90 protein-coding genes and 1 tRNA gene (1 of these 91 cut by a window edge) are annotated in these 104,302 nt (G+C 40.6%); 38 read left to right on the top strand and 53 right to left on the bottom strand.

Annotated features, from left to right (window positions below; translation table 11 throughout):
* Positions 1-413: 413 nt before the first annotated feature.
* The 3 genes from H9Y05_RS07155 to H9Y05_RS07145 all read right to left on the bottom strand — a co-directional run bounded on the left by H9Y05_RS07155 (position 414) and on the right by H9Y05_RS07145 (position 2,330).
* A complete protein-coding gene (locus H9Y05_RS07155; RefSeq protein ID WP_163493015.1) occupies positions 414-1,004 on the bottom strand; it encodes a sugar transferase in 591 nt (196 codons plus the stop codon).
* Positions 1,005-1,305: 301 nt separating this feature from the next.
* Positions 1,306-1,806: an ORF6N domain-containing protein gene (locus H9Y05_RS07150; protein ID WP_216713895.1), complete on the bottom strand. Its 501-nt coding sequence runs from the start codon at positions 1,804-1,806 to the stop codon at positions 1,306-1,308.
* An 11-nt stretch (positions 1,807-1,817) separates the two neighbouring features.
* A complete protein-coding gene (locus H9Y05_RS07145) occupies positions 1,818-2,330 on the bottom strand; it encodes an ORF6N domain-containing protein (RefSeq protein WP_216713894.1) in 513 nt (170 codons plus the stop codon).
* A 126-nt stretch (positions 2,331-2,456) separates the two neighbouring features.
* On the opposite strand from H9Y05_RS07145, the gene yihA reads away from it, so the two are divergent.
* From yihA to H9Y05_RS07130, 3 genes are all read left to right on the top strand, one after another.
* Entirely contained in the window at positions 2,457-3,062 is a 606-nt protein-coding gene (gene yihA / locus H9Y05_RS07140) for a ribosome biogenesis GTP-binding protein YihA/YsxC (RefSeq protein ID WP_163493018.1), read from the top strand.
* 56 nt (positions 3,063-3,118) lie between these two features.
* Positions 3,119-4,504 carry an MBL fold metallo-hydrolase gene (locus H9Y05_RS07135; RefSeq protein ID WP_163493019.1) on the top strand — a complete coding sequence of 462 codons (1,386 nt, stop codon included), beginning with the start codon at positions 3,119-3,121 and terminating at the stop codon, positions 4,502-4,504.
* An 85-nt stretch (positions 4,505-4,589) separates the two neighbouring features.
* Positions 4,590-5,477, top strand: coding sequence for a cation diffusion facilitator family transporter (locus tag H9Y05_RS07130; protein ID WP_163493020.1), 888 nt, complete (start codon positions 4,590-4,592; stop codon positions 5,475-5,477).
* 656 nt (positions 5,478-6,133) lie between these two features.
* Here H9Y05_RS07130 and H9Y05_RS07125 read toward each other — a convergent pair.
* Complete coding sequence (locus H9Y05_RS07125) at positions 6,134-7,120, bottom strand: aspartate-semialdehyde dehydrogenase (RefSeq protein ID WP_163490022.1); 987 nt, start codon at positions 7,118-7,120, stop codon at positions 6,134-6,136.
* A 75-nt stretch (positions 7,121-7,195) separates the two neighbouring features.
* Here H9Y05_RS07125 and H9Y05_RS07120 point away from each other — a divergent pair, with 75 nt between their 5' ends.
* Entirely contained in the window at positions 7,196-9,832 is a 2,637-nt protein-coding gene (locus H9Y05_RS07120; RefSeq protein ID WP_163490023.1) for a lamin tail domain-containing protein, read from the top strand.
* 181 nt (positions 9,833-10,013) lie between these two features.
* Positions 10,014-10,541, top strand: a complete 528-nt coding sequence (locus tag H9Y05_RS07115) for a VOC family protein (RefSeq protein WP_317170284.1) — start codon at positions 10,014-10,016, stop codon at positions 10,539-10,541.
* A 51-nt stretch (positions 10,542-10,592) separates the two neighbouring features.
* Here the strand turns inward: H9Y05_RS07115 and H9Y05_RS07110 are convergent, their stop codons facing one another.
* From H9Y05_RS07110 to H9Y05_RS07090, 5 genes are all read right to left on the bottom strand, one after another.
* Positions 10,593-11,303 (bottom strand): DsbA family oxidoreductase, encoded by a 711-nt coding sequence (locus H9Y05_RS07110; RefSeq protein ID WP_216713893.1) that lies wholly within the window; start codon positions 11,301-11,303, stop codon positions 10,593-10,595.
* 254 nt (positions 11,304-11,557) lie between these two features.
* The gene (gene mtnA / locus H9Y05_RS07105) at positions 11,558-12,640 is read right to left on the bottom strand and encodes an S-methyl-5-thioribose-1-phosphate isomerase (RefSeq protein WP_216713892.1); all 1,083 of its coding nucleotides are present in this window, start codon (positions 12,638-12,640) and stop codon (positions 11,558-11,560) included.
* A gap of 112 nt (positions 12,641-12,752) precedes the next feature.
* Positions 12,753-13,457 carry an alpha/beta fold hydrolase gene (locus H9Y05_RS07100; protein ID WP_163490028.1) on the bottom strand — a complete coding sequence of 235 codons (705 nt, stop codon included), beginning with the start codon at positions 13,455-13,457 and terminating at the stop codon, positions 12,753-12,755.
* 62 nt (positions 13,458-13,519) lie between these two features.
* Positions 13,520-15,955 (bottom strand): endopeptidase La, encoded by a 2,436-nt coding sequence (gene lon / locus H9Y05_RS07095; RefSeq protein ID WP_216713891.1) that lies wholly within the window; start codon positions 15,953-15,955, stop codon positions 13,520-13,522.
* 146 nt (positions 15,956-16,101) lie between these two features.
* Complete coding sequence (locus H9Y05_RS07090) at positions 16,102-16,413, bottom strand: winged helix-turn-helix transcriptional regulator (RefSeq protein ID WP_163490030.1); 312 nt, start codon at positions 16,411-16,413, stop codon at positions 16,102-16,104.
* 141 nt (positions 16,414-16,554) lie between these two features.
* On the opposite strand from H9Y05_RS07090, the gene H9Y05_RS07085 reads away from it, so the two are divergent.
* Positions 16,555-17,466 (top strand): DsbA family protein, encoded by a 912-nt coding sequence (locus H9Y05_RS07085; protein ID WP_216713902.1) that lies wholly within the window; start codon positions 16,555-16,557, stop codon positions 17,464-17,466.
* Between the two features lie 76 nt (positions 17,467-17,542).
* On the opposite strand, the gene H9Y05_RS07080 is transcribed toward H9Y05_RS07085, so the two are convergent.
* The gene (locus tag H9Y05_RS07080) at positions 17,543-18,139 is read right to left on the bottom strand and encodes a superoxide dismutase (RefSeq protein ID WP_216713890.1); all 597 of its coding nucleotides are present in this window, start codon (positions 18,137-18,139) and stop codon (positions 17,543-17,545) included.
* 152 nt (positions 18,140-18,291) lie between these two features.
* Here H9Y05_RS07080 and H9Y05_RS07075 point away from each other — a divergent pair, with 152 nt between their 5' ends.
* From H9Y05_RS07075 to tpx, 3 genes are all read left to right on the top strand, one after another.
* Positions 18,292-19,293: a PorP/SprF family type IX secretion system membrane protein gene (locus H9Y05_RS07075; RefSeq protein WP_163490033.1), complete on the top strand. Its 1,002-nt coding sequence runs from the start codon at positions 18,292-18,294 to the stop codon at positions 19,291-19,293.
* Positions 19,275-21,524, top strand: coding sequence for a DUF1573 domain-containing protein (locus tag H9Y05_RS07070; RefSeq protein WP_216713889.1), 2,250 nt, complete (start codon positions 19,275-19,277; stop codon positions 21,522-21,524). Before H9Y05_RS07075 ends, H9Y05_RS07070 begins: the two co-directional genes overlap by 19 nt.
* Before the next feature lie 88 nt (positions 21,525-21,612).
* On the top strand, positions 21,613-22,110 hold the full coding sequence (tpx, locus tag H9Y05_RS07065) for a thiol peroxidase (protein WP_163490035.1): 498 nt from the start codon (positions 21,613-21,615) through the stop codon (positions 22,108-22,110).
* A 62-nt stretch (positions 22,111-22,172) separates the two neighbouring features.
* Here tpx and H9Y05_RS07060 read toward each other — a convergent pair whose 3' ends face one another.
* From H9Y05_RS07060 to tgt, 4 genes are all read right to left on the bottom strand, one after another.
* The gene (locus H9Y05_RS07060; RefSeq protein ID WP_163490036.1) at positions 22,173-22,670 is read right to left on the bottom strand and encodes a hypothetical protein; all 498 of its coding nucleotides are present in this window, start codon (positions 22,668-22,670) and stop codon (positions 22,173-22,175) included.
* 77 nt (positions 22,671-22,747) lie between these two features.
* Positions 22,748-23,158 (bottom strand): hypothetical protein, encoded by a 411-nt coding sequence (locus tag H9Y05_RS07055; RefSeq protein WP_163490037.1) that lies wholly within the window; start codon positions 23,156-23,158, stop codon positions 22,748-22,750.
* Between the two features lie 146 nt (positions 23,159-23,304).
* Positions 23,305-24,381, bottom strand: a complete 1,077-nt coding sequence (locus H9Y05_RS07050; RefSeq protein ID WP_163490038.1) for an LptF/LptG family permease — start codon at positions 24,379-24,381, stop codon at positions 23,305-23,307.
* Between the two features lie 7 nt (positions 24,382-24,388).
* Positions 24,389-25,519: a tRNA guanosine(34) transglycosylase Tgt gene (gene tgt / locus H9Y05_RS07045; protein WP_163490039.1), complete on the bottom strand. Its 1,131-nt coding sequence runs from the start codon at positions 25,517-25,519 to the stop codon at positions 24,389-24,391.
* Between the two features lie 77 nt (positions 25,520-25,596).
* Here tgt and H9Y05_RS07040 point away from each other — a divergent pair, with 77 nt between their 5' ends.
* From H9Y05_RS07040 to rsmG, 3 genes are read left to right on the top strand one after another with little or no spacing between them, the layout of a single operon-like run.
* On the top strand, positions 25,597-26,733 hold the full coding sequence (locus H9Y05_RS07040; protein WP_216713888.1) for a glycosyltransferase: 1,137 nt from the start codon (positions 25,597-25,599) through the stop codon (positions 26,731-26,733).
* Positions 26,727-27,332 carry an RNA polymerase sigma factor gene (locus H9Y05_RS07035; RefSeq protein WP_163490041.1) on the top strand — a complete coding sequence of 202 codons (606 nt, stop codon included), beginning with the start codon at positions 26,727-26,729 and terminating at the stop codon, positions 27,330-27,332. Before H9Y05_RS07040 ends, H9Y05_RS07035 begins: the two co-directional genes overlap by 7 nt.
* Positions 27,333-27,348: 16 nt before the next feature.
* Complete coding sequence (rsmG, locus tag H9Y05_RS07030; protein WP_163490042.1) at positions 27,349-27,969, top strand: 16S rRNA (guanine(527)-N(7))-methyltransferase RsmG; 621 nt, start codon at positions 27,349-27,351, stop codon at positions 27,967-27,969.
* On the opposite strand, the gene truA is transcribed toward rsmG, so the two are convergent.
* The 9 genes from truA to H9Y05_RS06985 all read right to left on the bottom strand — a co-directional run bounded on the left by truA (position 27,966) and on the right by H9Y05_RS06985 (position 38,594).
* Positions 27,966-28,697 (bottom strand): tRNA pseudouridine(38-40) synthase TruA, encoded by a 732-nt coding sequence (gene truA / locus H9Y05_RS07025; protein WP_317170283.1) that lies wholly within the window; start codon positions 28,695-28,697, stop codon positions 27,966-27,968. The two genes, rsmG and truA, sit on opposite strands and share 4 nt — an antisense overlap.
* A gap of 2 nt (positions 28,698-28,699) precedes the next feature.
* Positions 28,700-30,073, bottom strand: coding sequence for a PD40 domain-containing protein (locus H9Y05_RS07020; protein WP_163490044.1), 1,374 nt, complete (start codon positions 30,071-30,073; stop codon positions 28,700-28,702).
* Between the two features lie 230 nt (positions 30,074-30,303).
* Positions 30,304-31,140 carry a mechanosensitive ion channel family protein gene (locus H9Y05_RS07015; RefSeq protein ID WP_163490045.1) on the bottom strand — a complete coding sequence of 279 codons (837 nt, stop codon included), beginning with the start codon at positions 31,138-31,140 and terminating at the stop codon, positions 30,304-30,306.
* 203 nt (positions 31,141-31,343) lie between these two features.
* Positions 31,344-32,180: an EI24 domain-containing protein gene (locus H9Y05_RS07010; protein ID WP_216713887.1), complete on the bottom strand. Its 837-nt coding sequence runs from the start codon at positions 32,178-32,180 to the stop codon at positions 31,344-31,346.
* A gap of 207 nt (positions 32,181-32,387) precedes the next feature.
* Positions 32,388-32,801 carry a bactofilin family protein gene (locus H9Y05_RS07005; protein ID WP_205729519.1) on the bottom strand — a complete coding sequence of 138 codons (414 nt, stop codon included), beginning with the start codon at positions 32,799-32,801 and terminating at the stop codon, positions 32,388-32,390.
* 5 nt (positions 32,802-32,806) lie between these two features.
* Positions 32,807-35,497, bottom strand: coding sequence for a type IX secretion system periplasmic lipoprotein PorW/SprE (porW, locus tag H9Y05_RS07000; protein ID WP_216713886.1), 2,691 nt, complete (start codon positions 35,495-35,497; stop codon positions 32,807-32,809).
* Between the two features lie 71 nt (positions 35,498-35,568).
* Entirely contained in the window at positions 35,569-36,279 is a 711-nt protein-coding gene (locus tag H9Y05_RS06995; RefSeq protein WP_163490048.1) for a YebC/PmpR family DNA-binding transcriptional regulator, read from the bottom strand.
* Between the two features lie 120 nt (positions 36,280-36,399).
* Entirely contained in the window at positions 36,400-37,641 is a 1,242-nt protein-coding gene (locus H9Y05_RS06990) for a M16 family metallopeptidase (protein WP_216713885.1), read from the bottom strand.
* Positions 37,641-38,594, bottom strand: coding sequence for an NAD(P)H-dependent flavin oxidoreductase (locus H9Y05_RS06985; RefSeq protein ID WP_163490050.1), 954 nt, complete (start codon positions 38,592-38,594; stop codon positions 37,641-37,643). Before H9Y05_RS06985 ends, H9Y05_RS06990 begins: the two co-directional genes overlap by 1 nt.
* 249 nt (positions 38,595-38,843) lie before the next feature.
* Here H9Y05_RS06985 and H9Y05_RS06980 point away from each other — a divergent pair, with 249 nt between their 5' ends.
* From H9Y05_RS06980 to uvrC, 4 genes are all read left to right on the top strand, one after another.
* Positions 38,844-39,644: a T9SS type A sorting domain-containing protein gene (locus H9Y05_RS06980; protein ID WP_216713884.1), complete on the top strand. Its 801-nt coding sequence runs from the start codon at positions 38,844-38,846 to the stop codon at positions 39,642-39,644.
* Between the two features lie 63 nt (positions 39,645-39,707).
* Positions 39,708-40,109 carry a methylmalonyl-CoA epimerase gene (gene mce, locus H9Y05_RS06975; protein WP_216713883.1) on the top strand — a complete coding sequence of 134 codons (402 nt, stop codon included), beginning with the start codon at positions 39,708-39,710 and terminating at the stop codon, positions 40,107-40,109.
* Between the two features lie 44 nt (positions 40,110-40,153).
* Positions 40,154-40,846: a (d)CMP kinase gene (cmk, locus tag H9Y05_RS06970; protein WP_216713882.1), complete on the top strand. Its 693-nt coding sequence runs from the start codon at positions 40,154-40,156 to the stop codon at positions 40,844-40,846.
* A gap of 84 nt (positions 40,847-40,930) precedes the next feature.
* Positions 40,931-42,727: an excinuclease ABC subunit UvrC gene (gene uvrC / locus H9Y05_RS06965; RefSeq protein WP_216713881.1), complete on the top strand. Its 1,797-nt coding sequence runs from the start codon at positions 40,931-40,933 to the stop codon at positions 42,725-42,727.
* A gap of 2 nt (positions 42,728-42,729) precedes the next feature.
* Here the strand turns inward: uvrC and H9Y05_RS06960 are convergent, their stop codons facing one another.
* Positions 42,730-43,563: a M23 family metallopeptidase gene (locus H9Y05_RS06960; RefSeq protein ID WP_216713880.1), complete on the bottom strand. Its 834-nt coding sequence runs from the start codon at positions 43,561-43,563 to the stop codon at positions 42,730-42,732.
* A 226-nt stretch (positions 43,564-43,789) separates the two neighbouring features.
* Here H9Y05_RS06960 and H9Y05_RS06955 point away from each other — a divergent pair, with 226 nt between their 5' ends.
* Positions 43,790-46,144 (top strand): choice-of-anchor L domain-containing protein, encoded by a 2,355-nt coding sequence (locus H9Y05_RS06955; RefSeq protein WP_216713879.1) that lies wholly within the window; start codon positions 43,790-43,792, stop codon positions 46,142-46,144.
* A 1-nt stretch (position 46,145) separates the two neighbouring features.
* Here H9Y05_RS06955 and H9Y05_RS06950 read toward each other — a convergent pair whose 3' ends face one another.
* Entirely contained in the window at positions 46,146-47,177 is a 1,032-nt protein-coding gene (locus H9Y05_RS06950) for an NAD(P)/FAD-dependent oxidoreductase (protein WP_216713878.1), read from the bottom strand.
* A gap of 3 nt (positions 47,178-47,180) precedes the next feature.
* Positions 47,181-47,930, bottom strand: coding sequence for a ComF family protein (locus H9Y05_RS06945; protein ID WP_163490058.1), 750 nt, complete (start codon positions 47,928-47,930; stop codon positions 47,181-47,183).
* A gap of 449 nt (positions 47,931-48,379) precedes the next feature.
* Here H9Y05_RS06945 and H9Y05_RS06940 point away from each other — a divergent pair, with 449 nt between their 5' ends.
* Both H9Y05_RS06940 and H9Y05_RS06935 read left to right on the top strand, forming a co-directional pair.
* Positions 48,380-49,354, top strand: a complete 975-nt coding sequence (locus H9Y05_RS06940) for a ribonucleoside-diphosphate reductase small subunit (protein WP_163490059.1) — start codon at positions 48,380-48,382, stop codon at positions 49,352-49,354.
* A 33-nt stretch (positions 49,355-49,387) separates the two neighbouring features.
* Positions 49,388-51,748 (top strand): ribonucleoside-diphosphate reductase subunit alpha, encoded by a 2,361-nt coding sequence (locus tag H9Y05_RS06935; protein ID WP_163490060.1) that lies wholly within the window; start codon positions 49,388-49,390, stop codon positions 51,746-51,748.
* A gap of 288 nt (positions 51,749-52,036) precedes the next feature.
* Here the strand turns inward: H9Y05_RS06935 and H9Y05_RS06930 are convergent, their stop codons facing one another.
* Entirely contained in the window at positions 52,037-53,938 is a 1,902-nt protein-coding gene (locus H9Y05_RS06930) for a YgiQ family radical SAM protein (protein ID WP_163490061.1), read from the bottom strand.
* Between the two features lie 92 nt (positions 53,939-54,030).
* On the bottom strand, positions 54,031-56,097 hold the full coding sequence (gene metG, locus H9Y05_RS06925; RefSeq protein ID WP_394366341.1) for a methionine--tRNA ligase: 2,067 nt from the start codon (positions 56,095-56,097) through the stop codon (positions 54,031-54,033).
* Positions 56,098-56,217: 120 nt separating this feature from the next.
* On the opposite strand from metG, the gene H9Y05_RS06920 reads away from it, so the two are divergent.
* On the top strand, positions 56,218-56,709 hold the full coding sequence (locus H9Y05_RS06920; protein WP_216713877.1) for a SixA phosphatase family protein: 492 nt from the start codon (positions 56,218-56,220) through the stop codon (positions 56,707-56,709).
* On the opposite strand, the gene H9Y05_RS06915 is transcribed toward H9Y05_RS06920, so the two are convergent.
* Positions 56,663-57,460 carry a rhomboid family intramembrane serine protease gene (locus tag H9Y05_RS06915; RefSeq protein WP_216713876.1) on the bottom strand — a complete coding sequence of 266 codons (798 nt, stop codon included), beginning with the start codon at positions 57,458-57,460 and terminating at the stop codon, positions 56,663-56,665. The two genes, H9Y05_RS06920 and H9Y05_RS06915, sit on opposite strands and share 47 nt — an antisense overlap.
* Before the next feature lie 133 nt (positions 57,461-57,593).
* Positions 57,594-58,673, bottom strand: coding sequence for a M42 family metallopeptidase (locus tag H9Y05_RS06910; RefSeq protein ID WP_163490065.1), 1,080 nt, complete (start codon positions 58,671-58,673; stop codon positions 57,594-57,596).
* 116 nt (positions 58,674-58,789) lie between these two features.
* On the opposite strand from H9Y05_RS06910, the gene H9Y05_RS06905 reads away from it, so the two are divergent.
* The 6 genes from H9Y05_RS06905 to H9Y05_RS06880 all read left to right on the top strand — a co-directional run bounded on the left by H9Y05_RS06905 (position 58,790) and on the right by H9Y05_RS06880 (position 62,822).
* Positions 58,790-59,797 (top strand): NAD-dependent epimerase/dehydratase family protein, encoded by a 1,008-nt coding sequence (locus H9Y05_RS06905; RefSeq protein ID WP_216713875.1) that lies wholly within the window; start codon positions 58,790-58,792, stop codon positions 59,795-59,797.
* A gap of 350 nt (positions 59,798-60,147) precedes the next feature.
* Complete coding sequence (locus H9Y05_RS06900) at positions 60,148-60,486, top strand: hypothetical protein (RefSeq protein ID WP_163490067.1); 339 nt, start codon at positions 60,148-60,150, stop codon at positions 60,484-60,486.
* A gap of 151 nt (positions 60,487-60,637) precedes the next feature.
* Entirely contained in the window at positions 60,638-61,138 is a 501-nt protein-coding gene (locus H9Y05_RS06895) for an RNA polymerase sigma factor (RefSeq protein WP_163490068.1), read from the top strand.
* On the top strand, positions 61,119-61,745 hold the full coding sequence (locus H9Y05_RS06890; RefSeq protein ID WP_216713874.1) for a hypothetical protein: 627 nt from the start codon (positions 61,119-61,121) through the stop codon (positions 61,743-61,745). The genes H9Y05_RS06895 and H9Y05_RS06890 overlap by 20 nt, the downstream gene beginning before the upstream one ends.
* A gap of 10 nt (positions 61,746-61,755) precedes the next feature.
* On the top strand, positions 61,756-62,250 hold the full coding sequence (locus H9Y05_RS06885) for a DUF4252 domain-containing protein (protein WP_216713873.1): 495 nt from the start codon (positions 61,756-61,758) through the stop codon (positions 62,248-62,250).
* An 11-nt stretch (positions 62,251-62,261) separates the two neighbouring features.
* Positions 62,262-62,822, top strand: a complete 561-nt coding sequence (locus H9Y05_RS06880) for a DUF4252 domain-containing protein (protein ID WP_216713872.1) — start codon at positions 62,262-62,264, stop codon at positions 62,820-62,822.
* A 118-nt stretch (positions 62,823-62,940) separates the two neighbouring features.
* Here the strand turns inward: H9Y05_RS06880 and H9Y05_RS06875 are convergent, their stop codons facing one another.
* On the bottom strand, positions 62,941-64,938 hold the full coding sequence (locus H9Y05_RS06875) for a urocanate hydratase (RefSeq protein ID WP_216713871.1): 1,998 nt from the start codon (positions 64,936-64,938) through the stop codon (positions 62,941-62,943).
* Positions 64,939-65,208: 270 nt separating this feature from the next.
* Between H9Y05_RS06875 and H9Y05_RS06870 the strand changes: the two genes are divergently transcribed.
* The gene (locus H9Y05_RS06870; RefSeq protein WP_163490073.1) at positions 65,209-65,646 is read left to right on the top strand and encodes a carboxymuconolactone decarboxylase family protein; all 438 of its coding nucleotides are present in this window, start codon (positions 65,209-65,211) and stop codon (positions 65,644-65,646) included.
* 619 nt (positions 65,647-66,265) lie between these two features.
* Here the strand turns inward: H9Y05_RS06870 and H9Y05_RS06865 are convergent.
* From H9Y05_RS06865 to H9Y05_RS06810, 12 genes are all read right to left on the bottom strand, one after another.
* Positions 66,266-66,469, bottom strand: coding sequence for a hypothetical protein (locus H9Y05_RS06865; RefSeq protein WP_216713870.1), 204 nt, complete (start codon positions 66,467-66,469; stop codon positions 66,266-66,268).
* Between the two features lie 142 nt (positions 66,470-66,611).
* The gene (locus tag H9Y05_RS06860; protein ID WP_216713869.1) at positions 66,612-68,258 is read right to left on the bottom strand and encodes a hypothetical protein; all 1,647 of its coding nucleotides are present in this window, start codon (positions 68,256-68,258) and stop codon (positions 66,612-66,614) included.
* Between the two features lie 26 nt (positions 68,259-68,284).
* Positions 68,285-69,556 (bottom strand): McrC family protein, encoded by a 1,272-nt coding sequence (locus H9Y05_RS06855; protein WP_216713868.1) that lies wholly within the window; start codon positions 69,554-69,556, stop codon positions 68,285-68,287.
* A gap of 5 nt (positions 69,557-69,561) precedes the next feature.
* Positions 69,562-71,280, bottom strand: coding sequence for an AAA family ATPase (locus H9Y05_RS06850; RefSeq protein WP_216713867.1), 1,719 nt, complete (start codon positions 71,278-71,280; stop codon positions 69,562-69,564).
* A gap of 3 nt (positions 71,281-71,283) precedes the next feature.
* Entirely contained in the window at positions 71,284-74,301 is a 3,018-nt protein-coding gene (locus H9Y05_RS06845) for a type III restriction-modification system endonuclease (protein WP_216713866.1), read from the bottom strand.
* Positions 74,302-74,523: 222 nt separating this feature from the next.
* Positions 74,524-75,981 carry an ATP-binding protein gene (locus H9Y05_RS06840; protein WP_216713865.1) on the bottom strand — a complete coding sequence of 486 codons (1,458 nt, stop codon included), beginning with the start codon at positions 75,979-75,981 and terminating at the stop codon, positions 74,524-74,526.
* A 111-nt stretch (positions 75,982-76,092) separates the two neighbouring features.
* Positions 76,093-78,099 carry a site-specific DNA-methyltransferase gene (locus H9Y05_RS06835; protein WP_216713864.1) on the bottom strand — a complete coding sequence of 669 codons (2,007 nt, stop codon included), beginning with the start codon at positions 78,097-78,099 and terminating at the stop codon, positions 76,093-76,095.
* Positions 78,099-78,866, bottom strand: coding sequence for a DUF4391 domain-containing protein (locus H9Y05_RS06830; protein WP_262890168.1), 768 nt, complete (start codon positions 78,864-78,866; stop codon positions 78,099-78,101). Before H9Y05_RS06830 ends, H9Y05_RS06835 begins: the two co-directional genes overlap by 1 nt.
* A complete protein-coding gene (locus H9Y05_RS06825) occupies positions 78,863-82,027 on the bottom strand; it encodes a helicase-related protein (RefSeq protein ID WP_235992148.1) in 3,165 nt (1,054 codons plus the stop codon). Before H9Y05_RS06825 ends, H9Y05_RS06830 begins: the two co-directional genes overlap by 4 nt.
* Positions 82,011-82,232 carry a helix-turn-helix domain-containing protein gene (locus tag H9Y05_RS06820; RefSeq protein WP_216713862.1) on the bottom strand — a complete coding sequence of 74 codons (222 nt, stop codon included), beginning with the start codon at positions 82,230-82,232 and terminating at the stop codon, positions 82,011-82,013. Before H9Y05_RS06820 ends, H9Y05_RS06825 begins: the two co-directional genes overlap by 17 nt.
* A 76-nt stretch (positions 82,233-82,308) precedes the next feature.
* Entirely contained in the window at positions 82,309-83,184 is an 876-nt protein-coding gene (locus H9Y05_RS06815) for a viperin family antiviral radical SAM protein (protein WP_216713861.1), read from the bottom strand.
* Positions 83,185-83,244: 60 nt separating this feature from the next.
* A complete protein-coding gene (locus H9Y05_RS06810) occupies positions 83,245-85,251 on the bottom strand; it encodes a hypothetical protein (protein WP_216713860.1) in 2,007 nt (668 codons plus the stop codon).
* A 547-nt stretch (positions 85,252-85,798) separates the two neighbouring features.
* On the opposite strand from H9Y05_RS06810, the gene H9Y05_RS06805 reads away from it, so the two are divergent.
* Entirely contained in the window at positions 85,799-86,299 is a 501-nt protein-coding gene (locus H9Y05_RS06805) for a hypothetical protein (RefSeq protein ID WP_216713859.1), read from the top strand.
* A gap of 293 nt (positions 86,300-86,592) precedes the next feature.
* Positions 86,593-87,195: a hypothetical protein gene (locus H9Y05_RS06800; RefSeq protein WP_216713858.1), complete on the top strand. Its 603-nt coding sequence runs from the start codon at positions 86,593-86,595 to the stop codon at positions 87,193-87,195.
* On the opposite strand, the gene H9Y05_RS06795 is transcribed toward H9Y05_RS06800, so the two are convergent.
* Both H9Y05_RS06795 and H9Y05_RS06790 read right to left on the bottom strand, forming a co-directional pair.
* Positions 87,192-89,072, bottom strand: coding sequence for a hypothetical protein (locus tag H9Y05_RS06795; protein ID WP_216713857.1), 1,881 nt, complete (start codon positions 89,070-89,072; stop codon positions 87,192-87,194). The genes H9Y05_RS06800 and H9Y05_RS06795 overlap by 4 nt on opposite strands.
* A gap of 32 nt (positions 89,073-89,104) precedes the next feature.
* Positions 89,105-89,422: a hypothetical protein gene (locus H9Y05_RS06790; RefSeq protein ID WP_216713856.1), complete on the bottom strand. Its 318-nt coding sequence runs from the start codon at positions 89,420-89,422 to the stop codon at positions 89,105-89,107.
* Positions 89,423-89,788: 366 nt separating this feature from the next.
* Here H9Y05_RS06790 and H9Y05_RS06785 point away from each other — a divergent pair, with 366 nt between their 5' ends.
* The 7 genes from H9Y05_RS06785 (at position 89,789) to H9Y05_RS06755 (ending at position 93,996) form a co-directional block, all read left to right on the top strand.
* On the top strand, positions 89,789-90,115 hold the full coding sequence (locus tag H9Y05_RS06785) for a hypothetical protein (protein ID WP_216713855.1): 327 nt from the start codon (positions 89,789-89,791) through the stop codon (positions 90,113-90,115).
* A 373-nt stretch (positions 90,116-90,488) separates the two neighbouring features.
* The gene (locus H9Y05_RS06780; RefSeq protein ID WP_216713854.1) at positions 90,489-91,160 is read left to right on the top strand and encodes a recombinase family protein; all 672 of its coding nucleotides are present in this window, start codon (positions 90,489-90,491) and stop codon (positions 91,158-91,160) included.
* A gap of 8 nt (positions 91,161-91,168) precedes the next feature.
* On the top strand, positions 91,169-91,504 hold the full coding sequence (locus H9Y05_RS06775) for a hypothetical protein (protein WP_216713853.1): 336 nt from the start codon (positions 91,169-91,171) through the stop codon (positions 91,502-91,504).
* Positions 91,501-92,787 (top strand): site-specific integrase, encoded by a 1,287-nt coding sequence (locus H9Y05_RS06770; RefSeq protein WP_216713852.1) that lies wholly within the window; start codon positions 91,501-91,503, stop codon positions 92,785-92,787. The genes H9Y05_RS06775 and H9Y05_RS06770 overlap by 4 nt, the downstream gene beginning before the upstream one ends.
* Before the next feature lie 403 nt (positions 92,788-93,190).
* A complete protein-coding gene (locus H9Y05_RS06765) occupies positions 93,191-93,373 on the top strand; it encodes a hypothetical protein (protein ID WP_216713851.1) in 183 nt (60 codons plus the stop codon).
* A 25-nt stretch (positions 93,374-93,398) separates the two neighbouring features.
* On the top strand, positions 93,399-93,692 hold the full coding sequence (locus H9Y05_RS06760; RefSeq protein ID WP_216713850.1) for a hypothetical protein: 294 nt from the start codon (positions 93,399-93,401) through the stop codon (positions 93,690-93,692).
* A 97-nt stretch (positions 93,693-93,789) separates the two neighbouring features.
* Complete coding sequence (locus tag H9Y05_RS06755) at positions 93,790-93,996, top strand: hypothetical protein (RefSeq protein WP_216713849.1); 207 nt, start codon at positions 93,790-93,792, stop codon at positions 93,994-93,996.
* 154 nt (positions 93,997-94,150) lie between these two features.
* Here the strand turns inward: H9Y05_RS06755 and H9Y05_RS06750 are convergent.
* The 8 genes from H9Y05_RS06750 to H9Y05_RS06715 form a co-directional block, all read right to left on the bottom strand.
* Positions 94,151-94,223 (bottom strand) — tRNA-Phe (locus H9Y05_RS06750).
* Positions 94,224-94,302: 79 nt separating this feature from the next.
* Entirely contained in the window at positions 94,303-95,784 is a 1,482-nt protein-coding gene (locus H9Y05_RS06745; RefSeq protein ID WP_216713848.1) for a M1 family aminopeptidase, read from the bottom strand.
* 96 nt (positions 95,785-95,880) lie between these two features.
* On the bottom strand, positions 95,881-97,128 hold the full coding sequence (aroA, locus tag H9Y05_RS06740) for a 3-phosphoshikimate 1-carboxyvinyltransferase (protein WP_216713847.1): 1,248 nt from the start codon (positions 97,126-97,128) through the stop codon (positions 95,881-95,883).
* Between the two features lie 16 nt (positions 97,129-97,144).
* Positions 97,145-98,206, bottom strand: coding sequence for a chorismate mutase (locus tag H9Y05_RS06735; protein ID WP_216713846.1), 1,062 nt, complete (start codon positions 98,204-98,206; stop codon positions 97,145-97,147).
* Positions 98,207-98,303: 97 nt separating this feature from the next.
* On the bottom strand, positions 98,304-99,290 hold the full coding sequence (locus tag H9Y05_RS06730) for a hypothetical protein (protein ID WP_216713845.1): 987 nt from the start codon (positions 99,288-99,290) through the stop codon (positions 98,304-98,306).
* A gap of 27 nt (positions 99,291-99,317) precedes the next feature.
* Positions 99,318-100,745, bottom strand: a complete 1,428-nt coding sequence (locus H9Y05_RS06725; protein ID WP_163490078.1) for an SUMF1/EgtB/PvdO family nonheme iron enzyme — start codon at positions 100,743-100,745, stop codon at positions 99,318-99,320.
* A 223-nt stretch (positions 100,746-100,968) separates the two neighbouring features.
* Positions 100,969-101,637, bottom strand: a complete 669-nt coding sequence (tsaB, locus tag H9Y05_RS06720; RefSeq protein WP_163490079.1) for a tRNA (adenosine(37)-N6)-threonylcarbamoyltransferase complex dimerization subunit type 1 TsaB — start codon at positions 101,635-101,637, stop codon at positions 100,969-100,971.
* Entirely contained in the window at positions 101,637-102,326 is a 690-nt protein-coding gene (locus H9Y05_RS06715) for a response regulator transcription factor (protein WP_163490080.1), read from the bottom strand. Before H9Y05_RS06715 ends, tsaB begins: the two co-directional genes overlap by 1 nt.
* 413 nt (positions 102,327-102,739) lie before the next feature.
* Between H9Y05_RS06715 and H9Y05_RS06710 the strand changes: the two genes are divergently transcribed.
* A complete protein-coding gene (locus H9Y05_RS06710; RefSeq protein WP_163490081.1) occupies positions 102,740-103,402 on the top strand; it encodes a response regulator transcription factor in 663 nt (220 codons plus the stop codon).
* Positions 103,403-103,534: 132 nt separating this feature from the next.
* Positions 103,535-104,302, top strand: partial view of a tetratricopeptide repeat protein gene (locus H9Y05_RS06705; RefSeq protein ID WP_163490082.1) — the 5' portion only. It continues 240 nt past the right edge of the window; only the first 768 of its 1,008 coding nucleotides appear in the window; its start codon is at positions 103,535-103,537; its stop codon lies off the right edge, out of view.

The following is a 104,302-nucleotide window of genomic DNA, read 5'->3' as shown; positions in this document are numbered from 1 at the left end:
GATATGTGTGGTGACAGACAGCATAAACAGGTACAGTATAAACAAACTGCTTCTCCGGACAGTAAACAGCTGGAAGTTACAAAATTTTTTCTTTTTCATAAGTGTATGTATTTAAGTGATTACCGCTTTGACGGAGAATAAGCCTAAGAGAGGCAGTGAAGTAATCCGGCTGGTCGTTGAGGAGTGGAAACCAACTGAATGGCTGCCGGTCACCGGAATAGTTTGTCATAGAGCAAAGAATACTCTCCGGTACAAATATAATGAAAAAACAACTAATGTGTGAAATAAATGTGTAAAAATGTGAATTTTTATTGTTTTTGATTTACGATTGTGTACTTGTTGCAGCTAAAAAAACACTAAAAACCCCCTTTCATTCCTTTAAAAAGGGATGTCATGACATGAGCATAAAAAAGTTATCGTTTGATAATGCGCACAAATGTTTTCCACATGATGTGCAGGTCATTTGCCAGCGTGGGATTTGCCAGGTAACGTTTGTTCAGTTCAATTTTTGCCGGCATGATTTCTTCGATGTACGTTTTCTGAGGATTTTCTGACCGTCCCAGCAATTCATTTTCTTCGAAGTATTCCAGCGAAGCCAGATCCGTAATCCCCGGTCGGACGTTCAAAATCTGACGTTGTTCTTCCGTATACAGGTCCACGTATTCTTTCACCTCCGGTCGCGGCCCGACAATACTCATATCTCCGGCAATGACATTGATAAATTGCGGAAATTCATCCAATTTGAACTTGCGGATGAAGTAACCGGTACGTGTAATGCGTGCATCCCGCATTCCCACGGTCAATTTCCCTTGCTTGTCTGCATTTTTCCGCATGGAGCGAAATTTAAACAAACGGAATGGTTTCCCATAACGACCGATTCGTTCCTGCCGGTAAAAAATCCCTCCTCTGCTTTCCAACAGAATCAGGAATGAGATGATCAAACCGAACGGAAAGAATAACAGGAGAATAATAAGTGAACAAACAATGTCGAAAATGCGTTTCATACAATAAAAATCGTTTCAAAAGTACATGTATTTGGTAATATTGCTCCTGCTGATACTAAAATAATTGCTTTTATAAGCAGCTAAATTGACAAGTTTTCATTTCAATGATTCATTTTCTAACACAAACAACTCTCAATCCCGGAAAAGGGACATTTAGCGTTCCACATGACAGTGTTAGTGGGGTACCACCGACAGCTGCGATGATTGTTACGGCAGGTTTTTTAATTTTTGTTATCTATGTTATTCTTCGAGTACGAAAAAGTATAAAGGATGATGAAAAATTTAACCGGTAATTAGCAATTTAAAAACCAATTCTTTTCCGCTCCCCTTGCTTCGTTTGCTGTTTGTTTTTTTGAATTAAATAGTTAATTGCCTCGTATACATCACTGAATTGTTGATGATATCTTATTTCCAATGCTTTTAGTTGGTTGGTTAAATCCGTGTATGATAGTGTATATTGACGAATCAATACAAATACACGCATAATAGCAATGTTCATATGTATTGCTTTTTTGCTTCGTAAAACACTGGACAACATAGCGACTCCCTGTTCTGTAAATGCAAAAGGTACGGCTCCTCCGAGATAACTTTTGGATGGTATCACATTTTGTGATACCAGTAAATCAACCTCTTCTTCTGTAAGTTCAAACATAAAATCCGCCGGAAAACGATCCCTGTTTCGTCGGACGGCTTGTTTTAGTGTCCTGTTTTCTACTTCGTACAATGCTGCCAAATCAAAGTCCAGCATTATGTTAAGGCCCCGAATTTCAACAATTCGATTTTGAATTTCCTGTAAGTTCATAATGATAATTTTCATTCTTTCCGAAAACCGATTCTTTTCCGTTCCCCTTGCTCTGTTTGCTGTTTCTCTTTTTGAATTAAATAGTTAATTGCCTCGTAGACATCACTGAATTGTTGATTGTATCGTATTTCCAATGCTTTTAGCTGTTCACTCAAGTCACGATAATCCATGATAAATTGCCGAAGGGCAATAAACACGCGAACAATGTTGATACTCATTTCCCGTGCCTTTTTACTCTTTAAAATAGTTGCCAGCATTGTCACTCCATGTTCGGTAAAAACCAAAGGAGGTGCAGATTTTGGTCGTTTTTGAGAATATGTCATCACAGATTGTGATGACATACATTCCCATTCCTCGAGCGTCAATTGAAACATAAAATCTCCCGGAAATAAGTCAATATTCCGTCTTACGGCTTGATTCAATACACGTGTTTCTACTTCATACAGTGTGGCCAAATCAACATCCAGCATTACTTTACAACCCCGAATTTCAATAATCCGGTTTTGAATTGTCTGTAAATTCATGAAAGGTGGTTTATGGTTAATTTACCTGAATATAAGAAAATTATCTGTATCTCATACGAATAAGTCGTAAAAATTCAATGTACTTTTTCTGTTCTGACATCCCCCTTTTTTTCGTAATTTTGCACCATGAAAATCAAAGAAGCAGTTTTTGCAATTTCAAATACCGATCACAAGAAATGCCCGGATGGCAACTTGCCTGAATACGCGTTTATCGGTCGTTCCAATGTGGGGAAGTCTTCCTTGATCAACATGCTGACGGAACAGAAGAAATTGGCAAAAACGTCCGGAAAACCTGGTAAAACACAATTAATCAACCACTTTCTGATCAACCAGGAGTGGTATATTGTCGATTTGCCGGGGTACGGATATGCAAAAGTGTCAAAATCTGCCCGTGAAAAATTTGAGAAGTTTATTTCTGATTATTTGACAAAACGAGAACAGCTGCTCAATGTATTTGTATTGTTGGATTCCCGTCTGGAACCGCAGCAAATTGATCTGGAATTTATGAACTGGTGCGGACAAAAAGAAATACCGTTTGCAATGGTTTTTACAAAAATTGACAAGCTTTCGTCTTCTGCACTGCAGAAAAACATGGCAAAATACAAGAAAGAAATGATGAAATACTGGGAGGAACTGCCACCTGTATTCACCACATCCAGTGAATCCGGATTTGGCAGGGAGAAACTGCTCAATTATATTGAGAATATCAACCTGGCAGTTAAAAACGGGTAACTGATCGTTGAAACTGCAAGTAGTAATTGATAACAAACAGAACAAATTTCAACACCATGAACGTACAGCAATTATATACAAAATGTCTGGCTCAGGGAGCTTATTTTATCTCCAACAAAGGGGAGGCGATTGTTATTGACCCGTTGAGAGAAGTGGATCAATACATCGAACTGGCAAAAGCCAACAATTCAACCATTAAATATATTTTCGAAACACATTTTCATGCGGATTTCGTTTCAGGTCACATTGACCTGGCAAGAAAAACGGGTGCAGAAATTGTATACGGGCCAACAGCACATCCATCGTTTGACTGCCTGGTCGGTTCAGACAACCAGGAATTTAAAGTGGGTGATCTGACCATCAAATTATTGCACACACCGGGGCACACTCCCGAATCTTCCTGTTTTTTACTGCTGGATGAAAACGGAAAAGAAACAGCCATATTTACCGGAGATACATTGTTCCTGGGAGATGTCGGGCGACCTGATTTGGCGATTAAAAGTGACCTGACACAGGAAGATTTGGCAGGAATGCTGTACGATTCATTGCGCAACAGAATCATGCCGCTTCCCGATGATATCATTGTGTACCCGGGACACGGGGCAGGTTCCGCCTGTGGAAAAAACATGAGTTCTGATACACAGGATTCTCTCGGCAATCAGAAGAAAACCAACTACGCGTTGCGTTCGGATATGACAAAAGAGGAGTTTATTACTGAGGTGACAACCGGGATTCTTCCTCCACCTCAGTATTTTCCGAAAAATGCTGCGATGAACAAAACCGGTTACGATTCCATCGATGAAGTCATCATCCGGGGAACGCAAGCACTGTCACCGGATGCATTTAAACAGGAAATTGCCAATGGCGCATTGATTCTGGATGTTCGTCCGCAAGCAGAATTCATCAACGGATTTATTCCGGGTTCCCTGTTTATCGGGTTGAACGGACAGTTTGCCATGTGGGTCGGAGCAATCATTCAGGACATTAAACAACGGATTGTATTGGTCGCACCGGAAGGAAAAGAAGAAGAAACGGTAACACGTCTGGCACGGGTTGGATATGACCACACAGTCGGGTACCTGAAAGGGGGTATTGCGGCTTGGGACGGGGAATTGACAACGATTACCTCTGTTTCCGCCGAAGAAGTAGCACAAGCAAAAGGATGCACCATTGTTGACGTAAGAAAACCGGGAGAATACCAGTCTGAACACGTTGAAAATGCCATCTTTTATCCATTGGATTACATGCATGATGATTTGAATAAATTAGACAAGGATACCACCTATCACATACATTGTGCGGGAGGATACCGCAGCGTGATCGCCATTTCCTTACTCATGCGGAACGGTTACACAAATCTGATTGATATTGCCGGAGGATACGGAGCATTAAAAAATACGTCCATTCCGAAGACAGATTATGTATGTCCATCAACACTTTAAGCTGACCTTTCTCGCGGCAAATTGAAACACAAAACTCTGTTATTTGCCTGAAATGAATTACTTTTAGTGTGTTTATATCCGAATTATGACCAACAAAGAAACAGCTGTTCGAACCGCTTATTTCAGCATTTTCGGAAATGCAAGCCTGGCTGTGATTAAAGGACTGGCTGGTTTCTTTGGAAATTCATACGCACTTATTGCCGATGCCATTGAATCAACCACCGATGTTTTTTCTTCCATTCTGGTTCTGTTCGGAATTAAATATGCCAACCGTCCTGCGGATGAGAATCACCCGTATGGGCATGGGAGAATTGAACCGTTGATTACGTTTATTGTTGTGGCATTTCTGGGAGCTTCGGCACTCATCATTGCCCACGAAAGTATTAAGAATATACAAACGCCCCACGACCTGCCCAAACCGTGGACGCTCATTGTACTGGGAGCAATTATCATTTGGAAAGAGATTTCCTTTCAGATTGTTATTCGCAAAAGCCGGCAGATCAACAGTTCTTCGTTAAAAGCGGATGCCTGGCACCACCGAAGTGACGCCATTACTTCTATCGCGGCATTTATCGGAATTACTATCGCTTTGATATGTGGAAAAGGGTATGAAACGGCAGATGACTGGGCTGCTTTACTTGCCTCCGGCTTCATTTTGTACAACAGTTACCTGATCTTTCGCCCGGCACTGGGAGAAATCATGGACGAAAATACATACGAGGAGTTAATTGCCGAAATCCGGAAAATCGCACTGACTGTTGATGGGGTATTGGGAACGGAAAAATGCTTCATCCGAAAGGCGGGATTAAATTATCTGGTGGATTTGCATGCCATTGTGGATGAGGACATCAGCGTACGGGAAGGACATGAAATCTCACACCGGCTGAAAGACACATTGCAAGCAGAAATTCCCGAAATCGGAAATGTACTGATTCACATTGAACCGGGAAAAAAGAAAATCGTCAATGAGTAGTCGCTCAAAAAGACATGTAGAAGCAATAAAAAAATAACAACTTTGCGGCTTAGCGGCTTGGCGAGAAAATCAAACCAACTTATTTTCAATCAACAATTTAGAAATATGAACAGCGTTGGTAGCTGTTTCTTGTTAAACATTATCCGTAGCAATTCATAACGTATTGCTCGCAAAGGCGCGAAGACGCAAAGAGTTTGTGGGATAGCGTATTAGTTCATTGCTGATTGACGTTTCTGAGATCAGTAATATGTTGATTCACATAGAACTGGAAAAAAGAAAATCGTCAATGAGTAGTCGCTCAAAAAGACATGCAGAAGCAATAAAAAATAACAACTTTGCGGCTTAACGGCTTGGCGAGAAAATCAAACCAACTTGTTTTCAATCAACAATTTAGAAATCTGAACAGCGTTGGTGGCTGTTTCTTGTTAAACATTATCCGTAGCAATTCATAACGTATTGCTCGCAAAGGCGCGAAGGCGCAAAGAGTTTGTCGGATAGCGTATTAGTTCATTGCTGATTGACGTTTCTGAGATCAGTAATGTGTTGATTCACATAGAACTGGAAAAAAGAAAATCGTCGATGAGTAGTCGCTCAAAAAGACATGCAGAAGCAATAAAAAAATAACAACTTTGCGGCTTAACGGCTTGGCGAGAAAATCAAACCAACTTATTTTCAATCAACAATTTAGCAATCTGAACAGCGTTGGTGGCTGCCCCTTTTCGAAGGTTATCCGCCACAATCCACATGTTTACTGTATTCGGTTGTGACTCATCCCGACGGATTCTTCCTACAAATACATCATTTTTTCCTTCTGCGTATTTCGGCATCGGGTAGGTATTTGTTGTCGGATCATCTTTCAATGTAATACCTGGAGCGTCATGCAACAATTTCCGAACAGCACCCACCTCAAAATCTTTTTCAAACTGGATATTCACAGCCTCTGAATGTCCTCCCACAACCGGAACCCGAACAGCTGTTGCCGTTACATTGATCACCGGGTCCAGGATTTTCTTCGTTTCATTGGTCAACTTCATTTCTTCTTTCGTATAACCATTCTCAAGAAATGCATCACAATGCGGCAGGCAGTTTTTATCGATCGGGTATGGATAAACCATGTCACCGGAAATTCCGTTTCGTTCATTCTCCATTTGCTCTACTGCTTTTACACCCGTTCCTGTAATGGATTGATAGGTAGAGACAACCACGCGCTTCACGCCGTATGCTTTGTGCAACGGAGCAAGTGCCAATACCAGCTGAATAGTGCTGCAATTGGGATTGGCAATGATTTTATCTTCTTTTGTCAATAAATGACCGTTTACTTCCGGAACGATCAGTTTTTTGGAAGGATCCATCCTCCAGGCAGAAGAATTGTCAATCACGGTTGTTCCGGCAGCAGCAAATTTAGGCGCCCATTCCAATGAGGTATCTCCTCCTGCGGAGAAAATCGCCAGATCCGGTTTCATGTCGACAGCCGTTTGTAAACCAACTACAGGACAGTCAATTCCTCCAAAGTGAATGACTTGTCCGACGGACTTCTCAGAAGCAACCGGAATCAATTCCGTAACAGGAAAATTTTCCTCTCTTAGCACCTGGAGCATTACTGTTCCGACCATTCCTGTTGCACCAACAACTGCGATTCTCATGACGACAAAATTTTGAATATGTGTAATATCCAGCGAATTTACTATTTTAGCAAGAATAATTGTTACTACACCTGAATGAATTTTACTAAAAATAACAATGTGTTAAATACGCTTCCAAAAAGGATTATTGGTGTGATTTTTTCCATGTTATTAACGCTTACCGGTCATGCTCAGTTTTCCGATGATTTTTCTGACGGAGACTTTACGGCAAATCCTTCCTGGAACGGGACAACGGCAGATTACACAATCAATGCAACGCAGCAATTACAGTTGAATGCGTCGGTAGCGGGAACATCATATCTTTCCACACCCCATAACCTTACAAATTTCAACGGAAAAGAATGGAGTTGCTGGGTGCGTCAAAATTTTGCAGGATCGTCCAGTAATTTCGGGAGAATTTACCTCACATCTCAGTCAGCAGATCTCACCACCGATCCGGATGGAATCTATCTTCAGTTGGGAGAAGCACTTTCAACAGATGCTGTGCGATTAATGCAACGAAATGGGGGGGTGACAACACAAATATGTGCATCCGCAGACGGAACAATCGCAGCAGCGTTCCAAATAGGTGTAAAAGTAATCCGGGACAATGCCGGGAACTGGTCTTTATCTATTGATTTTGCAGGGGGAGTAAATTATAGCCTCGCGGCCACAGGTTCAGAAGTTACCATTCCTTCAGGAACACATTTCGGATATTTGAATACCTATACATCGGGAAATATTACCCGTTTTTACCTCGACAACATCTACGCAGGGGATGAAGTCGTTGACACAGATCCTCCGACGATGATTTCTCTTCAGATTGTCAATGATACACAATTGGATGTAACATTTTCCGAAGCCGTTACTCCTGCCACTGCTGAGGACGTCAACAATTACGACCTGGTTCCGGTTAACAGTATTTCAACCGCAACGCTTGACGGAGTTAATCCTGCATTGGTGCACCTGCAGTTGACAAGTCCCCTGATTAACGGAAACACATATACCCTGACCAGTTCCGGAATTGAAGATGTGAATGGAAACGCATCCGCTTCTCAGTCGTTGAATGTAACGTACCTGGTCGCTGAAGTTCCTGTTCCGGGAGATGTCATCATCAATGAATTCATGGCCGACCCTTCTCCTGTTATCGGTTTACCCGAAGCAGAATTTGTAGAAATTTACAACGTCAGCAATAAAGTGTTGAATGTTTCCGGATGGAAATTGGGCGATAATGCGACCTTCGGAACGATTCAGACAGGCTGGTTGCTTCCCGGTGAATACCTGGTGTTGTGCCCAACTTCATCTGTTCCTGAATTTCCCGGATCTGTTGGTGTGACAAGCTTTCCCAGCCTCAACAATTCTTCGGATGACATTGTCATTACGGACAATACGAATGTACAATTGGATAAAATTTCCTACACCCTGGACTGGTACCAGGATCCGGCAAAAAAAGACGGTGGCTGGACCATTGAGCGGATCAATCCGCTGGCTCCCTGTTCACAGGCATCTAACTGGCAGGCTTCCGTGGCTGCTGCGGGAGGTACACCCGGTTCACAAAATTCCGTGTACAATACCGATCCGGATTTGCAAGCCCCCTTCATTTATACCACTGCTGTAAATGCCCCCAATCAAGTGCAGGTTACCTTTAACAAGCCGGTCGACTCAACTGCATTGAGCACCGCGGTAATCAGTACCACACCTTCTTTAACAGAAACCGGCAGAACAATCCTGGCTGCCTATCCTGTTTCATTTACCATTCAGTTTGCTGAAACTATCCCCGCAAGCCAGTTGTATACAATTAGCATTAACGGCGTACAGGATTGCTGGGGAAATTTCGGTAATCCGACAGGTCAGTTTTTACTTCCTGCAGAAGCAGATAGTGGCGATATTGTCATCAATGAAGTATTATTTGATCAATACACTGGTGGCAGCGACTGGGTAGAATTGTACAATAAATCGAATAAAATTATCGACCTGAAGGGATGGAAAATCGCGCGGTTCAATAATGGCGTAATTTCAGATCACAAACTTATTTCTTCCAACTATTTACTCTACCCGGATGATTATGTTGTCATTGGTGCCGACTCTAATTTTGTGATTAACAATTACCCGGCAACAACCTTAGGTAAATTCTATCAATTGACACTCCCAACCTTGTCAAACGATACTGGTAGTGTGATTGTGATGTTTGAAAAATTTGTGTTCATTGACACGATTGATGTCATCATGGACCAATTGATTTATTCTTCTAAATGGCACTTCAAACTATTGGACAGCAAAGATGGTCGTTCACTGGAACGCATGGATCCCAATCTTCCAACGCAAGCATCCAACAACTGGCATACAGCCGCGGAAGCGATTGGTTTTGCTACACCGGGAGGAAAAAATTCGCAGTATTATCCTGCTCTTTATAACGGAGAAGTTAGCTTGTCGAGTGAAACTATTTCACCTGACAATGACGGGTTTGAAGATGTGTTGCAAATCAATTACCAGATGAATACTCCCGGAATGCTTGCCACCATTCAGGTTTATGACGACAGGGGGCGCATTGTCAAAACCATTTCTCAAAATGAACTCCTTGGGTTGACCGGAACCATCGTCTGGGATGGAATCCGGGAAGACGGACAGAAAGCAACAATCGGGACGTATGTGCTACTGATGGAAGCATTTAATATCAATGGAGGAAGTGAGTTTGTTTCTAAAAAAGCGTTTGTAGTAGCAGGGAAAATGTGATCTGTAACGGATCAGTAGATTTATTCGATGCAACAACCGACTGCATTCGATGAGCGCATACACCACTGAACAACTTTTAGTTCTTCTCCAAATTCACCTATTGAATTTATCCTATATTTGTGTCTGTCCCGGATCATCGGACAAGCCGGGAGTCAAGTAATAACCTTAATCTTTTGTCTGTATGAAAACGACTGTATTCACGATCGTCATTGCAACATCCTTCTTTTCAGGTTTTGCATTTAAGTCAGTATTAACAAACGAACATCTCAACGAAACAAGCAATATGAAAAAAGTAACAGGTATCGGCGGTATCTTTTTTAAGTGTAAAGACCCCGAAAAAGTAAGGGAATGGTATGCACAAAACCTGGGGTTGAACACCAATCCGTACGGATCTGTATTTGAATGGTACCAGGGAGCAGATCCATCCAAAAAAGGACATACTCAATGGAGTCCGTTCAATGAAAATACAAAGTATTTTGAACCTTCTGAAAAAGAATTCATGATCAATTACCGGGTAGATGATCTGGAAGTACTCGTAAAAGAATTAGAAAATAGTGGTGTAACGGTATTGGATAAGATTGAAACGTATGATTACGGGAAGTTCGTCCACATCCTGGATGTTGAAGGTAACAAGATTGAGTTGTGGGAACCGAATGATATTGAATACGAAAAATTGGGGAAAGAACTTGGAAGTAAGACAACCAAGTAGCTCGTTAACAACAAAAAACCGCATCGACTGATGCGGTTTTTGTTTTATCTATTAATTACATGTTCCGTCCGGAGTACATACTTTCCCTTCAATCACCTGGAACGGGCTTTCCGGATTGTCCTTTCTCCACTCTTCAAATGCTTTTTCAATTGTCTGTAAAAACACGTCCGGTGCCTGAGCGCCCGAGACAGCATACTTACGGTTCATTACAAAGAATGGAACTCCTTGAATCCCTAACTGTCCAGCCTCACGAATATCTGCTTTAACAGCATCTTCATAAGTCGGATCTGTTAATGCTGTTTCTACTTCTGCTTCCGTTAAACCAATTAAAGCAGCAATTTCCAACAGGTCTTTTTGATCATTCAGATCTTTTCCGTCTGTAAAATACGCTTTGAAAAATTGTTCTTCCGCCTGATCACCCCATCCTTTTGTCTTCGCCAGTTGAATAATCCGATGCGCATTGAATGAATTGGCAACCTTTGCATTATCAAAATTATACGTCAATCCTGCCACTTTAGCGGTCTGTGTTACCGATGCATGGATTTCCTTACATTGCTCCATACTCCACCCTTTTCGTGCTGCCAGGTATTCATATGTACTCTGTTCAATCTTCCCCTGCGGAACGGTCGGATCCAGCTGAAAGCTTTTCCAAACCAGTTCAATGTGTTCTGCATCCTTAAATTGTGCAAGAGCCGCTTCGTAATTGCGTTTCCCAATGTAACAAAACGGGCACATAATGTCGCTCCAAACTTCTATTTTCATTTTTTGTTGTTTTAATGTGTTATTCATTTGTTTATTGTGTTCCTGCGTCTGACCGAAAACACAGAACATAAAAATAAAACATGCTGATAAGTAAATTCTCATTCTTCAGATTGAATATATTCTGTATTTCTTCTATTTATATGGAGATATACAATATAAATCAGGTGTCCGGATTTCATAAAACACAGCTGTCTAAGGGCTCAGAACTGCTTTTAGTCTCATATCCTTCTAACTTTCTATCTAAGTTACGAAATTTATTTGTACTCCGGGAACAATTCCAGTAATCCTTCTTCTGAAGCATTGCACACACCGCGTTCGGTAATGATTTTCGTTACCAGACGTGCCGGAGTAACATCAAATCCGTAATTGCTTGCCTGCGTTGTCTCCGGGCAGATCAATACAGATCCGATTTCTCCGTTGGCTTGTTTTCCAATCATGTAGCGCACCTCATCCTGGTTGCGTTCTTCAATCGGAATATCAAACCCGTTTTCAATGGTCATATCCAATGTTGTAGATGGCAATGCCACATAAAACGGAATGTTGTTATCGTTGGCTGCCAATGCCTTCAAGTACGTCCCGATCTTGTTGGCAACATCTCCGTTTCGCGTTGTTCGGTCTGTTCCGACAATCACCATGTCTACAAAACCATGCTGCATCAAATGTCCGCCGGCATTGTCAACAATCAATGTGTGCGGAACATTGTGGCGGGTTAATTCGTAGCATGTCAGATTACTACCCTGGTTGCGCGGACGTGTTTCGTCTACCCAAACATGTACCTTGATTCCCTTTTCAATTGCCTGGTAAATCGGTGAAGTAATCGTCCCCCATTCAATGCATCCTAACATGCCTGCATTGCAATGTGTCAGAATATTGACCACATCTCCTTTTTTTCGCTTGGAAATTTCCTCGATGAACGGCAATCCGTGCACACCGATCATGCGGCAGGTTTCCACGTCATCTTCCACAATCTGATTTGCTGTATCCCATGCTGTCTGCAGAAAATCACCTTCGGAATTGTCCAGCGCATCGCGCATCTTATCCAGTGCCCAAAACAAATTCACCGCTGTCGGACGAGAAGCCCGCAAGTCTGAAAAAGCTGCATCCAGAAATGAACCGTCCAGTTGTTTTTCCACCAGTTCCCGCACTGCTAAATAGATTCCATAGGCAGCCGTTGCCCCGATCAATGGCGCTCCTCTTACCGTCATGTCTTTAATTGCTGTTTCCGCATCTTTGTACGTCAGCAATTTTCGGGTGATTAACTCATGCGGAAGAATTTTCTGGTCAATTACTTCCACATAACGGTCTTCGGTGGTCCAAATGGTTCTGAATTTGCTCATTTTTTGACTGTTTTTTGCACTGCAAAGATACACCATTTAGGTCTATTTCCATGAAGATGCATCCTATAAAATCTACTCTGTTATGTTTCAAGACAACGACGATCCGGGAAATTTAAGATCGCAATTCTGCTATAATCAATCTGCTAAGTTCGTTGCTGTCAATCATCTGAATGGGATGAGGAATGCCATCCAGTAATCGGAATTGAGCTGTTTTTATCTGTGCACGAACTTTTTCTGTCTCCTCTTGTGTGACCATATTATCCTTGCTTCCTAAGCACAGTGTAACCGGAATGTTGATGGATTGAAAATGTTCATTCGTCAGCAGCGGATTTCGTCCTAATCTTCGCATCAATCCATGCGTTTGTATCATAACATTTTTCCAATCTTTGGGTGCATGAACTGTTGCTAAATAAGCTGCAAACTTTGGGAGTTTTTCTTCTATTTTTTCAGGATTTAACAACGTAATTTCATGTTCTGCAATTTCTACTGACCAATCAAATTTTGTTCCCAATGTGACAATTGAATGCAATAATCCCGGATTTTTCGCCTCCGCATACAACGCAACATACCCTCCCATTGAATAGCCAAATACCAGTGGTTTTTCAAGCTGATGTTGATGAACAAAATCAATCAGGTTGTTGCTACACAACTCTATCGAAATTTCAGAAACATGCGCTCCGGAACCATGACCATCAAAGTCCAGCAAATGACAATTAAATTCAGCACTTAGCAACCGTGCAAGCGCTTCAAACTGAATCCGTGATCCAAGTGCACCATGCAGGAGTATCAAATCTTTCTTCTCCGAATCAGTTATCATAGGTGTCTTTCAATTAGTTGACCTCAAAAATAAGAAACTATTTATTTTCAGTACTAAAACACTTAATTCTTCTTTGCCTTTTCTTGGGTCAGCGCGATATCCAGCACTTCTTTCATTTCGGTTACAAAATGGAAGGTCAATCCTTTCAGGTATTCCTGCTCGATTTCTTCAATATCCTGACGGTTTTTCTCACACAGGATAATTTCCTTGATTTTCGCACGTTTCGCTGCCAGGATTTTCTCTTTGATCCCTCCCACTGGCAACACTTCTCCGCGCAATGTAATCTCGCCGGTCATGGCTATGTTTTTCTTCACTTTTCGTTGTGTGAATGAAGATGCCAATGCCGTCAACATCGTAATTCCGGCACTCGGGCCATCCTTTGGTGTTGCTCCTTCCGGCACGTGAATGTGAACGTTCGAATTATCAAACACATCTTGTTGCAAATCCAACCAGTGACTGTGCGCCTTCAAAAATTCCAGGGCAATCACTGCTGATTCTTTCATCACATCGCCCAGGTTACCTGTCAGGGTTAATTTTCCTTTTCCTTGCGTAATGGAAGACTCGATAAACAGGATGTCTCCTCCTACACTTGTCCAGGCCAATCCTGTGACAACTCCGGCAACATCATTATTCCCGTATTTTGTCTTCGAACGACCAGGTCCCAATACTTGTTTCAGGTCTGCTTCCGAGATTTTTACTTCGTAAGCTTCTTCCATCGCGATCTGACGTGCACGGTTACGCACCAACTTAGCTACCATTTTATCCAATCCACGAACACCTGATTCATTGGTGTATTCCTCTACCAGTCTTTCCAATGCTTTTTTATCAATGGAGATGTCTTTTTTGGTAATTCCGTGTTCTGCGATTTGTTTCGGGAATAAATGCCGTTTTGCGATTTCGATTTTTTCTTCGATTGTATAACCGTTTACTTCTATCAACTCCATGCGGTCACGCAGCGGCCCCTGGATTTCGGAAAGGCTATTTGCCGTCGCAATGAACATCACTTTTGACAGGTCGAATTCGGTTTCAACATAATTGTCATAAAACGAACTGTTTTGTTCCGGATCCAGTACCTCCAGCAACGCCGAAGACGGATCTCCGTGATTGCTGCGTCCCAACTTATCCACCTCATCCAGTACAAACACCGGATTGGCAGCTTCCGCTTTTTTCAGGTTCTGAACGATTCTTCCCGGCATTGCTCCGATGTACGTTTTCCGGTGTCCTCTAATTTCTGATTCATCATGTACACCACCCAGTGACATACGAACGTATTTTCTGCCCATTGCCTCAGCAATTGACTTCCCGAGGGATGTTTTACCCACTCCCGGAGGGCCGTAAAAACACAAGATCGGTGCTTTCATATTTCCTTTCAGTTTAAGCACGGAAAGGTATTCCAAAATGCGTTCTTTTACTTTCGCCAGTCCATAATGGTCGCGTTCCAGGATTGTTTGCGCACGTTTCAGATCATGTACATCTTTTGTGTACACTCCCCACGGCAAATCCAGCAACAAATCCAGGTAATTCAATTGTACGGTATATTCAGCCCCTTGCGGGTTCATCCGCTTCAGTTTGTCCAGTTCTTTGAAGAACAGTTTCTCCGTTTTATCATCCCACTTCTTTTTCCGGGATCGGTCCTGTAATTCTTCCACATCCATTTCGTGCGGACTTCCTCCAAGTTCATCCTGAATGGTACGAATTTGCTGATGCAGGAAGTATTCCCGCTGCTGGCGGTCCATATCTTTTCGGACTTTTGATTGAATTTCATTGCGCATCTGCAGCATCTGTACTTCCAGGTTCAGATGCTCTAATACCAGCATGATCCGCTTTTTAGTATCCAGTTCATTCAGCATTCCTTGTTTTTTCGGAACGTCTGCATTCATATTCGAACAAATGAAATTGATCAGGAAGGACGGAGAATCAATGTTTTTAATGGCAAAAGAAGCTTCCGAAGGAATATTCGGACTCTCCTGGATGATCTGAAGTGATAAATCCTTAATGGAAGTAATCATGACCTCCATTTCCTTTGATTTGAAATCTACTTTTGTCTCCGTCAGGTAGTTTACTTTTGCTTTGATGTACGGTTCGCTTTGAGTTGGTTCCACCAATTCGAAACGACGTTTCCCTTGTATGATAACCGTAGAGCTTCCATCCGGCATTTTCAACAGGCGCACGATCTGTGCAACCGTACCGATGGTGTTCAGATCATTGAATTCCGGTGATTCTTCCTCCTGGTCTTTTTGAGAAACGACACCGATGATTTTATTTCCTTTGTTTGCTTCCTGGATCAATTTGATGCTTTTGTCTCTTCCGACCGTAATGGGAATGACAACTCCCGGAAACAAAACATTGTTCCGCAGGGGTAAAATGGGTAAAATTTCAGGGTAGGACGCATTGTTCATGGTTTCCTCTTCCTCCGCCGTGATCAATGGGATAAATTCTGCATCTGTCTCAAGTGCATCTGTTAATTGTATCAGGGCTTTATCAAAAAAATCATTCATATTGTCTGTATATCGTATGGACAAATTGTCAGTAAAACGGATTGTTTCACTGTATTTGTGTGTTTGTTTATATGTCCTGCTACATTTTCAATGATTATGCCATACTGTTAAAACGGAAAAATTGTCGTGTTTTTCTCAGTCAGGGGCTATATCAATCCTTCCAATTGTTCTAAAACGGGAATCAGTGATTTTCCTTTTTCCGTGAGGTTGTATTCAATGTGCAATGGTTTTTCACGGATGACAATTTTATCCAGTAATCCGGATTCTTCCAATTCTTTCAGTGCCGTTGCCAACGATTGTTTATTTGCTCCTTCCAATTGCTTCAATAAGGTATTAAAACGAAGCGGGGTATTTACCGCTAAGCGAAAGATTTCCGGTTTCCATTTACCGGACAACAACTTTAGCAACCCTTGTACCGGGCATGTTTCTGTATTTTCTTCCATTTTTTTAGTAGTCATCTTTTTTTGACTTATTGCATGTTAAACGAAGCATTCCGACATTTGTACAAATGTACGAAATACATGAGATCAATAAAAATCATCATTACGGTATTCATCCTGTCTGGCGCAATCGGTTGTCAGGCACAAAAAGAAAAACAAATGGAGACAAAAAACAACCCGCTGATCTGTGACCCGGAGGCAGGAGCATGTGAAATGCCCGGAGTAGCAGGTGCTGCTCAACCACAACACGTAAAAGCAGACAACAAACCTGTCAAGATTATTTATTATACAGACCCGATTTGTTCTTCCTGCTGGGGTATCGAACCACAGTTGAGAAGATTGAAACTGGAGTACGGCAACGACATTGAAATTGACTACCGGATGGGGGGTCTATTACCCGACTGGAGTTACAACAGCGGAGGAATCAGCAAACCATCAGACGTGGCTCATCACTGGGACGAAGTCAGTGCCTATTACAACATGCCGATTGATGGAGATGTATGGCTGGAAGATCCGCTTCCTTCTTCTTACCCTCCTTCCATTGCTTTTAAGGCCGCACAACTGCAGGACAAGCAAAAAGCCATCGCCTTCCTGCGTGAATTACGTGAATTGCTGTTTCTCAAGAAGAAAAACATCACCAAATGGGAATACGTTGAACAAGCTGCAAAAAAGACCGGTTTGGATGTTGAGCAATTGAAAAAAGATTACGAAGGAAAAGCAAAAGATTTGTTCCAGGAAGACCTGAATTACGCCCGTCAGTTGGGAGTGAGAGGATTTCCTTCGATTTTCATCACAGACGGCTCCGGTCTATCTGAATTTGTCTATGGTTTCCGTCCGTATGCCAATTTCGAAACAAGTCTGAAAAAGATTTATCCCGCAGCAGTAAAAGTAGCGTATAAGAAAGACTGGAAAAGCTTGTTTGAAAGCTATCCGACATTGACTACCCGGGAATATGCGGAATTGGCTGATAAATCAATCGAAGCAGGCGAAAAAGAACTGGAATTGTTGTATAAACAAGGTAATATTTCAAAATTTGAGTCCAAAAACGGACCGATCTGGATGGCTAAATAGAATACAGTAAACCTACATATAAAAAACCCTGCTTTTCAGATGAGAAGCAGGGTTTCGTTTTGTAATAACTTACTGATTACTTTGCAGCTGCATAGCGTTTTGAAACTTCATCCCAGTTGATGATATTGAAGAATGCAGAAATATAATCCGGACGACGGTTTTGATAATGCAGGTAATACGCATGTTCCCATACATCCAAGCCTAAAATAGGTGTCGCTGAAGACCCTTCGATCAACGGGTTATCCTGATTCGGGCTGGAAGAAATCACCAGCTTTCCTCCGTCAACAGACAACCATGCCCATCCTGAACCAAAACGGGTAGCTGCTGCTTTTGAGAATTCTTCTTTGAACGCATCAAACGAACCAAATGTACTGTTGATTGCAGCTCCCAGTTCACCTGTTGGCTGACCTCCTCCGTTTGGAGACAAAATCGTCCAGAACAAGTTGTGGTTGTAAAACCCTCCTCCGTTATTTCTGACAGCCGGCTTGTCAGCACTTGCTTTCAGGATTTCTTCAATTTTCTTTCCTTCCAGGTCTGTTCCTGCAATCGCAGCGTTCAGGTTCGTCGTATACGCCTGATGGTGTTTTGTATGATGGATTTCCATCGTTCTCGCATCAAAATGTGGCTCTAACGCATCGTATGCGTATGGCAATTGTGGCAATTCAAATGACATATTTTCTTAATTTTAAATGATTAAACGTATTATTTATATAGCTTCCCAAAGGTAGACATTCCTTTATTATTTTACAACCCGCGGGGAAAGTTTTAAGAAAATTTCACCTGACTAAACAAATATTTCGTACTTTCATCAAACTATTACATGATATGAAACATTTCTGTGCTTTTCTGGCAGTTTTGCTACTTGCTTTCATCGGACAAGCACAGGATATCCATTGGTCGCAATTCAACGACAATCCTGTTTTTCAAAACCCGGGGAACACCGGTAATTTTAACGGAGATGTACGTTTTGTCGGGAACTTCAGAGATCAGTGGAGGGCGGTATCTGTTCCTTACCAGACATTATCCCTGTCCGCAGACGGGAAACTGTATAATTACCGGGCATTGGGAGTTGGTGGTTTATTTTTTCACGATGTAACGGGAGACGGCCGGTTGCGAACCATCGAATTGCAGGCAAACGTTTCGTACTTATTGAAACTATCCCGCGATTCCACGCATACGATTCGCCCCGGGATTAACATTGGGATGAATCACCGGCAAGTGAATTGGGACGCATTCAAATTCGGGAATCAATACAACGGCCAATATTACGATGGCGGGTTATCCAACAATGAGCTATATACCAATGACAAACGAACGAATTTCAGCGCCGGAGCGGGAATCACCTATCAATACCTGATCGGAAAACGAAAAACCCTGGAAGCAGGAGTCGCTTTATTCAACATCAACCGGCCGGACCAGGGATTCTTCGGACAAAAAATTCCGCGTGACATGCGCACCAACATTTCTGCCCGCCTGTATTACCCTCTGGGCTTTGACTGGGATATTATTCCGAGTGTACAGGTGAGTTTGCAAGGGAAGTACCGCGAAATTATTTTCGGCTCTTCCGTCAAATATACTTTGATCAACCGGTTGTCAAAATACAGAGCTGTTTATGCCGGCGTTTGGTACAGAACCATTGATGCAGCCTACCTGACTGTGGGAATGGACTATCAGCAATGGTTTGTCGGGTTGAGTTACGACATGAATTTTTCAACGTTGACAAAAGCCAGTCGCGCGCGTGGAGGATTTGAGATTGCCGTCCGTTACATTTTAGTTCGTTTTAAACCTAAAAAAATCGTACACCGAATATGTCCCGATTATATTTGATACTCTTCTTCTTTGGTTGGTCCGTATCCGCGTCTCATGGACAAAATATGCTGACAAAGTACCTCAAGTTTGCAGATGAGCAATACCAGAAAGGAGATTACTTCTATGCATTGGAGTACTATTCCAAAGCAATGGAGATTGATTCAACGACGATAGATATTTTGTGGAAAGTTGCAGAAGCACACCGAGCCTACAAAGATTACCGGAAAGCGGAATACTACTACGCCAAAGTATACGATCGTGAACTGGGAGCCATATATCCATACAGTTTACTTCAGTTGGGGCTGATGCAAAAACAAAACGGAAAGTACGATGCCGCGATTGAGACATTTAAACGGGCAAAAAAGAAATACAGCAAGGACAAAAAGGATTATCTCTACCTCAAGTCCAAACAAGAGTTAGAATCTACGCTCTGGGCCAAATCCATGTCGGACATCTATGAAAAGGGGGATTTAATCCGGCTACCTGAAACGGTCAATACCAAAAATTCGGAATTCGGACATGGATTTGTAGACGGGCAACTGGTCTTTTCCTCCCTGCGTGCCGACTCCATCAGTGAACAGGAAGAAGTGTATGAAAAACATTATACAACCAACATTTTCCGGTCAAAAATAGATGACGGAAGGTACCTTCCTTCGGAAAGATGGGATGTTTTTTACAATGAAAACCGCAACTCCGGAAACGGGGCATTATCACTGGACGGAAAACGGTTGTATTTCAGTTCCTGTGAAGATGTCAACGGAGTAAGCTATCAATGCAAACTGCTGGTTGCCAAATACCACAATGGAACGTGGGGACTAATTGATACGCTTGGGGAAATTATCAATGTTCCCGGAGCGAACACAACCATGCCGGCAATCGGGAAGCTGGACGGACAGGAAGTTTTATTCTTCTGCTCTGATCAGGCAAAAGAAACAAAGGGAGGACTGGATTTATTTTATACCACCATTACCAATGGTAACCAATTTGGAAAAGTCCGCTCCATCAAATCATTGAATTCAATCGACAACGAGGTAACTCCGTTTTGGGATGATGCACAGCAACGATTGTATTTTTCCAGCTCCTGGAACGAAGGATTTGGCGGATACGATGTCTTTTATTCCGAATTTAAAGGCGGTCAGTTCCAGGAAGCTCAAAATGCCGGTCAACCTGTCAATAGCCCTGCAAATGATTTGTATTACTTTCACCGAAACGACACCAGCTATGTAACCAGTAACCGAATCGGAGTCTTGTACAGCAAGAATATAACCTGCTGCAGCGATATTTTTGCTATTTATCCGCCTGAAAAAACGCCTCCTCCGACACCGAAAGAAACATTGGAGGAACTCAATAAGCGATTACCGGTTACCCTGTATTTTCACAATGACGTACCCAACCCGAAATCATGGGACACAATCACACCGCTGAATTATATGACAACGTATAATGAATACACAGAGATGCTCCCGCGCTATCAAAAAGAATATGCGGTTGGTCTGGCACCTGATAAGGCAGAAGAAGCAAAAGAAGACATTGAGAATTTCTTTACCGAACATGTCGATCAGGGAGTGAAGGATTTGTTTTTATTCCGGGATTTATTACTGGAAGAATTACAAAAAGGGGCACGTATAAAAATCGCGGTTCGGGGGTTTGCCTCTCCACTGGCAAAAACGGATTACAATGTGAACCTTACCAAGCGTAGAATTTCTTCTCTCATCAATCATCTGCGGGAATATGAAGGAGGTGTTTTCATTCCGTATATTAACGGCACAGCTCCCAACAACGGACGTGTTATTTTTGAGTACATTCCGTTTGGAGAATACAATGCCAATCAGTTGATCAGCGACAACCCGAACGATACCAAAAACTCGGTATATTCCAGGGCAGCGGCGGCAGAACGAAAAATAGAAATTCAAAGTGTTTCATACATCGACAAACAGGAAGTGTTCCCGATCTCGGTTGCAAAACCTGTTTTCAATGCTGGTGTACTGAAGTCCGGGGAAAAAATAACAGCAGAATACGAACTGAAGAATACATCGGAAAAATCGGTGGAATTGAACCCGGAAACGACTCCGAACAGCTATACGACTGTTTCCGTTGGAAAAACGACATTGCAACCCAACGAAAAAACAACGGTAAAACTGGAGCTCAACACAGATGGATTTATCGGTCACACGGTAAAAACGATTTATATTCCCGTAGCGGGACAGACCGAAAATGTACGATTGATCGTCACAATGGAATTGCGTTAAATCATCTGCGATAAAAAAGCATAATTTTTACTCCCGAAGATCAGAAAGTCGTAACTTTGAGAAAAGGAATTTATAAATTGTTATCGTCATGTCAGAATTAAAATTTAAAGGAAATCCAATTCATACAAACGGGAGTTTACCGAAAGTGGGGCAAAAAGCTCCTGACTTTACATTGGTAAAAAATGATTTATCCCGCGCTTCGCTGAGCGACTATGCAGGAAAGAAAGTAGTACTGAACATTTTCCCGAGCATCGACACAGGTGTTTGTGCGACGTCTGTTCGTACATTTAATCAGAAAGCATCCGATCTTGAAAATACCATTGTTTTGTGCGTTTCAAAAGATTTACCTTTTGCCAACGGGCGCTTCTGTGGTGCGGAGGGGATTTCCAATGTGGAAACACTATCCGACTTTGACGGAGGCGTATTCGGAAGCAATTACGAAGTACAGATGGTTGACGGCCCGTTAAAAGGGTTACTGGCCCGGTCAATTGTTGCGTTGAACGAAAAAGGAGAAGTTGTCTATACGGAATTGGTTGATGATATTGTCAATGAACCCGACTACGATGCCGTTTTAAAGGCATTGTGAAAATTAACTAAAAAAGGAAGGCTGTCTGGACGGACAGCCTTCTTCAGTTTTCTATACGGGGATTAATCCAGCAAATCTGTCGATGCAGTCAATGTTGGTTTTTCATTAAAACTCGCTCCGTTGTGTTTTTGAAGCTCTGTTTTATATCCGCTTAGTTTCGCCCATAGAATGATCCAGATCACCAGACATCCGATGGATGTCAGAAAATTGATAAAAGGAATCATCATCGTCAGCGAAAGTGCCTGTAGTGTAATTGCCAATCCCTTTCCGAAATCTCCGTCCGGTTGCAAGCCCAGTTCGCTGTATTCCTGTTTGATCGAATCACAAATCTTGGGATAAACAATAAATCCATAAGCCATATTAAAGAACGGAATGATGTTTAACATGATGTTTCCCGTTCCTGTTAATCTGTTTTCAGGACGCACCAATGACATGGTATCAATAATCGTTTTGTAATACAAAGCAAATGCGACAAAAATTCCACAGATAAAAATCATGTAGAACAGGAAAAATCCTATCCCTACCGCTAAAAAATCCATAGGGCTACTAGTAGAGTACATAGTTTATGTTTTAAAGGTTAATATAAAAAATAAAACCCTCTTTACAGGAGGGTTTTAAAAACAATGTATGATTTTGATTAGTTGTTGTTCAACTCATCATTCAATTCTTGTTCCCAATCAATGTTGTTTAACTCTTTTCTCAACTCTTCACCGTATTGATCGGAAATAGCAGCAGCAGCGTTAAGTCCAAGAACTAAAATAATTGAATAAACAGTAGATACGATACCGATCACCATTCCAGCGATAGCCAATCCTTTTTTACCTCCTGTTTTACCCAATTTAACCATTCCCATTACTGATAAAACAACACTGGCAATAGCAAGAACTAACCATAAATACATGATCCATCCGCTTCCTCCTAAAGCGATAGAAGCAGCAGCCATAACAGCCATCCAGCTAGCCAATACCAGCGTTACTAATGCGAGGACAAATCCTGTTACCCCCAACCCTTTTCCTTGAACAGCTGTTCCGTTTTGATTTTCTGACATAATTGTAATAGTTTTTAAAATTTATGTGACGAAGATAGAGAAACATTTTTTAATAAAAAGCAACAGCCATTAAAAATATTTTAGTTTTTATTAACAAGAAAGATTGTAACAAGTTGAAAAAGTGTTATATACAAAAAAATAAATACTTACTTCTGAGCGAATCGATACATCACAACAGCCACCAATCCAAACAAAATATTCGGGATCCAGGAAGCGATGATTGCAGGAAAACCGACGTTTTCAGCCGCAACAGCCATTATCTTCATGGCGAATACATACACCAGTACAATGGCAAGTCCAATGGCAATGTTTACACCTATCCCTCCTCGTTTTTTCTGGCTGGAAACGGCAATTCCGATGATTGTCAACACGTAGGTTGCAAACGGGTTTGCTGTCCGTTGATACAATTCCAACTCATAAAGGGGGATTTTTCCGGAACCTTTGGAGCGTTCGCGTTCAATGAATTTTTTCAGGTCACCGGATTTCATAGCAGAGGAAATATTATCACGCGCCGCCATTTCACTGATCTTAAATACAAACGTTGTATCCTTTTGTTTTCCCTCCGTGATTTTATCTTTCGGATAACCAACATACCGCTCGTAATAGTCTTTCAACACCCATTTATTCGTACCGTCTTTATTTTCGGCTGTTCGTGCTACCAGGATATAAGATAAGGTATTGTTCTTATTGTAACGTTGCAGGATAAATTGCTGCACAACGTTTTCTTCCGACGTATAGCTTCCAAACTGCACTGTCTGGTTTCCCGGAAAATCTGCAAAATAGTTGGAAACACTCAATGCATTCCGGTAGTATTTATCTTCAAAGTCCAACCGGCCTTTATTCGAAGCAGGCAGAATGATGTGGTTGATGAATAAGCTGATGATCACCAGGATTGTCGCGCCGATCATATATGGACGGATGAATCTTGAGAATGGTTTTCCACTGTTCCAGATCGGGATAATCTCCGTATCCTGGGCCATTTTTGCTGTAAACCAAATGACGGAGATAAAGACAATCATAAAGGAAAATGAGTTCCCGTACAGCAAAATAAAGTTCAGGTAGTACGTAAAGACGATTTCGGAAAACGGTGCTTTATTTGACAAAAATTCACCCAGGCGATCCGATAAATCAAATACCATTGCCAGCAACATGATGATTCCCAACATGAAGAAGAAAGTCGTCAAGAACTTACGGATGATATATTTATCGAGGATTTTAAGCATATTTGTATTAAAGTCTTCTACCCAGTTTTGGAATCATTTGATCTTTCCATGTAGCGAATGTACCATTCAGAATCTGCTTTCTTGCTTCTTTCACCAGTGACAAATAAAATGCCAGGTTGTGAATGGATGCGATTTGCGCACCCAGCAATTCATTTGCTTTGATCAGGTGCCGCACATACGCTTTGGTGTAGAATGTATCGACGTAAGACGTTCCGTTTTCGTCCAACGGGGAATAATCCTTTTCCCATTTCTCATTTTTGATGTTGATGGTTCCTTCGGAGGTAAACAACAATCCATGACGCGCATTCCGGGTCGGCATCACACAATCAAACATGTCCACTCCCAGCGCGATGCATTCCAACAAGTTCTGCGGTGTCCCCACTCCCATCAGGTAACGTGGTTTATCTTTCGGCAAAATGGAACAAACCAGATCGGTCATTCCATACAGATCTTCATCCGGTTCCCCTACAGATAATCCTCCGATAGCATTTCCGACAGCATTGTGCGAGGCAATTGTTTCGGCTGATTCCGTTCTCAAATCTTTATAGGTACTTCCCTGTACAATAGGAAACAATGCCTGCTGATAACCGTATTTCGGGTCTGTTTCATTGAATCGCGTCATACAGCGCTGCAACCAGCGGTGGGTCATGTGCATGGATTTTTTAGCATAATTGTAATCGCACGGATAAGGTGTACACTCATCAAATGCCATAATGATATCTGCTCCGATCGTCCGCTGAATGTCCATCACACCTTCCGGAGTAAAGAAATGGTAACTTCCGTTGATGTGTGATTGAAACCTTACTCCTTCTTCCTTTATTTTACGCGATCCGGCCAGGGAATACACCTGGTATCCTCCGCTATCCGTTAGAATCGGTTTACTCCAGCCGTTGAACTTGTGCAATCCCCCGGCACCTTCAATCACGTCCAGTCCCGGACGAAGGTACAGATGATAGGTGTTGCCCAGGATAATCTGCGCCTGGATATCCTCGTTTAATTCATGCTGGTGAACCCCCTTCACTGTTCCGGCAGTACCGACCGGCATAAAGATCGGTGTCTCAATGACTCCGTGGTCGGTGTGGAACTTTCCTGCCCTTGCTTTTGTTTTCTCGTCCGAATGAATTAATTCAAAGTGCATAACATTGTTGAAAAATAACGGACGTAAAGATAAGGCTATTTCGATTAGCTTGGCATCTTTGCAGTAAAGTTTGATAAATGAATATTATTCCGGATTTTGGTTGGGGTGGCTGGTCGCTATTGTTTTATCTGTTTGGCGGAATGGTGTTTATGCAATTGTTATACGTTCTTATTTTTTACCGGAAACTTGCTTTTTTTAACCCGAAGAAACGACAACAAGCCTCCGAACTTCCTCCTCTATCGGTTATTATTGCCGCACGCAACGAAGCGGATAATATTTATGAAAACCTGCCCTTCATCCTAAGTCAGAATTACCCTGAATTTGAAGTAATCGTCGTTGTCAATCAATCAATTGACGAGTCAAAGCACATCCTGGAAGCGTATCAACAGCAGTTTAAAAACCTCCGTTTTACGGTCGTTGAACGAAACAAGCACATCCGTCCCGGGAAGAAATTGTCATTGAGCATTGGAATCAAAGCAGCCAACTATGAGCACCTGGTAATGACAGATGCCGATTGCAAGCCTGGTTCGGCGAATTGGCTGAGGGCAATCGGTCAGACATTCAATGAGCAAAAGAAAATTGTACTGGGATATGGCCCGTACACACCGGAAAAAGGATTCTTAAACAAGGTTATCCGCTACGATACAGCATGGATTGCAGTCAATTATCTTTCCTTTGCACTGGCCAGAATGCCCTACATGGGTGTCGGGCGGAACTTAGCGTATACAAAAAGTGCTTTTGAGCAGGCAAACGGGTTCAAATCGCACTATTCCATTGCCTCTGGTGATGATGATTTGTTTATTCAGGAAGCAGCCAGAAAGCGCAACTACAGCATTGTTCTTTCAGAGGACAGTTACATGTATTCTCCGGCAGAAAAAACATGGGCATCCTGGTACAGACAGAAAGCCCGTCACTATACAACGTCTCCTAACTATCAAGTTATTAAAAAAACATTGTTAGGAATCTATCCGATGACCCTGTTATTGATGTACATTTCTTTCATTACTTTGTTGTTTAATGAAGATTTTCGTTGGTTAACACTGATCATTTTCGGAGCCATTTTGGCGTTGAAGTGGTGGATTCAGGGCAAATGTTTCTTGCGGTTAAAAGAAAAATCATTTGTTGCCTTCTTCCCCTTTAATGACTTGCTATACGCAATCGGCCTCCCGATCATGTATTATACCGGCGAAGCGAAAACAACCAATAAATGGTAGAAACGGAACATTTATCAGACAAAGGCAAGCAGGACCTGACATTGGTGGAATCCGCTTTGTGCGGAGATCAGGGAGCCTATGCCGAATTGATGTCGCGCTATCGTGATTCCATTTATTTCATGATGCACAAAATGGTGAAGAATGTGGACGATGCCGAAGATTTGACGATTGAAGCATTCGGGAAAGCATTCAGCCGGTTGGAGCAGTATTCTCCAAGTTATGCATTCAGCACCTGGTTGTTCAAGATCGCTTCCAACAATTGCATTGACTTTATTCGCAAGAAACGTATTTATGTTACCTCCATGGATACCGGATTTGTATCCGATGACGGGGATGTCATTTACCATGACGCACGTGCTGATGTACTCAATCCTGAGGAATCCATTGTACACGATCAAAAAGTCAAGCACATGCGCTTGCTGGTTTCCCGGTTGAAACCCCGTTACCGTGAGTTGGTAGAAAAACGGTATTTCGAAGAGTTGAGCTATGAAGAAATTGCCGAGGAACTGAACCTTCCTTTAGGGACGGTAAAAGCCCAGTTATTCCGGGCACGTGATTTTCTTGCCAATATGATGGAGAAAACGAAAGATACGATCTGATATTGATGATTTTCAAATGGACATCCTAAAAAAATATTTTCCGGAGCTGACTGCTCAACAGGTGGAACAATTTTCACGTTTAAAAGAACTCTACGAGGAGTGGAACAGCCAGATCAATGTGATTTCCAGAAAAGATACGGATAATTTCTACGAACGTCACGTACTGCATTCGCTGGCAATTGCGAAAGTAATGCCTTTTGCGGATGGATCCGAAATCATGGACATTGGTACAGGTGGTGGTTTTCCGGGGATTCCGTTGGCGATTTTATTTCCGGAATGCCAGTTTACACTGGTCGATTCGATCGGGAAAAAAGTCAAAGTTGCTGCCGGTGTTGCTGAAAGCCTGGGGTTAAAAAATGTTACAGCAATTCACGAACGGGCAGAAAACATTGATCATAAATTCGATTTCATTGTCAGCAGGGCAGTGACAGCTATGCCTGATTTTATCAAATGGACCAAAAACAAGTTTAAACCCAAAAACAACAATTCCCTGGCAAACGGAATTCTATACCTGAAAGGCGGCGATTTGAAAGAGGAAATGAAAACAGTGAATAAGTTTTACAAATTCTACGACATTCCCGGTTTCTTCTCAGAAGAATTTTTTGAAACAAAAAAGGTCGTCTATGTACGGAACTAATACTCCACTTTACTCAAATACAGTCCCTGTGCCGGAGCAGAACCCGCACACCTGTTCCTGTCAAGTGATTCAAAAATAGTTTTAAAATCTTCCGGAGTAATTTTCTCCAATCCGACCTCCAGCAATGTTCCAACAGTTGCCCGCACCATGTTTCTCAGGAAACGGTTAGCGGTGTACGCAAACACGTATCCGTCTTCTGTTACTTCCCAATGTGCATTGAATACCTCACACATGTGCGTTTTTACGTCTGTATTGGTTTTGGAGAAGGTCGTAAAATCATGTATTCCGATCAGCGACCGGGCAGCTTCATTCATTTTCGCCACGTTTAATTCAGCAGGGAAATACGTTGAATAGGCTTGTTTGAAGGGATTTTTACGGGTATGAATATAATACCGGTACGTGCGTTTTACTGCGCTGAAACGGGCATGGAGCTCCGGATCAACTTCCCAGATCCGATGAACCGCAATGGTTGCCGGAAGCATTTTATTCAGCTTGTATTGCAATTGCTCGACTGATGTCACAGATTCCAGGTCGGCATGAAAAATATAGCTGCTGGCATGCACACCTGTATCGGTACGTCCGCAACCGACAATGACCACCGGATTGCGGGAATTCAGCTGTGTGAGTGCGTGTTCAATCGTTTCCTGAACGGAAACCTGTTTCGGTTGGATTTGCCAGCCGTAAAAGGCACCCCCATCGTATGCAATTTCGAAGAAATACCGTCTCACTCTTATTTTTCAAGCGATTTAATCAGGTCTTCCGATTTGAGATTGAACTCGTAGATATCCAGTGACGCTTTATCTCCGATGACTTCCAGGCCGTTTACATATGCTTTCCCGATTGTATCATAGATTTTAAACCCAAAATCATCATTTACCGTGTTGATTGCCGGACCGAGGTTTTTCACCTCTCCCCAGGAACTTCCCATACGTTCAACAACGTACACGTCGTATCCACCCAATCCATTGGGATGCCCGTTAGAACTGAAGAACAAGTAACGTCCGTCAGGGGTAATAAACGGGGTTGTTTCTCTTCCTTTTGAGTTGATTTCCGCTGGCAATGCGACAGGTTTGCTCCAGGCATTTCCTTGTTTGTACGTCACATAAATTTCACTCATCTTACTGTTCGCATTGCGTTCAGAAACGAAATACATGGTCTGTCCGTCTGCTGTCAACGTTGCGTTTCCTTCATAATAAGACGTATTGATGTTTTTATCCAATAACTTCGGTATGGACCATTGTCCTTGCTTCGTCCACTTCACTTCAGCAATATCTGAACTTTTGGTGACGATTTTGGCATCCTGAACAGCTGTATTGTTCAGGGTAATGTATGCTGTTAACCCATCCTCCGAAACATAGGAAACGGATTCAAATCCATTACCGTTCAGTCTTCCAAGGCGGTTGGTAATACTATCCCACTGATTAGTCTCCGGGTTCCATTTCGCGCTGTAAATATCTTCAAAAAACTGCTGGTCGGAAGGGTTTTGCCCTCCTCCCGTTGTATTGCTTCTTCTGGAAGTAAAATACATCGATTTTCCTCCGTCGAAAACAACCGGAGAGTAATCATTGTAACCGGAATTCACGTTTCCTTCGATGTGCAGTCGTTTATTCTCAATCCCTTTTGCCAGTTGCTCTTTCGCATATTTTGCCTGTTCCAGTCGAAGTGGTAAGCGAAGCTCCGCTGAACGGGTTTTCGGCAGGTTTTTGATCCCCAGTTCATAATTCATGATTGCTGAATCAAGAATTCCCAGGCGGTGATAGGATTCTGCCAGGATTTCATAAACTTCTTTATCAACTTCATTGTTGTTGATCATGACAGCATCCTTTGCATATTTCAGGGCATATCCGTAGTTGTACTGTTCATAATGGCATCTGCTGATCCAGAATGGTGCTTTCCAGGAGGTAACATCTTTTTTCGCTGCGTCTCTGAATTTATTGAGTGCGTCTCTCATTTTTCCTTCTGCATAAAGCGTTTTTCCTTCTTCAATGAGGTACGCAGCAGCAGTTTTTTCTACTATTGTTGATGTAGAATCCGGCGGCATTGCTCCTGCGAAGGAACATGAAGCCAATAGTGTAGTAATTGCAAAAACGGAGCTTTTTATCATGTCAATCAGCTATTTATTAGTTTACAAAATAAGTAATTTTTTGTTGAAGATCAGTTATTCTGCTGATTCTTGCAAATTTTCCGTCTCAGAAATTAAATTAAAAAAATATAATCCACTGAATAGATATCATTTAAATGCCGGAGCGGTCTTCTGCTTTATTTGATAAAATCACGAATTTTCTTGTTTCTCCTTCCTCTTTCAAAAGAGAAAAAATTTTAATGGATTGTTCACTACACACGTTCTTTGGGGTTTTCTTCTTCTTTTTTCGTGTGGATGACCCGTTGCGGGAAAGGGATTTCGATCTGGTGTTCTCTTAATTTACGGGATATAACGACCCGCAGGCTGCTTTTGGTATTTTCCACGCGAAACACATCTTCTGTCCAGAAATACACTGTAAAATCTAATGAAGATTCTCCAAAGTCATTGAACCGGACAAAAGGCACCGGCTCCTTTGATATCCCCGGAATTTCTGTTGCAGCAGCTGCCAGTAATTCCATTACCTGTTCCACATCAGCACCGTATTCAACACCCACGCTCACGTCAAATCGTGCTTTGATTTCCTCATGTGTCCAATTGATCAAATGATGTCGGGTGAGATCGGTATTGGGTAAAATAATGTATTTATCGTCCCGGGTCAACACGGTTGTCGTTCGCAGGTTTATTTCAATCACCTTACAGACCAACCCGTTTATTTCAACAATATCTCCCACTTTTACAGAAGAGTCAAACAAAATAATAATTCCCGAAATATAGTCACTGAACAAGGCTTGTATCCCTAATCCCAACCCCACCAGCAAGGCTGCAGATCCTGCCAGCAATACCGAAAGGTTGAAACCCAAAATCTGTAGTGAAAAAACAGAAATGATTACTACTACAATGTATCGGAGAATCGTAAAGATGGAGTATTTTTTTGCCACATCCAGTCGATGCGATCTGTTGAGAGCACTCCGGACTATTCTCAAAAAAACGAATGTTACAATCCACACAAGAATCAACCACACAAGGTCTTCGACATGCAGTTCATACTTGCCAAATTCAATCAACTTACGATTCAACAGTTCTTTCATACCGGTTTATTCTTTTTCAATGTTAGTTAAATTGCTGCCGTTTTCTTTCGCTGATTGGTTGATTGATACTATTCCGGTTTTCATAAATAGTACGCATATTATTTATCCGCCGGTTTGTGCCTGTTTCTCCCATCACATTTCCATGAAGAGAGCTATGCGTATATACCTCTCATTTTGAAAACATTATAAAGATATGAAAAAAATTAGATTTCTTCCTGTACGACCGGTTCACTGACACGTAAATCTTCCATCGCTATGGAAGAACTTACAATCGCAAAAATCGGGGCAATGGATGCAAATGCCCACAGGAACAAATGTCCCAGGAACAACAGAATACCATTAAAGGTAAGGTTTCCCGGATCAGAAATGGAAAACAGAACATCTAATTTTACCGGAACTAAAATCAACAGGGAATAAATCATTCCGATTCCCATTGCCAGTCCCCTGTGGGAGCGCACAAACGAAATACTGGTTCGTTCATCCAGTTTTCTACGTTCGTTGTCATAATCAATAAAACTAAATCCGTAGTAATAAAACCCAATGATAAACGTGAGGTAAAATACCGGTGATTTTGTGGGCTCATTCCATCCGATATAGGAAATCAGGAAAATAATCAAAAAGAAAAAATATTCCCACAGGATATTGCGGATTGCCAGTCGAACGCCTCTTCGCACATCCAACAGGATTTGTTTATAGTCAATGGGATAGGTGTTCCCTGTAATTAATTTTTCGCAGCGTTGGCTTAGATGTGACAGCAAAGGAGAAAGTACGATTACTACGACATATTTTGCAAATTTCATCAACAGAATCGCGATGGAAATGTTAACTGCCACCTGGATAAAGTACCAGACAATACCGTTCATATTGGATAAATCGGCATCAATGGAGCGTTGCATAATATTGTTTCCAACGTAATAAATGATCAGCATTAAGATGGCCGGAATCAGAAAGTACCAGTACAGGCGATGTTCCCGTATGAAATGATAGGCTTTCCAATACGACTTTAGTCCCAACCAGAATTCTTTAAAAAACTGCATCATGTGTCAAAAATAAAGATTTTTTCAATGGGGAATTGAAAGTGGGAGTGAGAAGTGAATAGTTAAAAGTAGAGCGTTGAAAGTTAGGAGTGGGAAGGATGGGTGTTTAATTATCAATTGAGTAATTATCACTGATCAAATGTTGGTTCTAAAATGTTTTGCTTACGGAAACTTTGATAATTCAAAATTGATAATTCAAAAAATCTCCTTTTAATAAACAACGGAAGATTCCCGTGTGATATCGCCCAATGTTACCTGGTCAGCGCTGGAACGCTTTCCCATCTGACATTTCCCGTTAAAGGCAGCTCCTTCGTCAATTTGGATGCGTGATGTATAAATATCTCCGTCAATTTTCGCTTTTTCACGCAACACCAATGTTTCCTCTACATGAATATTCCCTTCGACAACGCCTTCGATATCTGCATTCAGGCATGTCAGATTTCCGATGACCCGCCCGTTTTCTCCGATCACTACTTTTGAACTTGTGGATACATTCCCGATCACTTCTCCGTCTATTCTCAGGTTGGAATCTGCAAATAAATCACCTGCAATTTTGGACCCTTCAACCAAGCGGTTTAAACGTTCGGGGCTTTCAAATGTTGATTTTTCTTTGCGCTTCATCATGCTTTTTAATAGTATTCCTGATAAAATGACTCATACTGCTTCAATTCTTTCGTTTCGAAGAGCAGTTTGAGGTTTTTCGGAGTAATGATTAGTGTTTTAGCGTTCTGTAAATCTAATAAATATTTTCGGGTTTTCTTGTATGTTCTGACATATTCTTTCGCTTCCGCTTCGTTCTGGAACTCTGCGACCATTACAATGGTTTGATTTCCGCCAAACAAATTGGTAGTAATCTTCGCTTTACTTTTCGGGAAGAATTCACGTGTAAAGTCAGATATTTTAGATTTTGAAAGATCGATATTATCTTTCTCTCCCAATAGAATCAAGACAACCTGTGACGCTTTGTCATCATATGTATAAATCGTCTTATTTCCGAAAACAACCTCTTCGTTTTTAGAGTAACCGTTTATAATTACATCCATCATTCCTGATGCACGTCCAGCCTCTTCAGATCCCGGATATTCCGCAATAATACGCTCTAAGATAGGTAATAATTCTTGTTTGTTTTCTGTAATCTGTCCTTTGCTCATTGCCAGTAGCAGCATGTATTTTGCGCGGTATTGATTGTCCGGTTCCGTCTCCATTACACTTTCTGCCCTGGAAATCACAGGGTAGTACACTTTCCGGTTGTACCGTTGTAAAACAGTCACGTATTCCTGTTCCGCCAATGCATCCCGTTCTTTCTTTTTGATGAAGAAATCCGGGTCCCGTAAATAGTTCGCATAATCTGAATTCGGGTAATAATTCAGGATGTAATCTTTTTGAGCAGCAGCCTGTGAAGCATCTGTCGATTCAAACATTTTGTAGAGCTGGAATGCGGACATCAGGTTGTAATCAGACTCGTATTTTCTGTCCAGTACCCCGAAGAACTGTGTTTTTGCCAAATCAGGTTCTTTCAATTGCTCTTTGTAGATAATTCCGGCATCGTACAATGACTTCACCAGTCGTTCGTTTGATTTTTTAAAGTCTTCTTCGGACTTAGGAAGTCCCTCTGCAAGTGATTCAACTGTTGGTCCGGATGGTTTCTCAGGCGTAGCAGTACCTTCTCCCTCACCTTCAGGATTTTCTCCTCCTTCACCGGTCGTATTCTGCATAACGATGGTCTTTTCACTTCTTCTCCAGTGGTCTTCATTCGTTCGCTGCCCCCATGTTTTCTGGAATTCTACCGCTCCTTCCGTTACTGAATTACTGTTCGACCAATAACCTCCACCTTTTCCACCCAAATCCTGTTGGAATGCACTGTTATTTTTAGCCAGTTCTCTTAATTTCTGAGCATCACGCTGTGCTTTTGCCTGCGCTTCCTCCTCCTGCTTCTTAATGACATTTTTCAGGAATGCTTCCTGTTCAGCCGGATCCATTTTGGCAATTCGCTGAACGCTGTCTTCGTACTGAGCTGTTTCAACTGCTACAACCAGGTCAGCTAATTTTTCAGCTTTTGAACGGATTTCCTTAATGTTAGGATACGTATCATCTACCGTAACTCCGCAGGAATCATAATATTTTTGTGCTTTGATGTAATCGCGCTTCGCATAACGTAAATCCCCCATTTTTTCATACGCCATTCCTTTCTGGCGAACGTTAGTGGTTGAGTAAAATGCCGAATTGGTCAACTGTTCCATTGCCTTTTCTTCATTGTTTTCACGCAATTCGATCATGGCCAATGTGTAATAAATCTGATCTTTGAATTCCGCGTTTTTTGCATCCCGCAGCAATTTGTTGAGTTCCTTTTTGATTTTAGGGCCTCCTTCTAATATAGAAGCTTTTAGCTGGGCATTAAAACTCATTTGATACGGAATCTTGTATTTTCTGGACTTCCGGTATTTTTCAATGGCATTGCTGAAATTTCCTTCTCCTTCATACAACTGTCCCAAAATGAAATTCACCCGGCCTTTGTCTTCTGACTTTTTGGCTTCTTTGAGCGCATTCTCGAGGTATTCGATGGCTTTCGTTTTATCTTTATTAACCAACGCCAAATCAGCTTTTGTACGTTCAAACTCAAATTTTATCTTCTTTGGGAATTTAGCAGGTTTATCACTTTTCTTAGATGAATTTCCCGCATTGTTGAGTTTTGCAGCTTTGGATTTTTTCTCCTTGGTTTTTACCTGCTTCGCACTTTCTGAATTTTTCAGGTTTTCAACCGCTTTATCCAATTTATCAAGGCTCAGCTTAGCATCCGTATAATTTCCAAGCCGGATATTGGTTTTGGCCATCCACAATTCCCCGACAAAATTAGAAGGGTCATTTGAAAAATATTTATTGATGAATTTAAAGCTTTTCAGTGCTGTTTCATAATCTCTTCTGTAGTAATATGCTTTTCCGACTGTAATCCAGTTTTCATCAATGTAATTATTGTGCTCGGCATTTTTTTTAGCCGGTTTGTCATTGCTCGGCATACTGTGATCCGTAATGACTCTCTTCACTTTTGAAATAGCAGTATCGATCGGGGAATAAAATGCTTCTATTTCCTGTTCATTCGGAACAGCCTCCAGGGGAAGTAACGAATAATAATCTTCATTCAGGTTGGCGCGGTAGGCTGTCAGTGACACCGTAATGAGCTCATTGGCATTGAAATGCCCGTTGTATCGCGCATTCACATAATGAAACGCACGGTTGACTCCTGTATTCTTTTCTGTAGAGCAGGCAAAAATGAGCGTCATGAAAATCAACGCAAAAACCCCGAATTTTAGATAGTTATTCATTCACTAATTAGCTTAACAAGCCTTATATAAACAATAAAATCAATGTTTTATTGTACATGGGCCCGAATTTATCATGCAATGTTGGTAAAAACCTGCTGGATATCATCATCGTCTTCGATTTTGTCCAGCATTTTTTCAATATCCACCAATTGTTCTTCGGTAAATTCCACCGGAGATGTCGGAATGCGCTGCAACGTCGATTTCTCAACATCAATGTTTAGCCCTTCCAATGCCGCACTCAGGGATCCGAATGAAGTATAGTCTCCGTAGACAAATACCTTGTCTTCATTCACCTCAATCTCTTCCAGACCGGCATCAATCAATTCCAGTTCCAGCTCGTCCACATCAATGTTATCTGTTTTAGTAAATTCAAACACAGCTTTTCTGTTGAACATAAACTCCAATGACCCGTTTGGAACAACGCCGCCACCGGCTTTATTAAAGTATGATTTCACATTGGCAACCGTCCGTGTAGGATTGTCCGTAGCACATTCCACAAACACAAGAACTCCATGCGGTCCTTTTCCCTCGTAATTGATTTCTGAGTAAGCCTCCGCATCTTTTGCCGTTGCACGCTTGATTGCCGCATCGATGTTGTCTTTGGGCATGTTTTGTGCTTTCGCGTTACGAATAGCGGTACGCAACGATGAGTTCATATCCGGGTCCGAACCACCTTCTTTGGCTGCCATTGTGATTGCTTTTCCCAATTTCGGAAACAATTTTGACATTTTGTCCCAACGTTTCTCTTTTGCTGCTCTACGGTATTCAAACGCTCTTCCCATGATGTATTGTTATTTCTAATTACTTTTTTTCAGGTTTTTAAGGATGCAAAAATAAAAAAATCACGCATAATTGCAAGATGTATAATTAACCATTACCAATGACTATACTTCTCTGTTTAATCACTTTTTAACCGCCTGCACTTTCAACAGTGAGCAATTGGTCTTTCTCAGAATTTGCCTGGAAATACGCAACAAATCACCGGACGTGATTTTTTCATAAATCAGGGCTTCTTCATTGATGCCGTTGGCGTCTCCCAACAATTCAAATAAGCACAGGTTCATTGCTCTGTTCAGCAATCCCTGTTCCTGAAACTCTTTGGCTGTCCTGATCTTGATCATCAACCGCTTCAACTCATCCTCCCCGATTTTGTGGCGTTGTAAATCGTTCAGTATTTTCCACAACTCCTCATCCAGCTGTTCAAACGAAACACCATTGGATAGCCGTCCGGAAATGATCAGCAACCCTTCATCGAGGGAACCCGTAATGTAGGCTGAAACCTCCGACACCAGTTCCAATTCCTTCTTCAATCGCTTGTACAAACGAGAAGATTTGTCACGTCCCAATGCATCGGAGAGTACATCTGCTACATAATAATCCGGATTTTTACGTTCCGGCATTTTGAATGCATAGTAAAAGGCATCGACCGGTACCTCCCGTTCAATGATTTTTTCCCTGAATTCTGCCTGGTCCGGCTCCTTTTTGAGCATGCGCGCATACTTATGTCCCGAAGGAATATCCCCGTACCATTTTTCAACCTGCTTTTTCACCTCCTCCAGTTCAAAATCGCCGGCGATGCATAAAATCGCATTGGAAGGTGTATAATATTTTTTGAAGAATGTCTTTACATCTTCCATCGTCGCTTCTTCGATGTGCCTGATTTCCTTCCCGATGGTTGCCCATTTGTAGGGATGTACGTGATAAGCCAGCGGACGCAACTGCAACCATACATCGCCATACGGTTGGTTCAGGTATCGTTGCTTGAACTCCTCTATGACTACATTTCGTTGTACTTCCAGACTCTTTGGTGTAAATGCCAGCGACAACATCCGGTCGCTCTCCAGCCACAAAGCCGTTTCCAGGTTTTGGGCAGGAACCACATCGTAATAATTCGTAATATCATTGGATGTAAACGCATTGTTCTCACCACCTGCATTCTGCAACGGAGTATCAAATTCAGGGATGTTGACGGATCCGCCAAACATCAGGTGTTCAAACAAGTGAGCAAAGCCCGTTTTGGATTCATCTTCGTCGCGTGCTCCTACATCGTACAATGTGTTTACAACAGCCATCGGAGTTGTTGTATCCTTATGAAAAAGAACGGTCAAACCGTTTTCCAGTGTAAATTTTTCGTAATGTATCATCAGAAATTAAATTTTGATGTAGTCTGTTCGCTCAATGCCTGTCTGTATTCATCCACCAGTTCTTTCACTATTGCAGCTGCAGGTTTGATTTCATTGATCAATCCCGAAATCTGTCCGACTTCCAGCTCTCCTTCAATCAGATCTCCTTCAAACATTCCTTTTTTGGCTCTTCCTCTTCCTAGCAATGTCGTCAGGTCTTCAACGGAAGCTCCTTTCTCATATGCTTGCTGTACCCGTTTGTAAAATTCATTTTTCACCAACCGGACAGGTGTCAACTCTTTCAATGTCAACTGCGTATCACCTTCTCCCATCGCTAAAATAGCTTTTTTGAAATGGTCGTGCGCACTTGATTCGGGAGTGGCAATAAAACGGCTTCCGATTTGTACACCGTCTGCGCCCAGGTTCATTGCTGCAAGCATTCCTCTTCCGGTACCGATTCCTCCGGCGGCAATCAACGGAATGGTTAATTCACCGGCAACAGCGGGAATGAGGCAAAACGTTGTTGTTTCATCACGTCCGTTGTGTCCGCCCGCTTCAAATCCTTCTGCCACCACTGCATCAACACCCGCTTCCTGCGCCTTGAGCGCAAATTTCAGACTGGATACAACATGTACAACTGTAATTCCATGTTTTTTCAGGTGACTTGTCCATGTTTTGGGGTTTCCGGCAGACGTAAAAACAACCGGCACGTTGTATTTGATAATTGTTTCAATGTGTTTGTCAATATCGGGGTAGAGCATCGGCAGATTGACCCCAAATGGCTTGTTTGTTGCTCTTTGGCATTTCTGAATGTGTTCTTCCAGGATTTCCGGATACATACTTCCCGAGCCGATAATTCCCAACCCGCCAGCATTGGAAACGGCTGCCGCCAGCTCCCAGCCTGAGCACCAAATCATTCCGGCCTGAACAATCGGATAATCGATATTGAATAAAGATGTAATTCTGTTTTTCATTTCTAATATTGAGATATCACGAAGGTAATCAAGATTCTTCAAAGAAGAAGAATTCTGCGTTATTTTAAGTCCTGTTGAACCCAGGGTTTTGTGAAAAAAACAATTGCACAAAAAGCTTAAGATGATTTTTTTAACAATCGCGCCCAATTTAAAGAGAATTATTTTTGATTTGTCAAAAAATGGAAGTAATATTGCACTTGATTTTTGATACATTACTCAAATCACTATTTCTGTTTATACTGAATGAAAATGAAAAGAACATACATTCTCCTCACTCTATTATTACTGTTTTTCAGTGACTTCGCCTTCTCTGCGTTGTCTATTGAGGGCACGTACCAGGGAAAAAACCTGTATGTGCAAAATCCCATTGATGATGAAGGTTTTGGTTACTGTGCGACAAAAGTTACCGTAAATGGAGATATTATGCCCGGCGGAACCGGTTCAGGAGCATTCGAAATTGATTTTGGAATTTTCAACATTGCCTTAGGAGAACCTGTTTTTATTGTAATTGAGCACCACGACGGATGTAAACCAAAAATACTGAATCCGGAGGTGTTGCTGCCCCGTTCAACCTTTAACGTGGTTTCAATTAATGTATCAGAAGACAAGTTAAAGTGGGAAACAACAAATGAAAATGGAAAGTTGCCATACATCGTTGAGCAATACCGTTGGAACAAATGGGTTGCTGTGGGTGAAGTGGACGGGATCGGTACTTCGGGAACCAACAAATACGAGTTTAAAGTAACGCCGCATTCAGGAGAAAACGTTTTCAGAGTTGTACAAATTGACCATTCAGGAGAGAAACGCGTTTCCAACCAGGTCAAATTCAGTTCAAAAATTGCTGCCGTTGTCAAATCACCTGCAATTGTAAAAGACGATATTCAATTCACATCAAACGGAACTCCGGTGGAAACCCGTTATGAAATTTACGATGCATACGGAAACATTGTTAAAAAAGGAGTTGGTAGTTCCGTTAACTGTTCCAACTTGTTGAAAGGTGTGTACTACATCAATTTTGACAACATCAACGAGAAGTTTGTAAAGAAGTAATTCAACACGAAAATAAATGAAGAGACCTGATAACCCAGGTCTTTTTTTTTAAATTTACGGTGCATGAGAAAAATAGAACATTTAGGCGTAGCGGTTACTAACCTGGAAGAAACCATCGTGTTATACGAACAATTGTTAAACACTCCCTGCTATAAAATTGAGGAAGTCGGTTCGGAATTTGTAAAGACCGCTTTCTTTCGGGTAGGTGAATCGAAAATTGAATTGGTTGCCGCAACAGACCCACAGTCACCAATTGCTAAATACATCGAAAAGAGAGGGCCGGGGATCCACCACGTCGCATTCGATGTGGAAGATATTGAAGCCGAAATAACACGGTTGGAAGCAGCGGGCTTCCAAATGATCCAGCGCACTCCGAAAGAAGGGGCAGACAACAAACTGATAGCCTTCCTTCATCCTAAATCCACCAATGGAATGTTGGTGGAGCTCTGCCAGGAAAGAAGTTGATTCGCTCCCGTTTCCCGTGCCGGGTATTTTTGTAGATTTGCCACATGAATAAACAATTGATCATTGCCATTGACGGGTATTCAGCGTGTGGTAAAAGTACCATCGCAAAAGATGTGGCCAGGATACTGGATTACACCTTCATCGACACCGGGGCAATGTACCGGGGTGTTGCTTTATATGCACTCAACAATCAGCTCATTCAGGGCGACGTTATTCTGACAGATCAACTGGCTGATTCTTTACCGGAGATTCAACTGGATTTTAAAAAAAATAGTGAAACCGGAAAACGGCACCTTTTTCTCAACGGGACAGATGTAGAAGAGATCATTCGTCGTCCGGAAGTAGCGGCAGTCGTATCAAAAATAGCCGCGATCAAAGAGGTGCGGCATAAGTTGGTTGCCTCACAACGGGAAATGGGCAAAAACGGAGGAGTTGTTATGGATGGCCGCGACATCGGATCAGTTGTTTTTCCCGATGCAGACCTGAAGTTTTTTGTAACTGCCGATCCGCTAATCCGGGCAGAGAGACGGCTCAGGGAAATGCAAAGCAAAGGCATCGAAACATCGCTGGAAAGCGTACTTCAAAACCTTCAGGAACGCGACCAGACAGACCGCACCAGGGAAGAAGGGCCACTCATTCAGACACCTGATGCCATCCTGATTGATACCAGTCATTTCACACGGGAATCCCAGTTGGAACATGTCCTGAATATTATCCGGGAAAAGTTCGGTGATTAACATTCACCTGTACACCATGTTTATCATAGCAGAAGTATCGCCACAGTCTGTTCCAATTCAAAATCTTCTGATTATTTTTGTAAAATGGATACCGCTCAACAACTGTTGGATAAAATTAAATTACTTCCCGATAAACCGGGAGTGTACCAGTATTTCAACGAAAAAGGAGCGATTATCTATGTAGGAAAAGCTAAAAACCTCAAAAAACGGGTCACCTCCTACTTTTCAAAAACGTTGGAAAACAACAAAACACGTCTGCTGGTCAAAGCCATCTGTGACATTCAGTACATTGTTGTCGATACCGAACTGGATGCCTTGCTCCTGGAAAACAACCTCATCAAGGAGTACAAACCCAAGTACAACATTCAACTAAAGGACGACAAAACATATCCGTGGATTTGCGTCAGGAAAGAAGCTTTTCCACGTGTTTTCTCCACACGCAATATTGTGAAAGACGGATCGATGTACTTCGGACCGTATTCAAGCGTGAGGGTAATGAATACTTTACTCCAGCTGATCCGGGATTTGTACCCGCTTCGTACCTGTTCCCTTGATTTGCGCAAGCAAAAACTCGAAGAACGCAAATACAAAGTTTGTCTGGAATACCACATCGGGAATTGCCTCGGTCCTTGTGTAGGAAGGCAGTCAGAAGCATCGTACAACCAACAGATAGAAGCAATAGAAACCATTCTGAAAGGAAATATTTCTTCGGTGATCAACCTGTTGAAAAAGCAAATGAAAGAACATGCCGATGTGTATGCCTTTGAAGAAGCTCAGGAAGTCAAAGAGAAACTGGACGTGTTGCAGCGATTCCAGGCAAAATCAACGATTGTATCACCCAAAATTCACGAGGTAGATGTCATCACAATGGTTGAAGACGGAACGACACGCTTTGTCAATTACCTGAGCATCATCAGCGGGGCGATTGTTCACGGACTTACCATTGAGGTAAAAACCAGTCTCGATGAAACAGATGAACAGGTCCTTGATTACGTCCTGCTCCGGATGCGTGAACAATTCAACAGCCAGGCAAAAGAGGTACTTGTAGAACGATTATTTGAGACTGAACTTTCTGACATCCGCCTGACCGTCCCACAAATCGGAGATAAAAAAAGTCTGTTGGAACTTTCACAACGCAATGCTTCTTTCTACCGGTTGGAAAAACGCAAAAAAGAAAGCATTAAAAACCCGGAAAAAGCAACGGAACGAATTCTCGAGCAAATCAAAAAAGATTTCCGACTCAAGGAATTGCCGGTTCACATCGAATGTTTTGACAACTCGAATATACAGGGAACCAATCCGGTATCCGCATGTGTGGTATTCAAAAATGCCAAGCCCAGCAAAAAAGATTACCGCCATTTCAACATTAAAACAGTGGAAGGTCCAAACGATTTTGCTTCTATGGAAGAAGCGGTCTTCCGTCGCTACAAACGGATGGTGGATGAAGAAGAATCATTGCCTCAACTCATTGTTATTGATGGTGGTAAAGGGCAACTTTCTTCGGCCATGACGGCATTGGATCAGTTAAACTTAAGAGGAAAAGTAGCCATTGTCGGCATTGCAAAAAAACTCGAAGAAATTTTCTTTCCCGGGGATTCACTTCCTATTTACATCGACAAACGTTCAGAAAGCCTGAAAGTTATTCAGCATTTACGAAACGAAGCCCACCGGTTCGGCATTACCCATCACCGCAACAAACGCAGTAAATCTGCCATTCAATCAGAGTTATTGGAAGTAAAGGGAATTGGTGAAAAAACCCAGGTTGAACTGATGAAATATTTTAAATCAGTGAAGCGAATCAAAGAAGCATCACTGGAAGAGTTAGAAGTTGTCATCGGAAAAGGAAAAGCGGCATTATTGTTTCAATTCCTCAACAAATAAGGTCATTCAAACTGCATATACTTCATCGGATCAACTGCCTGTTGGTTGAGCCACAACTCAAAATGCAAATGAGGTCCGGATGTATTCGCTCCGGTATTTCCTACAATTCCGATAACATCACCTACCCGTACTTTCTCCCCTGCTTTTTTTAAGGTCGTCCGGGCATGTTTGTATACGGATAAGTAATTATTCGGATGTTCAATGATCAGTATATTTCCATCTTTCTGAGAAAAACCCGAATAGATAACCGTTCCCGACAGACAGGCTGCAAAATAGGTGTCCGGGGGCGTCACAATATCAATCGCCTGATGATTTTTCGCATTGAACCGTTGGCTGATTTTTCCTTTTACAGGAACAATAAAATGAACAAAATCTGTTGGTGTCTTCGCGGAATTGGTATATTGATCTGCTTTTACATTTTCACCTACCTGCAATTCGGCTTTGCTTGGATTTGCATTGATGGAATTGGGATTTATTTTTACCTCGGGTTTCTCGCTTGCAACAGAATCCGCTTTAAAATCTCCGAACAGTAAACGTCTCAAATTGGCAATGTAAGCATCTTGCGCTTTCACCTGTCCTGCCAACGAATCGATGCGCACCCGTTGATCGATGATTTCCGCTTCCTCAGGAGAAGTTCCCGCCGTAATCAGGTTTTTCCCAAACGATGTCCGGCTCAACACGAAGAATACCAATACAACAGTGATGATAAAAACAAGTAACACCAATGAAAAAAGACGTATTTTAGACGTAGTAAAGCCAAAAATCTCATTGAAATTCTTGGGGTCATAAACAGCAAACTTTAACTGCTTTTGCCAATTGGTCAGCCACCTTCTCATTCTGTTCATCCATTCAAAAGTGATTATTTTTTCGGACAACAGCCAATAAATTTTCAATAAAATCGTAATTTTATAAAAACCAATGAATTAATAATTAACACATTTTAATAATTCGGCACAACATTTGGAGAAAATGCAAGAAACGTTTTCTTTATTTTTGCGTCTAATAGATTGAATGAGGTATTTTACAAGTATAGTATTCTTTTGTTGTACCATCCTCAATGGTATGTCTCAGCTAACAACTCAGGTTCAGGATCCTGTCTCGTTGGTACAGAACGTATTATTAGGAGATCCGGGCATTACCGTTACCAACATTACGTTTCAGGGAGCAACAACTGCTTTGGGACGATTTGATGCAACGGGCACCAACCTGGGAATTCAAAGTGGTATTGTGATGACAACAGGTACCATCATCGGAAATCAGAACGGGCCGATAGGTCCGAATAATTCTGCCAGTTCAGGAGTTGACAACGGAACACCCGGATATCAATTATTATCTGGTATTGTAGGTAATCAGACTTTTAACGCATCCGTACTGGCATTTGACTTTCAAACTTGTTCCGACTCAATCGAATTTCGGTATGTCTTTGGTTCAGAAGAGTACCCTGAATATGTTGGTTCCCAATTCAATGATGTATTCGGATTTTTTATCTCCGGCCCCGGATTTTCCGGGCAACAAAACATTGCGCGCTTACCCAACGGAGCCGTTGTGGCAATTAACAGTGTGAATAACGGAAATACAGCTCCTGCACAAGGAGTACCCGTTACCGGGCCAAGCAATCCTCAATATTATGTTCCAAACGGAAACGGGAATCAAACACCGTTCAACCAGAGTCCTATTTATATTCAATACGACGGCTTTACACGTGTGTTAACAGCCAAAGCAAAAATACAGTGTAACGCAACGTACCGGTTAACACTGGCAATTGCCGACGTAGGTGACCCCGTATGGGATTCAGGAATATTCCTGGAGGCAAAAAGTTTCAAAGCAAATGATCCGTTAAAAGTGAGCTATACGCTATTAAATCAGGTATTTCCCGAGAACAATGTGCTTGCAGAACCATGCTCGGAAGCGAAAATCCGACTGGAACGAACCAATTGCAACATCAATTCTCCTTTAACGATTAACATCGCAACTTCCGGGTCGGCAACAAACGGTGTAGATTACCAGACAGTTCCTTCATCAGTAACAATCCCTGCAGGGGCTTTGTTTACAGAATTCAACCTGGTTTCCATCCTCGACGGTTTAAACGAAGGAACAGAAAATGTTAAATTTACATTTAATTACCTGGACAATTGCGGGGAGCAACGAACACAGCAGTTGGAGTTGTTTATCCGCGATATCGAACCAGTACAACTTACTGTGTCAGCTACAGAAGTTGCCTGCCCGGGAGAAGAGGTATCGCTTACTTCTACCGTGTCAGGTGGCGGACAACCATATACATATCAATGGAACACTGGTGAAACCACGCCAAACATTACCGTCGCGCCATTGACCACCACTACGTACACGCTGACTGTGACGGACGAATGTATCCAGCAACCGGTCACCCAATCAATCACTGTAACAGTGCCTGTTTTTACGCCAATTACGATTACAGGAACGCCGGATATCACAGAAATATGTCCGTATGTTCCCGCAACACTTGACGTTGTGGCAAGCGGAGGTTTTGGCGGATATACGTATCAATGGACATCTGACCAGGGTGAAATACTGGGGACACAAGCCAGTCAAACTGTCACTCCTTCACGGACAACCGTCTACACGGTGGAAGTTACAGATGCTTGTGGCATTACGGAAACACATGACATTACCTATACAATTACCAGCCCTCCGCTGGTGGTAGAACTAAGTCCTGACGTTGAAATCTGTCCGGGAGATTCTGTTTTACTGACCTCTGTCGTTACAGGCGGATATGGTCAATATTATTACCACTGGCCGCACAGCAATGAAACCACTCCGGATGTATGGGTCAACCCGTCCGTTACAACAGATTACATGCTGGTTGTTTCAGATGAATGCCAGACATTTAGTGTAGCAGAACAGGTACGGGTTACTGTTGTAAAACCTACGGCCAATTTCGCAATGATCAGCAGTGTTCCGTTTAACAATCTGGAACTGACCTTTCAGAATTTAAGCATCAATTCCGATACCTACGAATGGGATTTCGGAAACGGAAGTACCTCGACAGCCGTACATCCCAACACAACCTACGCAGACCCCGGAGTCTATATCGTAACCCTCATTGCAACGGATGACAAAGGATGTAAAGACACCATACAAAAACCGATAACCATTATCGAGGAGTATTATATCTACGTGCCGAATACTTTTACACCGGATATCGACCGGTTTAATAAGACCTTTAAGGTATCTACGGTGAACATCAATCTCCTTTCCGTGAGTATCTATAACCGATGGGGTGAGCGGGTTTACCGTTCAGATGATGTAAATTTCGAATGGGACGGTACCTATAAAAACATGACGGTTCCGGATGGTACGTATACCTATAAAATTTCGTACACGGCCCGAAATGGAATTGAAGGGAAGCTGGTCGGGCATGTCAATGTCCTGAAGTAAATCAGCTGCGAAGCCGATTCAGATCACACTCCGGATGCAGCACTGCTCCTTTGGTTACAAAATCTGCCATTTCTTTTGACAACAGTGGTGCCATCATGTATCCTTTTGTCCCCAATCCGTTAAAAAAGAACAACTTGTTATAAATCGCATGTTTTCCCATCAACGGCCGTCTGTCCGGAGTTGTCGGGCGTACGCCTGCGTGCTGTGCCACAACTGTCACAGGAAGATCCGTCAGGTAACGCAGGTTATCCAATAATAAATTTTTTCCTTCTTCAGTGAGTGTTGTATCGTCCGTATGCCAGACGTACGTGGCTCCCACTTTAAATTGTCCGTTACCAGTATGCAGGGTAAAACATTTACGATTGAGTGATTCTTCACGGGACAATCCTTCTGTTTCCACCGTAAGAATTTCTCCTTTTGTTGACTGAACAGGAAGTGATCCGAACCATGGGTTTTCTTTTGATTGGTAGCCCTCACAAAAAATGATACCGTCAAATTGTTCACCCCGGTACTCCCCTGCTGCAGGATTCAATTCAGAATGGTCAAAAGATTCCCGGCGCACATCAATATCCGGGAGTGAGTGGAGTACATCCAGCAACACAGCAGTATCGAGATAAAAGCTGTTTTTCACCCGCCCGGAACCAAACTGATTGGCATAGGGGAAAAGTGTCTCATCTTCCTCGTTCATCACATGCATATAAGAGGAAAAAGCATCTGTTTGTTGACGTTCAATCCAGAAATTCCGTTCCTGTTCCGATGAAAAAAAGCGCCGGATGGTTGTTTCATGGAAGAAAGTGATCCCTGATGTTTGCTCAATCAACCGGTAAAACGCCTCTGCATAAGGAATAAATTCATCGACCCTCCAACTTTTGGTCATTCTCCTAAAAACCAACGGATTGATCATCCCTGCGGCTACCCGCGAACTACGGTTGATACCACTATCAATTAATGTTACATCACACCCGGACGCGACCAATTGAACTCCAAGGCAACTTCCTGCCAAACCACCACCAACAATTACTATTTTCTGCATATACTATTTTGCGAGTGCTAAGCTAATAACACTTATTTGAATTTCGGGAGAAATGAGTCGAATCTGTTGTATGATTGCCTCCAATGTGGCTCCTGTTGTAATCACATCATCCACCAATGCAATGTGTTTGTATTGCCGAATTGCTGTATTGACATAGAACTGATCCTCTACATTATCCCACCGCTTAAACCTTCCTAATTTTGTTTGACTTTGCGTGTGCATGCGTTTCGACACAACTTTCTTATCCACCGGAAGCCGCCAAACGGTAGAAATTCCTTTGACCAACTGCTCACTTTGGTTGTACCCGCGATCATACCGCTTTTTTTGATGAATCGGGACCGGTATGAAGACTTCAACCGATGAAAAACTCTTCAGTTCTATCAGCTTATTTCCGATTAATTTACCGAAGAACACACCTACATCCGACCTGTTTTCGTATTTCAGCGCCCGGAGCAACGGCTTTACGGTATTTGTTTTTTCGTAATACAACAATGCGTATGCTGCCGAAACATCTACTCTTCCCCAGAACAGCTGATCGAGCGGGGTCGGTTCCCGTGCTTTCTCGAATTGCGTAAACATCAGTTCGGAAAAGCAAACAGAACAGCATATTTGCTCCGTTCTCAGCAACTCCCCCTGGCATACAATACAGGAAGACGGAAAGAGTAAATGTACAAAACCATCCCAAAAAGAGAATACAACCGACCGTTTAAATCCCGATTCTATCTCTTTCCCCTGAAATCGCTGAACATTCATCACCTACCAACAATTGATTGTTTAAAATAACATTTTTTTTCGATTGACAACAAAAAATAAGTGTCCTAATTTTATAGTTAAATGATCCCGTAGGATGTAGTACCTTAATCTGACGGCTGTTCGGATGAATTGAAAAAATTTATCGACAAAACGGGTCATTTGAACTGTGAATATCTTTAAAGATGTGTTAACAACCTCTTTAAGTATTGTCAACAAAGGGATTCGGTGGTGAGATGTTGATAACCTCCCAAAAATGTGAATTTCTTTAATTGCGAATAGAAAGAATTTTGACAACTTTTGTATGCCCCTGCAGATGAAACCGACTCCGGTTGAAATAGGAACTGAACTGAGTCTGTAAAGGGAAACAAAAGTTTTGATTAATAAACAACTACACATGCGGATGCAAATCTGCAGTGACTGGATTTAGTATTGATTTTAAATAAATAAAGATGGCACAGTTAGAACCAATTTTGGAAGAGAACAAAGGTCGCTTCGTATTGTTCCCGATACAACACGATGACATTTGGTCTTTCTACAAAAAAGCTGAAGCTAGTTTTTGGACGGCAGAAGAAATTGATTTAGCTCCTGACTTGATTGATTGGGAAAACAAATTAAATGACGATGAGCGTCACTTTATCAAACACGTTCTTGCATTTTTTGCAGCATCGGATGGTATTGTGAATGAGAATCTGGCAGAAAATTTCTTATCTGAAGTTCAATATACCGAAGCGAAGTTTTTCTACGGATTCCAGGTGACCATCGAAAACATTCACTCCGAGACGTATTCGTTACTGATTGACACGTACATCAAGGATACCAATGAAAAAAATTACCTGTTCAACGCGATTGATACACTGGATTGTGTAAAGAAAAAAGCTGATTGGGCGCTGCGCTGGATCGATAAAGGATCTTTTGCGGAACGTCTCGTTGCCTTTGCAGCGGTAGAAGGAATCTTCTTCTCCGGATCTTTCTGCTCCATTTTCTGGTTGAAGAAACGCGGGTTAATGCCCGGATTAACGTTCTCAAACGAGTTGATTTCACGGGATGAAGGGTTACACTGCGACTTTGCATGTTTGCTGTACAACAATCACCTGATCAACAAATTACCGAAAGAACGTATCAAGGAAATCATTGTAGATGCCGTTGCGATTGAAAAAGAATTCGTGACAGATGCATTACCGGTAAAACTGATCGGAATGAACAGTGACCTGATGCAACAATACATTGAGTTTGTAGCGGATCGTCTGTTGGTTGAGTTGGGGAATGAAAAGGTATTTAACGCAACTAATCCGTTCGATTTCATGGAAATGATCTCCATTCAGGGGAAAACCAATTTCTTCGAAAAACGTGTCGGAGAATACCAAAAAGCAGGTGTCCTTGCAGGAAAAGAGAACCAAACGTTCTCATTAGATGAAGATTTTTAAAAACCACTAAAAGCTATTAAACACTAGGTTGCTATGTATGTAATTAAAAGAGATGGAAGAAAAGAAGCTGTAAAATTTGACAAAATTACAGCCAGAATTATGAAAATGTGCTACGGTCTTGATCCGTTGGTTTCTCCGGAAGCTGTTGCCATGAAAGTAATTGAAGGAATCTACGATGGTGTATTGACAACAGACCTGGACAATCTGGCGGCTGAAGTAGCTGCTGCCAGAACAATCGACCACCCGGATTATGCGTTACTGGCATCGAGAATTGCCGTTTCCAACCTGCACAAGGAGACGAAAAAGTCATTTTCCGAAGTTGTTGAAGATCTGTACAAGTACATCGATCCGAAAACGGGACAGAATGCATCGTTGATCGCTGATGATGTATACACGATCATCATGGAAAACCGTGAAGTGCTGGATTCAAGCATTATTTATGACCGTGATTTCCGTTACGATTACTTCGGATTCAAAACATTGACGCGTTCTTACTTATTGAAGTTGGACGGACAGATTGTTGAACGTCCGCAGCAGATGCTGATGCGTGTTGCCGTAGGAATCCACAAAACAGATATTCAGGCAGCGTTGAAGACCTACAACCTGATGTCAGAAGGATGGTTTACACATGCTACACCAACATTGTTCAACTCAGGAACACCGAAGCCGCAAATGTCTTCTTGTTTCTTGCTGACAATGAAAGAGGACAGCATTTCAGGAATTTATGAGACGTTGAGGTCGTGTGCCCAAATCTCTCAATCCGCAGGAGGAATTGGTTTGGCAATTCACGACATCCGTGCAACAGGTTCTTACATCAAAGGGACAAACGGAACGTCCAACGGAATTGTTCCGATGTTGCGTGTATTCAACGATACAGCACGTTACGTTGACCAGGGAGGAGGAAAGAGAAAAGGTTCTTTCGCGATGTACCTGGAACCATGGCATGCGGATGTATTCGATTTCCTTGATCTGAAAAAGAATCACGGGAAAGAAGAACAGCGTGCACGCGATTTATTCTACGCATTGTGGATTCCGGACTTGTTCATGCAGCGTGTGAAAGACAACGGAGACTGGACCTTGATGTGTCCGCACGAGTGCCCGGGGCTTTCTGAAACACACAGTGCAGAATTTGAGGCGTTGTACACACGATACGAAGCAGAAGGAAAAGGAAGAAAAACAATCAAAGCACAAGACTTGTGGTTCAAAATTCTGGAATCTCAAATTGAGACAGGAACACCATACATGTTGTACAAAGATGCAGCAAATGCGAAATCCAACCAGCAAAACCTGGGAGTAATCAAGTCTTCCAACCTGTGTACGGAAATTATCGAGTACACTGCTCCGGATGAGATTGCCGTTTGTAACCTGGCGTCACTGGCATTGCCGAAATTTGTGACGGAAGAAGGAACGTTTGATCACGATAAATTGTTTGAAGTAACATATCAGGCGACTTTGAACCTGAATAAGATCATTGATGAGAACTACTATCCGGTAGAAGAAGCGAAAAACTCCAATTTCCGCCACCGTCCGATCGGATTGGGAGTACAGGGATTGGCTGATGCGTTCATCTTGTTGGGATATCCGTTTGAATCGGAAGAAGCACGTGCATTGAACCGTGAGGTTTTCGAAACGATTTATTACGCAGCAATGACTGCTTCTAAAGATTTGGCAAAAGTGGATGGTCCTTACCAGACATTTGCAGGTTCTCCGGCTTCTAAAGGAATCTTCCAGTTCGACATGTGGAATGTGACTCCAACCAGCCGTTGGGAGTGGGATGTATTGAAAGAAGAAGTGAAAAAACACGGAATCCGCAACTCACTGTTATTGGCACCGATGCCAACGGCTTCAACTGCCCAGATTTTGGGTAACAACGAATGTTTTGAGCCATACACTTCTAACATTTATACACGTCGCGTACTGTCAGGTGAGTTTATTATTGTGAACAAACACTTGCTGAAGGATTTGGTAAAAGAAGGATTGTGGAGCAAAGAAATGCGTCAGAAAATCATGGCATCCAACGGTTCTATCCAAAACATCAATGAAATTCCGCAACGATTGAAAGACCTCTACAAAACAGCGTGGGAAATTTCTCAAAAGGCAATCATTGATCAGGCGGCAGATCGCGGAGCATACATTTGTCAGTCTCAATCGTTGAATATTTTCATGGAAAATGCAAACTTTGGAAAATTGACTTCCATGCATTTCTACGGATGGGAAAAAGGATTGAAAACGGGAATGTATTACCTGCGTACAAAAGCAGCGACGGATGCAATCAAGTTTACAATTGATAAAAACGTTGTAGAAGAAGTGAAAACTCAAACGGTTGAAGAGCAGCAGGCCGCAATCGCATGTTCACTGGACAATCCGGACGCATGTGAAATGTGTTCAGGGTGATATCAACAAGATACATTAAAACAACAACACACTAAAAATACAAATGCCGGTTATGAAAAGTAATCGGCATTTTTTGTATCCTATACATTTCCATTATTTCACATGTTACAATGAATCCTATTTCTGATGGCGAATCGCCGTTGTTGTCCAGATGATAATGGATTGAAATGGATAGTATTTTCCTCTGTTGAGCTTCGCAACTGAATGTAGAAAGAAAAGTGATAAATGGAGCAACAGGTTATCTTTTTCAACAACTCATCATTTCGAAATTACGAAGAAAGAGAACATCTACTTCTTCTTTCGTCGATCTTCCAACCATTTCGGCATGGGTTTCTTTTGCTGCGATTCAGATGTGGGTTCTTCCAATAGTTTTTCAATCAAATCCGGGCGGTTGGCCTGTTGCAAACGTCTGCGGATCCAGTCACGGTTTTCTTTTTTGTACCAGAAGAAAAATTTATTCTGATTTTGCTTTTCTTCCCGTGTTTTTACCGTTTTTACAGGTTTGAGGGTATATGGATGTACACCGCTGTAGTAAATCACCGTAGCGACCGTCATTGGTGTTGGAGTAAAATCCTGTACCTGCTCCAATTGAAATCCCATATCTTTGGTTTCTGCAGCAAGATTTGCCATATCCACCTCCTCACATCCCGGGTGCGAAGAAATGAAGTACGGAATCAATTGTTGTTTCAGGTTGTTTTTCTCTGAAATACGATCGTATTTTTCCTTGAATTTATGGAAGTACTTGAACGATGGTTTACGCATAATGCGCAACGTTGCGTCGGAGGTATGCTCCGGGGCTACTTTCAGTCGCCCGCTGACGTGGCGCGTAATCAATTGTTCAATGTATTCGTCGTGGTTCCCGTCGTTGTTATTTTTATTGAAATCATCGACCAATAAATCGTACCGGATCCCGGAACCGATGAATGCTTTCTTCACTTTCGGATGCTGGTCCACCTTGCGGTACAATTCCGTCATGTGCTTGTGATTCGTATCGAGGTTATTGCAGATTACCGGGTGAATACAACTCGGCGAAGAACAACGTGCACAGATCGCCTCGTCCTTCCCCTGCATCCGATACATATTCGCAGATGGCCCTCCGAGATCGGAAATATATCCTTTGAACTCCGGATCGGCAACCACTTGTTCCAATTCATTCAAAATCGATTTTTCACTACGGGATGCTATGAATTTCCCCTGGTGAGCGGAAATTGTACAGAAACTGCATCCTCCGAAGCATCCGCGGTGCATATTGATCGAAAACTTGATCATGTCAAACGCAGGAATTGCTCCCCGTTTCTTGTATTTCGGGTGTGGTTCCCGGGTATACGGCAAGTCAAAACTCTGATCAATCTCTGTTTCCGTCATTGTTTTGTACGGTGGATTGATCACCAATCGTTTGTCTCCGGCATATTGGATGATACGGTTTGCTTGCCATTTATTGGATTCCACTTCAACGATCTTGAAGTTCGCCGCATATTTGATCTTATCCTCCAGACATGCTTCATGGCTGGACAATTCGACTGTTTCCCACGATTTGTTCTTCGGAAGTTCGTCCGCAGCGTCCTGCAAAAAAGCAACCTGTTTAATTGTCTTCAGGTTGGAGAACGGAACCCCCTTTTTGAGTAGTCGCAATAATTCACGCAAGGGTTGATCACCCATTCCATAAACCAGCAAATCAGCGCCAGAATCAACCAAAATACTTGGTTTCAACTGATCTGACCAGTAATCGTAGTGGGTAACACGTCGCAAGGACGCTTCAATTCCTCCGATCAGTACCGGAACATCCGGATACAATTCTTTGAGGATTTTAGAATAAACAATTGTTGCATAATCGGGACGAAAACCCGCCTGTCCTCCGGGAGTGTAGGCATCAGTAGACCGCAAGCGTTTATTTGCCGTGTAATGATTCACCATCGAATCCATACAACCGGCTGTTACACCAAAGAAATACTTGGGTTTCCCGAATTTTTTAAAATCGCGCAGGTCGTCCTTCCAGTTGGGCTGTGCAACAATGGCAATACGAAAACCTTCATCTTCGATTACACGGCCTACTACAGCAGTACCGAAAGCCGGATGATCCACATAGGCATCTCCTGAGATCAGGACAACGTCTATTTCGTCCCATCCCCTTTTTTCCACTTCTTTCATGGTTAGTGGAAGCCAATCCGTTATCGGCCGCTGTTCATTCATTGTGCAAAGGTATGGAGTTTTTGCTGCAGAAGCCGCACAGATCCCGATAAATTATTGAGAAGAAGTAAATTCATTGACACGTACACGAGACATTACCGTATTTCGAATCCTGCTCCGAATCCTTTTTCAGGGACCATAAAACTCAGTTCACCTTCAGCATTTTCAGCCATCAGGATCATTCCCTGTGATTCTACCCCGCGGATTTTTCTCGGTTCCAGGTTGATGAGCACAGCAACCGTCTTACCAACCACATCCTCTGGTTTGTAATGCGCCGCTATTCCCGACACAATTGTACGCTTGTCAATCCCCGTATCGATCAGCAATTTCAGTAACTTGTCTGCTTTTTCCACTTTTTCTGCTTCCAGGATGGTTCCCAAACGAATGTCCATCTTCGTAAAATCATCAAAAGAAGCAGCTTCTTTCTGTGCAGGGAAATCAACAGTCGAAGATACTTGATTCGATTGTTTCAATTTTTCAACTTCCTGTTCTACCAATGTATCTTCAATTTTTGTGTACAAAATTTCCGGTTTTTCCGTTAAATGTCCTGCCGGCAAAATGTCTGATTTTCCTGCTAAATCCCATGTGTTGGTGTCAAAATGCAGGAATTGCCCCAGTTTTTCTGCTGTTTTTGGCAAGAACGGTTGGAGTACAATGCTGAGATTAGCTGTAATCTGCAGCGCAATGTTCATGATTGTTTCTACACGTCCCGGATTTTCTTTTACCAGTTTCCACGGCTCCGTATCCGCCAGGTATTTATTCCCCAAACGTGCCAGGTTCATTGCTTCTGCCTGTGCTTCCCGCAATTTGTAATCATATACCAATTGACTGATGCGTTCAGGAATGGCTTTCATTTCATCCAATACCGCCTGATCTTCAGCCGTGAGCTGTCCCAATGCAGGAACTTTTCCTTCGTAATACTTTTGTGTCAGAACCAACGCTCTGTTGACAAAGTTTCCAAGAATATCCGCCAATTCGTTATTGATACGTGCCTGGTATTCTTTCCAGGTAAATTCGCTGTCTTTGTTTTCCGGAGCAATGGAGGTCAACACATACTTCAACTCATCCAGCTTATCCGGGTATGCAGCGATGTATTCGTGCAACCACACCGCCCAATTGCGTGAGGTAGAGAACTTTTCTCCTTCCAGGTTCAGGAATTCATACGCAGGAACGTTGTCCGGCAGGATCAAACCTCCATGATCTTTCAACAGGATCGGGAAAATGATGGTATGGAATACGATGTTGTCTTTTCCAATGAAATGCACCAGTTTTCGATCACCTGTCCAGTAATCTTCCCAGTTTTTATTGTTGTCAAGTGCCCATTGCTTCGTTGCCGAAATGTACCCGATCGGGGCATCCAGCCACACGTACAATACTTTCCCTTCGCTATTTGGAAGCGGTACTTTCACCCCCCAATCAAGGTCTCTGGTCATGGCACGCGGACGCAGACCACCATCGATCCACGACATGCATTGCCCAACTACCTGGTTTTTCCACTTCTTCGGATCGTGTTGCTGCACACCATCCAGTGTTCCTTGCCTGATCCATTCTTTCAACCATTCTTCATGCCGTTCCATCGGCAGGTACCAATGAGAAGTCTGTTTTAATACCGGTGTTTTTCCACTCAGTGTAGAAACCGGGTTGATCAATTCCAACGGATTCAGTGAAGAACCACATTTTTCACATTGATCCCCGTAAGCATTTGGTGAATGACATTTCGGGCATTCTCCGGTAATGTAACGATCTGCCAGAAATTGATTAAATTCTTCGTCGTAATATTGTTCGCTTGTTTCCTGTGTAAACTTCCCTTTTTCTTCCAATACTTTGAAAAAGTCTTGCGCTGTTTCGTGGTGTAGTTTCGAGGAAGTGCGGTGAAAGATATCAAATGAAATCCCAAAATCTTTGAATGAATCACCAATGATTTGATTGTATTTATCTACAATTTCCTGGGGTGTAATTCCTTCTTTTTTTGCACGCAACGTAATGGCAGCACCATTTTCATCACTTCCACAGATAAATGCCACATCGTGCCCGTTCATTCGCAGGAAACGCACAAAAATATCGGCCGGAAGATAAACTCCCGCGACATGTCCTAAGTGAATGGGTCCGTTGGCATACGGAAGCGCTGCTGTTACTGTGTATTTATTCTTTTGCATACAAATTTGTTCAATGGTTGCAAAGATAGTGTAAATTGGAAAACGGACGATTGGTGAAAGAAAGATTGTGGAACAGGATTCAGGTAAATAAAATCTTCGTAATTTCAGCGTATACATTGATTTGATATGAAACATTTATACCTGCTCCGTCATGCAAAAACCAACCAGGAATCTCCTACCGGAAGCGATTTTGATCGGGAATTGTTGCCAAAGGGCCTCCACCAGTTGAAAGAACTGAACCGATATTTCGAACGGTATCCACTTAATAAACAGACGGATTGCTGGGTTTCATCTGCAAAACGAACCCGGCAGACCTATGAAGGAATCCAGGCAACCATTGATGTGCTACCCCCTGTATTTTTTGAAGATTTGTACCTCGTCTCACATACCAATATCCTGAATAAACTATGGAAGCATACCTCCGGAAATGATCTGTTGATCATCGGACATAATTTTGGTATTTCGGATTTGGCCGGTTATTTTAGTGAGTACTATACCGAAATGGCTACCGGAGAGTTCATTCACCTGACATTTACATGTGATTCCTGGGCAGAAACCAGCAGAGGTCTCGCTACTGTTGCCCATCGTTTTCGTCCATTGAAGGATCTTCTTCCGTAGGCTCAGGATTGTTTGGAATGTAATGGTAAACGATGTAATAACCGGCCGCTCTTCGTTGCTCTTCTTCCTGTTGTCGACGTAATTCCTGTTGTCGTGCAATCCATTGACCTTCCAGATCGGGTGGTTCAATTCCCAGTTCTTTTTCAATTTCGTATTGGTATTTCGGACGTTGTACGGCATCCCGCTTGTATACAAATGCCAGAATCACACCAGCTACTAAGCCCATGAAGTGTCCTTCCCACGAAACATTCGCACGAATCGGGAAAATTCCCCAGATCATATTTCCGTAAATGAAAATAATAAACATGGAAATTGCCTGAAGAGGCAGGTATCGTCGAAGGACTCCTGAAGTAAACAAAAATCCTAACAACCCATAAATTACACCACTTATGCCGATGTGATAAGATCCGTGGTTTTCTGCATATATCCACACCAATGCACCAGTCATTACCCACAATAACAAAAAGACTTTCAGTGCAATATCCCGGTAATAATAAATAAGTACCGCCAACATCAGATACAACGTGACAGAATTATTGAGTACGTGATGGATGTCTTGCTGGGAATGTAATAATGGCATGAAAAGAATCCCTTTCAATCCTTCCACCGAACGGGGAAGCAGCCCCCATTTGTAAAAATCAAGGGAAGAAAGCGCATCAATCCATTGGATAATCCACAACAATGCCACCAGTAAAAACGGGTAAATCAGTGCTTCCAGCGTTGAACCAAAAGGATGTTTTCGTATTTGCATATCCCTGATTCGTCAAAAGTTATGCCCGTAAAAATTTGCAGACAGAATGACAGGAAGCAGTGCGAAGACGTATCGTTGATGTATATAATGAGGTCCTCCCCTTGATCCCCTATAGGGGGAGGACAAAAAGAATTTATTGAATGTATCTGAAATCTTGTCCGTTTTTGATTGTCTTCAACGATTCAAACATCAATCGGATGCAGTTTTCAACATCTTCCTTGCGGCATGTTTCAACGGTTGTGTGCATGTACCGCAACGGCAATGAAATCAATGCAGACGGAACTCCTTCGTGTGAATATGCAAATGCATCGGTGTCTGTTCCTGTAGAACGGGATGCCGCTGCACGCTGGAACGGGATTTTATTATCTTGTGCTGCTGCAATGATTTGCTTCAACAGGTTATTTTGCACCGCAGGACCGTACGTCAATACCGGACCGTCTCCTGATTTAAAGTCTCCGTTTTCAATTTTATCGATCATCGGTGTGTGCGTATCGTGGCAAACATCTGTACAGATCGCTACATTCGGCTTAATTTTACGGGAAATCATTTCTGCTCCACGCAAACCGATTTCTTCCTGTACAGAGTTAACAATGTACAAACCGAACGGCAATTTCGTTTTGGATTCTTTCAGCAAACGTGCAACTTCTGCAATCATGAACCCTCCGATGCGGTTGTCCAGTGCCCGACCTACAAAACGGTTGCTGTTCATGATGCAAAATTCATCTTCAAATGTTACCACACATCCAACATGAATTCCCAGTTCTTCTACTTCTTCTTTGGTTGAACAAGCCACATCCAGGAAGATATTTTTCATGCTCGGTGCTTCATCTTTCGTATGACGCGTATGAATCGCAGGCCATCCGAAGATTCCTTTGACAATTCCCTTATCTGTGTGAATGTTTACACGTTTTGATGGTGCGATCATGTGATCGGACCCTCCGTTTCGCTTCAGGTAAATGAATCCTTCTTTTGTAATGTAGTGAACGAACCATGAGATTTCATCCGCATGGGCTTCGATTACGACTTTGTATTCCGCTTCCGGGTTGATCACGCCGACAACTGTTCCGTAATTGTCAGAAAAATACGTATCAATATATGGTTTCAGGTAATCGAGCCACAATTTTTGTCCTTCCGATTCAAAACCTGTCGGACTTGGATTATTCAGGTAGTTTTCTAAAAACTTAAGTGCATCTTTTTTAATGGTGTATTTCATCGCTGTTTGATTTTACACAAAAATAACAAAGATCGCTTTTAGTGCTTTTTAATTTCTTCACTTATTTTATCAACGAATCGTGTTCACCTCTCAACAAATGCTCGTATTTTTGTACTATGATTTTAGTAACGGGCGGAACAGGTCTTCTTGGAAGTCATTTGCTTTACCGACTGACGGAAAACGGGCATTCTGTGCGTGCACTTTACCGTGACCGGTCTAAAATCTCCGGTGTTCAGCAACTTTTCGATTATTATTCCGACGGACAACCTCATCGGTTTCCATCCATTGAATGGATTGAGGGAGATATTCTTGACCTGGTGAGCCTGGAAGATGCACTCAAAGGCATAGAAACCGTATATCATTGCGCGGCAAAAGTTTCATTCAGAAAACGGGATTTCAAACAGTTGATTCACATTAACCGGTTGGGAACGGCTAATATGGTTAACATGTCGCTGAAAGCAGGGGTTAAAAAATTCGGATATGTCAGCTCCACAGCAGCTATCGGCGGGCAGGAAAATCAACTGGTGAAAGAAAGCAACAAGTGGGTATTGTCTGATCATACCAGCGGTTATGCCATCAGTAAGTACAATGCCGAACGGGAAGTATGGCGCGGTTGTGAGGAAGGAATGGACGTCATCATTATCAACCCATGTGTTATTTTTGGCGCAGGGGATCTGAATGAAAGTTCATTGACGATTTTTAAAACAGTCAAAAACGGGTTGAAGTTTTATTCTCCCGGAAGCAATGCCTTTGTAGACGCACGCGATGTTGCCTTCTGCTTTGTACAATTAATGGAGAGTAGTACCGCGAATGAGCGGTTTATGTGCATCGGTCACAACATGAAATTCGAAGATTCCATCAAGATCATTGCAAAGGAGTTGAACGTAAAACAACCATCGGTTTGTCCTCCGAAATGGTTAGCCTATACAATAGGAAGGTTAAATGAATTTTTTTACCGGATTGCCGGAAGAGGATCTGCCATTACAGTAGAAAGTGCACGCTCAGCATATTCGAATATGACGTATTCGAATGAAAAAATTCAGAATGAATTAAACCACTCATTTTACCCGTTTGAAGAGACAGTAAAAAACGTGGTCGATTTTTACAGGAATACTGTCCGTTAATAACGCTGCAGTTCCTACAATGCTAACAGTATTCGGCTAGAACCGATACGCTTAATTATTTTAGTATATGACACAACCGTTCTCTACCGGAGGAAGTTTCCTACCGGAATATGTTCTCCAACCTGTCAATTATTATACAAACGGGGCTTATCTATGCACTGTTTTTAAGGCATTCCTTTGAACGCCATATTACGGGCAAAAAGAAGTGAAAATACAGCTTCTGATGACGTGCTAACCAGTGTTTGTAGCTTGTTTTCCCTTGTTTTTTATCACAATCGTGAATTATTTTCTCAAATAAGGAAAATAATCGTAAACAATAATTCTCAGCATCATGCTCATTTTTGTAATCTATGGTACACCGAGGAGAAATTGTAGAACAAGCTGTGCGTAAAAGCGGTATTCCGATCGCTACGATTGCCAAGCGATTGGGTAAAAGTCGTCGTTGGATGTATTTGATGTTTGAGAATCCGGATGTACCACTCGAAGTGATCAAGCGGATCGGTGAAATTATTTATTATGATTTCCACGATGAGTTTCCAATGATCTCCGGAAAATCACAATCCTATACCGATACGGGATTGGAGTATAACACAACTGAAACTGCTGAACATTGGAAGAATAAATATTTCAAATTGTTGGAAGAGTACAATGAATTGCTGAAAAAAATAGCATCCGGAATGTCCAAATAAAAAGACATTAAACCAATTGAATAACAATTAGTTATTTCCAAAAATAACTTCCCTTTACACCCATAATCATTATTTTTTTCGAAAAAATTTCATTTTTGATGTAACAAAACATACATCCAAATTGTCTTACCTATATAAAGCGAAAAACAGAATGGATCAACAGACTTTTCAAACAACGGTTTTTGTTCACAAGGACAAGCTGTTTCGTTTAGCGAAAAGGTTATTGATCAGTCAGGATGAAGCATTTGATGCCGTGCAGGATGTGTTGGTAAAGTTGTGGCAAATGAAAGACGAGTTGCACCGGTACAGTAACATTGAAGCGTTTGCGATGCAGTGTATCAAAAATGTTTGCTTCAACCGGTTAAAACATGCAGAAGTCGCTGAACAGCAACGGGAGACAGTGATCAGACAAAAAACAGAAGTGTTTACTCCTGACAATACCAACGAGGTTATTCTGGAGATGATCAACGCACTGCCGCAAAAACAGCAAATGGTGATCCATTTAAGGGATGTTGAAGAATATGAAATCTCAGAGATCGCCGAAATAATGGAAATAGAAGAAAATGCTGTCCGGATCAATCTGATGCGGGCGCGACAAAAGCTAAAAGTTCAACTTGAAAAATTATTCGAATATGAACAGCGACAAAATTAACAGGATGAAAGACGCCTATTTTTCAGGCACTTCCTCCAAAGAAGAAGAAAGACAATTAAAAGAAACGTCCAACGATCCGTTTTTTAACACATTGAAAGCGGAACAACAACAGGAAATGAATTGGAGTTTCGACGAATTTCTGTCTGTTGTGGAACAGGAAGAACCGGTAAAACGTGTAGGAGTGTTTACCTTCAGAAAAATGGTTTACTGGGCAGCGGCATCGGTTGCAGCAGTTTTCTTTGGAGCATTGCTCTTTATGTACAACAGTACACTGGAGAAACCAAAACTGGTGAAACATGAAGTAAAACAAGATCCTGTAATGATTCCAGAGGAAACGCCTGATGAGCAACCAACGGAAGAACCAACGAATGTTCTTCCTGAACAACCGGTCAGAAAGCCTAAAAAAGCCATCACCTACCAAAAAAAGAAACCGCAACCCAGCGAAAGCGCGTACAATCCGGAGTATGTTGTAATCAACGGGAAGCCCATCTACGATTTGGAAGAAGCGAAAGAACTGACAATGAGTTCGCTGAATCTTCTGACAAGCAATGTAGAGAAAAGTGTCTCCAGTATGGAGAATGTGAAGTACCTGTCTATTAAATTTTAATGCAATGAAAATGAAAAATGTAATTGTTGCCTTTGCGCTTATGTGTACAAGCCTGGGCTATAGCCAAACATCGAAGATCAGTCAATTGTTTGACCAATATCAAAACTCGGAGGGAGTTACTTCGATCAAAATCGCAAAACCGATGTTCCAGTTACTGAGTCAGTTGGACATTGAGGATTCGGACCTGTCAAAGATCAAACCGCTGATCAATAAAATCAGTTCATTGAAAATACTGATTGTGGAACGGGATTCTGCCAACACCGTTCGATTTGACAAGCTGCAAAGTGAACTTTCTCTTGCACTGAAAGGATTGAATTATGAGGAATTGATGAACATCAGTGATTCAGGAGAAAATATCCGCATCATGGCCGAAAATACAGAATCCAATATGTTGAACAACCTGTTACTGACAATTAACGGAGGAGACGAAACGATGTTTATGATCCTGGAGGGAATCATCTCGATGGAAGACGTTTCAAAATTAATTAGTAACGAAGAGAAATAAAACAGGAAATTATGATACGAGCACTATTATTATTTGCATTGAGTTCCATCCTGGTTTCTTCCTGTGTGATCTCCAAACGTTCGAATATGAGTTTTGTCCGCAACTCTCAAATTGATTCCGACGCAGAAGTTATGTCTGTCAGTGTATCTACATTCCTGGCCAGACCGATTGTGAAAAAAGCATTGCAGGACGACGACGATGAAGAAAGTGAAGCCATCACAAAACTGGTGAGCAGTCTGAGAGGTGTTCGTGTGTTGGTGATTGAAAATCAACATGATTTCACAAAAATCAACAAACGACTGGACAATTACCTGAACAGAAAGCATTACGAAGAATGGGTATCTGTTGTCAGTGATGGTGACCGCGTAAAGCTAAATGCTAAAGTGAAATCGAATAAAATAAAACGCCTGATGGTCAGTGTGAATTCCACAGATGGAGAAAGCGTCTTTGTTCGTTTAAAAGGAAAGTTTTCACTCGATGACATTTCTGAATCGATCGGAACACTTACGGACAGCAACCTGAGAAAAAAAGTGAAAAAGGAAGAGGAAAAAGATACTGCCGAACAGTTATAGGAACTTCATAAGTCTGTTTAAATTAAGCCAATGAACAGCATCGCAACTCTGCGATTTAACCAGAAAGAGGTGCGGAAATCCACACCTCTTTCTGTATTTATTAAAACACCTTTTTTTGTTAAAACAACCCCTCCAGTAACTGGTCATCTACCAACTCCGGAATTGTAACTTTCAGGTTGGGTTCGATTTCCATTGCCCGTTTGATTGCAAACACGGCTCCTTCGTTTCTTGCCCAGCTTCTTCTGGCAATTCCGTTGTTTACATCCCAATGCAGCATTGATTTCAGTCTGCGTTCAGCATCAGCAGAACCATCCAGCAACATTCCGAATCCACCGTTAATCACTTCTCCCCAACCGACACCACCACCGTTGTGGATAGAAACCCAGGTTGCACCACGGAATGAATCACCGATCACATTTTGAATCGCCATGTCAGCAGTAAAGCGGGAACCATCATAAATATTGGATGTTTCACGGTACGGAGAATCTGTCCCTGAAACATCGTGGTGATCACGTCCCAATACGACAGGGCCTATTTTACCTGCCTTAATCGCATCATTGAAAGCCGTAGCAATTTTCATGCGTCCTTCCGCATCTGCATATAAAATCCGTGCCTGTGAACCGACAACCAGTTTATTTTCCTGTGCTCCTTTAATCCATTGGATGTTATCCGCCATTTGCTGACGAATTTCTTCCGGGCTGTTTTGCATGATTTCTTCCAAAACGGCACACGCCAGCTCGTCTGTCTGTTGCAAATCTTCCGGTTTTCCGGATGTACACACCCAACGAAACGGTCCGAATCCATAGTCAAAACACATCGGTCCCATGATGTCCTGCACATAAGAAGGATATCTGAAGTCGATTCCATTTTCAGCCATGACATCTGCCCCTGCGCGGGATGCTTCCAGCAGGAATGCATTTCCATAATCGAAGAAATACGTATCTTTTGATGTATGTTTGTTCACAGCATTTACGTGGCGCACCAATGATTCCTGTACCCGCTTTTTGAACGTTTCCGGATCTTCTGCCATCAATTTGTTTGATTCTTCGAAACTCAGCCCGACCGGATAGTAACCTCCTGCCCACGGGTTGTGCAACGAAGTCTGGTCGGAACCTAAATCAATGTGAACACCGGCTTCTGCAAATTTCTCCCACACCTCAACAACATTTCCAAGGTAAGCAATGGAAACCACTTCTTTCTTTGCCTGTGCTTCTTTGACACGTTCTACCAAGCGATCTGTATTGTCAATGATTTCATTCACCCACCCCTGTTCGTGGCGAATCTTTGTAATTTTCGGGTTCACTTCCGCACATACAGTCACACAACCGGCAATCACACCTGCCTTTGGTTGTGCACCACTCATTCCACCCAAACCGGAGGTAACAAACAATCCTCCCGCAGGATTCTTTTTAATTTTGCGGAAACCATTTAGGACCGTAATGGTTGTCCCGTGTACAATTCCCTGTGGGCCGATGTACATGTATGATCCGGCAGTCATTTGTCCGTACTGCGTCACTCCCAATGCGTTGAATTTTTCCCAATCATCCGGCTTTGAATAATTCGGTATCATCATTCCATTTGTTACCACCACGCGTGGTGCATCTTTGTGCGAAGGAAACAATCCCATCGGATGTCCGGAATACATCACCAATGTTTGTTCATCGGTCATTTCCGCCAGATATTTCATCGTAAGACGGTACTGAATCCAGTTTTGAAACACAGCTCCGTTTCCTCCGTAGGTAATCAATTCATGCGGGTGTTGTGCAACCGCATAATCCAGGTTATTCTGAATCATCAACATGATGGCTTTTGCCTGTAGTGATTTCCCGGGATATTCATCAATCGGGCGGGCATACATGTTATAATCCGGACGGTAGCGCAACATATAAATACGTCCGTATTGTTCCAGTTCTTCTGCAAAATCTGTTGCCAGTTCTGCATGTTGCTCCTTCGGAAAATAACGCAATGCATTTCTGATTGCCAGTTTCTTTTCTTCTGCCGAAAGAATCTCTTTCCGTTTCGGCGCATGGTTAATGGACGTTTCGTATTCCTTTTTTGCAGGAATCGAATCGGGGATACCTTGTAAGATATCGTTTATGAATGCTTGTTGAGTCATCGCAATGTATTAAGTGGATGCAAAGATAGGGTTTATCGGGGAAGGAAAAAAGGTGGTGGCAGACCTTTGACTTACTTTTTCGTATCGATCAGCGGACTGTACATCATGATGGCATTGTTTACTGCAACTAATTCTGTTGTCTCTTCTCCTGTTGACAGATCAGTTATTTTCTTCCATATTTTATTGTTATTCTTTTTTAGTAATTTAGTAAAAAGATTTTGGTAGTGTTGGTGCTCTGCTCAAATGAACCAGTAACAAAAAGAAATGGATATGGAAAACAGAATAGACATTCAACAACTTGAACCGAATGCATATAAAGCAATGTTCGCATTAGAAAATTATTTGCAAAACACACAACTTTCTAAAACACATTTAGAGCTAATCAAAATACGAGCTTCTCAAATAAATGGTTGTGCTTTTTGTATCAATATGCACACTTCTGACGCATTAAAACAAGGTGAAACCACACAGAGAATTTTCTTGCTGAATGCGTGGAAAGAAACGGAATTATTTACTGAACAGGAAAAAATAATTTTGGCCATAACGGAAGAAATTACTTTAATCAGTCAAAACGGATTAAGCGACAACACCTATAAGCAAGCCGAAAAACTTTTTAACGAAAATTATATTGCTCAAATCATAATGGCAGTTGTAACGATAAATGCCTGGAACAGAATTGCGATAAGTACAAATAAAACCATAGTATAAAAATACTATAGTTGTATGAAAATGTTGCTTACATGCGAACGGAATCATTCTGTTGACATCCGGAAACACATCCTATCCACGCCTGTTCCGGTTGTAGGACTATGTTATTTAGTTTAATCATTGCTAATTTCAGGTTGTTTATTTTATTGCAAATATGTGTCTCCACATCTTTGACATGATTGTGTTCCAGGTAAAGCTAAGAAAAATGACTGATCAATGCAATTGTACGATTGAAAGAAGATATGTGTAGGATATTAATTCCCCCCTCGATCCCTCCAGGAGACAGAATTGAACCTTAGACCGGGATTCAACTCTCTTCTTCCACTCTACACGCTCGCTCTGCAAAAAGAAAAAAGCTTGGAAAGAGTGGGTATTGAGGGACAAAAAAACAAAAAAGCGAACTACTTCCGTAATTCGCTTTTTGTGGTGCCTCCAGGAATCGAACCAGGGACACAAGGATTTTCAGTCCTTTTTTCTGAGAACCCTAAATCAGCCTAAAACGCAGTATAAATAAGGGTTTTGACTAAAATCCCATTTATTTCAAAAAGTCCACTCTTTTACGATTTTCTGTGTTAAAGTCCACTCTTTGGAACTCTTTCAACACAATAATATTTTTCATTTATTTCGAGACATTCAAACCTCTTGCAAACTTGAAAATTTCATTTAACTCTTTCTTCAAAGTTTTTACAAGATTTTGATTAATCGTATCAGAATTGTTAATCAAATCTATGGCGTTGGCCGTGTCTTTTGCAGCACCAATTCTTTGACTTAAATACTTCAATTTGTAATTGGCCAATCCTGGAAATTTTTCGTCTTTTTTCATGTTCTATTTTATTGTAAATAGTTGTGAAAATTCAATTTACGTCAAACTAAAAATCAACTATTCAATCTTGAATCTTGCACATATTAAACGAAATAACATTTATTGTTCTCACTCAATTTTCTTTAATTATTTCTCCCTAACATTATTGGTTTTCCAAAGCAACTCTTAAGTTTTCGAAATATGGATGGCCAATATCGAAAGATACTCCAGTATCCTCATTTGTGAACCTGAAAATCGTATCAACTACTTCACCTTCAATAATATTCTTTAAGTCCGTAAAAGTAAATGCCCGAAATCTGCCATTGTACATATAAGTTGTTGGTGCATTAATAAAAAAACAAGCTCTAACAGTGTAATCATTAAGGTCAATTAAACAATCAAAAAGAATTTCAAAATGCTCTTTAATGATTAGGATATTTTCTTCTGCCCATTTTTTCTTATTTGAGAGTTGGGTCTCATATTTGTCTACAAAGTTGGAGTAGTCACGTTTCCAATTGTTCATGTCGAATCTTGAGCGATTATGCTTACATTCTCCGATATAAATTACTTTATTTTTTTCGTCTATGAAAATCAAATCAATTTCTCCTAAGCCTTTAATTTCAATTGGTATATTATTACCTTGATTGGTTTTAAAAGACCTAATGTTTCCGTCAACCTTGATGCTCTTACTTTTTAAATAACTTAAGATTGGTGCTTCAAGAATGGAATCATGCTCATTTGTGACTTTTTGAACAAACCTTTTGATTGGCTGATGCTTCTTCCATTCTTCAGGGTATAGACCGAAGGGAAAACAATTTGTGGCAAGAGTAGTAAAACTTTCCATCCATTTATTGTATCCAATAATATTGTATTTTTTGCCGTCAATTGAGTACTCAAGTATCGGTCTATACATAAAACGATTTCCATCCTGATTCTTCAATATGCAATCGGCAATTGTCAAGACATTTCTTGAGGAAACTGTTAGTCCATCATAAAAATCATTTATAAAATCCATACTATAACCAAACTCTTCAGACAATCCCTCCTTCAATGGTTGAATGTCACTAATTGAATAATTGTAATTAACGTGAAGATATTTTTGATTAATGAATGAGGCTAAAATGTCATAATCTACTCCCATATGTCCTTTAAGTATGTTCTTAAAGTCAATAATTGAGTTCGATAATTGCACATTACTATTGTGCCTTGGCATGTCTTCATAAATAAACCTAAATAGTTCAGGGTATGGTTGGTATGTTAATATTGTGAAATCGCCTTTTTGAATCTGAATTCCTTTAGATTTCGGAAATAATTGACTGTTTGAAACGTCTTCACTTAATGCAATACACCAAGCTCCCAGATATAAGAGTTTTTCGAGATGTTCAATATATATAGTTTGTTTTTCTGCAATTTCAATTACAAAATTGTCATGACCTTTTAACTCAATTGAACAGCCTCGCTCTAAAATTATTTTTAATATTCTTCTCGATACAGCAAATTGTTCTTCATCAATTCCCAATGAATAACCTTCAATTTGTTTTTTCCAGAGGTCAATTGAGTCTTCATGAATATCATTACAAAACAGAAAAAATGAGGCTTCAGGCAACTCTTTGATTGCATTTTCAAATTCACCGCAAAATATTTCGAAACTTTCCTTTAAAATTTCAGTCACTTCGTTTGTGTCGGTAATTTCGTTGACACCTAATTTGGGCTGAAAATTGTTCGTCAATTTAGCCCAATATTCATTCTTTAATGTTTCTGTGTACTCAGGAAGTACTACTTTTTTACCGTTCAAAAGTATTGCAGCCATACTTGAATTTTACATTATGATGAGAATTAAGTGATTCCTTTAGACAAAGGCAATTTCACACCAACTTTATAAAAACCTGCAAATTGTTCAATGGGCTCAAGTTTGGATTCTAAGTTTACTAAATCAGTATTTTCAGAAGACGAGTCTGGGTATATTATTAGGCAATCAAGTTCTTCTTTGTCAATAGCTCCAAGTTCAGCCCTAACTTTCATATCTCTGGCATAACCAGAAATTTGCCTAATGTTATCAATGTCAAATGAAGCATCTGCATAAACAGGTTTATACTTTGCGTCCGCAATCATCCTTTTCGATTTTATTAGGTAATCTGGAAAACCATAATTACCATGGAATTGAAAAATCACATCATTCGAAAGTGAATCCTTGAGTAGTGCAAGGGTATACAATTCGAATAATAGACTCATATCAATCCAAAAGGGAGGAGTCTTAATCTGTTGGGATTTTTCAATAGAGTTAATGTTATAACCAAATCTCCTCATAATAAGATTGGCAAGAGAAAGAGCCTCATTATATTCCTTATAAAATGAGTTAATTTTAATTCCCTTCAGGTCCTGTGAAAATGTATTTGATGAAACATGCTCAAATGCGGGAGAAATGTAATTGAGTTTATCTTGGTCGAGTTTGAGATTAAACATACTCATATACCTTTTCGAAAACTCAAGTGCTTTTTTCAGGATGCGATTAACTGGAATATCCTCATCGAATACTTCAAAACTACATTTTGTAAAAAGAGCACGATTTTTAACTAAGTTTTCTTTAATGCTTTGACTAACAAGAATTTTTCCTTTGATTCTGCTTTTTAAGTTCGATTCCTGTTTGTGATATGATTTAATCAGCCCTTTTCGAACAATATTCTTCAGAAGATTCACATATTGAATAACCAACAAAGGGGTCAATAAATCGTCTTGTTGATTAATTTCTATTGGCTCAGCATCAAATTTAATCTCGTAAATATCTTTGACTAAATCTGATGTTCCAGGGTGACTCATCGCCACAGAAAGCATTTTCAAGTAATTAGTTTGTGCAATACCTGAATTTATCTTTGGTTCGACTTGTATTACCAGTTCTTCTTTTTTTAACCAATCGACACCGATGTAATATGAGGTTTCTATTCTTCTTTTATCACCTTCTGTAAAAAGCCTATAGCAATATTTATCCTTTTGATTTTTAAAGCAAATGAACTCATTAAAATGAATTTCTTCATCAGTCAAGAATTGCTTGTTGTTGTTTCCATAACCAAAATGCTCTGGGACTGCTTTATCAAAAAGTAATCTTGCCATCTTATCTATAGTGATTCAATTAAATCTTCGGCTGTGGACATCAATATTCCATCCTTTAAATATTCTCTCAGAATTGGCTTGATTTCATATTCCAATTTGAATGGTAGTTTATCGGCATTACCAATGAAATAACTATGACCTAACTGAACTTCTTTGTAATTGAAGTCAGGTGAGAGATGGTCTGATGATTTGGTCTTTCCATCTTCAATTTTCACGAATAAATTGGCAACTTTATTGAACAATAACTTGCCTTCTTCAGATGTAATCGGTACTTCTGAAGGCAAAACATCAACGAAAGCAAAACGTCTTCGAATGGCATAATCAATATGACCAACACTTCGGTCAGCAGTATTCATTGTTCCGATTATGTAAAGATTTTTTGGTAGTTGAATATTCTTGCTGCCTTCCACTTCATACACAGTTTCAATGTTCTCCCCTCTGTATTCAAGAGCGTAAATCAGTTCACCTAATACTGATGGTAAATTTGCTCTGTTTAACTCATCTATAACTAAGACGTATTTTTTTAATACTTCTTGCTCAGATTCAGCAGGACTATATTTCCCTGAGAATTTAAAGAACTTTTTCAAAACTGCCCCATAGTATGAACTTCTATGGTTAGCATGTTTTGAAATGTTTGCAGGAAAAAAGAGATTGTCGGGGTCATCTAAATTAACCTCTATCATATTTCGTAAATCTGAAAAATTGATTCTGGATGGTTTGGCCCAGGCATCTCCCTTATATCTTAAACAATCATCATCAATTTGCATTACATAAACTGAATCCGTTAAATCAATTTGTCCATTTGTGGAGTTTGCGAATTGCTCCGTGAACTCCTCCAAGAACAAATCAAATTTTTCCGAAATCCAGTTTTTTCTATGAATGTCCGCAGGATTGCTAAAATGATTTTCCCAGTTGGTGGCTGCATCACGTGCAAATGAAGAAAGAAGTTTTTCAACTGCTTTATATTCAATGCCATTATCTGTTCCTTTGGCCTCAATTCCCCGAACAAAATCCTCATATGTATATGATGGGTGGAATTGCACGAGTTTAAATTGACCAGAATTGTCAAGTCTAATTTTTTGAGCATTCTTGTCAGAAGAAATATCGTCAAATATTAACTTTTCTGCAACGTCCTTGGCTGTGTATGTTTTTCCTGTTCCAGGAGGTCCTTGCAAAACAATCTGTCCTTTTTGAATCAACAATTTTATAATATCTTCCATAAATAATTCTTCTTTCATTTTGATGCATTCAGCTATTCCAAAACCAACACCAGTCTCAACAAACAGTTTTCTATATTTCTTATCAAATTCTCTAAATTTCTCAGCAATTTCTTCGTAATTGAAGTTCTCAATATCAAGTTCCGTCCAGCATGTATTGCTTGCTTTAGTTGAAAGAGGGTGTGATTGATAATCACCTACCCCCATCATGTGAAAATGTAAAGAATCAGACAAGTCAACAACATATGCAAAGTAATCCTTACATGAATTCTTCATTCCCTTTGGATAAATCTTTGCCCATTGATATTCTCTAAATGTAATATTTGAACCAGCCACTTTGCGGGGGTCCTTTCTTATCGAATATTCAAAACCTTTGTTTTCAATTTTTTTACAAAGGAAATCTAACTTTTCATATATTTTCTTAAGTACTTTTCGCTTTGAACTCTCATCAGGAAGACCTGCAAAATCTTGAATTTTATTCAAATCCTCTTGTGTAATTGGCTCCATTCCCTACTTCTCCATTACATAATTAACCACCTCAGTCATTTCACTCGCAACAATCATATGCGTTCCAAGAGCTTCAAAGTGCTTTTTACCGCAGTCAATTTTGCCTTGCTCTTTTGGTCTCAAATCAAATAGACCAGTTGCCCCTTTCGACTCAACGACAAAGTATAGCTTCTCTTCTTTATCATCCTTCCACAGGATAGCCCAGTCTGGATTGTAGGTACCAAGAGGGGTGTCAATCTTGAACCATCCAGGAAGCTTGGCATAAACGGTTACATTATCACTCTGCTCAAATTCTTGCGCTAGACGTGATTCAATTACAGAATCATAAACAACATATTCGAACGGTGATTTTGTACTTTCCTTCAGGTTTTTATTAATGTAGCCAAACAGTTCTTCGTTCTGGAATAACTCCTGGCTGTAATACTCAGCATCACCTATTTTATGGTATTTGATACCATCAACGATATGCATGCGCATCTGCTCATTTAAAATGTCAATACATCCTTCAATGAACTTCTGAGGGTTGACCTTGAAATAACCCAGCTTACTTGTTCCTGTGAGTATTTTCACAATTGATTTTCGAGTCAATTGAGTTTCGTTCTGCAGGTATGTTACGATGTCTGGTAATTTGTCAACCTTCTCGTCAAGAGTCAAAACATAGTTGGCAGGAGCTTCATTGACAACACCACCAGCATTGATTTTGATGGATGTCTTCGTGTAAATGATTTTACCTCGGTTTATTTGAAGTCGGTTATCAATCGCCTGGATACATTCTTGAATCAGTTTGTCCGAATCAAAGTTTACACTGAAGGTTGTACGGTGTTTAACACGGTCCCAAAGTTCACGGAATTCGACACTATCCAGTACTTTACGGTTGACTTTAACTGGTTTCTTATCATCCTTGTTCTTGATTTCTAAGCGACCAGCTGCATCCTTTAACTTGGTAAGTATCTGACTCAATACGTGTTGTTCTTCTGTAAATTCATCTGGCAGTTCTACTTTGTCTTCTTTCAAATCAATTCGCAACAGGTCTTGTACTTTTCCTCTTGAATCCACGTATCCCTTCAGAAGTAAGTAGTTGAATAGCTCTTCAGATTTTTGCTGACCAAGGTAAACCACATCATCCTCTTCGATTTTGACAACGATATTGTTGAAGCTGTGGTCCTGGATAATTCCGAATTTGATTCCAGTATCTTTCTCTATCTCCTTCTGCAAATTGTCAACGAATTCAACATAGCTCTCGGAAGCCATGACCGTCAGAATATTAACTTCATGACCATACACTCGGTTCCCTTCCTGGTTAACACATAGACGTAAACCACGACCAATTTCCTGTCTTCTTCTTACTTCTGAAGCTCCTGCTTCTTTTAGTGTACAAATCTGGAAGACGTTCGGATTATCCCAGCCTTCTTTTAGGGCGCTGTGTGAGAAGATAAAGCGCAACTTCGTAGAGAAACTAAGCAAATCCTCTTTGTCTTGCATGATAAGCTTAAAAGTATCTTCATCTTCGGCATTTGCTTTAACATTTCCTTCTTTATCTTCTTTAGAATCCTTAAACCTTTTAGATTTTTTGTCAATGGAAAAATAGCCACTATGTACCCTTGATGCATCTGCCTCTGGGTCTGCTATTTCCTTGAAAAGACTTGTATACTTTGGTTTTCGAATTGCCTTCTTGTATTCGTCTTCAAAGATGTCAGCGTACTCTCCATTCGCTTGGTTACCGTCTTCATCATAAACACGGTATTTCGATACAGTGTCAATGAAAAATAGACTCAACACTTTTATTCCAAGGGGATTCAGTACGAGCTCTTTGTCTAAGTGTTCTTCAATGGTTTTACGGATGAGCGCTCGTTTAACCTGTCCATCTTCTACGTTTCCGATGGCTTCACCTAATCGAATGAACTTGTCATTGCTAGTGAAATCAATATACTCCTGACCTTCAACTCCGTGGATGTCATTGATGATGAATCCTGCATATTCTGTTCTACCTGTAATTTGTTCCAGGTCGGTATTCGACTTCAGATTCTTCTTGATTTCTCTGGATACACTTCCATTCTTTAGGATGTCTACTTCCAGGTCACAAGTTGGAGCTCCTTTGCCCAGGTTTATTTTAACCAAGCGTATGTAAACGGAATTATGTGAGCCTTCTGCCTCTACAGAACCAACCTCGATTTGCTTCACGAGTTTTTTCTCATAGGCATCAACCGCATCCAATTTGAACATCAAATTGACTTTCTCCTTATGTGTTGCAGAATAACGCACCATTGCAAGCGGATTCAAAGATTGAACAGCCTTTTTTGCCAAAGGTGTACTCATGGTAGATTGTGGCTCGTCAATAAGTACAATCGGGTTGGTATTCTTGATTAAATCTAAAGGTTTATAGCCTAAAGAATCATTGTATCGGTGGATGATATTCGCTGTTTTCTTTTCGTCTTTCGGGTCCTCGAAACTCTTACGGAATGCATCAATATTGATGACCATAATTTCAAGTGAATCGTTTGTGGCGAAATCCCGTACTTCATTCAGTTTGGAAGAATCGTAGACGAAAAAGTTGTACTTCACATTATCATACAAAGCACGGAAGTGGTCTTGCGTACTTTTTAAGGATGCAAATACCCCTTCTTTGATTGGAATGGATGGTACAACAATAATGTGTTTTGAGAAGCCGTATCTGCGATAAAGCTCCATAATGGTTCTCAAATACACATACGTCTTTCCTGTACCCGTTTCCATCTCTACGGTGAAATCCAGATTGTTTCTATCAATTTCAGAGCGTTCGGATGGTTTCAGGCCATTGGCAAGTTGGATGTTTTGTACATTCTGAACGATTTGTCCTTCCGTTAATAGTAGTCGGTTACCGTAGCCCAGGTCATTGTATTCCAGGTTGCTCTGTGCAGCCAGGAACTCTGGTGAGTACACTGTAAAATTTGCCTCACACTTATCTTGCCCTTGGAAGATGTCCACGATAGATTCAATGGCTTCTTTCTGGTATCCTAATTCACTTTCGTATTGTATTTTCATAGTCTGTTGAGACGTTCGTTTTTTTATTCTATCAAATAACCATCAAATAAGAAATTCCTTTGTTTTCAAGTGTTTAAGTCACAATTCTGTTTTTTTTTCACTTTTTCATCAAATAGGAACTTGCTTAATGTTGCTTATTTTATTTTGTTTCTACCTTATTCACACTTTTTTGTTGAAAACCAGGGAAATAAAGCATGTTTTATCACCTTGCTTAATTCGCTCTCAATGTTTCTTAAACATGTAAATGGCATTTATATCACGTTGTTTTGTACTTACTTTATCCAAAATATTATCTGCTACAAAGGCATTCAAATAACCTCTTACAGTGTTCTCATTTATTCTTGTATATTCCACTAAATCACCTAGTGTACCTTTGTTTAAGTAGAATAAATACTGAAATATCTTCTTTTGAGTGTCATTGTAAATTGGCCAGTTTTTTTCAATTCGCTGCATGATAGAATCATGAATAGTTTTGGAATGGTCACTTACTTTGTTTCTAAGCGTGAGATAGACATTACCATTATTCTCTCGATACTCTGGAACTGACAGCATAGATTTCTCCATGGACTCATAAATCCTGGATACACCCTCGTTTAGTTGACGAACATATCCAAGGTCCTCTAATACTCTCGCAACTCTCGGATTACGAGCAAAACGCTCACACTTGATGTTATCTACCGTAACTTGCGCTGGAAGCGGTCCACTATTGCAAATCTCCAATCTATCATCAAAATGCTTGATATAAATTGCGTTACCCTGAACATTATAAGAACGGTGACACAATGCATTCACAATTCCTTCTAACCAAGCCTCCTCTGGATACTCAGGTACCTTCTTGAATTTACCTGATTCCATATCCAAGAAATAGTAATCCTTAAAAGAGGCTTTTAGAAAAGCTTTCATTTCATCTATTAGTCTCGGAATATTATTCTCGAAACGTTCATCCTTTACCACGTTGTGGCTCGTTCCAGTTAAGGCCTCGGTTCCTTCATATCGAATGTATCTTACTGATGCTGAAGGTATGTACTTCTCAGGGTCTTTAGCAAACAACAAGACCGAAGCATTTTTGAAGGCAAATTCACCATCTTTCTTGTTGGCAAGGTATCTTTTGACGAGTAAATCAAGAACATCTCCCTTATAGTTCAGTTTTGTCTTGTACTCCTGTAACAATTCTTCATCTAAATCTGCTGGGTCAAAATCTTTTGAAAGTTCCTCTTCAAATCGTCTAATGGATTTATCATACTCTAACTTTTTGATTCTATCTAGGTCGAGTAAACGATTGGTATCATGCACTCTCAAATAAACATTTTCATTATCCTTTCTTTTGAAAATACGTTCCAACTCCTGCTCAACGTGATAAAGGAAAATGAGATTTCCTTCAATCTCAACCTCTTCCAACTTAATATTGCATGCGGGGTGAATAAAGTCAAAAGTTAATGTTCGGTATCCATCAATTTTGTCTCCCAAAGTTTTCAAATCCTGTATTTCACCAGCATCGGATACGCCAAATACCAGGGTTCCTCCATCCGCATTGAGCATACCAATCAGTTCTTCAGCAATTTTGGTTGCTTTAGTATCGGCTTCACCAAGTCCTTTGCGCTCAAAGTATTGTCCTTCTTTTTGCGTTTGCAAATACTCTTTGGTGATTATCGGATTAATCTCTGAAACTGAATTGCTCATTTTTAAACCTTGCTTAATTGTGAATAAATCTTGCTTATTTGTAAAAAAGTCTTGTTTTTCAAGGGTTTTAGACCTTGTGAATAACCTTGCTTAATTGTGAATAAATCTTGCTTAAACACTTCTCACTTCCGTTATTCCAAATCTTTTCAATGTCTGTGTAGCGTTTGTTTTGGCTACATCGGTGAAGCCTGCATCACGGAAAATGACACGGCAAAGCTCTGGTTGAAGCTCTTCTTTCCATTTGCCAATGCCTTCTGCCACTGAACCTTTGATTTCTTTATCCAGGCAAACGAATAATGCTCCGTACCCCACACTGAACACCTTATTTCCCTCGATGTCTCGTTGCTCAATGGGTAGAGTGAGGTCTAAGCCGTATTTGAGCAATACCTCGTACAGCACATCTTCTGCACTGCGGTCTGCCTTGATGTTGTCACCAGAGTTGAATAAATCATCTTCTAAATTTTCTGGGTTACCATCCCACGGACGAATGTTGGAGCTGTCTAGCTTGAAGACTTTGAAGCCCAAGTCAATTTGTAATTCTTTATTAGTCTTTTTTATATCATCAATGACTCTTATTAATCTTTCTTTTCCTAACTCAGATAACAGTAGAGGCCTCTTTTTCTGTTTTAGAAATTCAATTGTTTCTGCTTGCTTCTTCTTTTGTTTTTGAGAAGTTGCATTGATTGAGTCGATTCTTTGTGGAAGTTGTACCAAAATAAATTTGGTATTTTTGTTTGTTTTTAAGTTGTATCGGAAAACACTTTCGCCTATAGTACCCGAGCCTGCGAAAAAATCGCAAACAATCTCGTTTTCACAGTTTACGAAATCAATTATTTCCTGAAGAACAATTTCATCTTTTGGATGGTCAAAATAATCACCTCCCATCAATTGTCTTAATCTTTTGCTTGATGCTCTACCATCAACATAAAAAACACTATACGGAACTTCGTACTCTCTCTCTTTTAAATAAGCTTTGAGAGTTGGTACAGATTTTTCATCTTCCCCAAATTGTACCTTCCCTTCATCAATTATTTCTTGCATTCTTTCTATTGAACCATAAAGCCATCCTCGACTTGGTATAGAAACTGGTTTCTTTGTTTTCGGGTGTAGAACTTCATATTTTGGGCCGCCTCCACCTGGCCATGAAATATTATCTGGGAAATAAATCCCTTTTGCATCGACTGAAGAATAATGTTTATGTCTTTTCGAAGGATTATCCTCTGGCAATTCATTGAACCATTTCTTTAATTGTAACTCTATTTCTGAGTAATTTTCTTTTAGAGTTTTCCTTAATTCTTCATACCTGGAATATATAGCATCTAGCCCTTTTTTTCTCGTTCGCCAAGTAATCTTCTCTTCTTGATAGCGACTTGCATTTTTGAGATAAACCAAGATATATTCATGTGATACAGAAACTAACTTAGAATCATTTTTCTTGCCCGCTGCCCAAACAAATTCTCCTACGAAATTAATTTCCCCAAAAATTTCATTACAGACTTGTTTGAGGTTATTTGATTCGACTTCGTCAATACTAATAAAAATTGCACCGTCATCTTTCAAAAGGTTTCTAGCCAGACGTAAACGAGGATACATCATGTTCAACCAGTTGGAGTGGTAACGTCCATCACTCTCTGAATTGGTGGATAGTTTGTTTCCTTCGCTATCCACTTGACCAGTGACTTCCTGGTAATTGCGTAGATTGTCCTTGTAGTTGTCTTTGTACACAAAGTCTTTACCTGTGTTGTAAGGTGGGTCAATGTATATCATTTTCACCTTGCCCGCATAGCTTTTTTGTAGAAGCTTCAATACCTCCAGGTTGTCGCCCTCAATGTATAAGTTTTGGGTAGTGTCCCAATCCACGCTTTCCTCCTTAGCTGGGCGCAGGGTTCCTGTACTCGGCTTGTGTGCCTCCATACGTGCTTGAGATTTACCTGCCCAAGTGAAGCGGTAATACTCTTCCTCTTCTTCAATTTCCTCTCCCAAAATGTGCTTCAACACCTTGAAGTCAATCTTTCCTTCAGCGGTTATTTCAGGAAAGAGTGCCTTCAATTGCTCGATGTTTTGAGCTACCAAGTCTTCACTTTTTGCTAGGGGGTCTGTGGCGTTAATTTTTTCCATTATTCTTCACTTAATTGTTTCTTAATTGTCTCAATTTCTTGTCTGCGTTTGTTGATGGTCACATTCAACTTCACTTGTTCATTCAAGTTGTTTTCTTTTTTTACGGCTACTTTGAGGCTGGCTATTTCAGCTTCCAAACGGTCCATGGTAGCTAATAGCTCCATGTCTTTTTCTGTTCTTACTCCAGAACGCTTGGAAAAGGTCCCTGTCAGGAGTGCCGTTTGATAATTGGCTAAGGCCTGAACGTAACTCTTGTACACTGTTTCCAGGTTGGTTTTGTCCAGTTTTTCAAAAGCCAAGGCATCATATAAACCAGTCTGCAATTCATTCTTGAAGAGCTTTGAAAGCACTGGACTGAAATAGTGTTGTTCAATCGTTCGTTTGCTTTTATCGGCTTGATTGATTCGCTTATCACACAATCCAATTACAAACTCAAATTCGTCTTCTGCAATTACCACTGCCTGGTAAGGGATGTATTTTTGAATTAATTGGATGGCCTTTTGCGCCAACTTAGAGATTTGGTTGTTTGGAATCAGGACCGTAAAAACCTGGATTTCCTCAAAGCTATAGGTTGCTGTTTGGTAGGTACTTACATTACTATTTACAGGCTTGATATTACCCAACCATTCCATGGATAAAATGTCATTCGTCAAGAATTTCTTTTCACTGGATGACAAGTCAAAGTTCTTGGTAAAAAAAGCCTTGGTAAGCTTCTTTTCCAACAAGCATCGTTGTGGCAACTTCAATATGTCATTGTATCCACTCATAGAATGTACAAGGCAGCTATTAATTCTAAGTTCTCTTCTTGTTTCAGTTTTTCTCGGAACATGCTGGTTCCTCCTGGAGTTGCCAAAGAGTCCAAACCAACTTCCTCTTGCACACCAACAACTTCTTGAATCACTTTCTCAAGAACTGCAGTGTATTTGCTCATTTTTCTTGTTCCAGTAGTTTCCTGGTCAAACTGCGCCATCAAGTCTTTAGCAATATTGTCTTTACCCATACACAGCTTTCGGAAGTAGTCTAAAGCCAATTTGGTTTGGGTAGCTTTCACCAGCTCTTCACCATCTTCACTTACATATACCAGGAAGTACGGGTAAAGAATGTTATTCTTCAATTCATTGATGTAATCTTCGTTAGTATCCTTCAAGCAGAACAAGGCTCCAGGCTGTATGGTGTCCAAATTGGATTTTACCACAGCAAATGACGAAGGAGGGATGTGCTTCAATTCCTCCAGCTCATCATCTGAGCTCTTTTCCAGGTCAATCTTAAAGTCGTTGAACGTGAGGTCGGTAATGGATATATTTCCCTGAACGTCTTCCAGGTCAATCACTTGATTCTGTAATTGCTTTAATTGGCGTTTACGGTAGTCAAGGTCTTGCATCTCACGGCTGTTCTTAGAGATGATATTATCCTCTCCTGTTGCAGATACATCCAACATTACCATACGCCCCTGAACTCGTGCTACCAGGTCAATGAAACTATCGAGTTCCATACTTGGGAAGAAGTTCACCAATTGAATGCGCTCATTCTTGGAGCCAATTCGGTCAACTCGTCCAAAACGCTGGATAATTCTAACAGGGTTCCAGTGGATGTCATAATTAATAAGATAATCACAGTCTTGGAGGTTCTGACCTTCGGAAATACAGTCTGTACAAAACAGGACATCTATCTCATTCGTTTCATTCGGGAATATCTCATTCCGTTTTTTTGAAACAGGAGAGAAGTTGGTAAGCACAGAACTAAGGTCTGAACGACATCCAGGCATATTGGCTCTGTTATCGCCTCCACCAGTAATCAAGGCACTGTAAAGCCCATGTTCTTTAAGCAACCATGACTCCATCTCCTTGTAGAGATAATTTGCAGTATCAGAGAAGGCAGTAAAGACAATCACTTTCTTGTTTTGACCATTGATAGGATGTTCAATCTTTTGTTGCACCAGTTCTTTCAACTTCAATAGCTTGGCATCACGTTGAACATCAATCAACTCAATGCTGCCCATCAAACTGTTCAAAATGGATTTGTCATGCTTCAAGTCCTGTTTCCAACGAATCACATCTATATCCTGAATGAGTACTTTTGTTTTTCCTCCGACCAACATGTCCTCTAATTCGGTATCGTCCAGGTCGATGTCTGTAATGTTCAACTCCAGGTCAATTTCACCACTTTGATGCAGCTCAATCTGACGTAGATTTGCATCCACGAATTCGGAAAGTTTTGCAACTGTTAACTTGAAGGAATGGATGGAGCTTTCTAAGCGCTTTAACAAGTTCACACGCATCAAGTAGATAAGTGATTGTTCACGGTCAACCTGCTTGAACACACTACCTGTGTGAGTTTTCATGTCATATTTCTCCTCGTAGAACGCTCGTTTATCTGAACGTACATATCCCAAAGGTGAATAAGCCGCAAGCGTAAGTGTACTAATCTCGTCATAGATTTGGCCGATGTCTTTGAACTGCTTCTTAGTATCTATATCTGGATAAATCGTAATTGGTTGAAGCCGTTCTGGAAACTTGCCTATATCTGCCGTGTCGTAATATTTCTCGATGTGTTTTCTTGAGCGTGCAATGGTCAGCATATCCAGAATTCGGAAATAACTTCCGTCCAGGTTTTGCATCAATTCACCAACATTCAAGTTGTCTGGGTCACCATTGCGGTACCACTGCGTAAATCTTCTTTGAGCATCTTTCATGACCTGAGTAATGCTCTCGATTCCGTAACTTCTGAAGGCATGGTCATCTCCTTCCGTAATGAACGCAACCTGATTCTTCAAGTCATTCATTCGGTTGTTCACAGGAGTAGCCGACAACATGAGCACTTTCGTTCGGATATTCGATTTGATTACATCCTGCATTAAGCGCTTGTATCGAGTCATCCCTCGCCTGGTTGGGTTATTTCGGAAGTTATGTGACTCATCAATGACAACCAAGTCGTAATTCCCCCAGTTAATCATTTCCAGGTCAATATCACCTGACTTGCCCTTTTCCCTGGATAAGTCCGTATGATTCAGAACATCGTAATTGAGTCGGTCAGTAGCGAGAATATTTCGTTTGTCGTTTAACTGGTAAATGGTCCAGTTCTCCCTTAATTTCTTTGGAGCCAGGACCAGAATTCGGTCATTGCGCAATTGGTAATACTTCATTACAGCAAGCGCTTCGAAAGTTTTACCAAGACCAACTGAATCTGCAATGATACATCCACCATAGGTCTCAATTTTCTCGATAGCTCCAATTACCGCATCCTTCTGGAAATTGAAAAGCATACTCCAGACTTTTGAGTCCTTAAATCCGACCTTTTGAAGTTTTTCATCAGCTCGTTCAGATACTGTCGAGTAATGGAATATCTCTCGAATGCAATATTTGTAAATTACTTCAGGTGAAACTCCCTTCGTTCCTTTCTCTAGGATTTCTCGAATCTTTGCATTGAGATTCAACCTACTATTGTTCCAGGCATTGGAGAATAACTGCAAGTATTGATTGTTTGTATCCTCAATCTGATTGATAAAAACAGAATCGTTGCTTCCAACTGTACCTATTGCAACAGAATCCAGATTAAGCGGTGTGAGCAGAAAACAGTCTGTCTGCCCATTATTTGTTACCAGGATAACATTTTGACTGCCTAAGTTTCCTAGTCGGAATTCGAACCTCTCCCCAATTAAATCAATGATTTGATTGATTTTGAATCGCCTGTCCAGGTGGAAATTCAATTGCTTTTCAGCCTTGGTTTGGATGAATGAAAAGTCCTCTTCTTGCTGAGCGTGAAAATTCAGCAAGAAATTCACCTCACTTGCTTTTGACAAAGCAGGAAGGAGCTCGTAGAGTGCAAAGGAGCTGAAGAATCCAGCACTAATTCGCACTTCTGAATTGTCAGAAATGATTGAATTTAATTCTTCAATCAATCGTGTATCCTGGTTATTTATTATTCTCATTTTGGTCAGGTTGGTCGTTAATCAGTTGCGAAACAGGCACCCCTAAAATTTTAGAAGCTTTGAAGATGTCATCAAGACTGGGAGAAACTTTTTGAGTCACCCACAGTGAAATCGTGTTCACTGATTTGCCCATTTGCTCAGCAAACCATTTGTTTGTGCGGCCTTGTTGACGCAGTACTTCACCAATTAATACACGCTTAGACATTCTTCTAAAATTAGAATTAGGCGTTTAAGATAATAATTATATTTTGATAAGGATGTGAATTCGATTGGTATTAATGTTAAAATCTCCAATCATAGAGTCCGTTTCGGTTTTGGAACTTTACATCATCAATTAACGCCTGATGAAATGCCTTTTCAATACCAACCTTAAGTATGGCTTCGCTATATTGATGCCCCCCTCTTGTACTATCAAAAAAACGTCCTGCTGGGTCCACCATGGCATAGGAGCCCCGAATCAATTCGCAGCTTTCAGGAACAATCGTAGTAATCTGTTGAAGAGCCTGGTGTCTATTCACGAATGATTCAAAGTCAGCCAAACTAATTGTTAGTTCATCAACTTTTGTATCATTCTGTCCTTGAACTGACATGACCTGAAGGACCTTCCATCTTTTAGGTTGTGCGAATTGTATCAATTCCGTATAATCCTCATCCAGATTATACCTATTCACCACTGTGTTGATTTTCAGTCCGTATCCATACTCTTTGATTTGTTTTATCATTGACATATAGTCATCGAGACCAATATCTTTCTTTCCTGAAATTGCTCTGCCCAATTGGATGTTGGTGAATGGCTTCGAGCTGTCGATGCTCAACGCTATCCAATCCAGGAAGTTCTTATTTCGTTCAAGAAACTCAGCAGTGATACGACTACCGTTGGTGACAATCATTGTGGTCATCCCAAGTAATTTGGCGGTTCGAATCAATTCATCCAACCAAGGGCATAAGGTCGGTTCGCCACCTGCAAAAGTGATTTTTTCGAATCCAAACTGCGCTAGTTCTTTTACCACCTGGATTGCCTGTTCCTTGGGTAAATGGCCCTTTGGGAGGATGGCTTTTTTGACATCCTGAAAAGTGGCGAAGCAGAACTTGCAACGCATGTTGCATGGCTCCCACAAATGAAAGTTAACTGACGGAATTAAAACTTGCTTTTTCATTTCGACTTGATTTAAAAGTTAATCCCTGGGGATGTCAAGTCGAAGATTCGTCAGCTAGTACTATAATTCCAGGTAGTACCTACAATCTTTAAAAGGTTTATCTGCTTCTATGTATTCCTTCAATTCGTCAAGCGAATCAAACTTCTTGTATCTAAGAGCCCATAGCAAATCAAAGTAGTTTACCTTGAGACAACCATCAACTCTTGAAAGCACTCCTTCAAATGAAGTTGTAATAATCCATCGCTCATGATTATTCAGAATCTCCATTCCTTGCAATGGATTCGCTTCTAACATTCTGACTGCCTCATTCAATTGTCCAGAAGCTTTGAGGTCTGTTTCAAGGGAGTCTTTGTAATCAGATGCTAGGTCCAACTTAAATTTCGTTCGCTTTAATTGAATAAGCAACTGAGAATTACCGTCATTTACAAAGATGTCAATATCACCATCAATCTTACTTGCCTCTTGCTCAGAAATTACCATTGATTTCCATTCGTGTTCTTTGAACATTTTACCAAGTTCTATTTCCATTAATGAAGCCGTTTCTTGACGTTCATTTTCATGTGTCCTATTTGCATATTTGGACAGCGCCATTTGACCAAGACTGTAAAACCAGTCGTTTGTCGCAAAAAGTGAGGTCGGTGAAATCACGTAATTTCCAAGTCGGAGAAAAGGTGTTTCTTGAACTGAATACTTAAGCTGAAAAGGGTTAATAATATTACCTGAATGAATCGAATAAGAAAAGTGATTTATCAAATCCTGAATTTCAAGCTCTGTTAATTCGGGAAAGGCATACTTATACAACATAATCAATTGTTCAACTGATTCGTAAACATAGGGGAATGGCATGTTTGAAACATTATCGTTTTCAGCTTCTTTCATTGTCTGAAGTAAACTCTCATTCCATGAAATGCCTTGAGAAATGAAACTTCTCATAGGTTCCTCATATCGTTTCTTTCTATTTACAGCATATGGTATCAGTCCTCCTAAGAACTTTGAAAAATGGGTCGCTCTTCCATGAAACTTTAAATTACGTATCATTAAGTCTTCCAGAAATAGAGTTGATTGCCAGTTTTTTATGTAAATATGGTGATTGATAGCTTCATCTATTTCAGAATTTCCTTTTGGAATATTGAGTTCTCCTTTCTCATCTTGGTATTTATAAATCTGAAGAGCATCAACGAAATAACGCTTTGCATTCACCAAATATCGTTCAGTGCCTTTTCTCCATTCTTCATATTTCTCATTCGATTTGAAGTCGAAATAAAGCATGCCATCCTTTAATGTTGCCTGGAAATTGTCATCGAAGCAATAACTACTCAGGATTGTAGTTTCAAATTCAATCCAATCTGAAATCACCATTAGAAATCGGTCAATTCCATTTACCATGGATGAGTGGATGGTCTTGAAGAAAATCTCATCAAATTGCTCTTCAGTTTTTGGGTCGACTATTTCCTTTTTTGAAAAAAGATAGTTGACAGCAAAGTTGTATACCCATCTTAATTTTTCTTGGTTCAATGGAGAATTGTCCTCGTAGAATCGGACATCTATCCAGTAAATAATTCCGCTTAGAATAACCTCGATGGATTTGTCTTCAATTTTCAACCAGGAGTCAGTCATTTCGGTTTGATAGGCGTTAAATGCTTTGTGAAGCTCTCCCCATGCTAGGATGTCAGCAGAATGTTCTGCTCCCCATGGCAAATCTAACAGTTCGGTAAATAAATCATTATTTATAAATGAACGGTTGCGCTTGATTGCTTTGATGAATGTTGCGGGGTACTTTGTTGAAAGCATAGAATTGAGGTTCCTGTTTGAGGATTCTGGATTGCCCAAGTACCAATTCAGAATCGTCTCTTGAGCAACAGAACTAAAAACCATTTCGAAATTATTCAAGCAGAATTCACCCCAGAAAAAATTGCTTGTTGGTTTTTCTTTTAACCAATTATTTTTAGATAAAAGAGTAGCTACCTCATGATGAGGAAGTGTGAGCAGTTGCTCAAATGCAATAGCTAAATTGCCCACTTTAATGGCTGAAGAAATGGACTTTTTAAGTTCCGCTTTGTTTGTCATCACAATCATTTAAAAGTTAATCGCAAGCGACATGTGATTGTGATATGCAATGATATGAAAAAAATGAATTCAATCCCCCAATTTAGCCTCCTTATTTTAGCTCGCTCAGAAATCAAGCCCCCAAATTAATTAGCCCCCTTAATAGTGTCCAAGGTGCCTCGAAAAATTTTCAATTCCTCAATCTGTTTTAGTCAAACCAATAAGGGGTAAAAAAGATGGGGTACCCCTTTTTCTTTGGCAAGCTAAAAAGCTCATTTCTGAAAATTTTTTCCACCAAAAAAAATATCAAAACATCGGTTTTATTCATTGTTACAAACTGTATATCAATATCTTAAGTGGAGTAATTGGCGTTTTTGGCCGCTTTTTGGTGCTGTTCTGTGCATCATGCATTGGTTGAAAACACCCCTGGCATATTAAAAACCATTGAATTTTGCGAAAAATAGGCGGGTTTTGTGATTTTTGAAAATCCAGTTGTTAGTTTTTATATATGGTATAGCTGAATTTCAGTCATTCAGTAAAGATGACAAATACTATTAAAAAGGGAAAAATGAAAAGGGTAATTTTTTCAATTGTTGGATGGGTATTAAGAGCACTGTTTTGGTGGTTTTTTCTGCTGCCATGGTGCTATTCGATTTTTGTGTTTGTGTTGTTTTTCCTTGCTATTCAAATGTCAATTGGTGACCAATCCATCCATCTGTTTAATCGCTCATTAGGAGGGGTAGGAAGTTGTGGGTATAACATGTTTTGGCTGTTTCTAGGCGGTCCTTGTTTCATAAGTTTCTTCACATTGTTTGGTGCCTCAACTCACCAAATTGGAGATAGAACCGATGACAAATTAAAACGACTTATTGCCTTCAGAAGTGGCCAGATATTACACAAAGGCGCAAAGGAAGGATATGAGATTTATAAGAAAACTGCCTTGCTGGATGTGATGAATGACAACGAGAACGATGAAGTCATTGGAAAAGTGAAAAGAGGTTTCAATGCGAGTCATTTAAACCGAGACGTCACAACTATTTATGAGGAATTTATAGGGAAAAATAAATAATGGAACTATGAAAAGGTATTTCAACTTTGATTTTTATAGAGCTCTTCATGATGCGTTGAACATTTATTTCAAATTTCAAAAGAGAATGTCTTCCATCATTCAATGTCCGTATACTCAGGACACAGACAAGTTAATTCAGCTCAAGTTTCTGGTAGTAAGTATGCAGGACGAAATTGAATCTGCGGAAGCAAAGGTTATTCAAAGTAATTTTCTAATTACGGCAGATGACCATGAGGAGGTAGTCGAGAAAGTAACGATAGGTCCAGTTAAGTGCAACTTTTACTTGAATTAACATGCTCGTCTCTGCAGTTTTCTTCAGCGGTTCAAATCATGCCTTTCATCTTTATTTGATGAAAGGTGAAAAGGAAAATATCTTGCTTTCTACCTTACCTATTGCCTTATTGGAAAAGGCTTTTCCAAATTTGTACGCAACAATTAAGCACTCCTTTCTCGCAAATCCATTTGCTGCAGATTTATTGTTGCAGGAGCTCGGAGAACATATATTAAATAAAAAAGAATTAAAGGAGTTCTTCTATCCAGAGTATTTATTGAATAAAGGTCGCATTCGTTTCGAAACTGCAGAGCAAATCATCAAATTTCAAGAGGTTCTCCCCATGTTTGCTAGCACCTTTTATTCCGAGGAAATTGACCCCGTGAAATTTTATGTTGTCAATCAGATGTATCGTATTAAAAAGCGACACATAAAGCGTGTAGGCTTTCAAATTACGAGTGACAAGTTCGATTATGAGTACATCCAGGACGAATGTATGCGAAATGAGTTTGATAACATAGGAATCAAAGACCCCATTATCTTGGAACTCCGTGAGGAAGGTCGGGTGGCGTACGTGCTTGTATTAAATTCTAATTTAGACCTGGAGATGTTTGTGGTGGTTTAATTGAACTGCCCGTACAAGCTTTTTTCGCCAGATTCATTCCTTAAAGAAGGACATTGAATGAAGGGGTTGAACCCAACGAATCTGGGGTCACTTGAATCAATGTAAAAGTGCCTTGTATATTTTAATTCCCCTCCAAAACCTATTTCAACAAACGATTCTAGAATGACCTTTTTAACTCCTTCAATGTTTAAGCCTTCAATATCTCTTGGAAATAAAACCGAGTCATGTTTTGTGAAAGCTGGTGTTCCATTAATTGCCAATCGTCCTAGTATATTATCAATAAAAATGAAACTCTCAACAAGTTGTAAGAACAAGTTGAAATGATTGCTCTCTGTTCCGAACATCTCATTGAATTCTTCTTTTATAGTCTTGATGCTTTCCTCAAGTCCTGCTACTACTTTGTTCAAACTGAAAAATTCAGACTTAAAATTTGGACCAGCAAAAAGATAACGCATCATTTCTGTTTTTGCTGCTGTCCTGAGGTCGTCCTCGGATAACGATGGATTTATATTTTGGATTTCTTCTTTAGATAAGGTGGAAGCCAATTCTCGATAAATATCTTTTTTGTTAACCACCTCAAGAAATTCTTTTTTGTTCAATTGAATGTCATTTCTAATTTTAGAAAAAACCTCAAGATACTTATGTAAAGAAGGATGCGTTGAAGTCTTCAGTGATTCAAAGAAGAAATCATTTGCAATTAGGTTAGCAAGGATTGTAGGTTGACTTGACTTTAAGTCATATGCACCTAAAAACAAACCTTCAGCACCACCGTATCTGAGATATTTGATGGCAATGTTATTCAGGTTTGTCAGGTTTGTAGTCAACCTTCCATTCGTTAAAGAAATGTTGTAGTCAAAATGGCCATTACTGATTTTATTTAACTTACGATTCAAATCGGCTAGTAACCTTGTCTTTTTTTGCTTCTTAAAAGCTTCCAATTCTTCAATATAGATTGTGCTTTCATCCAGAATAATGTTTAGGTCAACATTTGATTTTCTGGCAGAATTCAAAACGGCTAAGGCATACTCCAAAGTGATTCGTTCAGCTCGCTTAATAAGTTTACCATTCAAAATTACTTTATCGAAGATTATGTTCTTTCGTTTTAGTTCAATGGCTTTGAAAACGTCATCAAAACTGGTGTAAACTTTGAAAACACCATCTTGGATATTCACAAAAAACACATCCATCTCTAAATCTAAATTTGCCTTAAGTGCCTTTTGGTCAATCCAAAGGTTTTTGGCTGTCATTAAATAATGTTTGATTTGAGGCATAAAAAGGTGATTGACTGATTCTATGCTAGTTATACTTTCAAAAACAACAGTTTGATAATCGCCTTTTAACAAGGTTGGATTAATCCTATACAGCATGGCTTTCCCCATATTCTTGTCAGGTTTCCCATCCGATTGAAATATAGCATTTTCAAAATCTATCTTGCTTTTGCCTTTATTTTTTAATGCCATTTTTGAGCCTGGTAAATCTGATGCCAACGCTAAAAAAACGTACTTGTAAAACCGTTCTCCGAAAGAACCATGTGGTGGCCCAACTTTAAGATATTTCAGTACCGAAAGGGGTTTGGCGAATTCCTCTGGAGAGTAACCATTCCGTTCTTGATAGTCAAGAATAAGGTAAGCGAGGTAAAGTACCTTTTGTTTATTCTCCTTCTTAACTCTTTTTCCTCCCAACAACTCAGTAACTTTGTCTACCAATTTTTTAGGTAAAAGCACCTTGAACGGGGAAGAAGAACTTTCAGAGGTGTTAAATAGTGGGGACGGTAGAAGAGAACCATTAAGAACGAGCTCTTCAGAAACCGTGGTGTTAAATAGTGGGGACGTTTTGTCAAAACCCACTGTTTTTATATTATTAATTTCCTGTTTCACCCGTGTTATACGTAAAAAACAGAAAAATGTTTCTATTTCAATTTAATGCCATCCCATAGCAGGTCAATGAAAACGTCAAATGTAATCGCTGCATTTCTGGGAATGAACTGATACAAATCAATTAAATTATTGTTATTCAAACTAACCAAACTCATATCGGCTCTCAGATACCAGTTCTCATTTAAAAATTCGAAGACATGGATGTCGCCCTTCTCTTCAAAATCACCATATGTCAATCTTAGTACTTTATAGGTTTTTTGAACTGGATTGTCTGCAGTTGAAACTTTGGTTGAGGTGTAACCCAAAACTACAATTTTTCCATCATGCTCCTTAGCTATTACTTCTTTCATTTTTCTCTATAAATAGTCGAGAAAACGAAATAAACTATTAAGAAAACTGCGGCCTTACGGTAGATAATCCAAAAGGTTACGTTTTAATGAAAAAAAATGGAATATTTTGAAACATTTTCTTTTGAATTGCGTAGAAGATATTGAGCACCAGTTGCAAATGGCGCTCGGAAAGTTAAGGCAAACTTTCATTTTCCCTCCATTCGCCTGATGGAGTGGTGACAAAACCCCAAAAGAACACACGACAAAAAAGAGCGATAACGCTAATGGGAATATTATGTCCCAATAAGTCTTCGCCTTATGCTTATCAACAGTATAAAACTGTTGGATTTATTAATCTACTCAAAAAGAGTGAAAAACAAATTAACTATGAAGAAGTCAATATTTTCTGCTTCTCCAGAAGGTGAACAGATAAGGGAAAATTGGTTTAGAGAAAATGCCGAACTTTTATTTTATGAGTTTAAACGTCAATCTGCGAATTTGGTGTTTGTATGTCCGAAAGATAGTAAAGGAATGATTGCTGCTGTACTGTTCTTAAAATTCGATGTCTTTAAAAAGGTTATCAGTGATTTTCCAATAGTTTCCTTAAATGAGAGTTTATCCTTCATTCATTCAAATATAATGATGGAGAATTCCATGGTCGTAATTTGCCAGGAAAACATGAAGTTCAGTTTTTACAATTTAATTGAAGAATAAGATGAATCAGAATATACATAGAATTGGGTCAGCGGCATATAACATGAATGGGAAAACAGTTATCCTAATTGAGGAACATGAATTCGATGTTAAAATCATTCTCTTGGAACAATTGCTTATTAATCAGTATAAAATTGAATTCATAGACATTTTAGAAGATGATAAAACTGGTGAAATAGAATATTACGTAAAAACGAATATTCCTTGGTCAGTATACACCATAACACCAGACCCTAACATGAAATATCTAAGGCCAGAAAATTTGAATTAGTCTCATAGACCTGTGAAATTTTGAAAATCCAATTGTAAGAGAGGTATAAATAGGGTATGCTTGATTTTTGGATTGAGCATGCCCTTATAAAAAACCTCGAAAATGGCTACAAAGTCTAATAGCATATCAAAAATAGAGTCACAGGGCACCCAACCTAAAAATGGCAAGTTATCAGTGTTGTACGTCCGCTGTAGCTCAATAGACCAGAGAACGGATAGACAGCGTGTCAATGAGGGAGATTTCGATTGGATAATTGAGGATAAGATTTCTGGAAATATTGAATTTTTCAAAAGACCTGGAGGAGCGCAATTGAAAAAGCTCATTGACGATGGAATTGTCAGTTCGATAAGTATTTGGTCCATTGACCGCAGTGGAAGAAATCTCCTAGATATTTTGCAAACACTCAAGTATTGTACTGAGAAAAATATTCAAGTCAATTTCTTGTCGCAAGGATTGAGAACGCTTGATGAAGATGGAAAAGAGAACCCCATTGCCAAAATGGTCATAAGCATCCTCGGTGTAATTGCCGAAATGCAACGTGAACAAATCCGTGAGGCTCAGGCACAGGGAATTGCACTTGCCAAGGCTAGGAATGCCTACCACGGGAGAAAACAAAATACGAAGGAAACAACTGCGGATTTCTTGAATAAGACTAAAAACACAAAAGCACTTGAATTATTGAAGAAGGGTTATAAAGGCACGGAGGTTTCAAAAATTATCGGGCTCAGTAAAACAACAGTATCGAAAATAAAAAGACTAGGATTAAATAAATAAAGAGAAAAATGTCACGCATTAAATTCGAAATAGCAATGGACCATGTTGGGCTGGCAAGAGACAGCTTCAAGAAATGGTGCGATGCTGTACGACTTAAAGCGCATGACTATGAATTCAGTAAAAGAAAGTATTTCTTAAAAGGAGAATTTTTTGCCAAAGCAGATGCAAAACTAATACAGCGTTTGATGGATTTACACGGTGAGAATTGGGGCAAGTTTTATGAACACTACAATGACGTTAAAGCATTCCTCAATAATGACAGCAAATCAAACGAAGATATTACTCCTTCTTATACTCCAGTAGATACTGAAGTTCGTGACTTTTTAAATCAGTTAAGAGCATGAGAAGTTTACAGTTAAATGAAGTTGCCCAGAAACTTGGGATAAGAGTGTACTGCAACAAATGTAAAAGCCATTTGACATTAAAAGATATTAATGCAGGAACTCAAAAAAAAGATTGTACACACCCAGCACTAGACCAAAGATACAAGGCAATTGTTTGTTTACGAATTAATGGTGAAAAGAAAAGAAGTTCCTGCTGCTTCAAAACTCGGAATTTGAGTGAAGCAATTGACCTAGCATTCAAATTCAAAATGTATACAAAAGCTAAAGCCAAAGAAACTCATGAACCTGAAATGGTGAAACCCACTCTGTTAGTGGAATGTCTTGCTTGGTTTTTGGAATACAAGAAAAACATTGGGGTCAAAGGACACTTAAGAAAGGAATTGACCGCAAATACTTTTAATGCCTATAAGAACCATATTAACAAATGGAAGAAGGCAACTGAAAATGCTGGTGAAGATTTCAAGACATTAAAGGTTGATAAAATAAGTGATAAAAATGTGAGCGCTACTATTTCACACCTTAGTAAATGGAGTTCTTCTCTACAAAGAAAAGCAATAGGATTCTACAATCAATTCTACAGCTTTTTGAATGAAAACGGCTATAACATTCCTTCACCTTTTAAGGATATTGAAGTAGCGGACGTTCCCTATAAGCATGCGAGAGCACTTACTTTTGATGAATTCACTGCAGTCAAAAAAGCTATGGAGAGCGGCAACTCAAGCGATAAGGAAAAAGGGAAAATTCGATTCTTTCATTGGCTGCCAGATGCATTAACCTTAAATGCCCTTACAGGTAGAAGGCGTGAAGAATTCATGATTGCGAAGTTTTCCGATATTGAATTGATTGATGGTCAACTTCTTGGAGGGTTTATTAAGATGATTGATTACAAATATTCCCGTCAGAATTCACACAAAGTCGGATTTCAAAATAGGATAACAAAAGCTCCCATTTTTCCAGAATTGTATGACTTCCTTATGAAGATGGGGTATGAAAAATACAAGAATACCGACAGATACATTATTGCAGGAGACGAAAAAAAACAGCGTAACACAATGGCTAACAACCTTACTAATGGCTTTGCTTATTACCGCCAAAAGGCAGGTTTTTCTCCAGATGTGCAATTGAATGGTTTGCGAAAGAAATACATCACTAGAATGAGAAACGAGTTCGGAGATAACGCCAACTTCTTCACTGGACATAAGTCTTCCAGGATAGACATGAAGCACTATTACGATGATAAAGAGTTGTTTGATAAGGTGAAGAGTTTTGTGCTTTGGAAGTAAATATATGAATTAATAAATGTGTTATGAAACAAGTAAGAGGACCAACAAATTGAGTTGCCAATGTTCAAATAAATTTGAAGCAAACTACTACAAGAAGTCTTCCTAAGTCTGGAAGCAAAAAATAAAAAGACAAGTGGATTTTAAAAAATGGCTAAGTAGAGCCCTAAAATTCTATTGCCCAATAATTTTAACAAAATCCCACGCTGGGGTATAAAAATCAGCTAAATAGAAAAATGAAAAACTCGCATGGCTTGGAGAATGTATTCTTCCCGCTTATTCACTTTTGCGTATTCAATTAGAGTTTAAACTAACTCAAAAGGAAGCAGACCTTTTACAATGTTTAACCTACACGGATGAGGGATTCGTAAATCTTTTACTTCCAGTTCCAGTAGGTGCTCAAAAAATGAAAGGTCAACTTGGGTTGATTGAAACAGGATTGTTCGATTACATAATAGGTTGTGTGATTCATAAAAGAAACCATGGAAAGCTTCCTCCAGATGATGAAGAAAAAGTAAAACATGCTCATTCGATGTTAAAGAAATTTCTCGGAGAAGAGTATTATCTCATATCCTTTGAACCACAGTAATAATTCTAAATAACAGTGTTGAAATATGAATTTAAAGCAAGAACATAAAATTTCGTTGAGACAAACTTTTGAGAAGTGCATCAAACAAAAGTTTTTTAAGAAAGCCATATCACTTGCCTGTAAATATAAACTTAAAGGTGTATTTGGCACGGCTCAAACTATAAAAGTAAAATACGGTTTATCGAATCTGGAAATCTCAAAACTGCAATGTGTAGAGGTTGACAATCCTCATTTTAAATGTGCCGCTCCAATGAAGTTATACTTGTTGGCACAGGCAGAGCATCTCGCAAACTTACCACATAGTTCTTCTAAAACTTAGAGAGCACTGCTTCAGACTAAAAGGTGAGTTTAATACTCACCTTTTTTTTATTAGATTTCCATCTACTTTTAAGTGAACCCGAATAAATACAACCATTATGAAAACAAATGGAACCGTAAAATTGATAATTGCCTTTCTAGTAATTTGGAACCTGGTGCTAACATACCTTTATTTTGACCAAAGTCAATCCATTAAAATCCTAAAACGAACTGTTTACAATCATATTGAGCCTGAATTAGAAGACAGCGAAAAATCAAATTCATCACGTGAAGCTGAAGCTACAAGAGAGCAACTTTACAAGTAACCTAAAGAGCTTCAAATTAAAAACGAAACGGGCAAAAACATTGTTAAGTTTGTGCACCAGATTCCACTCCATTTTTCAGAGTGGTCCACTCCATTAAAAACCTCCAGAAACGAAAAAACCCTCGAAAGCAATGCTATCAAGGGTTTTCGTTAAGTGGTGCCTCCAGGAATCGAACCAGGGACACAAGGATTTTCAGTCCTTTGCTCTACCAACTGAGCTAAGGCACCAGCCTTATTTGGGGTACAAATATAGTGCTAAATTTTATACCGGCAAGTGTTTTTACGCTTTTTTTGAAAAAGAAATCCATTATCGCACCAAATACTTTTCTTCGTTGTTATTAATTAACTGTAATTGTGGGATTTCGTCCTTGAGCTGAAACTGAAATCCTTCGATCCATTTTTCTTTTAATAGGTCTATGTCTTCTCCGTTGAGGATGTGTTTCTGGAAAAAATAAGAAATATCCTCGTTCAGGTACTTCTCCGTCAACTCTAAAAACAGTTCATCCGTTAAAAGCACATTTTCAGCAACGCATTTCTTCAATAATTCCCGCATCAGGTCGTCCAGTGATTGGGTGTAGTTGCTTTTCAGTAAAATCTGGTTGTCCAGCCAAAAGGCAAAAACAGCTCCCCGGCGGTACGGTACTTTTTCCACGTTTCTGCTTTTCCAGAAATCGTCCTTGATGCTGTAATTCGGAATGTTGCGCTCCGGGTTTTTCCAGTGTTGTTCAATGACTTCTTTGTTGAATGAACTCAACCATTCATCATACGAAATGTCCTTTGCACGTAACCGGTTTTTGTAGGTGTAGTAATCCGTAAATCCTTCACTGAACCAGTAATTCAGTTCTTCGTGCTTGTTGCGGATTCGCTGCCCGATCCAATCGTGCATCAACTCATGGAACAGGATGTATTTGTACGAACCCTGGCTATTGAACGGGTTGTTGGTTGCTATCATCATGAATCCGTTTCGCACGGAAGACCCGGTAATGGAAGAACCTCTGAACAAGCTATCTGCTTGTGTCACGGTCGGAGAAAGGATGAATGTAAAGTAAGGCTGGTTGTAGTCATTCCAGAATTCGCGTTGGGAAAGGATCGCTTTTTCGAGGTTGGAGGACAGAAATTCATCTGTATATCCGTTCAACCAACTTCCTCTTACGGCAAAATAAACCGGTTTTTCTTTTACAGAGAAATTGTAAATCCGGTAATCTCCACCCACGTACAACACATTGTAGAAGCCATTCCACAAATTGTCTTTGATCACCTGTTTTTTCTGTTGTGATGCATACATGTTGTGAATTTTATAATCTTCCGGGAAACCAACCCAGTTAATGGTAGTTGTAATAGCGGGTTCATTGGCACTTTCCGTAAAAGCCTTCGGAACCATGAACAACGATTGTCCCAGCACATAAAAGAAGGTGTCATTTACCCTTGGACGCGAAACAATGTAATAATCCGGTTCTTTGTAATCCTGTTTGATCCGGTAAGTGAACTGTATCTTTTTTCCTTTGGGGTGGTAGACAATCAATTCATCTTTCTCCGGGTTTGTTTGAAAGGAAACAGATGAGTTTTCACTTTCCGGGAGTAGAAGGCTTTTGAACAAACTATCCTGTCCCCATACCTGATTACTGTAGTGAAAAACAGTTGAATCAGTTGCTTTTTTAGCTGTAAAATTTACCTTAACTTTCAATCCGTTGTTGCCCAGTTGTTCGTCATAATATACGTTGTAGCTGATTTTGTTTTGCGAAATTACACCGAAAGGGAGCAACACTAAAAAAAGTAGCATTCTATTCATGATTCATTCTGTTTTATAGAGATAAACATTGTCTTTCCTCAAAATAACTAAAAACAAACGCGTGAATCATGGTTTTTAACGCACATTAACCCAGCATTAACATACGAGTGCTTCCAGATCCTCCCAGAAACCGGGATAACTTTTCCCGACAGCATCTGCCTGTTCAATTGTGAGTTCCACTCTACCTGCAATGGAAGCAATTGCCAAACACATAGCAATGCGATGATCATTGTGAGATGAAACCACCGCCGGTAAAAGCGTTTCAACGCCCTCAATAAACATGGTATCTTCTTCCACCCGGATAGCAACGCCTAATTTGGTAAATTCCTGCTGTAATGCCTTTCCCCGGTTGCTTTCCTTGTTAGCCAAACGGTGAACTCCCTTGATACGGGAAAGTCCCGGTGTAAGTGCCGCATACGTCGTCAAGGCCGGGAATAAATCCGGGCAATCGGTTGCATTAAAGTCCAATGGTTTGCGATCAGTTCCATCAATTTTCAGCCCGTTTTCTGTATTCAGAATCCGGCAACCTGCCAGCATAAATGCATTCAAAATGGCTTTGTCCGCCTGTTTTGATGAAAGCGATAAGCCCTGAACGGAAATTTTCATTCCCAATGCTGCTGCTGTCAGCCAATACGAAGCAGAGCTCCAGTCGCCATCTATGGTATAACTCGCCTCTGTAATTGGCTGTTTTCCTGTAATCTTATAAATTTCTTTCTCCTCTTCTTCGATGTGTACCCCAAAACTTTTCAGGGTATGCAGGGTCATATCGATGTATGGCTTGCTGGTGCTGTTTTCAACCTGTAACAAAGTGGTTCCTTCCGTTTGAGAAAAGGCGATGAGTAATCCGGAAATGTACTGTGAACTTTCACTTCCGTCGACGCTATACGTCCCGGGTTTCAATGGTCCTGAAACCCGAATCGGCAGTTTTTCATTGGTCAACTGAACGTTCACACCCATTTGAGGTAAAAACCGTTCAAAAAACGTTTGATCGCGTCGCACCAGCGATCCTTCACCGGTTAACGTCACTGGTTGTGTTTTTAATGTTGCAACGGGAGTCAGTAAACGCGCGCCCAATCCACTTTCACCACAGTTCAATTCTGAAACGATTGTCTGATCAAAGTTTCCGGCCACAGAAAGTGTTTTTTCATCTATCCGGGTAATAACAGCGCCCAGTTTTTCTGCATTTGCAAGCATTGCCATTTCATCGTTGCTACTCCCCACATTGATAAGAACAGACGTTCTATTTGCCAATGCAGCAATTAATATAGCACGCTGGGAGTCACTTTTGGACGGTGGAATATGAATAATTCCCTGGTATGTTTTGGGTTTTATTGCGTAATTCATTTCAATACAACAATCATTACTTATTCATCACTTTTTCCTGATGGCGAATGGACTCCTGGTGAATCGCATCCATGATTTGCCGGATAAATTTGGCCGAAAGATCATTGTCATCTGCGCTGTTTAAACGGTTATTAATGATTTTTGCCCAATGTTCCTGCTGCAAGATGGTAATGTTATTGGAACGTTTGAATCTTCCGACTTCTTCACTTATTTTCATGCGTTCAGCCAGCAAAAAGAAAATCCGGTCATCCAGTGCTGCCGTCATGGAGCGCATTTTTTCCAATTCAGCCAGCACATCGTGTTGCACATCTTTGGAGCGCAAAACCAGGTTTCGGAGGATTTGTTCCAATCCCTCAGCAGTAACTTGCTGCGCAGCATCCGACCATGCTTCATCAGGACGCGGATGCGTTTCGATCATCAATCCGTCAAAATTTAAGTCCATTGCTTTTTGCGATACTTCCAGCAAGAGCTCTCTGTTTCCGGTAATGTGGCTCGGATCGCAGATAATCGGTAAATCGGGAATCCGTTCTTTCAGGGCAATTGGCAGCTCCCAATTCGGCACATTTCGGTATTTATCGTGTTTGTATACGGAAAATCCTCTGTGAATGGCTACCAAATCTGTAATTCCAGCCTTTTCCATACGTTCGAAAGCACCCAGCCACAATTCCACATCGGGATTCACCGGGTTTTTGATCATAACGGGAATAGAAATTCCTTTCAACGCATCCGCAATTTCCTGCACAGCAAACGGATTGACCGTCGTTCGCGCACCGATCCACAAAATATCGATTCCTGCTTTTAATGCCAGCTCCACATGTGTTTTATTGGCAACTTCTGTCGTTGTAGGCAAACCTGTCATTTTACCGGCAGTAACCAGCCACGGAAGGGCCTCTTCCCCTACACCTTCAAATGAGTCGGGACGGGTACGTGGTTTCCAGATTCCCGCACGCAAGGCATTTGCCAGTCCTCTTCCGGCAATCTGCGTACAGATTTCGATTACCTGCTCTTCTGTTTCAGCACTGCACGGTCCTGCAATTACATACGGACGGGAAGTGCTTATTGTCTCATTTAACTTCATGTATCCAACGATAAAAGCCCCCTGACGGAGGCTAATAACTATTTATTACGTCTATACAAATATACGAAGTTTGAACTACACGAACAGCACGATCAGATCAGTTCATAATCACAAACGGAATTTGGAGGCCTACAGTCATATCTTCCGGTTTCAGAAACAGGTAATACGTTCCCGGAACAAAGAAATCAACCGGGAATTCAAATACTTCTGTTCCCGGGCCGAATATGTGTTTGTCATTGAACAAAATTCGTCCGGTCGGATCACTGATTGTCAGTTGAACATCCCAGTCCTTCTGTACCCATCCCTTCAGCTTTAATGCATTGGAACTGGTATTCGGGTTGGGATACAACACGAAAATATCTTCCAGCGAAGCCGGAGCATCAAGATTGAGGAACACGGTATTGGAATAGGTGAACACACCATCAAAATCAAGTTGTTTGAATCGGTAATACTGTCCTGTTGATGACAAATTCGGGTCAACAAATTCGTACTCCAAACGGGAAGATGAGCTGCCTGCTCCGTTCAACCAACCGATGGTTTCCCATACCTGCCCGTCATAGGTTTTCTGAAGTTCAAATCCCATGTTGTTCCGCTCCGTGTAAGTCTCCCAATAGAGCCTCCCCTTGCCATCAATAATTTCCCCAAACAATGGTGAAGCTTCGATTGCGAGGGCAATGATGGCACAATCGGGATTGTCTGACGTAAAATTTCTGCTGGAATGCCCGCTTCCTCCGTTAGGGGATTCTGTAAATTGCGCACACGTATATGGATTTACATAATCGGTTGTGTTCTGCCCGGAATAGTCCCCTCCAATAAACATACTGCAAACAGACAGTGCCGGTTCGCTGGTAAAATGTCCGGAACTGGAATCTCCGACAAACATGTTACAATTTCCCCCACTTGGATTGTGTTCAGCCACATAGCCGGAATTGGAATCTCCCAGAAACGAGTTACAGCCTGCGTTGTAAAAATCCAGTGTATCGTGTCCGCTCCCCTGTCCTCCTTCAAATTGGGCGGTAACAGACTGGCTGATAATCAATAAGACAACAGCTGTAACACATTGTGTGTAAAATGATTTCCTCATTTTTCAGGATGCTTTACAGAGAATTGATTAACGAACTCCGCGTCCGCCAATACTACTGATACGTCTTCCGTCTATGTACGCTCCGTTTGACCGGTTAGATATTTGCAATGCTGTCGCTGCTTCTACCCATGCTCCTCCTTTGATCGCTCTTCCTACAACAGAATTTGTAGCACCAATAGACGCTGTCGGGGAAGGCCAACCGGGTACATCTGCGAATCCGGGATTCGGAGAGAGGGAAATTTCACCATCTCCGAGCGCTCCTTCAAATGCAACACCAGTAGCATGTGATACCGAAACGGCTTGTTCCCAAACATTTCCACTCAATTCCATCACTCCATAATAACCTGCTGCTGCTTGCAAACGATTGGTTCCGGGCTTAGCTGCAAAACCACATCGCGCCGGCCCCAAAATAAGGTTATTATTAAAGTTTGCCAAGCCACTTCCTGCCGTGATTACTGTAGAACTGTTTTCTGTGGCCGTACCATCTGCCACAAACGTATTGGCATCCGTGATCAAATCTGTACCCCATGCATATTCTCCGGCAACCGGGGCAACAGGCCCCCTGGCAATTTTTTCAAATTCCAATTCTGTCATCGGACGCAATGCAGACCAATCCAGGTATGCCAGTAAATCTGTCCAGGAAAGCAATGCCATTGCACGATGAGGAGCTCCTGCTACATTCACAGGCCACGTTCCTGTAATAGCCATGCGATTAGCACCATTTACAATCTGTCTTGCTGCTCCCTGATCGGATAATAAGGTATTGACAAAATCAACGTATTGTCCCTGAGAAATTTCGTATTTCATACAATAAATCTCTTTGAAACCTTTCGGATAATTCGCTGGCAAATTTAACGGAACGGGTGTCGTGGAGTACAAATTAGTTGCTCCTGTACCTGCAGTAATTGCATCTTCAGATGTAATCGGAAACGGATTGGATGTAGATCCTGCTTTCAATGTACTGGCAGCAGCTCCGTCTCCCACCTGGAATGCTCCTTGCGGAATTTGTACCATTTCAATTCCGAAGACTTTAAAATCGTATTGTCCGTTCGTAACCCCCTGCATTCTCAATGAGACAGTGACACCGGAAACATTTCCTGCACCTGCAGCACTTCTTCGGACAAATACTCCTTTTGAAGACGTAGAACCGTCCCGTCCGTCAATGTAAATTTCCAATGGAGAAGCAGTACTGTGACTGGCAGTTGTTGGGTTGAGGTTGACATGCGACCATTGCAGAGAAGCGCAATCTCTCTTTTTTACAAAGAGCCAGACTGCATCGTGGTTGTACGGAGCGTTGTTGGTTCTCCAACTGTTCTCCCAGCTCACACTAAAAGTTAATGTAGAATCATTTGTAAGTGTAACACTGCTGATGATTAAATTGTTTGAAAAGCTAAAGTTTGACATACCAAATGCCAACAATGCACTCAGTGCATAAGTGATTAGTTTTGCGTTCATTTTCGAGTTGTTTTCCTTTTAATTAGACTGCTTCAAAATTAACATTCGGGTAATATTACGCAACTATTTTGTACACTTTTTTAAGGATTATTACCCAGGTAACTGATTATCAAATCATTTAATTTAAATGAAATTTATTCGGGTGTTTAACCATTGAAAAAAACGAGTTTTGTCCCTGGTTATTTCAGCCAGGGAAGTGAAATTAAAAAGTGATGACTGTGTATTATTTTTTTGACGTTCCTACAAAGTCTTTGAGGTAAAACGGTTCAAAGTAGGCAACATCTTCCAATTGGTGATTCCTGAATTTTTCGTACGCCGGAATAACGTGTCCTGCTGCAGAGGATTTTATGGCTGTGTCAACTATAATTTTTCTGTTTTTCCAGATTTCCTGCATTTTGTAAGAACCATCTCCCACGGCAATAAACGGCTCAAACTCCCGGTAAGCGTTTTCATCCAGAATATCTGCGGAAACGGGTTTGCTAAGTGTCAGATCAGGTCTGTAGATGGATGAAAACACCTCCATTCTCCGGGCATCAATCATTGCACATATCGTTGTATCAGGGTGAGTTTCCTTTGCAAGAACAGCCAGGTTATACAGCGCGTCAATTGCAATCAGGGGAATGTTCAACGCATAGCACAATCCTTTTGCTGTGGAGACTCCGATTCGCAACCCTGTATAGGATCCGGGTCCGGCTGTTACTGAAACAGCTGTTAGCTGTCGCGGGGTAATTTCCGCTTGCTGTAAAACGGCTTCTATAAATAGGGTAATGACCTCACCATGCACGTATTCAGATTCCCCCGTTTCTTTCAGTGCTACCAATTTCCCGTTATTCGATAAGGCAACCGAACACACTTTTGTAGCTGTTTCAAGATGTAAAATGTAACAATCCATCAATCGATGATTTCCAGTTTAAATCCGACACCGTGGATGTTGCTGATCGAGATTCGTTCATCTTCTTTAAAATACTTCCGCAGTTTAGTAATAAATACATCCAGGCTTCTTCCCACGAAATAGTCATCCTGCCCCCAAACGGCATTCAGGATCATTTCTCTGGAAACCACCTGGTTTTTAAACTTGGTAAGGATTCTTAAAATATGTGCTTCCTTTTTAGTCAGCGATTTGACCGTGTTCTCGCGTGTAAGGGTATAATTTTCCGAATCAAATTTATAACTACCCACCTCTACAACTTTTTCCTCTTCCTCCTCTACGTGAATGTTTACCCGTTTCAAAAGGGCAATTACACGCAATTGGAGTTCTTCCACAGAAAACGGCTTCGTCAGGTAATCATCACCCCCTGCTTTGAACCCCTCGATTTTATCTTCGGTCATTGATTTGGCAGTCAGGAATAAAATAGGGATTTCCCGGTTAATTTTGCGTACCTCGCGCGCCAGTGTAAATCCATCTTTTTTCGGCATCATGACATCAAAAATGCACAGATGAAATGCCTCCTCATTGAAGCGTTTGAATCCTTCTGCTCCATCGGTACACAAGGTCACATGATAGCCATCGCGTTTCAGCTGATCAGAAACGACAAACCCGAGGCTCGTATCGTCTTCAACCAATAATATTTTTGGTGTCATAGAATTATACTTTGTGCTAAATTAATAGTTTATTGATGTGCGTCAATGAATTTAAGTAAAAATTAAACCTTTTGAAAAGCGCATAAAAAAACAAGAGCTCCAGATGGGCATCCGGAGCTCTTGTCACACTAATCAACCTAACCTACTACTACTTGACACAAAGGTATGACAAAAAACTATTCTTGCAACACTTCTGAATTAAAATTTAAAAAGGGGTTCTATTAGGAAATTAATAGTTGTTCATTTAGTGTTAATACTATAAAACCTTAAAATAAAACTACTAAACGGTTTATTATATATGGGACACGTGGCAAAAAATTCTTCTAAAGAATGGAAACTATCATTTAGGATTCCAATATTATTATTCTTTTTGGATTAAATTTGTATGAATTCTAAGTTAACTTGGTTCTATTATGAAGATTTTAATAATTGATGACGAAGATGACATTCGCGAAATTCTTAAATACAATTTAAGTAAGGAGGGGTATGAAACATTTGATGCGAACAATGGTGAAAGTGGCTTGAAAAAGTGCATAGAGATCAATCCTGATCTGGTGTTGCTCGACATCATGATGCCCGGAATGGATGGAATTGAGGTCTGTGAAACCATCCGAAAGACGCCCGGGTTGGAAAATGTACTGATTTGTTTTCTGACTGCGCGGGGGGAAGATTACAGTCAGATTGCCGGGTTGGATGCTGGTGCGGATGATTTTGTTGCCAAACCCATCAAACCCAAAGTATTGATCTCCCGTATCAATGCGATTCTGAGAAGGAAATCCGGAGAATCCAAATCCTATTCGGAAGGGTTAGTTATCAACCGGGAACGGTACCACGTGGAACTAAACGGGCAAGTAATTCAATTGCCGAGAAAAGAATTTGAATTGTTGGCACTGCTGGCATCAAAGCCCGGAACCGTATTTGAACGGGAAGTCATTCTTGATTCTGTATGGGGTTCGGAAATTGTCGTGGGCGACAGAACCATTGATGTGCATATTCGAAAACTACGGGAGAAAATCGGTTCCGATTACATTGTTACGATCAAAGGAATCGGTTATAAATACCAGGAAAAAGAATAATACCTCACTTCAGTACACAATTTACCCACCTGTCATTGAAGGTAGAAAAAATAGTTGTAGCTTTGAGTACTTCGAATCACGTGTTTGTGTCGCTGATTGCAGGACAGGAACAAGAACAAAATGATTAACAGAATGAAATACAGCTTATTCAGCATCTTCCTGATTGCTTTAATTGCATCGTGCTCCAATAACAAAAACGCAAACATACCTGTTGAACCGACAGCAGCAAATATTGACAGTTTGTTGAATCTATACCCTGACAGTGTGTCTTTGCTCCTCTTCAGAGGAAACAATGCCCTGAATGAATACCGGTTTTACGATGCACTTTCCGACGGTGCCCGCGCTTTTCGTTTGGACAGTATGAATACAAATGTTCGTATGTTATACGGACAAGCGCTGAATAATAAAGCCAACCGAAGTATTGAAGAAGTAAGTGCCGCACAACGCCACTTTAATTATGTTGTGTTCAAAGAGCCAAAAAATACAGATGCCCTGATCGCACTGGCGACCACCTACCGTTATTTACAGGATGCGGACAATGCGTTTAAATATGTCAATCAGGCATTGAAAATAGACAAGAAGAAGCGCGAGGCATATGCCCTGAAAGGATCCATTTATATGGACATGAAGAATTATGAGCTGGCCAAATCATCTTATGAAACAGCTGTGCAACAAGATCCTGGTTTTTATGAAGCTTATTTTCACCTGGCGGTGATTTACCACCACGAACAAAATCCGATTTGTATTGAGTACTATCAAACTGCTTATGAATTGAACCCAACCGATCCGGAGTTTTTGTATTCATACGCATTTGCAACCGAGTTTTTCGGCAAAAATGAAGAAGCGAAAGTATTGTACCGAAAACTTGCGGAAGACAATGAAAGGTATTACAAGGCAAGA

Origin of the sequence: Taishania pollutisoli (genome assembly GCF_014518315.1) — a bacterium.
GTDB lineage: Bacteria > Bacteroidota > Bacteroidia > Flavobacteriales_D > Crocinitomicaceae > Taishania > Taishania pollutisoli.
This window is presented reverse-complemented; position numbering and strand designations above follow the sequence as displayed.

What these genes read in the sequence shown, in the direction of transcription:
- tpx (WP_163490035.1), top strand. Translation starts at nt 21,613, where the DNA reads ATGTCAGAATTAAAATTTAAAGGAAATCCAATTCATACAAACGGGAGT.
- mce (WP_216713883.1), top strand. Translation starts at nt 39,708, where the DNA reads ATGAGAAAAATAGAACATTTAGGCGTAGCGGTTACTAACCTGGAAGAA.
- H9Y05_RS07085 (WP_216713902.1), top strand. Translation starts at nt 16,555, where the DNA reads ATGGAGACAAAAAACAACCCGCTGATCTGTGACCCGGAGGCAGGAGCA.
- H9Y05_RS06790 (WP_216713856.1), bottom strand. Translation starts at nt 89,422, where the DNA reads ATGAAAGAAGTAATAGCTAAGGAGCATGATGGAAAAATTGTAGTTTTG.
- H9Y05_RS06710 (WP_163490081.1), top strand. Translation starts at nt 102,740, where the DNA reads ATGAAGATTTTAATAATTGATGACGAAGATGACATTCGCGAAATTCTT.
- H9Y05_RS07035 (WP_163490041.1), top strand. Translation starts at nt 26,727, where the DNA reads ATGGTAGAAACGGAACATTTATCAGACAAAGGCAAGCAGGACCTGACA.
- H9Y05_RS06915 (WP_216713876.1), bottom strand. Translation starts at nt 57,460, where the DNA reads ATGCAAATACGAAAACATCCTTTTGGTTCAACGCTGGAAGCACTGATT.
- H9Y05_RS06875 (WP_216713871.1), bottom strand. Translation starts at nt 64,938, where the DNA reads ATGACTCAACAAGCATTCATAAACGATATCTTACAAGGTATCCCCGAT.
- cmk (WP_216713882.1), top strand. Translation starts at nt 40,154, where the DNA reads ATGAATAAACAATTGATCATTGCCATTGACGGGTATTCAGCGTGTGGT.
- H9Y05_RS07090 (WP_163490030.1), bottom strand. Translation starts at nt 16,413, where the DNA reads ATGACTACTAAAAAAATGGAAGAAAATACAGAAACATGCCCGGTACAA.
- H9Y05_RS06895 (WP_163490068.1), top strand. Translation starts at nt 60,638, where the DNA reads ATGGATCAACAGACTTTTCAAACAACGGTTTTTGTTCACAAGGACAAG.
- H9Y05_RS07015 (WP_163490045.1), bottom strand. Translation starts at nt 31,140, where the DNA reads ATGAAAGAACTGTTGAATCGTAAGTTGATTGAATTTGGCAAGTATGAA.
- H9Y05_RS06945 (WP_163490058.1), bottom strand. Translation starts at nt 47,930, where the DNA reads ATGAATGTTCAGCGATTTCAGGGGAAAGAGATAGAATCGGGATTTAAA.
- H9Y05_RS06745 (WP_216713848.1), bottom strand. Translation starts at nt 95,784, where the DNA reads ATGAATAGAATGCTACTTTTTTTAGTGTTGCTCCCTTTCGGTGTAATT.
- H9Y05_RS06800 (WP_216713858.1), top strand. Translation starts at nt 86,593, where the DNA reads ATGCTCGTCTCTGCAGTTTTCTTCAGCGGTTCAAATCATGCCTTTCAT.
- H9Y05_RS06960 (WP_216713880.1), bottom strand. Translation starts at nt 43,563, where the DNA reads ATGAGAAGGTGGCTGACCAATTGGCAAAAGCAGTTAAAGTTTGCTGTT.
- H9Y05_RS06815 (WP_216713861.1), bottom strand. Translation starts at nt 83,184, where the DNA reads ATGAAAAAGCAAGTTTTAATTCCGTCAGTTAACTTTCATTTGTGGGAG.
- yihA (WP_163493018.1), top strand. Translation starts at nt 2,457, where the DNA reads ATGAAAATCAAAGAAGCAGTTTTTGCAATTTCAAATACCGATCACAAG.
- H9Y05_RS07110 (WP_216713893.1), bottom strand. Translation starts at nt 11,303, where the DNA reads ATGAAAATAGAAGTTTGGAGCGACATTATGTGCCCGTTTTGTTACATT.
- H9Y05_RS07100 (WP_163490028.1), bottom strand. Translation starts at nt 13,457, where the DNA reads ATGATAACTGATTCGGAGAAGAAAGATTTGATACTCCTGCATGGTGCA.
- H9Y05_RS06950 (WP_216713878.1), bottom strand. Translation starts at nt 47,177, where the DNA reads ATGCAGAAAATAGTAATTGTTGGTGGTGGTTTGGCAGGAAGTTGCCTT.
- H9Y05_RS06935 (WP_163490060.1), top strand. Translation starts at nt 49,388, where the DNA reads ATGTATGTAATTAAAAGAGATGGAAGAAAAGAAGCTGTAAAATTTGAC.
- H9Y05_RS06920 (WP_216713877.1), top strand. Translation starts at nt 56,218, where the DNA reads ATGAAACATTTATACCTGCTCCGTCATGCAAAAACCAACCAGGAATCT.
- H9Y05_RS06715 (WP_163490080.1), bottom strand. Translation starts at nt 102,326, where the DNA reads ATGACACCAAAAATATTATTGGTTGAAGACGATACGAGCCTCGGGTTT.
- H9Y05_RS06780 (WP_216713854.1), top strand. Translation starts at nt 90,489, where the DNA reads ATGGCTACAAAGTCTAATAGCATATCAAAAATAGAGTCACAGGGCACC.
- H9Y05_RS06845 (WP_216713866.1), bottom strand. Translation starts at nt 74,301, where the DNA reads ATGAAAATACAATACGAAAGTGAATTAGGATACCAGAAAGAAGCCATT.
- lon (WP_216713891.1), bottom strand. Translation starts at nt 15,955, where the DNA reads ATGAATGATTTTTTTGATAAAGCCCTGATACAATTAACAGATGCACTT.
- H9Y05_RS07135 (WP_163493019.1), top strand. Translation starts at nt 3,119, where the DNA reads ATGAACGTACAGCAATTATATACAAAATGTCTGGCTCAGGGAGCTTAT.
- H9Y05_RS06930 (WP_163490061.1), bottom strand. Translation starts at nt 53,938, where the DNA reads ATGAATGAACAGCGGCCGATAACGGATTGGCTTCCACTAACCATGAAA.
- H9Y05_RS06885 (WP_216713873.1), top strand. Translation starts at nt 61,756, where the DNA reads ATGAAAAATGTAATTGTTGCCTTTGCGCTTATGTGTACAAGCCTGGGC.
- H9Y05_RS06840 (WP_216713865.1), bottom strand. Translation starts at nt 75,981, where the DNA reads ATGAGCAATTCAGTTTCAGAGATTAATCCGATAATCACCAAAGAGTAT.
- H9Y05_RS06770 (WP_216713852.1), top strand. Translation starts at nt 91,501, where the DNA reads ATGAGAAGTTTACAGTTAAATGAAGTTGCCCAGAAACTTGGGATAAGA.
- H9Y05_RS07050 (WP_163490038.1), bottom strand. Translation starts at nt 24,381, where the DNA reads ATGCTTAAAATCCTCGATAAATATATCATCCGTAAGTTCTTGACGACT.
- H9Y05_RS06810 (WP_216713860.1), bottom strand. Translation starts at nt 85,251, where the DNA reads ATGACAAACAAAGCGGAACTTAAAAAGTCCATTTCTTCAGCCATTAAA.
- H9Y05_RS07080 (WP_216713890.1), bottom strand. Translation starts at nt 18,139, where the DNA reads ATGTCATTTGAATTGCCACAATTGCCATACGCATACGATGCGTTAGAG.
- H9Y05_RS06825 (WP_235992148.1), bottom strand. Translation starts at nt 82,027, where the DNA reads ATGAGAATAATAAATAACCAGGATACACGATTGATTGAAGAATTAAAT.
- rsmG (WP_163490042.1), top strand. Translation starts at nt 27,349, where the DNA reads ATGGACATCCTAAAAAAATATTTTCCGGAGCTGACTGCTCAACAGGTG.
- porW (WP_216713886.1), bottom strand. Translation starts at nt 35,497, where the DNA reads ATGAATAACTATCTAAAATTCGGGGTTTTTGCGTTGATTTTCATGACG.
- H9Y05_RS06805 (WP_216713859.1), top strand. Translation starts at nt 85,799, where the DNA reads ATGAAAAGGGTAATTTTTTCAATTGTTGGATGGGTATTAAGAGCACTG.
- H9Y05_RS06785 (WP_216713855.1), top strand. Translation starts at nt 89,789, where the DNA reads ATGAAGAAGTCAATATTTTCTGCTTCTCCAGAAGGTGAACAGATAAGG.
- H9Y05_RS06910 (WP_163490065.1), bottom strand. Translation starts at nt 58,673, where the DNA reads ATGAAATACACCATTAAAAAAGATGCACTTAAGTTTTTAGAAAACTAC.
- H9Y05_RS06880 (WP_216713872.1), top strand. Translation starts at nt 62,262, where the DNA reads ATGATACGAGCACTATTATTATTTGCATTGAGTTCCATCCTGGTTTCT.
- H9Y05_RS06855 (WP_216713868.1), bottom strand. Translation starts at nt 69,556, where the DNA reads ATGGCAAGATTACTTTTTGATAAAGCAGTCCCAGAGCATTTTGGTTAT.
- H9Y05_RS06955 (WP_216713879.1), top strand. Translation starts at nt 43,790, where the DNA reads ATGTCTCAGCTAACAACTCAGGTTCAGGATCCTGTCTCGTTGGTACAG.
- aroA (WP_216713847.1), bottom strand. Translation starts at nt 97,128, where the DNA reads ATGAATTACGCAATAAAACCCAAAACATACCAGGGAATTATTCATATT.
- H9Y05_RS06985 (WP_163490050.1), bottom strand. Translation starts at nt 38,594, where the DNA reads ATGAAAAACAGAATTACATCTTTATTCAATATCGATTATCCGATTGTT.
- H9Y05_RS07130 (WP_163493020.1), top strand. Translation starts at nt 4,590, where the DNA reads ATGACCAACAAAGAAACAGCTGTTCGAACCGCTTATTTCAGCATTTTC.
- H9Y05_RS06725 (WP_163490078.1), bottom strand. Translation starts at nt 100,745, where the DNA reads ATGAACGCAAAACTAATCACTTATGCACTGAGTGCATTGTTGGCATTT.
- H9Y05_RS06830 (WP_262890168.1), bottom strand. Translation starts at nt 78,866, where the DNA reads ATGAGTGGATACAATGACATATTGAAGTTGCCACAACGATGCTTGTTG.
- H9Y05_RS07060 (WP_163490036.1), bottom strand. Translation starts at nt 22,670, where the DNA reads ATGTACTCTACTAGTAGCCCTATGGATTTTTTAGCGGTAGGGATAGGA.
- H9Y05_RS06980 (WP_216713884.1), top strand. Translation starts at nt 38,844, where the DNA reads ATGAAAAGAACATACATTCTCCTCACTCTATTATTACTGTTTTTCAGT.
- H9Y05_RS06735 (WP_216713846.1), bottom strand. Translation starts at nt 98,206, where the DNA reads ATGAAGTTAAATGAGACAATAAGCACTTCCCGTCCGTATGTAATTGCA.
- H9Y05_RS06820 (WP_216713862.1), bottom strand. Translation starts at nt 82,232, where the DNA reads ATGTCTAAGCGTGTATTAATTGGTGAAGTACTGCGTCAACAAGGCCGC.
- H9Y05_RS06775 (WP_216713853.1), top strand. Translation starts at nt 91,169, where the DNA reads ATGTCACGCATTAAATTCGAAATAGCAATGGACCATGTTGGGCTGGCA.
- H9Y05_RS06900 (WP_163490067.1), top strand. Translation starts at nt 60,148, where the DNA reads ATGGTACACCGAGGAGAAATTGTAGAACAAGCTGTGCGTAAAAGCGGT.
- H9Y05_RS06730 (WP_216713845.1), bottom strand. Translation starts at nt 99,290, where the DNA reads ATGAGGAAATCATTTTACACACAATGTGTTACAGCTGTTGTCTTATTG.
- H9Y05_RS06860 (WP_216713869.1), bottom strand. Translation starts at nt 68,258, where the DNA reads ATGGCTGCAATACTTTTGAACGGTAAAAAAGTAGTACTTCCTGAGTAC.
- H9Y05_RS07115 (WP_317170284.1), top strand. Translation starts at nt 10,014, where the DNA reads ATGAAAACGACTGTATTCACGATCGTCATTGCAACATCCTTCTTTTCA.
- H9Y05_RS06940 (WP_163490059.1), top strand. Translation starts at nt 48,380, where the DNA reads ATGGCACAGTTAGAACCAATTTTGGAAGAGAACAAAGGTCGCTTCGTA.
- H9Y05_RS07075 (WP_163490033.1), top strand. Translation starts at nt 18,292, where the DNA reads ATGAAACATTTCTGTGCTTTTCTGGCAGTTTTGCTACTTGCTTTCATC.
- H9Y05_RS07055 (WP_163490037.1), bottom strand. Translation starts at nt 23,158, where the DNA reads ATGTCAGAAAATCAAAACGGAACAGCTGTTCAAGGAAAAGGGTTGGGG.
- H9Y05_RS06870 (WP_163490073.1), top strand. Translation starts at nt 65,209, where the DNA reads ATGGAAAACAGAATAGACATTCAACAACTTGAACCGAATGCATATAAA.
- H9Y05_RS07040 (WP_216713888.1), top strand. Translation starts at nt 25,597, where the DNA reads ATGAATATTATTCCGGATTTTGGTTGGGGTGGCTGGTCGCTATTGTTT.
- H9Y05_RS06760 (WP_216713850.1), top strand. Translation starts at nt 93,399, where the DNA reads ATGAATTTAAAGCAAGAACATAAAATTTCGTTGAGACAAACTTTTGAG.
- H9Y05_RS07145 (WP_216713894.1), bottom strand. Translation starts at nt 2,330, where the DNA reads ATGAATTTACAGACAATTCAAAACCGGATTATTGAAATTCGGGGTTGT.
- H9Y05_RS06890 (WP_216713874.1), top strand. Translation starts at nt 61,119, where the DNA reads ATGAACAGCGACAAAATTAACAGGATGAAAGACGCCTATTTTTCAGGC.
- H9Y05_RS07020 (WP_163490044.1), bottom strand. Translation starts at nt 30,073, where the DNA reads ATGATAAAAAGCTCCGTTTTTGCAATTACTACACTATTGGCTTCATGT.
- H9Y05_RS07120 (WP_163490023.1), top strand. Translation starts at nt 7,196, where the DNA reads ATGAATTTTACTAAAAATAACAATGTGTTAAATACGCTTCCAAAAAGG.
- H9Y05_RS07155 (WP_163493015.1), bottom strand. Translation starts at nt 1,004, where the DNA reads ATGAAACGCATTTTCGACATTGTTTGTTCACTTATTATTCTCCTGTTA.
- mtnA (WP_216713892.1), bottom strand. Translation starts at nt 12,640, where the DNA reads ATGAGCAAATTCAGAACCATTTGGACCACCGAAGACCGTTATGTGGAA.
- tgt (WP_163490039.1), bottom strand. Translation starts at nt 25,519, where the DNA reads ATGCACTTTGAATTAATTCATTCGGACGAGAAAACAAAAGCAAGGGCA.
- H9Y05_RS06905 (WP_216713875.1), top strand. Translation starts at nt 58,790, where the DNA reads ATGATTTTAGTAACGGGCGGAACAGGTCTTCTTGGAAGTCATTTGCTT.
- H9Y05_RS06995 (WP_163490048.1), bottom strand. Translation starts at nt 36,279, where the DNA reads ATGGGAAGAGCGTTTGAATACCGTAGAGCAGCAAAAGAGAAACGTTGG.
- H9Y05_RS06755 (WP_216713849.1), top strand. Translation starts at nt 93,790, where the DNA reads ATGAAAACAAATGGAACCGTAAAATTGATAATTGCCTTTCTAGTAATT.
- H9Y05_RS07010 (WP_216713887.1), bottom strand. Translation starts at nt 32,180, where the DNA reads ATGATGCAGTTTTTTAAAGAATTCTGGTTGGGACTAAAGTCGTATTGG.
- tsaB (WP_163490079.1), bottom strand. Translation starts at nt 101,637, where the DNA reads ATGGATTGTTACATTTTACATCTTGAAACAGCTACAAAAGTGTGTTCG.
- uvrC (WP_216713881.1), top strand. Translation starts at nt 40,931, where the DNA reads ATGGATACCGCTCAACAACTGTTGGATAAAATTAAATTACTTCCCGAT.
- H9Y05_RS06850 (WP_216713867.1), bottom strand. Translation starts at nt 71,280, where the DNA reads ATGGAGCCAATTACACAAGAGGATTTGAATAAAATTCAAGATTTTGCA.
- H9Y05_RS06765 (WP_216713851.1), top strand. Translation starts at nt 93,191, where the DNA reads ATGAAAGGTCAACTTGGGTTGATTGAAACAGGATTGTTCGATTACATA.
- H9Y05_RS06990 (WP_216713885.1), bottom strand. Translation starts at nt 37,641, where the DNA reads ATGATACATTACGAAAAATTTACACTGGAAAACGGTTTGACCGTTCTT.
- H9Y05_RS07125 (WP_163490022.1), bottom strand. Translation starts at nt 7,120, where the DNA reads ATGAGAATCGCAGTTGTTGGTGCAACAGGAATGGTCGGAACAGTAATG.
- H9Y05_RS06835 (WP_216713864.1), bottom strand. Translation starts at nt 78,099, where the DNA reads ATGGAAAAAATTAACGCCACAGACCCCCTAGCAAAAAGTGAAGACTTG.
- H9Y05_RS07150 (WP_216713895.1), bottom strand. Translation starts at nt 1,806, where the DNA reads ATGAACTTACAGGAAATTCAAAATCGAATTGTTGAAATTCGGGGCCTT.
- H9Y05_RS07005 (WP_205729519.1), bottom strand. Translation starts at nt 32,801, where the DNA reads ATGATGAAGCGCAAAGAAAAATCAACATTTGAAAGCCCCGAACGTTTA.
- H9Y05_RS06865 (WP_216713870.1), bottom strand. Translation starts at nt 66,469, where the DNA reads ATGAAAAAAGACGAAAAATTTCCAGGATTGGCCAATTACAAATTGAAG.
- H9Y05_RS07070 (WP_216713889.1), top strand. Translation starts at nt 19,275, where the DNA reads ATGTCCCGATTATATTTGATACTCTTCTTCTTTGGTTGGTCCGTATCC.